Origin of the sequence: Desulfurococcus mucosus DSM 2162 (assembly GCF_000186365.1) — an archaeon.
GTDB classification, from domain to species: Archaea; Thermoproteota; Thermoprotei_A; order Sulfolobales; family Desulfurococcaceae; genus Desulfurococcus; species Desulfurococcus mucosus.
This window is the reverse complement of sequence record NC_014961.1, coordinates 921565-1036907: the sequence shown is the minus strand read 5'-3', so window position 1 is coordinate 1036907 and position 115343 is coordinate 921565. Positions and strand designations below refer to the sequence as shown.

At 51.5% G+C, this 115343-nt stretch carries 118 protein-coding genes, 7 tRNA genes and 3 CRISPR repeat arrays (2 of these 128 only partly in view); of the genes, 51 read left to right on the top strand and 74 right to left on the bottom strand.

Annotated elements, in window-relative coordinates; translation table 11 throughout:
* The 6 genes from sucC to DESMU_RS05335 form a co-directional block, all read left to right on the top strand.
* On the top strand, window positions 1–39 hold the final stretch of the coding sequence (sucC, locus tag DESMU_RS05360) for an ADP-forming succinate--CoA ligase subunit beta (protein ID WP_013562579.1). 1101 nt of this gene lie to the left of the window's left edge; the window shows 39 of its 1140 coding nt (coding positions 1102–1140); the start codon falls outside the window, past its left edge; the stop codon is at window positions 37–39.
* Window positions 40–918: a succinate--CoA ligase subunit alpha gene (gene sucD / locus DESMU_RS05355; RefSeq protein ID WP_013562578.1), complete on the top strand. Its 879-nt coding sequence runs from the start codon at window positions 40–42 to the stop codon at window positions 916–918. It begins immediately after the preceding gene.
* 73 nt (window positions 919–991) lie between these two features.
* Complete coding sequence (locus DESMU_RS05350; RefSeq protein ID WP_013562577.1) at window positions 992–1405, top strand: hypothetical protein; 414 nt, start codon at window positions 992–994, stop codon at window positions 1403–1405.
* A 128-nt stretch (window positions 1406–1533) separates the two neighbouring features.
* On the top strand, window positions 1534–2070 hold the full coding sequence (gene ppa, locus DESMU_RS05345; protein WP_013562576.1) for an inorganic diphosphatase: 537 nt from the start codon (window positions 1534–1536) through the stop codon (window positions 2068–2070).
* A 53-nt stretch (window positions 2071–2123) separates the two neighbouring features.
* Window positions 2124–2198 (top strand) — tRNA-Glu (locus tag DESMU_RS05340).
* A gap of 60 nt (window positions 2199–2258) precedes the next feature.
* A tRNA-Gly gene (locus tag DESMU_RS05335) sits at window positions 2259–2334 on the top strand.
* A 363-nt stretch (window positions 2335–2697) separates the two neighbouring features.
* On the opposite strand, the gene DESMU_RS05330 is transcribed toward DESMU_RS05335, so the two are convergent.
* The 3 genes from DESMU_RS05330 to DESMU_RS05320 form a co-directional block, all read right to left on the bottom strand.
* Window positions 2698–4269 carry a hypothetical protein gene (locus DESMU_RS05330; protein ID WP_245526420.1) on the bottom strand — a complete coding sequence of 524 codons (1572 nt, stop codon included), beginning with the start codon at window positions 4267–4269 and terminating at the stop codon, window positions 2698–2700.
* Between the two features lie 99 nt (window positions 4270–4368).
* Window positions 4369–8450: direct repeats of the CRISPR family, unit length 25 nt; unit sequence CTTTCAATCCTCTTTACATTGAGGC.
* 288 nt (window positions 8451–8738) lie between these two features.
* Window positions 8739–9464: an HAD family hydrolase gene (locus tag DESMU_RS05325; RefSeq protein ID WP_013562574.1), complete on the bottom strand. Its 726-nt coding sequence runs from the start codon at window positions 9462–9464 to the stop codon at window positions 8739–8741.
* A gap of 8 nt (window positions 9465–9472) precedes the next feature.
* Window positions 9473–9967 (bottom strand): MogA/MoaB family molybdenum cofactor biosynthesis protein, encoded by a 495-nt coding sequence (locus DESMU_RS05320; RefSeq protein ID WP_013562573.1) that lies wholly within the window; start codon window positions 9965–9967, stop codon window positions 9473–9475.
* Between the two features lie 85 nt (window positions 9968–10052).
* Here DESMU_RS05320 and DESMU_RS05315 point away from each other — a divergent pair, with 85 nt between their 5' ends.
* Complete coding sequence (locus DESMU_RS05315) at window positions 10053–10427, top strand: MGMT family protein (RefSeq protein WP_245526521.1); 375 nt, start codon at window positions 10053–10055, stop codon at window positions 10425–10427.
* Window positions 10428–10478: 51 nt separating this feature from the next.
* On the top strand, window positions 10479–10967 hold the full coding sequence (locus DESMU_RS05310) for an adenosine-specific kinase (protein ID WP_013562571.1): 489 nt from the start codon (window positions 10479–10481) through the stop codon (window positions 10965–10967).
* Window positions 10968–10973: 6 nt separating this feature from the next.
* Here DESMU_RS05310 and DESMU_RS05305 read toward each other — a convergent pair whose 3' ends face one another.
* Together DESMU_RS05305 and DESMU_RS05300 are read right to left on the bottom strand one after the other, a co-directional pair.
* Window positions 10974–11309: a hypothetical protein gene (locus DESMU_RS05305; protein ID WP_013562570.1), complete on the bottom strand. Its 336-nt coding sequence runs from the start codon at window positions 11307–11309 to the stop codon at window positions 10974–10976.
* Complete coding sequence (locus DESMU_RS05300; protein ID WP_245526419.1) at window positions 11293–11637, bottom strand: TRAM domain-containing protein; 345 nt, start codon at window positions 11635–11637, stop codon at window positions 11293–11295. Before DESMU_RS05300 ends, DESMU_RS05305 begins: the two co-directional genes overlap by 17 nt.
* Window positions 11638–11812: 175 nt before the next feature.
* On the opposite strand from DESMU_RS05300, the gene gapN reads away from it, so the two are divergent.
* A complete protein-coding gene (gapN, locus tag DESMU_RS05295) occupies window positions 11813–13330 on the top strand; it encodes an NADP-dependent glyceraldehyde-3-phosphate dehydrogenase (RefSeq protein ID WP_048078734.1) in 1518 nt (505 codons plus the stop codon).
* A gap of 12 nt (window positions 13331–13342) precedes the next feature.
* Here gapN and DESMU_RS05290 read toward each other — a convergent pair whose 3' ends face one another.
* A complete protein-coding gene (locus tag DESMU_RS05290; RefSeq protein WP_013562567.1) occupies window positions 13343–14707 on the bottom strand; it encodes a glycosyltransferase 87 family protein in 1365 nt (454 codons plus the stop codon).
* A 71-nt stretch (window positions 14708–14778) separates the two neighbouring features.
* Between DESMU_RS05290 and DESMU_RS05285 the strand changes: the two genes are divergently transcribed.
* Window positions 14779–15579, top strand: a complete 801-nt coding sequence (locus DESMU_RS05285; protein WP_013562566.1) for an isopentenyl phosphate kinase — start codon at window positions 14779–14781, stop codon at window positions 15577–15579.
* 135 nt (window positions 15580–15714) lie between these two features.
* Window positions 15715–15960, top strand: coding sequence for a hypothetical protein (locus DESMU_RS05280; protein ID WP_013562565.1), 246 nt, complete (start codon window positions 15715–15717; stop codon window positions 15958–15960).
* 9 nt (window positions 15961–15969) lie between these two features.
* On the opposite strand, the gene eno is transcribed toward DESMU_RS05280, so the two are convergent.
* Window positions 15970–17277, bottom strand: a complete 1308-nt coding sequence (gene eno, locus DESMU_RS05275) for a phosphopyruvate hydratase (RefSeq protein ID WP_013562564.1) — start codon at window positions 17275–17277, stop codon at window positions 15970–15972.
* Window positions 17278–17306: 29 nt separating this feature from the next.
* Here eno and DESMU_RS05270 point away from each other — a divergent pair, with 29 nt between their 5' ends.
* The 3 genes from DESMU_RS05270 to DESMU_RS05260 are packed head-to-tail and all read left to right on the top strand — an operon-like array spanning window position 17307 to window position 18391.
* Entirely contained in the window at window positions 17307–17621 is a 315-nt protein-coding gene (locus DESMU_RS05270) for a hypothetical protein (protein ID WP_013562563.1), read from the top strand.
* Window positions 17618–17920: a zinc ribbon domain-containing protein gene (locus DESMU_RS05265; protein ID WP_013562562.1), complete on the top strand. Its 303-nt coding sequence runs from the start codon at window positions 17618–17620 to the stop codon at window positions 17918–17920. The genes DESMU_RS05270 and DESMU_RS05265 overlap by 4 nt, the downstream gene beginning before the upstream one ends.
* A 3-nt stretch (window positions 17921–17923) precedes the next feature.
* Entirely contained in the window at window positions 17924–18391 is a 468-nt protein-coding gene (locus DESMU_RS05260) for a signal peptidase I (protein WP_013562561.1), read from the top strand.
* Here the strand turns inward: DESMU_RS05260 and DESMU_RS05255 are convergent.
* From DESMU_RS05255 to thsA, 4 genes are all read right to left on the bottom strand, one after another.
* Window positions 18378–20450 (bottom strand): DNA topoisomerase I, encoded by a 2073-nt coding sequence (locus tag DESMU_RS05255; protein ID WP_245526418.1) that lies wholly within the window; start codon window positions 20448–20450, stop codon window positions 18378–18380. The genes DESMU_RS05260 and DESMU_RS05255 overlap by 14 nt on opposite strands.
* 7 nt (window positions 20451–20457) lie before the next feature.
* Window positions 20458–21558 (bottom strand): site-2 protease family protein, encoded by a 1101-nt coding sequence (locus DESMU_RS05250; protein ID WP_013562559.1) that lies wholly within the window; start codon window positions 21556–21558, stop codon window positions 20458–20460.
* Window positions 21515–21835 carry a DNA-directed RNA polymerase subunit K gene (locus tag DESMU_RS05245; protein ID WP_013562558.1) on the bottom strand — a complete coding sequence of 107 codons (321 nt, stop codon included), beginning with the start codon at window positions 21833–21835 and terminating at the stop codon, window positions 21515–21517. The genes DESMU_RS05250 and DESMU_RS05245 overlap by 44 nt, the downstream gene beginning before the upstream one ends.
* A gap of 121 nt (window positions 21836–21956) precedes the next feature.
* Window positions 21957–23612, bottom strand: coding sequence for a thermosome subunit alpha (gene thsA / locus DESMU_RS05240; protein ID WP_013562557.1), 1656 nt, complete (start codon window positions 23610–23612; stop codon window positions 21957–21959).
* 175 nt (window positions 23613–23787) lie between these two features.
* Here thsA and DESMU_RS05235 point away from each other — a divergent pair, with 175 nt between their 5' ends.
* Window positions 23788–24453: a hypothetical protein gene (locus tag DESMU_RS05235; RefSeq protein ID WP_013562556.1), complete on the top strand. Its 666-nt coding sequence runs from the start codon at window positions 23788–23790 to the stop codon at window positions 24451–24453.
* Window positions 24454–24551: 98 nt separating this feature from the next.
* Window positions 24552–24917 (top strand): hypothetical protein, encoded by a 366-nt coding sequence (locus DESMU_RS05230; RefSeq protein WP_245526417.1) that lies wholly within the window; start codon window positions 24552–24554, stop codon window positions 24915–24917.
* Between the two features lie 11 nt (window positions 24918–24928).
* Here DESMU_RS05230 and DESMU_RS05225 read toward each other — a convergent pair whose 3' ends face one another.
* From DESMU_RS05225 to DESMU_RS05205, 5 genes are all read right to left on the bottom strand, one after another.
* Window positions 24929–25753, bottom strand: coding sequence for a hypothetical protein (locus DESMU_RS05225; RefSeq protein WP_013562554.1), 825 nt, complete (start codon window positions 25751–25753; stop codon window positions 24929–24931).
* A gap of 7 nt (window positions 25754–25760) precedes the next feature.
* The gene (locus DESMU_RS05220; protein ID WP_013562553.1) at window positions 25761–26087 is read right to left on the bottom strand and encodes a hypothetical protein; all 327 of its coding nucleotides are present in this window, start codon (window positions 26085–26087) and stop codon (window positions 25761–25763) included.
* A gap of 65 nt (window positions 26088–26152) precedes the next feature.
* Window positions 26153–27073 (bottom strand): metallophosphoesterase, encoded by a 921-nt coding sequence (locus tag DESMU_RS05215; RefSeq protein WP_013562552.1) that lies wholly within the window; start codon window positions 27071–27073, stop codon window positions 26153–26155.
* Between the two features lie 65 nt (window positions 27074–27138).
* On the bottom strand, window positions 27139–28275 hold the full coding sequence (locus tag DESMU_RS05210; RefSeq protein WP_013562551.1) for an ATP-NAD kinase family protein: 1137 nt from the start codon (window positions 28273–28275) through the stop codon (window positions 27139–27141).
* A 24-nt stretch (window positions 28276–28299) separates the two neighbouring features.
* Window positions 28300–29151, bottom strand: a complete 852-nt coding sequence (locus DESMU_RS05205) for a class II glutamine amidotransferase (RefSeq protein ID WP_245526416.1) — start codon at window positions 29149–29151, stop codon at window positions 28300–28302.
* Between the two features lie 86 nt (window positions 29152–29237).
* On the opposite strand from DESMU_RS05205, the gene DESMU_RS05200 reads away from it, so the two are divergent.
* Window positions 29238–29311, top strand: a tRNA-Val gene (locus tag DESMU_RS05200).
* Window positions 29312–29375: 64 nt separating this feature from the next.
* Here the strand turns inward: DESMU_RS05200 and DESMU_RS05195 are convergent.
* Window positions 29376–29633, bottom strand: coding sequence for a hypothetical protein (locus tag DESMU_RS05195; protein ID WP_013562549.1), 258 nt, complete (start codon window positions 29631–29633; stop codon window positions 29376–29378).
* Window positions 29634–29691: 58 nt separating this feature from the next.
* Complete coding sequence (gene prf1, locus DESMU_RS05190) at window positions 29692–30777, bottom strand: peptide chain release factor aRF-1 (protein ID WP_013562548.1); 1086 nt, start codon at window positions 30775–30777, stop codon at window positions 29692–29694.
* Between the two features lie 91 nt (window positions 30778–30868).
* On the opposite strand from prf1, the gene DESMU_RS05185 reads away from it, so the two are divergent.
* The gene (locus DESMU_RS05185; RefSeq protein ID WP_245526415.1) at window positions 30869–31939 is read left to right on the top strand and encodes a lysylphosphatidylglycerol synthase transmembrane domain-containing protein; all 1071 of its coding nucleotides are present in this window, start codon (window positions 30869–30871) and stop codon (window positions 31937–31939) included.
* Between the two features lie 7 nt (window positions 31940–31946).
* On the opposite strand, the gene DESMU_RS05180 is transcribed toward DESMU_RS05185, so the two are convergent.
* Window positions 31947–32123, bottom strand: coding sequence for a 50S ribosomal protein L40e (locus DESMU_RS05180; RefSeq protein ID WP_013562546.1), 177 nt, complete (start codon window positions 32121–32123; stop codon window positions 31947–31949).
* A gap of 67 nt (window positions 32124–32190) precedes the next feature.
* Entirely contained in the window at window positions 32191–32745 is a 555-nt protein-coding gene (locus DESMU_RS05175) for a nucleotidyltransferase (protein WP_013562545.1), read from the bottom strand.
* 75 nt (window positions 32746–32820) lie between these two features.
* Here DESMU_RS05175 and DESMU_RS05170 point away from each other — a divergent pair, with 75 nt between their 5' ends.
* The 4 genes from DESMU_RS05170 to DESMU_RS05155 all read left to right on the top strand — a co-directional run bounded on the left by DESMU_RS05170 (window position 32821) and on the right by DESMU_RS05155 (window position 39580).
* Entirely contained in the window at window positions 32821–33495 is a 675-nt protein-coding gene (locus tag DESMU_RS05170; RefSeq protein ID WP_013562544.1) for an endonuclease V, read from the top strand.
* 15 nt (window positions 33496–33510) lie between these two features.
* A tRNA-Arg gene (locus DESMU_RS05165) sits at window positions 33511–33585 on the top strand.
* Window positions 33586–33607: 22 nt separating this feature from the next.
* Window positions 33608–36584: a CRISPR direct-repeat array (repeat unit 25 nt; unit sequence CTTTCAATCCTCTTTACATTGAGGT).
* A gap of 230 nt (window positions 36585–36814) precedes the next feature.
* Window positions 36815–38248: a TldD/PmbA family protein gene (locus DESMU_RS05160; RefSeq protein WP_048078730.1), complete on the top strand. Its 1434-nt coding sequence runs from the start codon at window positions 36815–36817 to the stop codon at window positions 38246–38248.
* 12 nt (window positions 38249–38260) lie between these two features.
* Entirely contained in the window at window positions 38261–39580 is a 1320-nt protein-coding gene (locus DESMU_RS05155) for a TldD/PmbA family protein (RefSeq protein ID WP_245526520.1), read from the top strand.
* 30 nt (window positions 39581–39610) lie between these two features.
* Here DESMU_RS05155 and DESMU_RS05150 read toward each other — a convergent pair whose 3' ends face one another.
* Both DESMU_RS05150 and DESMU_RS05145 read right to left on the bottom strand, forming a co-directional pair.
* The gene (locus DESMU_RS05150; RefSeq protein ID WP_013562541.1) at window positions 39611–39835 is read right to left on the bottom strand and encodes a DUF3096 domain-containing protein; all 225 of its coding nucleotides are present in this window, start codon (window positions 39833–39835) and stop codon (window positions 39611–39613) included.
* A gap of 230 nt (window positions 39836–40065) precedes the next feature.
* Complete coding sequence (locus tag DESMU_RS05145) at window positions 40066–41100, bottom strand: phosphate uptake regulator PhoU (RefSeq protein WP_013562540.1); 1035 nt, start codon at window positions 41098–41100, stop codon at window positions 40066–40068.
* A gap of 245 nt (window positions 41101–41345) precedes the next feature.
* On the opposite strand from DESMU_RS05145, the gene DESMU_RS05140 reads away from it, so the two are divergent.
* Together DESMU_RS05140 and DESMU_RS05135 are read left to right on the top strand one after the other, a co-directional pair.
* Window positions 41346–42749, top strand: coding sequence for an SLC13 family permease (locus DESMU_RS05140; RefSeq protein WP_013562539.1), 1404 nt, complete (start codon window positions 41346–41348; stop codon window positions 42747–42749).
* 60 nt (window positions 42750–42809) lie between these two features.
* Window positions 42810–42914, top strand: a tRNA-Cys gene (locus DESMU_RS05135).
* A gap of 99 nt (window positions 42915–43013) precedes the next feature.
* Here DESMU_RS05135 and DESMU_RS05130 read toward each other — a convergent pair.
* A tRNA-Arg gene (locus DESMU_RS05130) sits at window positions 43014–43088 on the bottom strand.
* Between the two features lie 131 nt (window positions 43089–43219).
* Here DESMU_RS05130 and DESMU_RS05125 point away from each other — a divergent pair.
* Together DESMU_RS05125 and DESMU_RS05120 are read left to right on the top strand one after the other, a co-directional pair.
* Window positions 43220–43333: transfer RNA gene (locus DESMU_RS05125), tRNA-Met, on the top strand.
* A 68-nt stretch (window positions 43334–43401) separates the two neighbouring features.
* Window positions 43402–44436, top strand: coding sequence for a deoxyhypusine synthase (locus tag DESMU_RS05120; RefSeq protein WP_013562538.1), 1035 nt, complete (start codon window positions 43402–43404; stop codon window positions 44434–44436).
* A gap of 11 nt (window positions 44437–44447) precedes the next feature.
* Here DESMU_RS05120 and DESMU_RS05115 read toward each other — a convergent pair whose 3' ends face one another.
* From DESMU_RS05115 to cas1, 25 genes are all read right to left on the bottom strand, one after another.
* Complete coding sequence (locus tag DESMU_RS05115; protein ID WP_013562537.1) at window positions 44448–45425, bottom strand: complex I subunit 1/NuoH family protein; 978 nt, start codon at window positions 45423–45425, stop codon at window positions 44448–44450.
* A 2-nt stretch (window positions 45426–45427) separates the two neighbouring features.
* Window positions 45428–45766, bottom strand: a complete 339-nt coding sequence (locus DESMU_RS05110; RefSeq protein ID WP_013562536.1) for a hypothetical protein — start codon at window positions 45764–45766, stop codon at window positions 45428–45430.
* 12 nt (window positions 45767–45778) lie between these two features.
* Complete coding sequence (locus DESMU_RS05105; RefSeq protein WP_013562535.1) at window positions 45779–46279, bottom strand: Na+/H+ antiporter subunit E; 501 nt, start codon at window positions 46277–46279, stop codon at window positions 45779–45781.
* Window positions 46272–46685, bottom strand: coding sequence for a Na+/H+ antiporter subunit C (locus DESMU_RS05100; protein WP_013562534.1), 414 nt, complete (start codon window positions 46683–46685; stop codon window positions 46272–46274). Before DESMU_RS05100 ends, DESMU_RS05105 begins: the two co-directional genes overlap by 8 nt.
* Entirely contained in the window at window positions 46682–47494 is an 813-nt protein-coding gene (locus DESMU_RS05095; protein ID WP_013562533.1) for an MnhB domain-containing protein, read from the bottom strand. Before DESMU_RS05095 ends, DESMU_RS05100 begins: the two co-directional genes overlap by 4 nt.
* Complete coding sequence (locus tag DESMU_RS05090; protein ID WP_013562532.1) at window positions 47484–47723, bottom strand: Na(+)/H(+) antiporter subunit B; 240 nt, start codon at window positions 47721–47723, stop codon at window positions 47484–47486. The genes DESMU_RS05095 and DESMU_RS05090 overlap by 11 nt, the downstream gene beginning before the upstream one ends.
* Window positions 47720–48088, bottom strand: a complete 369-nt coding sequence (gene mnhG, locus DESMU_RS05085) for a monovalent cation/H(+) antiporter subunit G (RefSeq protein WP_013562531.1) — start codon at window positions 48086–48088, stop codon at window positions 47720–47722. The genes DESMU_RS05090 and mnhG overlap by 4 nt, the downstream gene beginning before the upstream one ends.
* Complete coding sequence (locus DESMU_RS05080) at window positions 48085–48378, bottom strand: monovalent cation/H+ antiporter complex subunit F (RefSeq protein ID WP_013562530.1); 294 nt, start codon at window positions 48376–48378, stop codon at window positions 48085–48087. Before DESMU_RS05080 ends, mnhG begins: the two co-directional genes overlap by 4 nt.
* Before the next feature lies 1 nt (window position 48379).
* Complete coding sequence (locus DESMU_RS05075; RefSeq protein ID WP_013562529.1) at window positions 48380–48850, bottom strand: NADH-quinone oxidoreductase subunit I; 471 nt, start codon at window positions 48848–48850, stop codon at window positions 48380–48382.
* Window positions 48851–48856: 6 nt separating this feature from the next.
* Window positions 48857–49963, bottom strand: coding sequence for an NADH-quinone oxidoreductase subunit D (locus DESMU_RS05070; RefSeq protein WP_013562528.1), 1107 nt, complete (start codon window positions 49961–49963; stop codon window positions 48857–48859).
* Window positions 49953–50969 (bottom strand): NADH-quinone oxidoreductase subunit NuoB, encoded by a 1017-nt coding sequence (gene nuoB, locus DESMU_RS05065; protein WP_013562527.1) that lies wholly within the window; start codon window positions 50967–50969, stop codon window positions 49953–49955. Before nuoB ends, DESMU_RS05070 begins: the two co-directional genes overlap by 11 nt.
* A 2-nt stretch (window positions 50970–50971) precedes the next feature.
* A complete protein-coding gene (locus DESMU_RS05060) occupies window positions 50972–52528 on the bottom strand; it encodes a proton-conducting transporter transmembrane domain-containing protein (RefSeq protein WP_013562526.1) in 1557 nt (518 codons plus the stop codon).
* A gap of 137 nt (window positions 52529–52665) precedes the next feature.
* Window positions 52666–53481, bottom strand: a complete 816-nt coding sequence (gene cas6 / locus DESMU_RS05055; protein WP_245526519.1) for a CRISPR system precrRNA processing endoribonuclease RAMP protein Cas6 — start codon at window positions 53479–53481, stop codon at window positions 52666–52668.
* A 142-nt stretch (window positions 53482–53623) separates the two neighbouring features.
* A complete protein-coding gene (gene cas6, locus DESMU_RS05050) occupies window positions 53624–54643 on the bottom strand; it encodes a CRISPR system precrRNA processing endoribonuclease RAMP protein Cas6 (RefSeq protein WP_083799346.1) in 1020 nt (339 codons plus the stop codon).
* Window positions 54624–55295, bottom strand: coding sequence for a CRISPR-associated CARF protein Csa3 (gene csa3, locus DESMU_RS05045; RefSeq protein ID WP_013562523.1), 672 nt, complete (start codon window positions 55293–55295; stop codon window positions 54624–54626). Before csa3 ends, cas6 (DESMU_RS05050) begins: the two co-directional genes overlap by 20 nt.
* Window positions 55296–55306: 11 nt before the next feature.
* Window positions 55307–56140 carry an HD domain-containing protein gene (locus DESMU_RS05040; RefSeq protein ID WP_013562522.1) on the bottom strand — a complete coding sequence of 278 codons (834 nt, stop codon included), beginning with the start codon at window positions 56138–56140 and terminating at the stop codon, window positions 55307–55309.
* A complete protein-coding gene (cas3, locus tag DESMU_RS05035) occupies window positions 56130–57902 on the bottom strand; it encodes a CRISPR-associated helicase Cas3' (protein ID WP_013562521.1) in 1773 nt (590 codons plus the stop codon). Before cas3 ends, DESMU_RS05040 begins: the two co-directional genes overlap by 11 nt.
* Window positions 57899–59149, bottom strand: a complete 1251-nt coding sequence (locus DESMU_RS05030; protein ID WP_013562520.1) for a hypothetical protein — start codon at window positions 59147–59149, stop codon at window positions 57899–57901. Before DESMU_RS05030 ends, cas3 begins: the two co-directional genes overlap by 4 nt.
* Window positions 59136–59948, bottom strand: a complete 813-nt coding sequence (locus DESMU_RS05025) for a CRISPR-associated protein Cas5 (protein WP_013562519.1) — start codon at window positions 59946–59948, stop codon at window positions 59136–59138. Before DESMU_RS05025 ends, DESMU_RS05030 begins: the two co-directional genes overlap by 14 nt.
* A 6-nt stretch (window positions 59949–59954) precedes the next feature.
* Window positions 59955–61043: a type I-A CRISPR-associated protein Cas7/Csa2 gene (gene cas7a / locus DESMU_RS05020; protein ID WP_013562518.1), complete on the bottom strand. Its 1089-nt coding sequence runs from the start codon at window positions 61041–61043 to the stop codon at window positions 59955–59957.
* Window positions 61044–61045: 2 nt separating this feature from the next.
* Complete coding sequence (locus DESMU_RS05015) at window positions 61046–61387, bottom strand: hypothetical protein (protein WP_222830656.1); 342 nt, start codon at window positions 61385–61387, stop codon at window positions 61046–61048.
* Between the two features lie 199 nt (window positions 61388–61586).
* Window positions 61587–62141, bottom strand: a complete 555-nt coding sequence (cas4, locus tag DESMU_RS05010) for a CRISPR-associated protein Cas4 (RefSeq protein WP_013562516.1) — start codon at window positions 62139–62141, stop codon at window positions 61587–61589.
* A complete protein-coding gene (gene cas2 / locus DESMU_RS05005) occupies window positions 62113–62385 on the bottom strand; it encodes a CRISPR-associated endonuclease Cas2 (RefSeq protein ID WP_013562515.1) in 273 nt (90 codons plus the stop codon). The genes cas4 and cas2 overlap by 29 nt, the downstream gene beginning before the upstream one ends.
* Window positions 62382–63329, bottom strand: a complete 948-nt coding sequence (cas4a, locus tag DESMU_RS05000; protein WP_013562514.1) for a type I-A CRISPR-associated protein Cas4/Csa1 — start codon at window positions 63327–63329, stop codon at window positions 62382–62384. The genes cas2 and cas4a overlap by 4 nt, the downstream gene beginning before the upstream one ends.
* Window positions 63330–63335: 6 nt before the next feature.
* A complete protein-coding gene (gene cas1, locus DESMU_RS04995) occupies window positions 63336–64370 on the bottom strand; it encodes a CRISPR-associated endonuclease Cas1 (RefSeq protein ID WP_245526414.1) in 1035 nt (344 codons plus the stop codon).
* 218 nt (window positions 64371–64588) lie between these two features.
* Window positions 64589–67441: direct repeats of the CRISPR family, unit length 25 nt; unit sequence GCCTCAATGTAAAGAGGATTGAAAG.
* A gap of 100 nt (window positions 67442–67541) precedes the next feature.
* Here cas1 and DESMU_RS04990 point away from each other — a divergent pair.
* The 5 genes from DESMU_RS04990 (at window position 67542) to DESMU_RS04970 (ending at window position 74019) form a co-directional block, all read left to right on the top strand.
* Window positions 67542–69107, top strand: a complete 1566-nt coding sequence (locus tag DESMU_RS04990; RefSeq protein ID WP_245526413.1) for a hypothetical protein — start codon at window positions 67542–67544, stop codon at window positions 69105–69107.
* A 678-nt stretch (window positions 69108–69785) separates the two neighbouring features.
* The gene (locus tag DESMU_RS04985) at window positions 69786–71252 is read left to right on the top strand and encodes an MATE family efflux transporter (protein ID WP_245526412.1); all 1467 of its coding nucleotides are present in this window, start codon (window positions 69786–69788) and stop codon (window positions 71250–71252) included.
* A 43-nt stretch (window positions 71253–71295) separates the two neighbouring features.
* Complete coding sequence (locus DESMU_RS04980) at window positions 71296–72498, top strand: DUF1464 family protein (RefSeq protein ID WP_013562510.1); 1203 nt, start codon at window positions 71296–71298, stop codon at window positions 72496–72498.
* Window positions 72485–73099 carry a DUF447 domain-containing protein gene (locus DESMU_RS04975; protein ID WP_013562509.1) on the top strand — a complete coding sequence of 205 codons (615 nt, stop codon included), beginning with the start codon at window positions 72485–72487 and terminating at the stop codon, window positions 73097–73099. Before DESMU_RS04980 ends, DESMU_RS04975 begins: the two co-directional genes overlap by 14 nt.
* Entirely contained in the window at window positions 73084–74019 is a 936-nt protein-coding gene (locus DESMU_RS04970) for a GHMP family kinase ATP-binding protein (RefSeq protein WP_013562508.1), read from the top strand. Before DESMU_RS04975 ends, DESMU_RS04970 begins: the two co-directional genes overlap by 16 nt.
* Here the strand turns inward: DESMU_RS04970 and DESMU_RS04965 are convergent, their stop codons facing one another.
* Window positions 74020–75534: a gamma-glutamyltransferase family protein gene (locus DESMU_RS04965; protein WP_245526411.1), complete on the bottom strand. Its 1515-nt coding sequence runs from the start codon at window positions 75532–75534 to the stop codon at window positions 74020–74022.
* Window positions 75531–76709, bottom strand: a complete 1179-nt coding sequence (locus DESMU_RS04960; RefSeq protein WP_048078679.1) for a CaiB/BaiF CoA transferase family protein — start codon at window positions 76707–76709, stop codon at window positions 75531–75533. The genes DESMU_RS04965 and DESMU_RS04960 overlap by 4 nt, the downstream gene beginning before the upstream one ends.
* Window positions 76710–76913: 204 nt before the next feature.
* Here DESMU_RS04960 and DESMU_RS04955 point away from each other — a divergent pair, with 204 nt between their 5' ends.
* On the top strand, window positions 76914–77684 hold the full coding sequence (locus DESMU_RS04955) for a hypothetical protein (protein ID WP_013562505.1): 771 nt from the start codon (window positions 76914–76916) through the stop codon (window positions 77682–77684).
* Between the two features lie 22 nt (window positions 77685–77706).
* Here DESMU_RS04955 and DESMU_RS04950 read toward each other — a convergent pair whose 3' ends face one another.
* Entirely contained in the window at window positions 77707–78471 is a 765-nt protein-coding gene (locus DESMU_RS04950) for an RAD55 family ATPase (protein WP_048078678.1), read from the bottom strand.
* A 116-nt stretch (window positions 78472–78587) separates the two neighbouring features.
* Here DESMU_RS04950 and DESMU_RS04945 point away from each other — a divergent pair, with 116 nt between their 5' ends.
* Genes DESMU_RS04945 through DESMU_RS04930 form a run of 4 tightly spaced genes read left to right on the top strand, consistent with a single transcriptional unit; the run spans window position 78588 to window position 81951 of the window.
* A complete protein-coding gene (locus DESMU_RS04945; protein WP_013562503.1) occupies window positions 78588–80057 on the top strand; it encodes an FAD-dependent oxidoreductase in 1470 nt (489 codons plus the stop codon).
* Window positions 80054–80536, top strand: coding sequence for a 4Fe-4S binding protein (locus tag DESMU_RS04940; protein ID WP_013562502.1), 483 nt, complete (start codon window positions 80054–80056; stop codon window positions 80534–80536). Before DESMU_RS04945 ends, DESMU_RS04940 begins: the two co-directional genes overlap by 4 nt.
* Before the next feature lie 12 nt (window positions 80537–80548).
* Window positions 80549–80824, top strand: a complete 276-nt coding sequence (locus tag DESMU_RS04935) for a (2Fe-2S)-binding protein (RefSeq protein WP_048078687.1) — start codon at window positions 80549–80551, stop codon at window positions 80822–80824.
* Entirely contained in the window at window positions 80821–81951 is a 1131-nt protein-coding gene (locus DESMU_RS04930) for an NAD(P)/FAD-dependent oxidoreductase (RefSeq protein ID WP_013562500.1), read from the top strand. Before DESMU_RS04935 ends, DESMU_RS04930 begins: the two co-directional genes overlap by 4 nt.
* On the opposite strand, the gene DESMU_RS04925 is transcribed toward DESMU_RS04930, so the two are convergent.
* The 8 genes from DESMU_RS04925 to DESMU_RS04890 are packed head-to-tail and all read right to left on the bottom strand — an operon-like array spanning window position 81948 to window position 87801.
* Window positions 81948–82418 (bottom strand): molybdenum cofactor biosynthesis protein MoaE, encoded by a 471-nt coding sequence (locus DESMU_RS04925; protein ID WP_013562499.1) that lies wholly within the window; start codon window positions 82416–82418, stop codon window positions 81948–81950. The two genes, DESMU_RS04930 and DESMU_RS04925, sit on opposite strands and share 4 nt — an antisense overlap.
* 2 nt (window positions 82419–82420) lie before the next feature.
* Entirely contained in the window at window positions 82421–82657 is a 237-nt protein-coding gene (locus DESMU_RS04920; protein WP_013562498.1) for a MoaD/ThiS family protein, read from the bottom strand.
* Window positions 82654–83088, bottom strand: coding sequence for a cyclic pyranopterin monophosphate synthase MoaC (moaC, locus tag DESMU_RS04915; protein WP_048078686.1), 435 nt, complete (start codon window positions 83086–83088; stop codon window positions 82654–82656). The genes DESMU_RS04920 and moaC overlap by 4 nt, the downstream gene beginning before the upstream one ends.
* Window position 83089: 1 nt before the next feature.
* Window positions 83090–84022: a GTP 3',8-cyclase MoaA gene (gene moaA, locus DESMU_RS04910; RefSeq protein ID WP_013562496.1), complete on the bottom strand. Its 933-nt coding sequence runs from the start codon at window positions 84020–84022 to the stop codon at window positions 83090–83092.
* A complete protein-coding gene (locus DESMU_RS04905; RefSeq protein WP_013562495.1) occupies window positions 84012–85142 on the bottom strand; it encodes an ATP-binding cassette domain-containing protein in 1131 nt (376 codons plus the stop codon). The genes moaA and DESMU_RS04905 overlap by 11 nt, the downstream gene beginning before the upstream one ends.
* A complete protein-coding gene (locus DESMU_RS04900; RefSeq protein WP_013562494.1) occupies window positions 85143–85910 on the bottom strand; it encodes a molybdate ABC transporter permease subunit in 768 nt (255 codons plus the stop codon).
* Window positions 85907–86788, bottom strand: coding sequence for a molybdate ABC transporter substrate-binding protein (gene modA, locus DESMU_RS04895; protein ID WP_013562493.1), 882 nt, complete (start codon window positions 86786–86788; stop codon window positions 85907–85909). The genes DESMU_RS04900 and modA overlap by 4 nt, the downstream gene beginning before the upstream one ends.
* Before the next feature lie 5 nt (window positions 86789–86793).
* Window positions 86794–87801, bottom strand: coding sequence for a molybdopterin-binding protein (locus tag DESMU_RS04890; RefSeq protein WP_013562492.1), 1008 nt, complete (start codon window positions 87799–87801; stop codon window positions 86794–86796).
* Window positions 87802–87939: 138 nt separating this feature from the next.
* On the opposite strand from DESMU_RS04890, the gene DESMU_RS04885 reads away from it, so the two are divergent.
* Window positions 87940–88839 carry a damage-control phosphatase ARMT1 family protein gene (locus DESMU_RS04885; protein WP_013562491.1) on the top strand — a complete coding sequence of 300 codons (900 nt, stop codon included), beginning with the start codon at window positions 87940–87942 and terminating at the stop codon, window positions 88837–88839.
* Between the two features lie 206 nt (window positions 88840–89045).
* On the opposite strand, the gene DESMU_RS04880 is transcribed toward DESMU_RS04885, so the two are convergent.
* From DESMU_RS04880 to DESMU_RS04850, 7 genes are all read right to left on the bottom strand, one after another.
* Window positions 89046–89987: a radical SAM protein gene (locus DESMU_RS04880; RefSeq protein WP_013562490.1), complete on the bottom strand. Its 942-nt coding sequence runs from the start codon at window positions 89985–89987 to the stop codon at window positions 89046–89048.
* 14 nt (window positions 89988–90001) lie between these two features.
* The gene (gene pheS / locus DESMU_RS04875) at window positions 90002–91546 is read right to left on the bottom strand and encodes a phenylalanine--tRNA ligase subunit alpha (protein ID WP_013562489.1); all 1545 of its coding nucleotides are present in this window, start codon (window positions 91544–91546) and stop codon (window positions 90002–90004) included.
* A gap of 61 nt (window positions 91547–91607) precedes the next feature.
* The gene (locus DESMU_RS04870) at window positions 91608–92405 is read right to left on the bottom strand and encodes an ABC transporter ATP-binding protein (RefSeq protein ID WP_245526410.1); all 798 of its coding nucleotides are present in this window, start codon (window positions 92403–92405) and stop codon (window positions 91608–91610) included.
* Window positions 92384–93337, bottom strand: a complete 954-nt coding sequence (locus DESMU_RS04865; protein WP_013562487.1) for an ABC transporter ATP-binding protein — start codon at window positions 93335–93337, stop codon at window positions 92384–92386. Before DESMU_RS04865 ends, DESMU_RS04870 begins: the two co-directional genes overlap by 22 nt.
* The gene (locus DESMU_RS04860; RefSeq protein ID WP_013562486.1) at window positions 93328–94224 is read right to left on the bottom strand and encodes an ABC transporter permease; all 897 of its coding nucleotides are present in this window, start codon (window positions 94222–94224) and stop codon (window positions 93328–93330) included. Before DESMU_RS04860 ends, DESMU_RS04865 begins: the two co-directional genes overlap by 10 nt.
* Entirely contained in the window at window positions 94221–95243 is a 1023-nt protein-coding gene (locus tag DESMU_RS04855; protein ID WP_245526518.1) for an ABC transporter permease, read from the bottom strand. Before DESMU_RS04855 ends, DESMU_RS04860 begins: the two co-directional genes overlap by 4 nt.
* A 6-nt stretch (window positions 95244–95249) precedes the next feature.
* Window positions 95250–96869, bottom strand: a complete 1620-nt coding sequence (locus DESMU_RS04850; protein ID WP_013562484.1) for an ABC transporter substrate-binding protein — start codon at window positions 96867–96869, stop codon at window positions 95250–95252.
* Window positions 96870–96999: 130 nt separating this feature from the next.
* Between DESMU_RS04850 and DESMU_RS04845 the strand changes: the two genes are divergently transcribed.
* Window positions 97000–98064: an ornithine carbamoyltransferase gene (locus tag DESMU_RS04845; protein WP_013562483.1), complete on the top strand. Its 1065-nt coding sequence runs from the start codon at window positions 97000–97002 to the stop codon at window positions 98062–98064.
* Between the two features lie 42 nt (window positions 98065–98106).
* Here DESMU_RS04845 and DESMU_RS04840 read toward each other — a convergent pair whose 3' ends face one another.
* On the bottom strand, window positions 98107–98475 hold the full coding sequence (locus DESMU_RS04840) for a hypothetical protein (RefSeq protein WP_013562482.1): 369 nt from the start codon (window positions 98473–98475) through the stop codon (window positions 98107–98109).
* Window positions 98476–98550: 75 nt separating this feature from the next.
* Between DESMU_RS04840 and DESMU_RS04835 the strand changes: the two genes are divergently transcribed.
* On the top strand, window positions 98551–99501 hold the full coding sequence (locus DESMU_RS04835) for a molybdopterin-dependent oxidoreductase (RefSeq protein WP_245526409.1): 951 nt from the start codon (window positions 98551–98553) through the stop codon (window positions 99499–99501).
* On the opposite strand, the gene DESMU_RS04830 is transcribed toward DESMU_RS04835, so the two are convergent.
* On the bottom strand, window positions 99498–100442 hold the full coding sequence (locus tag DESMU_RS04830; protein ID WP_013562480.1) for a triphosphoribosyl-dephospho-CoA synthase: 945 nt from the start codon (window positions 100440–100442) through the stop codon (window positions 99498–99500). The two genes, DESMU_RS04835 and DESMU_RS04830, sit on opposite strands and share 4 nt — an antisense overlap.
* A 27-nt stretch (window positions 100443–100469) precedes the next feature.
* Entirely contained in the window at window positions 100470–100955 is a 486-nt protein-coding gene (locus tag DESMU_RS04825; RefSeq protein ID WP_013562479.1) for a ferritin, read from the bottom strand.
* A 63-nt stretch (window positions 100956–101018) separates the two neighbouring features.
* Here DESMU_RS04825 and DESMU_RS04820 point away from each other — a divergent pair, with 63 nt between their 5' ends.
* Complete coding sequence (locus tag DESMU_RS04820) at window positions 101019–102128, top strand: aminopeptidase (RefSeq protein ID WP_013562478.1); 1110 nt, start codon at window positions 101019–101021, stop codon at window positions 102126–102128.
* Window positions 102129–102171: 43 nt separating this feature from the next.
* Here the strand turns inward: DESMU_RS04820 and DESMU_RS04815 are convergent, their stop codons facing one another.
* Both DESMU_RS04815 and DESMU_RS04810 read right to left on the bottom strand, forming a co-directional pair.
* The gene (locus tag DESMU_RS04815; RefSeq protein WP_013562477.1) at window positions 102172–102705 is read right to left on the bottom strand and encodes a ZPR1 zinc finger domain-containing protein; all 534 of its coding nucleotides are present in this window, start codon (window positions 102703–102705) and stop codon (window positions 102172–102174) included.
* On the bottom strand, window positions 102698–103612 hold the full coding sequence (locus DESMU_RS04810) for an SPL family radical SAM protein (protein WP_013562476.1): 915 nt from the start codon (window positions 103610–103612) through the stop codon (window positions 102698–102700). The genes DESMU_RS04815 and DESMU_RS04810 overlap by 8 nt, the downstream gene beginning before the upstream one ends.
* Before the next feature lie 228 nt (window positions 103613–103840).
* Here DESMU_RS04810 and hxlB point away from each other — a divergent pair, with 228 nt between their 5' ends.
* The 7 genes from hxlB to DESMU_RS04775 all read left to right on the top strand — a co-directional run bounded on the left by hxlB (window position 103841) and on the right by DESMU_RS04775 (window position 107970).
* Window positions 103841–104446, top strand: a complete 606-nt coding sequence (hxlB, locus tag DESMU_RS04805) for a 6-phospho-3-hexuloisomerase (RefSeq protein WP_013562475.1) — start codon at window positions 103841–103843, stop codon at window positions 104444–104446.
* Window positions 104447–104530: 84 nt separating this feature from the next.
* Window positions 104531–105016: a hypothetical protein gene (locus tag DESMU_RS04800; protein ID WP_013562474.1), complete on the top strand. Its 486-nt coding sequence runs from the start codon at window positions 104531–104533 to the stop codon at window positions 105014–105016.
* A gap of 187 nt (window positions 105017–105203) precedes the next feature.
* Window positions 105204–105776: a hypothetical protein gene (locus tag DESMU_RS04795; protein WP_013562473.1), complete on the top strand. Its 573-nt coding sequence runs from the start codon at window positions 105204–105206 to the stop codon at window positions 105774–105776.
* Window positions 105755–106060, top strand: coding sequence for a hypothetical protein (locus DESMU_RS04790; RefSeq protein WP_148222815.1), 306 nt, complete (start codon window positions 105755–105757; stop codon window positions 106058–106060). Before DESMU_RS04795 ends, DESMU_RS04790 begins: the two co-directional genes overlap by 22 nt.
* Before the next feature lie 146 nt (window positions 106061–106206).
* The gene (locus DESMU_RS04785; protein WP_013562471.1) at window positions 106207–106692 is read left to right on the top strand and encodes a QueT transporter family protein; all 486 of its coding nucleotides are present in this window, start codon (window positions 106207–106209) and stop codon (window positions 106690–106692) included.
* The gene (locus DESMU_RS04780) at window positions 106689–107411 is read left to right on the top strand and encodes an energy-coupling factor ABC transporter ATP-binding protein (RefSeq protein WP_013562470.1); all 723 of its coding nucleotides are present in this window, start codon (window positions 106689–106691) and stop codon (window positions 107409–107411) included. The genes DESMU_RS04785 and DESMU_RS04780 overlap by 4 nt, the downstream gene beginning before the upstream one ends.
* On the top strand, window positions 107395–107970 hold the full coding sequence (locus tag DESMU_RS04775) for an energy-coupling factor transporter transmembrane component T family protein (protein WP_013562469.1): 576 nt from the start codon (window positions 107395–107397) through the stop codon (window positions 107968–107970). The genes DESMU_RS04780 and DESMU_RS04775 overlap by 17 nt, the downstream gene beginning before the upstream one ends.
* Before the next feature lie 114 nt (window positions 107971–108084).
* Here DESMU_RS04775 and ade read toward each other — a convergent pair whose 3' ends face one another.
* On the bottom strand, window positions 108085–109845 hold the full coding sequence (ade, locus tag DESMU_RS04770; RefSeq protein WP_148222869.1) for an adenine deaminase: 1761 nt from the start codon (window positions 109843–109845) through the stop codon (window positions 108085–108087).
* A 149-nt stretch (window positions 109846–109994) separates the two neighbouring features.
* Here ade and DESMU_RS04765 point away from each other — a divergent pair, with 149 nt between their 5' ends.
* Window positions 109995–111395, top strand: a complete 1401-nt coding sequence (locus tag DESMU_RS04765) for an amidohydrolase family protein (protein WP_013562467.1) — start codon at window positions 109995–109997, stop codon at window positions 111393–111395.
* 295 nt (window positions 111396–111690) lie between these two features.
* Window positions 111691–111858, top strand: coding sequence for a hypothetical protein (locus DESMU_RS07195; protein ID WP_013562466.1), 168 nt, complete (start codon window positions 111691–111693; stop codon window positions 111856–111858).
* A gap of 224 nt (window positions 111859–112082) precedes the next feature.
* Here the strand turns inward: DESMU_RS07195 and DESMU_RS04755 are convergent, their stop codons facing one another.
* Window positions 112083–113348, bottom strand: coding sequence for an aminotransferase class V-fold PLP-dependent enzyme (locus DESMU_RS04755; RefSeq protein ID WP_013562465.1), 1266 nt, complete (start codon window positions 113346–113348; stop codon window positions 112083–112085).
* 128 nt (window positions 113349–113476) lie between these two features.
* Between DESMU_RS04755 and DESMU_RS04750 the strand changes: the two genes are divergently transcribed.
* Window positions 113477–114484: a dipeptidase gene (locus tag DESMU_RS04750; protein ID WP_245526406.1), complete on the top strand. Its 1008-nt coding sequence runs from the start codon at window positions 113477–113479 to the stop codon at window positions 114482–114484.
* A 135-nt stretch (window positions 114485–114619) separates the two neighbouring features.
* Here DESMU_RS04750 and DESMU_RS04745 read toward each other — a convergent pair whose 3' ends face one another.
* On the bottom strand, window positions 114620–115126 hold the full coding sequence (locus DESMU_RS04745) for a transcriptional regulator (RefSeq protein WP_013562463.1): 507 nt from the start codon (window positions 115124–115126) through the stop codon (window positions 114620–114622).
* 159 nt (window positions 115127–115285) lie between these two features.
* Between DESMU_RS04745 and DESMU_RS04740 the strand changes: the two genes are divergently transcribed.
* Window positions 115286–115343: the 5' end (the start) of an MTH1187 family thiamine-binding protein gene (locus DESMU_RS04740; protein WP_245526405.1), read on the top strand. It continues 263 nt past the right edge of the window; 58 of the gene's 321 nt are visible here — the first part of the coding sequence; its start codon is at window positions 115286–115288; its stop codon lies beyond the right edge, outside the window.

The window sequence follows — 115343 nt, the reverse complement described above, 5'->3', positions numbered from 1 at the left end:
GTTTTAAAAGTGGTTCAACTAGCGAGGGAGGTGGGTTAGATGGGCGTCCTCGTTGACTCAGCCACTAGAGTAGTGGTTCAAGGGGTTACCGGGAGGGAGGGGAGCTTCCACACGAAGCTCATGCTGGAGTACGGTACCAGGATCGTGGCGGGCACGTCGCCCGGTAAGGGAGGCAGCTATGTTCACGGTGTCCCAGTATACAACTCTATATGGGAAGCCGTGAGGGAGCAGGGAGCGGTTGACGCCAGCATCGTCTTCGTCCCGGCAAGATTCGCAGGTGACGCTGTCTACGAGGCCGTTGACAACGGTGTGAGAACAGTGGTCGTGATCACCGAGGGCATCCCCCTGCACGACGAGCTCAGATTCGTCAACTACGCAAGGAGCCGCGGCGTGGTCGTCGTGGGGCCTAATACACCCGGTGTAATGACGGTTGGCGAGGCGAAGCTCGGCATAATGCCGGCCCACGTGTTTAAACCCGGCAGGGTCGGGATAGTCTCGAGGAGTGGGACCCTCACGTATGAGATAGCTCGTGAGCTCTCGAAGCACGGCTACGGGGTTTCAACAGTGCTCGGCCTCGGCGGCGACCCTGTCACAGGCCTCGACTTCATAGACGCCGCCAAGCTCTTCTTCGCGGACAGCGGTACGGATGCACTCGTCGTCGTGGGTGAGATAGGCGGGGACGCGGAGGAGAGGTTCGCGGGATTCTACGCTGGGCTGGCTGAGAGGAAGCCTGTTGTAGCCTATGTGGCTGGGAGGACTGCGCCGCCCGGTAAGAGGATGGGGCATGCAGGGGCAATAATATCCATGGGGATGGGGGACTACGCGTCTAAGCGGAGGAGCCTTGAGGAAGCCGGGATACCTGTAGCCGAGACCCCTTCCCAGGTCCCAGTGCTCCTGGGGAGGCTGCTTAAGCGTTAGTCCTCCAAGGTACTTTTGAGGGAAAAATTTATTTATTCTCTCCTCTCTAAATAGTAAACCTAGGTGGAGCGATTTGAGCGTGATGATAAAGGAGGTTTCCTCATTCAGGGACGTAGTCAAGATGATAGATGACACTATAACATCCCTCAAGCAGCAGCTGGCCGAGAACCTTAAGAAGCTGGAGGATGCACGGGTGAGGGCCGAGCAGGTTAAGAAGCTGAGGGAGACGTTCAAGAACCTGCTGGGCGACGAGGTCCTGGTGTCCGGTAGAGAGATAGACTTGAAGGACGCTAAGATACTGATAAACCCGGATCCATTAACCGAGCTCAAGGTTATTGAGGAGGCTATTGAGAAGATAAACACGACGATACTGACGCTGCAGAACCTTAAGAAGTCGCTTGAGCCATGGACAACGGTCGAGGTCCCCAGCAGGATAACAGTGGTCGTCAGGGAGGGTATACCTGTAGCGATAATGCTGAAGCTCTAGGCCTGCGGCCCGCCCCCTATTAGCAGGGCGGCCGGGTTCCCGGCTGCGTGGAGGAGTCTAGGTAACGCTTTTTACCCCTGGCTGCACTCATAGAGTGTCGTGCGCCAATACTGGAGGTGTGTTAACCAATGGGTGTATACGATAAGCTGGGCCCCGGCTCCAAGGCTCCTGAAGAAGTATATGTTGTAATAGAGATCCCTGTTAACAGCGGTGTGAAATACGAGCTTGACAAGGAGACAGGCTTACTCTTCGTTGACAGGGTTCTCTACACATCCATGGTGTACCCCTTCAACTACGGCTTCATCCCCGGTACCCTTGAGGAGGATGGGGACCCCGTGGACGTCCTCGTGGTTTCATCCGAGCCCCTTGTCCCAGGCTCAGTGATAAAGGCTAGGCCGGTCGGCGTCCTGGAGACCGAGGATGAGAAGGGGAGGGACGCTAAGATAATAGCTGTACCAGCCGACAAAGTGGACCCAAGGTACAGTGGTGTAAGAGATATAGGCGACATACCTGAACCAGTGAAGCAGAGGATAAAGCACTTCTTCGAACACTACAAGGAGCTCGAGCCAGGTAAATGGGTTAAAACAATAGGGTGGAGGAACAGGGAGGAGGCATTGAAAAGGATAAGGGCAGCCATCGAGAGAGCGGGAACACAAGCCAAGTAGAAGCAGCCCGTAAAGAATTAAAAACCCAGCAGGAATAAAACCCATCGGGACACGCCGCCGTAGTATAGCCCGGTCAAGTATGCGGGCCTTTCGAGCCCGTGACCCGGGTTCAAATCCCGGCGGCGGCACTCACACAAACCCCAAACGAAAACACTTTAAAACCCACCCCCACCTAGAAAATACGTGATGCGGCGGTCGTCTAGCCTGGACTAGGACGCCGGCCTGCCACGCCGGAAATCCCGGGTTCAAATCCCGGCCGCCGCACTCCCCTCAACACAACTCACAGCCCCCAATCCTCTCTGCATTGAGGCGGGGAGACATCTAGGTATTGCTTATCCACGTGTGTAGGGCTCCTAATAGTTATCCTGCATAGAAAAACACTGCTTTCATATTGTTTTTAACAGGCTTCTTCACTTCAACTGATCGATGACTAAGTGTGATCCTACACTGCTATGGATTATGAGATGTATGTGTTGGGAAGCCGGGGTAGCGGTGGGTTGAGAGTTAAGGTATGGGTAGATGCTTGTATTGGAGAGTGGTTGGTGGAGATATGTGTAGATGCATCTTTTAGCTATAAGGGATCCGTTTGAAAGCGGATTGAAAGACAAAGCGGAAAAGGGATTGTTTCTACCAGGTTTCAACATATACTCCTCCAATCTTGTAACTACCATCCTGGTACTTGTAGAAGTATGGCGAATTAATGTATCTATATGCAACTAACTTACCACTATTAACAACGAATGATACACCTATAAACATGAATCGCTGATCCATCCTACTCGCAGTTATACCTATACTTACACATAGAAGTGCGGTAGCCCATGCCGGTATAGGTCCTCCTACTAGAGCGAACAATACAGCCCCAACGCTTATACTGCCTGAAAGCAGTGGAATAGTATTCAGTTCAGCGGAAATGATGGTACTGTTAATTCTTAAATCGACGGGTCCAGTGATGTACTTCCAGGATCCAAACCAATTGTTGTCCTTTAATATCTGATATGTTTTAACCAAGTAGTGTTCAGTATTAGGTAAAGGTGCTGCGCCGATCACACCTATACTATTATCTAAGTTGAGCTTGAAGGGCCTCGCTATAGTTGCATTAGCATCTACACCTAGATAACTACATGTAGGGGTGCCTAGATCCGGGTATACGCAGAGGTACTCCTTAAATAACCCGATTGTAGCATTACCTTTAAATCCAACATAAAGTATGCTTGGAGAATTATAATCAGCCCCGTATATAAATCTCTTTCCAAGATTGAGATTGGCACTTCGCTGACTATAAGCTGCCCATGATAAACCCGGCACCTCATATGATGCGCCACCATAATTACTCCCGATACCAAATGTTGGAGCTATACCAACTGATATAGCAAATTGTTCTGATGCCATTAGAACAACATTGAACTCGGGTTCTCTAACCCTATCTAGCCATCGAATAATACCCATGGCTAATGGTATGTCCACATTACTGAAGCTTCCATATGTTTTATCAAGTCTCCATTCATAACATATCACCCTACCATAATTAGGGCCTCCTGTATAGTAGCAGTACTCTTCAACTCTCCCAGTATTTAACAAATTAATGAACCGGGTGAAAGCGGTTTCACTTGCTAATTCAACTACTACCTTTTCAGGTTCAACTCCAAGACTACTTGCAACATCTTTCCTTACGTCTTCTATACCTCTTATCTTAATTGATTTCTGACTAGATGTTACTTCGATTGATACTTCTGGTTTCGAGGCTAACCCTATTCTCAGTGGTGGCATGATAATATTAGTGTATACTCCGTCTTCCATGTGTATAGAGTTCAGTATTACTAATCCTAATCCGACGCTATCAGGGTCTAACCCTTCTCTCTTCACGTATTCAGCTACTTCCCCATACACCTCGACAATCTTACCCTTGGGTATCTTTATGACGCCGCCTACACTTCTATACCTACCGAGATCTATCAGGCTACCGTTAAGAGCCCAGAAGTAAACCCTGGATATGGTGATAGCCCTTGACGACGTGCCCGGTACACGTATTCTTATAGCTGGCTCAAAATAATCCCTATAATACCTGGTAGTTAAACCCCTATGCTCATCCCTCTTAATATCCGCGGGTACAGTATAATCTAGGACCACCAGCCCCGATACCAGGATGGCTACTACTAATAGAGGAGCCACCAGCCTCATAATATTCACATGCCCCACCCATAAAAAGACAAACCAGGTATTTATGCCTTTACCACAGCGTATTCACGTATTTCCAACTCATCCAACATCTTGTTTAGAGGCAGCTGTTCCGAAACCCTTTCAATCCCCTTTACATTGAGGCGCATCCCGATAATCACTCAAGTTCTATTACCTATGACAATCTTTCAATCCTCTTTACATTGAGGCCACCACAGAGGGAGATCCCCGGGAGGTATTGGATTACTTTACTTTCAATCCTCTTTACATTGAGGCCCACGGGGAGACTGCAGCTTTTTCTACGGGAGGCTGCCGTCTTTCAATCCTCTTTACATTGAGGCTGCGTGAATTAATGAAACAAGTTGAACCCGGTAAAAGACTCTTTCAATCCTCTTTACATTGAGGCCTCTAAATGCATATTAGAGAATTGAGGGGAGACATATGAAACCTTTCAATCCTCTTTACATTGAGGCCTACCCTCCTTGCCGGTAATGTTTCAACCACGGTTACAGCTTTCAATCCTCTTTACATTGAGGCCGGGGTCCCTACTAGGTAGGATGCCGTGGATCCTACCTAATCTTTCAATCCTCTTTACATTGAGGCCCGAGCCCATATATAGTTGACCTCACCACCGGTGAAGCTTTCAATCCTCTTTACATTGAGGCATTTGGAGGGCACCATAGGGCTTGAAATCTGTCCCAATCTTTCAATCCTCTTTACATTGAGGCCTCCGCCCCCCGGCCAGCCCCCTAGCGCGCCTTATTTTATCTTTCAATCCTCTTTACATTGAGGCTTACCTTACAGTTGTTGTACTTAGCTTTTAGCACTTTTACACTTTCAATCCTCTTTACATTGAGGCCTGAGTGGATTAAGCTGGCGCCGCCAGGGGAGGAACCCGTCTTTCAATCCTCTTTACATTGAGGCAACCCTTACCCTAACCCATCCATCGCTTCCCGTGTTCTCTTTCAATCCTCTTTACATTGAGGCGGAGCCCTGAGCCCTTGGTGAAATCAGTGGAGTGGATATATCTTTCAATCCTCTTTACATTGAGGCTAGCCGAACGGGGCCACCAGGCCCCACTTTATAACTGTGGCTTTCAATCCTCTTTACATTGAGGCCCAGCACTGTGGCCGGGTTGAACCCGGTGGCATTCGTGAGCTTTCAATCCTCTTTACATTGAGGCAATATGGGAGGCCTGCAAAGCCGGGTGTAAGCAGGACGGCTTTCAATCCTCTTTACATTGAGGCATGAGCGTGAGAAGAAGCTTCTCTCACTAGGCTTATCTTTCAATCCTCTTTACATTGAGGCTCACACTGCAGTATGACGGCAAGAAGGTGGCGGCAGTAACTTTCAATCCTCTTTACATTGAGGCCTCGTAGTTGCGTAGTAGCTGCAGAAGCTCCTCGTTGCTGACCTTTCAATCCTCTTTACATTGAGGCTGGCGGGCGACGCGGTAGTGTTGGAGGCCTTTAAATTTAACTTTCAATCCTCTTTACATTGAGGCAAAGATATAAGGGAAAGGAATCCTGGAATACCTTCCTACGTCTTTCAATCCTCTTTACATTGAGGCTGCATGGTGGATCCCGTCCCGGTTGTGAGGGAGAGTATCTTTCAATCCTCTTTACATTGAGGCTATATATATCGCCTGCTGACTATATATGTATGTTTTCTTTCAATCCTCTTTACATTGAGGCGACGGATACCATTACCTTAAAATATATGTAAAAGCTGGCTTTCAATCCTCTTTACATTGAGGCGTACACTACACAGCTGTTTATAAGCTACCCCTATGGTAGCTTTCAATCCTCTTTACATTGAGGCACCGTGTACACGGCTGTGCCTGTTGCAAGGGTTGACTACACTTTCAATCCTCTTTACATTGAGGCTCCAGCAGTTTAATCCCATATAGCTTTTGTAACCCCATACTTTCAATCCTCTTTACATTGAGGCATGGTAGAATACCACTTCTGGAAAATGAAAATAAGTTACCTTTCAATCCTCTTTACATTGAGGCCTATCTCAGTTCTACTATTGATCTTGGTAACGGTCTCCACTTTCAATCCTCTTTACATTGAGGCTCACGGGAGCCTGGTATACCACGGTATACTTCCAGCTCGTCTTTCAATCCTCTTTACATTGAGGCTGTGGGCCCGTGAGCTAGCGTTGCTGATAAAGGGTAGCACTTTCAATCCTCTTTACATTGAGGCCGGGTACCTCATACTAGTAGAAAAGCAAGGTGATCGTAACTTTCAATCCTCTTTACATTGAGGCTACAAAACACAACGCTTAAATACCCCGCCCGACATTTTCTTTCAATCCTCTTTACATTGAGGCATAGGCTTAAGCAAGGCGGAGAAAGCCCTGCAAGACATAGCTACTTTCAATCCTCTTTACATTGAGGCCTTAACGAGTCTAGGATCCTATAAGGATCAGGGATCTAGCTTTCAATCCTCTTTACATTGAGGCTTAAAATATATACCCGAAACCACTCCCGATATAATTATACTTTCAATCCTCTTTACATTGAGGCCCTACTATAGTCGCCGTACTGCCAGTAGCAGTCATCCATCTTTCAATCCTCTTTACATTGAGGCAGCTACCGCAAGGCTATCAGCCGGCTCAACTTGTTAGAGCCTTTCAATCCTCTTTACATTGAGGCTTTAAACGAGGTTCAATATAATAAGTCTGGCGCCAATATCTTTCAATCCTCTTTACATTGAGGCCCAATATTGAAGTGGGCGGGCAGAATTGATCAGCAGCTGAACTTTCAATCCTCTTTACATTGAGGCATAAAAGCCCTTGACTCACGACTCTGCGGGGATCTCCTCAGCTTTCAATCCTCTTTACATTGAGGCTGGTTTAATGAGCCGGGCCAGCCTAGATAAGGCAGAAAATCTTTCAATCCTCTTTACATTGAGGCGCCATAACTAGAACAGCAGCAGGAAAACGCCTGTGCAACTTTCAATCCTCTTTACATTGAGGCATATACCTTACTAATGGTAGCACCATATACGTACCCACCTTTCAATCCTCTTTACATTGAGGCGTCCATGAGGTTGAGTGATAATCATTTTAAACAATTTACTTTCAATCCTCTTTACATTGAGGCCGTGGTTCACTAGCGGGGAGGCGTGTGGAGTAGCAATAGCTTTCAATCCTCTTTACATTGAGGCCCAGTCGTGTCAAATAGCTTCTGGAGTAATGCGATAGTATCTTTCAATCCTCTTTACATTGAGGCTATGTGCTAGACCACGATATAGGCTTTGAGCTGAAGAAACTTTCAATCCTCTTTACATTGAGGCCTAGGATTATCTTCTCGCCTTCAGGTAGCTCGGGATCCTCTCTTTCAATCCTCTTTACATTGAGGCCGCTGCAGCAGGTAACCAGCATCAATTACACTAACCCGAGCTTTCAATCCTCTTTACATTGAGGCTTCAGGGATATGTGAGCGGTGAAAACCTCAATTGGGTCTTTCAATCCTCTTTACATTGAGGCATCATAAAGACCACGCAGGCTTTAATGGTGCATTACACCTTTCAATCCTCTTTACATTGAGGCCCATGTATTGAGAGGGCTACCGAGGAGGTCATACTTAGAGCTTTCAATCCTCTTTACATTGAGGCTCTCCCTGTAATGGATGCCGTACCAGCCTAGCTCGTTGGCTTTCAATCCTCTTTACATTGAGGCCCTCAGGCTCTGGGGAGGGTTAGGCGTCTTAATTCGCTTTCAATCCTCTTTACATTGAGGCCTAGTGGAAGAAAGACGCGAGCGTATTGCGTTAGCTATAACTTTCAATCCTCTTTACATTGAGGCATGGTTAAACCGCATCTGGATGACTACTCCAGCTGGGACTTTCAATCCTCTTTACATTGAGGCCCGAGGGCTTCATATACCGTGGGGCGACCGCCGGGGATATCTTTCAATCCTCTTTACATTGAGGCTTGAACCATAGGAGTAAGCCCTCCTCGATAATCAGTGCGACTTTCAATCCTCTTTACATTGAGGCGAAACCGGCCCATTTATGAAAAGTGGATAAGGATAGAGGTCTTTCAATCCTCTTTACATTGAGGCACATTGTCTATGGGTATGAATAGTGTTCGCAAATGTGAACCTTTCAATCCTCTTTACATTGAGGCCCCATTTTACGGGCCAATATGTCGATTACTTCGGCCCGGATCTTTCAATCCTCTTTACATTGAGGCATTTGTCGAAGTTCTTCTACATGTTATGTTTCCTGGGTCGCAGCCTTAAATATCTTACGGTTTTAACTGGAAAGAGTATGCGGAGCAACTTCGACCAGTATCAACGGGAGGGATCCAGAATCGGGTGATCAACCTGTTTGTATAAAGCGATCACTTCGACCAAAAACAACGAGGGGTGTTCAGGGTTTCCCGCGACGGGGGTACGGGGTTTGCGTGTTGTACTGCTTTGGAGGCTTGAGGACTGGTTGATTTAGGGTGTGGTGTCGGGATTGGCTGTATCGTTGTGTTTCATGTGCATGTTGTGCGTGATATCTCGTGGTAGAGTTTTGGTAGTTCTCTCATGTCGTTGATTACTGCTGCCTTCAGTTCCTCGATATACATGTTTCTACGGGTTCTCCTGTTTATCAATACGCCGATGAACCCTGAGGAAAGGGCTCCTCCAACATCCTCTAGTGTGTTGTCCCCTACGTGTATTATTCTGCCTGGCTCGAATCCTGAGGCCTCCGCGAACTCTAGGAATATACCTCTGTCGGGCTTACTGTAGCCCACTGTATCCGAGAAAACCAGTGTCTTAAAATACCTGGAGAGGCCGATCCTCTCTAGTACTGTGACAGTGTAGCTGCTGGGCCAGAAGAGCACGTTCCCTATTACACCCATGTAGCAGCCGGCTTCCTCGAGCTCGCTTAGTGCGGGCTCCACGTCAGGGTATAGTATTGCCTCGGGTTTAACCGTTGTAAAGGCCTCGAACAGTATTGAGTCGACTACACGTGTCTCAGTTGATAAGCGTGCTGCAAGCATCTCCTTTGCACGTGAAATTAATTCGGCTGGATGCAGGTTTGGCGTGAGCCTCCTAAGCCTCCGTGCATCGTCATGAGACCCGTATACAGCTCTACGTGCCTCCTCCCCGGTGAGCCCAAGCCTCCTTGAAGCCACCTCTGAGAGGTGGTCAAGAGTCTTATCGAGATCTACGAGCGTGCCCCATACATCGAAGCTTACCGCCATGCACCCGGCCATACTGTGAGTCACCTGTGGGGGCCCTCGAACCTGTCTACTTCCTCAGCCAGGTGCCCCACTATGTCGACCAGTATACTTAAGCCTACTTCAAGGGCCTGAGTCGAACCCGGGAGCGCCACGGTTATCCTCCCATCAGGCAGGATGTAGAGTCCTGCACGTGAGAGAATTGCCCTATGACCTATGGTGCTGCTGGAGAGCCTTCTGAAGGCTTCCCCGAAGCCTGGGAGCTCTCTCCACGCGAGCGACTCGAGGACGTCTACTGTTATATCCCTGGGGCTGGGTCCCGTGCCACCGATGAAGAGAATGACCCTGCTCTTTGATTCACGTAGCACCCTGACTATGTCCCTGTAACTGTTGCCGACCACCGTTTTCCCTGAAACCTTGAATCCCCTGCTGGCAAGGTATTCCACGGCTTTCTCACCGCTTACATCAATGGATTCTCCACCCGCGATCCTATCGCTGACGACTACTATGTGGAAGTCCAACACTGTTGACCCCCTCATCAATGGATAGGTAGAGGCCTTGGACTTAATAACCTAAGGACCCGAGTGATCGATGTGTGAGTGCCGCCGGGTGTAAGCGTTGATAGTGGTTGAGAGCAGGGAAGGTAGGCTCCTTGCACATGGTGCTTTAATGACTGATATATGTGAAGCCGTGTACATGCTTACCATGATCATACCTGTAGGCTCAGCCACAACGTACTCCAGCATAGCCAGGGTTCTCGGCGTGCATCCAAGGATAGTTGCACGATGCCTCTCACTCAATAGGGATCCCATCCTGGTTCCATGCCACCGCGTCGTGTACAGTAATGGAGGGTTAGGCGGCTACACGCCCGGCGGGGTGGGGGTTAAAAGGCGGCTACTGGAGGTGGAGGGAGTGGTGTTTCAAGGCAACCGTGTTAAAAAGGAGTGCTTAATCGACATACACTCCCTCCTCCACGGCTTAGACCGGTTGAAGCATTGAAGCCAGGGATTTATCCCGGGGCCCCCATAGTCTTACACGGGGTGTCAGGGAATGAGCGTCTCGATACATGTGGTAGACGTAGAGATCCCTGAGGGCGCCAACATTATCATAGGGCGGAGCCACTTCATAAAGACCGTTGAGGACATATACGAGGTCCTCGTAACAAGCGTCCCCGGGGTAAGATTCGGGTTAGCGTTCAACGAGGCAAGCGGGAAAAGGCTTGTAAGGTATGAGGGAAACGATGAAGAGCTGGTTAACGCGGCGGTCAATGCGGCCTTAAAGATAGGGTCAGGCCATACTTTCATCCTCTACATAAGGAACGCCTATCCAATAAACATCTTGAACCAGTTGAAGAACGTGCAGGAAGTGGTTTCACTCTACGTTGCAACAGGGAACCCTGTACAGGTACTGGTCGCCGAGACAAACCAGGGGAGGACAATTATAGGCGTCGTCGACGGATATCCACCCCTGGGTGTTGAAGGCGCGGCGGACAGGGAGGAGAGGAAAGAGTTCCTTAGGAGGATAGGCTATAAAAAATAGAGGGTTCTACCCGGTGCACTCGTCTAGAAGGGCCTCCAGTCTCCTTATGTTTTTTGACACTTCACTCCCACTACTGCTCATCCAGCAGAGCGAGGAATCCCCTTTCTTAGCTAGGTAGAACACGTAGCCACCGTCGATCTCCATTGCGATCACGTAGCACTCCACGCCACCATCTACTTCTTCATCCTCATAAATCACCGTGTGCCTGTGTCTGCTTGCAAGTAGATCCATGACCCTCCAGGCGAGCGATCCCTCTAGGGGCTCACCTGACTCCAACTTGTCTGCTGCTTCAACCCCTATCTCCAATGCTATTTCAACGAATATGTTACTGGTATCTTTCATCAGCTTCACTCAGCGTCTCCAGGATCTCTCCGTAAGCGGTGTCACCGTTTACCCTTGTGATCCTGATCCTCACCTTCGACCCGAGGCTCGCATTGTACACTATTATCCTCGTCCCCTTGTAGTTGACCACGCCGTTTCCATGCTTGTCGACATCCCCTATCTCGACTGTTAGAATCCTGCCGGGTTTTAATGAGTCCTCCTGGGGTGCCTGTATCCTTGGATATATGCTGAACCTCTGCACGTCACTGGTGTATGGGTTCCAGCTGTGTTTCTTCTGCTGCCTGGACACGACTGTATCCCGCTCTACCATGTTGTCTGAGGCTTTCATTATTTTAAAGTTGATGGGGGTTATTAACCTTATCACCAGGCCTCCTCTACGGAGGCTAAGCATGTATTGAAAAATCAATGAAAAGATACTGGTCGAGCTGCACAGTGTATTATTATAAGGTTTCATCAAAATATTAAATAGCACTCTTCAACATTAGTGACCCCGGGTGCAACCCGTGTTGGAGCTCGAATCAAGGCTCTTCAAGGATATACTCAGAGTAGAGGACAACGTGCCCTTCTTCAAAGCCTACCTAGCCGGCAAGTGGATTGATACAGGCGAATACTTGGATGTCGCCACACCAATAGATGGATCCCTGGTAGCAAGGGTCTCTAAGACGCCGTGGGAGCTTGTTGACTCAGCACTTGAATCCATCTACGTAGAGGGCAGGTGGTCTGTGAGGAATACTCCCGGCTGGAGGAGGCTTGAAATACTTGGAAGACTAGCTGAGCTGTTGGAGGAGCATAGAAGGGATATGGTTAACGCGTTGATCCTTAACTCGGGTAAGACAAGGAAGCAGGCTGAGGGCGAGGTCAACGCGTCAATTGAGAGGGTGAAGGCATCAGTGTTCGATGCGAGAAAGATTTTCGGAGAGTACATGCCGGGCGACTGGGATTCAACAACCATTGAAACCGAGGCGGTTGTGCGACGGGAGCCGTATGGAGTTGTATTAGCGATAATACCCTTCAACTACCCGCTCTTCGACACTGTGTCTAAGATAGCCTATAGTTTCGTGAGCGGTAATGCTGTAGTCGTTAAGCCACCCTCAGCCGACCCACTGCCAGTTCTATTGCTGGCCAGGTTGCTGGAGGAGGCTGGGTTCCCGCGGGATGGACTCGCTGTCGCCATGGTGCCCGGTAGGGAGAGCGGGAGGCTGGTTGCTGATAGAAGGATCTCAGTTGTGAGTTTCACAGGGAGCAGTGAGACCGGCAGGAGGATACTTGGATCAGCAGGCATCAAGCAGTTCATCATGGAGCTGGGTGGAGGGGACCCAGCGATCGTGCTGCCCGACGCCGATTTGGAGGATGCAGCAGAGAAGATTTCAACGGGGATATATAGTTACGCTGGCCAGAGATGCGACGCGATAAGGCTGATTCTAGTCAGCGCAGACGCCTACCATGAGCTCGCCGGGAGAATCGTGGAGAGGCTCTCAAGGGTTCGCGTCGGTGATCCCCGGAGGGAGGATGTCGACATGGGGCCCCTGATAGATGAAGCAGCTGTTGACACTATGATGGAGGCTGTTGAAGACGCTGTGAAGAAGGGTGGAAGAATACTCTACGGTGGAAGAAGGCTAGGCGGGAACTATGTGGAGCCAACCCTCATAGGGTTCGAGGATAACAAGAGGATCAAGGATGTGAAGCTCTACCAGGAGGAGGTGTTCGCACCAGTCGCGTTGATAACCAGCTACAGGAGTCTCGATGAAGCAGTGGAGCTCGCAAACGGTAGGAGATACGGGTTGGATGCCGCTGTCTTCGGCCATGATATAGAGGATATCCGTAGGCTTGTTAGGCTACTCGAGTTCGGCGCCATCTACATAAATGACATGCCCCGCCACGGGATAGGGTACTATCCCTATGGAGGTAGAAAGGATTCAGGCATAGGCCGGGAGGGAATAGGGTACTCGGTTGAGTATGTCACGGCATATAAAACCATCATATATAACTACAGGGGTAAAGGAGTCTGGAGCTACATCTAGGCATCCATATCTTCACCGATTTTTATGCCGTGATATGTCCCTAGCTATTCTCACCGCCGTGTAGATTAGATACGAGTTGTAGAGTAGTGTTGCAACCGTTGCTGTGACTCCTCTTGCACTGTTGAGCACTGAGAAGAATGTGAAGAACGCTGGGGAGCTCCTGGCATAGATGATCAACTTATAGAGGATTGAGTCTATGCCGGTGCTCCATGCTATGAGTTGCTCCGCTGAAACCCAGTTGGAGTCCTCCACCATTAATATGTCGTCGCCCACTACCGCGGCAGTGAACTCTATGAGGAACCCTGCTATCAACCCTATTAGCAGGGGTATGAATATGTAGAGGGATATGAGTCTACGGGGTGTCCTATGAATGTTCCTGGCGATGTATATTGCGAGGAATACTGATGCCCAAAGGTAGTAGTTGGGGTTCCCAACCTTGTTTAACACTAGCATGAGGAGGGATGCCAAGGCGAAGTATCCCAGGAGCGAGTCGTGCCCTACCGGTGTATCACGGTAGAAGTATAAGTAGAGGATTAAGAGAGCGAGCGTGAAAGGCATGATCCATACCCATGTCAGCCAGGAGGGGAGTGACGCTATATTATACCAGCTGAGATGCACTGGGAGCGCCCATAGACTATAGTTCTGCGGGTAGCGTTCCCCATGGAATAAGAGCACCTTCCCTATGAAACCATACGGGTTGCGGAGCATGAAGGGAGCTATGAATACCGATGCAACACCAAGGGATACGAGTAGTACTCTAGCCATCCCCCTGTAATCCCTTGCCTTGAACAACTCTATGAGGGGGAAAACCATGAAGACTGCTAGCAACTGCTTTACCAGTGCTGAAAGCGTGATCATGACTGATGCCGCCGTGTATTTCCTCTCGGTTAAATAGATGAAGCCCATGAGCAGGAATACAACTGCCACTAGGTCGAACTGGTAGTCGGCGATCACCCCGTACACCATATAGTTTAGAAGCCACAGGTTGCCGGCTGTATGCCCATACCTTCTCCTAAGGATCAGGTACACCATGTTGAACGCCGCTATCAAGGGGGCTTTATCAATCAACCTGACCAGTGCGATACTGCTGTAAGGGAGGCTTGTGGCGATGAGGTGCGGTACTATGAATATGTAAACGGCGAGAGGCGGGTACGCGACCTTCGCCATGGGGGGCCCACTGTAAATATCCAGTGGCCTGCCCTCCTTGAAGTAGTCGAACCAGTAGTTTATAAAGTATCTTACATCGTAGTAGTTCCACCCTGAAACCGCTAGTAGGAGTGCCAGCGCGTTAGCCAGTATTATCCTCCACTCACGTCTCACGGTTGACGGTACCCGGTTAAGCAACCTGCGCATTGCCACCACTGAGCTGCGACACATCTGGTTCACCATTGATCCAGGGTTAAGCAATATAATGTTTTCCAGTGATCACTGGTTCACCGGTGGAGGCCGTGCCCGGCTTGAACCATGCTTTACGAGGCGTGGTCTACGTTAAACTCGGCGGGAGCTTTATAACAGTTAAGGAGAAGCCGGTCACGCTGAGGAAGGATGCTCTCGACGCTGTTGCAGCCGTGTTGAAGCAAGTGCATGGAGAGGTGGGGTTAATCCTGGGCAACGGCGGCGGGAGCTTCGCCCACTACGCTGTTAAAAAATACTGTGTTAACGACCCAGTGCAGTGCGTTGTGAAGTGTCATCAATCCACGAGGCTCCTCAACAGAATGGTGGTCGACCACCTGGTGGCTCTCGGAGTACCGGCGTCAAGCCTCCAGACAAGCGCAATAGTCTCAGCTAGCCCCGGCGGCGGATACCGGGTTTTCCCGGACCCCGTCTACAACTATCTTTCCCTTGGGTTGATACCGGTTGTCTATGGCGAGTGCATTCCCTCCGAGAGAGGCTACTCGGTGGTCTCAACCGAGAAAGTCTTCGAACTACTCGCCGAGAGCATTAAGCCGTTGCGGATAGTGCTCGTCACGGATGTGAAGGGAGTCTACACGTGTAACCCATATACCTGTGAAAACCCTGAGCTGATAAGGAGGATAAACAGTGGTAATATGGAGGAGGTCCTCGAGCTGCTCAGCAGGGAGGAGGGTCGTGATGCTACTGGAAGCATATATGGTAAAGTTAAATCGATGAGCGCGCTCTCGAGGAGGATCGGGGTGAAAGTAATCATAGTCTCCGGCTTCGATCAGAAGGGCTTAGCAGACGCCATCGTGAAGGGAGAGGTCGAGGAGGGGACAGTGATAGAGCCTTAGACGCGTGATCAGAAGCCTGGTGCATGTCATCGCCAAGCCGGCTACACGCTTTTAACCATCATCATCCATGCTTGAAACTATTAGTCCAAGGATTTAAATGCCTTCGATGAGGACATAGTCTCAGCGGGACCCAGCATGGTGGTTGAGAAGATTGGTGCAGCCGTGAATGCATTGGTAAGTGCACTGGGCAAGGTGAGTGGTGTGGGCACGTGGCTATTCCTCGCAGGCTTCGTGATCCTGCTTGTGATCGGGTTCTCAATGGCTCTGACACTATTGATCAGGGCTTTGAAGGAGCTACCTAATCTCACTGTAAGTCAGTTCCTGAAGCTAACGGTGATAACTGCTATAGCGTTGATGATTATAGGCCTAGTAATCCCATAAGTAGAAAAATCATGGTTTTCTCGGGAAGACCTTGAAGCCAGGGTACCTGGGCTTCTCCAGTTCCTCAGCTATTTCAAGCAACCTATTGTACTTCGCCGTCCTCTCACCTCTCGCAGGAGCACCCGTCTTTATGAGCCCCGTGGACAGCCCGACGACTATGTCAGCTATGCTGGTGTCCTCGGTTTCACCGCTCCTATGGCTGATTATCGCTCGATACCCGTTTTCATGCGCCATCTTGACGACGTCAATGGTCTCCGAGAGCGTGCCCACCTGGTTCACCTTCACCAGTACCGCGTTACCGGCACCGGTCTCAATCCCCTTGGATAACCTAGCCGGGTTGGTTGTGAATAAGTCGTCGCCGACTATGAGTATCCTGCCTCCAAGCCTCCTACGCATCTCCGCGAACCCCTCGAAGTCCTCCTCGTGCAACGGGTCCTCTATGCTCACCACCGGGTAGTCCTCCACGAGTTTCTCGTAGAGGAGCAGCATGTCATCCCTGGTCATCTCCCTGCCCTCAACAATGTATGCTCCCTTATCCTCCCTGTAGAACTGGGAGCTCGCCGCGTCAATGGCTATAGCTATCTGTCCACCGGGCTCGTAGCCGGCTCCCTTTATCGCCTCTACAAGCAAGTCTAATGCGTCGCGCACCTTCTCAAGGGGTGGAGCATAGCCGCCTTCATCGCCAACGTTCACCGCTGTAGGCCCATACTTGTTCTTTATAATGGTCTTCAACTCATGGTAGACCTCCACAGCTGCCTTCAAAGCATCGTGGAAGCTGCTGAACCCTGCTGGCACAATCATGAACTCCTGGAAGTCAAGCTTGTTCCCAGCGTGTACACCGCCGTTTATTATGTTGAGCAAGGGGACTGGGAGAGTGTCGGCTGCCCTACCACCCAGGTAGTAGTAGAAGGGGACACCCATGGTTGATGACGCGGCTTTCGCGACCGCCAGGCTCGTGGCTACAATAGCGTTGCCTCCGAGTCTAGCCTTGTTCGGGGTTCCATCTATCTCTATAAGCTTCGAGTCCACCTCGTATTGACGCCTGGAACTCAACCCTACTAGGGCCGGGGCTATCAGCTTGTTCACGTTTTCAACGGCTCTTGAAACCCCTTTACCCTTGAAGTCTCTTCCCCCATCCCTTAGCTCGACTGCCTCATGCCTGCCCGTGGAAGCCCCGCTAGGCGCGTTCGCCACGCCTACGCCAAGCCCCTCTGTCACAACCCTGACTTGAACTGTCGGGTTCCCCCTGCTGTCCAGCACTGTTCTTGCCTTGACATCTTTTATTATGTACGCGTCATCATATATGTCCAGGTACATTCGCCATGCACCCTGGGTGATATATTGCCATGGGGGAGTTATTATGGTTAATGCTCTCAGTAAGCCTCCTGGCATCGTATACAGCCTGGTCGCTTCTCACACTCAGGATCCTTGACAGAGTGAAGAACCCGTACCTCTACCTCCTCTTCCCCGTATCAGTGCTCTCCACGGCTACTGTTCTCGGGGCGCTCCACGCTAAGCAACCCCTGCTTGCATTCCCAGTTCCCCTAGCACTCGCCATCTGCACCCTAGCCCCTCGAATAGGGAGGAAAATTATTTTAGTACCTCTACCGCTAGTCATAGCATTGCTGCTAACACTGTGGCAACTGGGTGGCGGTCCATGAGTAGTCGCCAGGTGAAGTGCCCGAGGTGCGGTAGTAGCGAGGTGGATGTTGAGAAGACGTGGCAACTGGTCTCCCCCTTCCCCGACTCCCAGGGGAGGATCACTGTGACCGTGATGGGGGTTATGAGGTGTAGGAGCTGTGGCCACAGGTGGAGGGGGCCTGTCAGCAAGTTGAAGGTGGGTGGTAGGTCGCTGGAGGTTGAGGGCGAGGGCGGTAGGAAGGTTTTCGAGAGCGGTGAGGAGGCTAGGCCACCTAAGGAAATAGTGATAGATCTCGACGACGTCCTGGAAGAGGAGTAGGAGATGAGTAGTGGGCAGGCGGCGTATGGAGGAGTCAGGAGGTATCTGCCGAGCCTACTGGCAACCACCCTAGCCCTAGCGTTTATAGTGCTACTAGTGCTCCCAATGCTCCTCAACGGGGGTTCTCTCCTAGCCGTCGTGAAGGGCTACAGCATGCTGCCCACTCTAAGGGAGGGCGATGTAGTATTATTGGAGAAGACGCCGCCCGACTCCATTAAACCGGGCGATATAGTGATATATAGTGCCGGGGACAGGCTCATAATACATAGAGTTATAGATGTTGAGGTCAGGGACGGCAGGTATTACTATGTTACAAAGGGCGACAATAATAGTGTACCCGACTTAATATATTTCGAGGATGGTTTAGGCGTACCATATGAAAGGGTTCTCGGCAGGGTCGTAGGCTTCAACGGCTACGTATTCAAGATCCCTTACCTAGGCTACATATCACTCTTCTTCAGGGGAACCTAGGAGCCTTGACCACGCCTGCCTCTATGACCTCCTTGATCCACTTACCCGTGTTCCTAGACTTCCTCAGTTTCTCAACGTATTCATCGAACCCTATCTCCTTTCTCCTAGACCATTCAACATAGTACTCGTGGATGAGGCGGGCTGCACTCGCATGATGCCTGCAGAGCCCCTCCTCAACGGCTTCACGCTTACACGAGCTGATGCGACACTTGCCTCGGCTAGGCTCGGCGACACCCAGTCTCACAGCGAGCTGCCTCCCGGCTTCAACCCTGTTCTCATCGAACTCGCCGAGCATAGCTGTGAGGATGCGCTTGGCTTCCTCCAGCACCTGCCCCCTGCTCCTCAACCCCCGTCTTATAGCATCCATTTCTTTCTCGAACCTCCTGGTTAACTCTATGCTGAGGAGGTCTGGGAAAAACCTCTCTACAACCTCCACGACGCCGAAGCCGAGGTCTGAGACACCTATGCCTTTCGATTCAAGGAACAGGTACTTCCTCTCGAAGAGCTTCTCTATTATCTGGGCTCTAGTAGCCTCGGTACCTATCTCAACGCTCTCCATCCACCTTAACACATCTATCTTTGACAGCCTCTTAGGCGGCTTCGTATATGACTCCCTCATTGATACCTTCACGACTCCCAGCTTATCCCCTTTCACAAGCCCCGGTGCCCTGCTCGACTTATAGGTGTGGAAGCCATAGTACTTCATCCACCCCTGCTCCTCAACCCTCTGCCAGCTCGCCTTGAATACTGCGTCACGGCTCGGCGTCACGGCTTTAACAGTATAATGTGTCAGCCTAGCCGGCTGCGCGAAGACTGCTAGGAACCTCCTCACTATTAAATCGTAGACAGCCCACTGCTCATCTGTGAGCCCGCCTGGTTTCATACCAGTGGGATATATTGCTGGGTGAGCCGGGTCCTCCTTCTCCCCTTCAACAGGCTTCAAGACGCCGCGGGTCTCGGAGAGCAGGCTGGCCACTAATCCACTGTACTTCCCTATTGAGGCGAGATTATCAAGGATCCCCCTGTAGTTCAGGGTTGGAGGGAGCTTCTGACTATTGGTTCTCGGGTAGCTTATCAATGCGTCGAGGTATAGTTGCTCAGCTATAGCCTGAGTCTTGGCTGGACTGAACCCGTATATCCTGGCCGCCTCCTCCTGGAGGTCGCCGAGGTTGAATGGGGGCGGCGGCTTCAACACGTAGGTTTTCCCTTCAACCTCCTCCACGATGAGGTAGCCCTGCCTCCTAACTCTTTCAACAATGCTCCTGGCTTCTCCATGTTTCTCAACCGGGTTTCCAGCGTACTCGAGAACCACTTCCTCGCCGTTCCTCTCCGCTGTAACCGTCACCCTGTACTGGGGTAGAGGTATGAAGAGGTTTCTCTCCACGGTTTTCTCAACCACGTATTTCAACGTGGGTGTTTGAACTCTTCCAGCGCTGAGGACGATCCTCCTGCCGGTTGCATCCTCAACCGCCTTCATGAGGGCCCTGCTAACGTTTATCCCCCATAGCCAGTCGAGCTCGTGCCTGCAGAGGCCTGCCTCTATCATCTCGTAGTCTAGTTTCGCCAGGTTGTTGAATGCCTGCCTCAGCTCCTCGCGTGTCAGGCTGGAGAACTTGGCTCTGAGCGCCTTCTCCTCGTCGCCGTTGAACTTTATTATCAGGTATCCTATGACGCTGCCCTCTATATCGTAGTCGCATGCGTTAACATAGTAGTCTACGCCGCGGCAAAGCTTCTTCAACACCTCGAGGTATTCTCTCGCATGCCTCTTACCCGGGTTCACCAGGTGTGAGGGAACCCACTCATAGCTGTAAACCGGGTATCCTTTCACACCGGTGTTCAACTCGTAGAGGTGTCCAACAGAGCTCGCCACAAGTATCATGGAGCCATAGGCGTTGATCTCGTAGACCGGTATTGAGCCAATCCTCCTCGTAACGTATCCAGGCGATAACGCTTCAGCTATCTTCCTAGCCGCCTTAGGTTTCTCAGCTATAACGAGGACCCTGCCCTTGAGATCCCATATCCTTACACCACGGCTCATCCACGGCTCTACCCCGCTCACCAAGCCACTACCATAGTGGAATGGGGGTTGTCAACACCACTAGTAGCAGGTATAGTGCGAGGCACAGCCTGCAATCCGATTCATCATACTGGTTAGCGTACCCGGGATGCCGCCCCCTGGCAACCACGAGGTAGAGTAGGGCTGCAACGGCTCCTAGACTCAGGTAGAACGAGTAAGCACTGCTGCCGAGGAGGAAGAGTAGCGTGCCGACCGCTAGCAGCATCATTACGGTGAGGGATCCAAGCCTCCTATGGGTCTCACTGTTCGTGAAGGATCTCACAACATGCCCCCCGTCGAGCTGCCCTATTGGAAGCAGATTCAGGAATGTGATCAGGTACATTATGTACGCTATGAAGAGGAGGGGGTGCATGACTATCACGCCGCCGTTGCCAGGCCTCAGCAACGTGATCACCTGTAACATGAGGCTGGAGACCGGTGTAGGCGTCAACTCTCCTTTACCCATCATCTCAGCTGCCTGCTCAACAGGTATAACCGGGGACATGTATAGGCCTACAACACCAACTATTGTCGCCGCGATGAAGCCTGTCAGGGGTCCCGAAACACCCAGCTTAGCCAGCTCTCTTCGCGAGGGCGGCAGGGTCCTCATGTATATTACTGCGCCGAATGTCCCAAGGAACCCGAGCTGTATCGGGGGAGCTGGGAGCAGTATGGGCCCATCTATCCTGACCCCCGACCTCCTGCTGATGTAAATGTGGCCGAATTCATGGGTTAGGAGGACCAGTGCGAATATCAACGTGTATGCAAGCGTGTTGACGGCCAAAGCCACTGTATCTGCTACACGACCCCCTAGGCTAAGGAATGACTCCGAGAGCCCGTACCCGGTTAACCCTATCGTGATAAGGGACGCCATGGTTAAAGCCAGCTTGAACCTGCTGCGCCCTGCATCGGCCTCGATTAACCTGACGACGGGTTTCTCAGTCTTCAACTGTATTAGCTGTATACCTCTCCCTGAGAGATAAGTGTAGAGCTCGTTAAACAACTCTTCGTCAACAGGGTTTACGAGTACGAGGTCTACTACCCGTTTACCCTGTACCGTGAACTCCCTAGACTCTACGACTGATATCCCAGCTCTCGAGAACCACTTCAAGACTTCTCCTAACGCTTGGTGTAAGTAGTCTCCCGATTGGGACGAGTTCTCCTCTCCCATCACGCACCCTCCTTATAGACATTGGTAGTAAGCCGGTTAACACCTCCTTTATGGCGATGTAAACCGGGTCTTTAACCGGTAGCGATGATACATCTATCACGGGGGGCGCCCCCATGGAGAGCTGAAGCGCCCTTGCACCGACTACTCTAGCCACCTCGAACCTCGTCATCCTCTTAGAGAAAACCTCCTCGTAAATCCTCGTTATCTCTGAAGCCATGTAACCACCTCTGGGGCTTAGACACTATAGGTTAAGGGTTCACTGGATTAATAAATGATAACCGGTGGGGGAGAATAGGCCGGCGGCCTCCAGCATAGTGTTTTAAAAAACGCATCGACTCCTAGTCGAAGCTCGGCGGCTTGGATTCCTCGCCTTCCTTCTTGCCTTCCTTCTCCTTCTCCTTTTTGACCGGGCTGGCGGCTATGACGTCATCTATCTTCAGTATTGTAACGGCTGCCTCACCAGCCGTCTTTATCATTGACTCCTTCACTAGTAGCGGCTCAATCACATTGCTCGCCGCCATGTCCTCTATGATCTCGCCTGTCACAGCGTTAACGCCAGCATACTTCTTGCCCTCACTGTGGAGCTGCCTCAGCTTCATGAGTGTGTCAAGGGGCTCCCTGCCGCTTGTCTCGGCGAGTATGAGGGGTATCTCCTCTAATGCGGATGCAAATGCCTCTATCGCTAGCTGTTCTTTCCCACCTATCTTCTTAGCGTATTCCCTCAGCCTCATTGCGAGCTCTATTTCCACTGCACCGCCGCCTGGGACTATCTTAGGCGACCTCATCACGTTCCTGAGCACGTTTAAGGCGTCCTTTATGCTCCTCTCTATTTCATCCATGACCATGTCGCTTGCTCCGCGGACCAGTATTGTCACAGCCTTGGGGTTCTTGCATCCCTCTATGAACACCATCTTGTCGTTGCCGACTCTTCTCTCCTCTACTAGTGCAGCGTAGCCGAGGTCCTCGGGCTTCAGGTCTCTCACACTGCTGACTATTCTCCCGCCTGTCGCCCTCTCAAGCTTCTCTAGGTCGCTTCTCTTAGCTCTCCTCACTGCGAGTATGCCTTTCTTCGCGAGGAAGTGCTGTGCAACCTCATCGATACCCTTCTGGCAGACCACCACGTTTGCCCCAACGCTCGCTATCTTGTCAACCATTTCCTTCAGCATCTCGGCCTCCTTGTCGAGGAACGCCTTTATGAGCTCGGGGCTCGTGATATTTATCTTGGCCGTTATCTCCGGCTTCTCGATTTCAAGGGCTGCGTCGAGCAACGCTATCTTAGCGTTCTCAACCCTTCTCGGCATGCCTGGGTGCACTACCTCCTTGTCGAGGACTATGCCGTAGACCAGCTGCGTGTCTAGGACGTTGCCTCCCTTCTTCTTCTCTATCTTGACGTCGTCGACCCTGAAGTCGTATGTTCCATCAGGCTTTGGCTCAGCCACGGCTAGGGCTGCATCGATGGCTATCTCAGTGATCTTCTTGGATATCACGTCTCCCCCAATGTACTTGCTTGAAATCGTTGTGTTAACTATCCTTCTGAGCACATCCTTATCCTTCGGGTTGACTTTGACCGCTATCTCGTCGAGTGCTTTCAACGCCTCCTTCATGGCCTTGGTGTATCCCTCGATTATGATGCTTGGGTGAATGTTTTGATCCAGGAGCTCCTCGGCCTTAGCCAGGAGTGTGCCGGCTAGTACCACGGCGCTGGTTGTGCCGTCGCCTACCTCAGCGTCCTGGGCTTTAGCCACCTCGACGAGCAGCTTTGCAGCCGGGTGCTGGACCTCCATCTCCTTAACTATTGTGGCACCATCATTGGTTACTGTGACATCCCCGAAGCTGTCGACAAGCATCTTGTCTAGTCCCCTGGGCCCTAGGCTTGTCCTCAACACCTCTGCAAGCGCTCTCGCTGCAGCTATGTTTGCTCTTAAAGCATCTCTACCGACTGTTCTACGGGTGCCCTCCTTCATCACCAATACAGGTATACCATACAGCGCCATAATTCTTCACCCGCAGTACAATAGAACCAATCGTATCTCATGAGAGGGCTTCTATATAAATCTTTCTATCATAACCGATTAAATGATCATCATTGAAGCAGTCTCTCCGCAAACACCCTGCTGCACACGGCACGTTTTTAAACAATTATAGTGATACTCATACCCGTGGTGCGTTATGCAACCATTCAACGCTGTCGCACTAATAATCCTTATAGCGGTAACACTATCCCCTATAGGGGTGATGCAGCAACTACCCTATAAAGCCGGCGACTGGATCCGTTACAGCTTCCAGTTTAAAACACCAAGTGGTGAGTGCGGGTTCACAATATATGTTGAAGTCAAGAACGCCGACTACCCGTATGTCAAGTACACGGCTGGTATTGAAAAGACTGAGGGCGATGAGAAGGTATGCGGCTCCGTCTACGGGTGGCTGATCCTCGGGCTCTCGTTTTCATCTGCGACGCCTGTGAATGTGGAGGAAAACCCGCCTGGGAGAGGAGGTTTCTTCACAAACCCCTCCTTCACCGGTGATGTAGACCTTACAGGTGTTGAGGGGAGGGCGACATACGTTAACGGCGTGTTAAAGTCGGCTGAGATAAAGTTGGAGACCCCCATAGTTGCATCTGTAAGCATCTCCGTGGTGGATTCAAGCATCCAATTTGTTAAACCATCGCCTCTCAACGCGTTGACCAGCTTCCTCACCCAGCACTCTGTGCCGGCTGCTATCGCTGTAGCAGTAGTGGTGGTTGCCGTCGTGATAGCAGTGTTAACCTGGAGGAGGCAGCGTCACACTGTGGCGGCGCAGCCGGCTCCCGTTGCGTCCTCAGCCAGCAGTGGGTGACTGGGGTCCCGGCCATGTTCCCCCAGCCCGCTGGAAGCATTCCTCCTTGAACACATATAAGGCTCTTCAATCCTTAACCTGCATTAGTAGTGAGCCCGATGGTTGTGGACGGGATGTACGAGCTGCGTTCAAGGGAGGAGTTCATTAGGGCTGTGAAGGGGAACGAGGTGGTCTTCATAGAATACTATGTGCCCGGGGACAGGGACTCAGAGAATCTCTCAGCAGCCTTGAAGAACCTGGAGGAGGGCGCTGACCCCCGTATACTGTTCTGCAGGGTCAACGTGGCTGAGCACTCCTGGCTCCCGGAGTCCTGGAGGAGGGCGCCGTGCGTCGAAGTCTACTATATGGGTGAAAGGGTCTTCGAGCACTATGGGAGCCTGAGCACCGTCGACTTGAACCTGCAGGCTTTAAGGAGGGGTGTGAGAAGCGTCTTCAGGGGGCTCAATGTGAATCTACGTGTGTAGCCCCGTGGATCCTACACCCTGATATCCCTGCTGTTGATCTCCTCGATTATGAAGCCTACCTCGCTGCGCTTCAAGTATATGGGGTAGAGAGGGGTTTTCCTGCCACGTATACTCATGCTCCTAGGATTGTAGACGCCGTAGGCGTCGGCTAGGAGGAAGCCTGCATCAAGCACCTCTCTCAGCTCAGCTATGCTGGCTGCCTTAACATACTGCTTGAATTTCTCCGCGAACCCTAACTCCTCCCTCACATGCTTCTCGGGAACAGGGCTCCCGCACACGATGCATGTGTAGTCCGGGGAAACGCTGTTGAAGCCGCACTTAGGGCACCTCACCATGCCTTTACCCCCATACTTGTTCCAGAGGTTTTGAAGCGCGTCTACGAGGTCCAGCCTATTATACTCTGAGAGAAGCTTGTAAATCCTCCCTACTTCCCTTAGGATTGCCCGGCCCCCGTTTGACACGAGGAACTCCAGGGTTAATGGCCCCGGTTTCTCAATCATTTCAAGGATCCTTCCAGCTATATACTCGTTCACCTGCTCCCTGCTACGCTGTATCTTCCTTAGAATGGAGTCGGGTGAAGGCTTACTAGCGTAACTCGACACCACCATTTCAGCGATCTCCCTGGCTATGGTTCTAGCGGTCTCCTCGCCGAGATCCAGTTCCCCGAGCCCGAGCTGCATGTAAACCTGGTCTAGGACTTCCTCGACGACTCGTTCAACATCGAAGCCCGACCTGGTTTTCTTGGGCTTCACCCCTGTGCCCGTGGCCTGCTTACCGGTGGACTCTTCCTTCTCCTGTGCACGCGTCCTCCGCTTGCCACGGGGTATGGTTGACACCTCTAGTCTAGGTTCTCGTGTTGTCTGAGACAGGCATGTAGCCTTCTACCTCTTCCCTGAGCTCGAGGGCCCTGCCTATCAGGTAGCTGAGGATGAGTTTCGCGTAGCCTTTCTTCTCGCGCAGCCTGTAGAGGTATGCTTCGATATCGTCCACGGTGGCCTTCCCCTTGAAGACCACCCTGGTGATTTCATCCGCTATCTTGGCGAGTAGCTCCTCGTATTCAACGTATTCGTCCACCTTGTCACTATAGTATTTCTCCACGAGTTCATCTATTATGTCGCCGACAACCTCTTCAACTATCTTGGCTGCCTCCGTACTGCTTCTCCTCGGCACTCCTCCCACGCTCTCCGGCTCAATGCCTAGTTATGGTGTTAAACACGTATTAAATATTTCAGCGACTACCCTGGACGCTTAGGCTCCACCAGTACTTTCTCAACGCTGCGCTCCCCGCCTCTCTCACTGTAAACCACTATACCAGCATACCTGAGCTCGTAGACTAAGGGGGCTGAGAACACTGTGATCACGCGGCCGCCGTGCATCTCCTTGTAGCCGTCGACATACTCATGCCCCCTCACTATGAAGCCGCCGTCCACGAGGCTCAACGCCTTAGCCGTGAAGCCGGGTCCATACAGGTAGCCTGCTCCCCGGGGCGATGGAACTGCTTCAACCCCCAGCTCCGTTGGATCACTCCAGAGCACTGACTCCAGGGTTTCAGCTGAGAACTCAGGGGACCCTATCTCGAAGGCTTCTTCAAGCCTACTGCTCCTAATAGACTTTAAGGGTGGGCCGCCGTGAACCGCTATGAAGCCTCCCCTCCTAAACCCTATCAACGGGAGGTGGTTGAAGAACCTTGTGAGCAACCCATATAATCGGGCTGCGTCCCCGCTGAACCTTTCAGCCAGCACGCTTGGCAGGTCGTGGGGGTATGGTTTAAGCCATTCAGGGGGTTCATGGTTCCCTCTGAGCAAGACGACTCTCTCCGGGTAATACTTCTTCAACAATAGGACGAGTGCGAGTGACTCGAGTTGAGCATACCCTCTGTCAGCGTAGTCGCCGAGGAATACTACTGTGCCGCCGCCTGCTATCCTTGGGAGAGTGTTTTCGAGCACCGCGATCAACGAGTAGAAGTCGCCGTGGATGTCGCCTATGAACGTGATGCCCGAGGCATCCGTGAACTCAACTACGCCTGGCCTGTGAACCTTGAAGGAGGCGCCGTCTGAACCCAGAAGGCTTATGGATCCAGCTATGAGGTCGGCGAACCTCCCAGGGTCCCTCGCCGTCTCCACAGCCTCCCTTGCAAGGTTCTCGAGCACACTCATTTAGACCACTGTGTTATCATGTGTACCCGGGGCTTAATTACTGTTTCAACGCTTAAGGGGTGGTGTTACACGTAGGAGACTGCTTTCACAACCCGGTATCTCCCGTAGCCAACCACGACCTTGTAGTAGCCTTCAAGCATCTTATCCACGGCTGGGTCGCCTGTGTCTATGAGGAGCTCCTTGAGCTGCCTTATCTTGGACTCCGTGGCCACGACGATCACGTTGCTACGCCCGATCAGTGAGAGAACCCTTGGGGAGAGCTGCTGGTTTCCCCTCCCGAAGAGGAAGCCTTGACCCCCTATGGGTGTGACAACTAGTTTAGCTGTGCCATATGTGTCAAGGATCTCTAGGAGGTGCTTCTCCCATGCATCCTTGACGACTACTCCACCGTTGAGCACGACGTCTACGCCGAGGAGGGTGCAGGAGACCCCTAGCTTCGAGCACACTGCTTTAACCGTTGAGCCCGGTCCAAGGATGTAGGGTGTTCCATGCTCCATGGTTTCAACTATGTACTCTGCTATGGCCTCCTTGTTGAGCTCCTCATCCATCCCTGCGTACACGCTTTTACTCGACTGCAGTAGCCCATGGTATACAGGGGTCTTCACGTACCCGTAGATCCTCAGGGAAACCCTGTCCAGCCTGAAGGCATGCTCGTCGACGTCCACTACCTCCCGCTCCTCGATCACTGTTTCACCGTTTATGAACCTCACCAGTAGCTCGGCCGCTGCACGGGGGTTGACCGCGAACACGCTACTATACATTTTAACCCCGCTTGGCACCCCGAGCACTGGTAGTTCACCATCAACGGCTTCATGGATGTCGCGTGCAGTGCCGTCGCCGCCCACGAATACCAGGATGTCTACCAGCCTCTTCATCTCGCCGGCGATCCTAACCGTGTCCTCCCTCGTGGTGGAGGCTCCTTTACGCGTGGAGCCCACTATCATTGCAAGCCTATCCCTGTGAACGCTCTCCGAGACCTCGTCAGCCCCCATGATGCCTGGTGCCGAGTATATTTCAAAGCACTTTGATGACACGTGGTTGAGGAACTCTACTGCCCTCCGCGGGGAAACAGGTTCAGCCCCTCTCTCCAGTGCAGTCTTATATGCTTCTCCATCAGTCCCCTTCAAGCCCACCCTGCCGCCCATGCCGGCGATAGGGTTGACTATGAAGCCTACTTTTACCACTCTACTGCACTGTACCACCGGGTTCACCGCCTCAACGGGATCCTATAGGCTGGCTACTCGTGTAAGCCCTCCCGCCCCGATCCTGTAGACGCCTGGCTCCAGTAATCCCTCGTTGAGGCTCTTCCTCAGGGACCCCGGCATGTACTCCCTTATAGTTATTGACCCAGCTAACACGGCTTCCCTCGACGCATACGATATGATCCTATAGTACTCTGCCAGCTCGGGGGACGGGTTCCCTAGAACCTTATGTGACACGTAGAGTGAGGCGGTCTTCGAGACCAATGCCAGTAACCCCGTGTTATAGCCTGATGCACCCGGTATGAACCTTAACCCCTCGGCGTAGGCTTTCCCGACGCATTCATCGAGGCCTCCGCCCCCGCTGACGCATTCATCTATAAGCCCCATGATGAAGTAGCCCAGGAGCTCTGAGTCAACCCTGACCCACGGGTAGACGCCGAGTACTCTTGCCAATGCCTCCTTGTCGGCTCCCCCGTTGTGGGCGAACCATAGTGCACCATTATCCATGAGCCTCATGAAGGGGTGTGTGTAGTCTTGCCCGTAGGGCTCGTTCCTAGAGGATTTACGGGCGTGGATGAGCACGTAGACCTCGCTATACCTCCTGAGTCTCCTTGCAACGAGGTCGAGGATTCTGAGACTGTTCTCCGAGTATATGGGTTCAAGCATCCTCTGGTAGACCACGCTGGGGTTACCGCCGTAGCCGACTGCCGCTACACCCCATCCATCATCATGCTCCCTGCTCTTCCCGGAGCTGACTTTCTCAAGGTAGGGGTCGAACCTGCTGCTCTCCGCGAAAGCGTGGAGTACGTCGTTCAAGGAGTCAATCATCCCGTCTCTCAGCCAAGCCGCTAGGAGCCTGCACATGTCGAGCACCATGCTCACTGAAAGAGTGTGCCGGGTAATAAGCCTAATACTGCAGCGGCTAAGGCTTTTAAAGCCCTAGGCTTTAATCAGTGTTCATGGGGCCCGTCGTCTAGCCTGGTAGGACGCCGCCCTCACACGGCGGAGGCCCGGGGTTCAAGTCCCCGCGGGCCCATCCAGCCGTCCTCGGCGAGGAGGCCTATGCCTTGAAACAAGTGGGTCCAGCTGTGTGTCCACGGTTACCTCCGCTTACTCCTCACGTAGACTCCTCCATCCGGTTCCTCAGGTGCCTCGGGGCTCGATGCCTCAATGTCTTCGCCTGCATCCTCGAGCTTCTTCTCCCTGATGTATGCGAGTAATAGTTCCTCCGGTATATTGTCGAGCTGCCCGTAGAGGTGTTTAACCCCCTGGGTTCTCAGCCACTCTATGAAGTCTTCTTCGAGCCCGGCGTTCACTATTAGGGAGAGGAGTTCCCTCCTGTAGGATGGATCCATCATGCAGGGGCACCTATGTAATATATTGTGCCCCGGAGACTTATATCTGTTTCAGAGGCTGCTACCACGTTATCCGTGTCCTGAGTATCCCGGCTAAGCCGTTGAAGGTCTTAGTGAACCACTCCCCCTCAGGTATGTCGTCGCTGAGGACGAGTGGTTTAGCACCGCGTTTCCTAGCTAGGTCAAGCCACTCCTCTACATCCTCTCTGGATTCCCCTATGAGCAGTGTTTCCACCAGCCCCATTTCAAGCGCGTTGCGGACCTCTTCATCCCCGTAGACTATCATGCCGTCATCCTTGGCTAGGTGGTACTTGAACTCCTCGAGTGCTTTAAGTGTTTCAGCGTACTCCTGCTCCTTCAACGCGTCGCCAGCCTTCAATATCATTTCACGGAGGCCGGGCTCCCCCTGGTAGGCTACATCAATGAACTCTGGGAGCACTATCTTCTTCAACCTGTAATCCATGTAGTCCTTCTCCATGAAATCATACTTAGCGTACGCTGGCCCCCCGACGAGTATGGCCTTCAACTTGCCTTGCTCGAGGAGGGGTAGGAAAGCCTTGTTCACGTGTTCTCCAACCCTCTTGTAGAAGTCCTCCACCATCTGCTCTATGATCCTGTCGTATCTCCTCTGGCTCTGCCCTCCCTTCTGGTGTTTACCGGGTATGTAGTCTTCGAGCTCCTCAACTACTTGGAGCCTGTTCCCCTTCAACAAGCCTATGGTGGCTGCATCCCGTTCCACTATGAGGAGGCCGACCATGTTGGACTCGCTCACCATGTCCTCCAGGAACTCCGTGTGGAATACTTTATCAGTCCTGTAGAAGAAGACTGGGACGTCCTCCGGCGGGATCAGCATCACCGTTATGGATTCACCTGTGTCAGGGTTTTCACCCGTGAACAGGACTAGGCCCTTGTCCGGTACCTTCGGGATCTTGCTGACCCTCTCAATGGCTACTGAGAGCGCTCTCTCCACAGCGTTCCTCGTCTTCTTGAGCTTTATGTTGTCTGCTACTGAGAGCTCCTGCCGCAGCAGGTTGAGGACGTCGCTGATCGGCCTCCCCGGAGGTATGTAGAGGCTGAGCAGTATTGTTGCATGCGCCTTCCACTTCTTCAACTCCTTCAGTATCTCCCTGAGTCTCTGCTTATCCACCCTAAGGGATTCGAGTTGATCCTCACTATAGCTAAAGACTCATCCCTCACACCGGGTTAACGCATATATACTTGGGGGTTTAAATATATACGTGGCAGCGGTTAAGCCGCCTCCCCCATTATATACCCTTTGCGGGGAGATATTCTTCAAGGGAGCCCGGTGCCTCAGCCTAGGAGCCGTGTGCGGGGTGCACTCGGTGAGATCCATTAGTCTCAGCGCCGGCATGGTTGCCGCAGTAGCCTTGGCCACAGTCGTCATCCTGGTTTACAGTGTAGTTACATCATCCCTTGGAGCACTACCCGGCCTCCTTTCAGCCGACACCGCTTTCTCAGCCGCCCTTATAACCCTCGGCTGGGTTGTCTCAGCAGTCAGGTTGAAGCTCCTCCTGGAGTCCTATGGGGGGAGGGTTCGCCTACCCTTACTCGATGCGGTGGCGATCAGGCTTATAGGCGGCCTAGTCGCGAATATCACTCCCTCATCGATCGGTGGTGAACCGGCTAGGGCGTACTATGTGTCCAGGAGGACTGGGTTAGGCATGGCTGAATCATACGCGCTCGTCATATATGAGGTCTACTACGATGTCATAGCTGTGAACCTTGCGGGAGTATTCCTCAGCATCCAGGCCCTCCCGTTGAGCACCCCGGTTCTACTCGTAGCCGTGTTCATGTCTACGTCATGGCTCTACGCGTCCTTCAAGGTGTCTAAGACCGGGAGGAGCGTGGGGGATGGTTCAAGCCTGCCTCGATGGGTGCCGGGGTTCTTGAGGAGCCGGTTTAACGCTTTATACGCCAGGTACTTGGAGTTCGCGAGGAGCTATAGCTCCGTCTCCTCCAGTATCCCTTTAAGGGTGAAGGCTGCTGCATGGGCTTTAACCCTTGTATACCACACTATATGGGGTCTCGCAGTAGTCCCCTTCACGGGTTCAGCCGCCCTGCCCCTGGCTGCCAGGGCTGTTGAAGCATACTTCCTGATGCAGTCTTTCAGCTCGCTTCCAACACCGGGTGGGAGCGGTGCAGCCGAGTATGGTTTATCACTGCTCCTGGATCCATCGACCGTGGTTAAGTACAGGGTCCTCTACTACTACTATGGTGTCGTAGTCGGGTTAGCTGTACTGGCAGCCTACGACAGCCTGCTCAGGAGGATGGGTAAAACAAGTGGTTGAAGCGGCTTTAAGCCGCCTTCGTAGCCGTCCTCACGGCTTTCTTAGGGCGCAGGGTCCCCTTCGCCTTACATCTCCTGCACTTGGTTGCACCCGGCGGGTTGAGTGCACCGCACCTTCTACACACTGTTTTGTTGAGCACCCTGTTGAAGACTATTTTCTGGAGCTCAGGGTTGTTCACGGGCACTCTCTAAGCACCTCTCCACGCCTACCTCCCATCTACATTGCTTGAGTGATTTAAAAATATTCCCCTGCTAGATGTCGAGCCCTATGCTCCTCAACCTGCTCACTATGGTTTCATACTCGTCCTCAGGGTATTGTGCGGCGAGCTCGTCTACGAGCCTTACATCGATTGTTTTCCTCAACTGTTTAACGTACTCGGCCAGCTTGTCTAAGCCGACTCCCTGCCTGGCTTTGAGGACAAGGTATGCTTCCACGGGTATCATTGGGGCTTCAACACTGTTGACTCTCACGGGCTCCGCTTTTCCAAGTATCTCCTCGGGGATCTCTATGTCCATGTAGTTCTCGTAGAGCTCCACGTTGAGGTAGTCCTCGCTTAAGGGCACTATTAGTTTAACCGTGCCGAGCTCCGTTGTGGATGCCTCCCATCCATGTCTAGCAGCTAGCTCGCGGTAGAAGCCTGCTTCGAGGAGGGGGCTTGGCTCGTATGTGAATAAGTCTAGGTCGCCCTCCAGTGTCTCCCTGCCAAGGGCTAACTGCACCACTGTGTCCCCTATAACTGTGAACTTGACGCCCTCGTCTAGCAGTGTTTCGAGGACTCTGGCTAGTTCCCCCTGCTTGAAAGCCATGTGAACCACCATGCTTATTACGGTGTTGGCGGCTAGGTATATTATTGCGTGGACAGCTAATTAAGGCGTGTATTAATGAGCCTCTTCGACTACAGGCGGGCTGTAAGGCTTCAGGAAGCATTATCCAGGAGGGTGCTCGAGGAGGCTGCATCCTTCCCAGGGCTCGATCCATCCAGGGTTAGGCTGGTCGCAGGGGTTGACGCGGCATACGGGGGCGGGGTTCAAGCAGGGTGCGCCGTCCTCGTGGACTACGCCTCCAGCACGCAGTTAGCGTACACGTGCCATGTACGTGAGCCGCCGATCCCCTACGTACCCGGGCTCCTCGCGTTCAGGGAGGCACCAGTATATATTAAAGCCCTGAGGAAGCTGCCGGAAAACCCCGACATAATACTCGTCGACGGACACGGGTTAACCCACCCCAGGGCACTCGGCATAGCAACCCACATAGGGCTAGTCCTCGGGAAACCCACCATAGGCGTCGCCAAGAACCCCCTCTACGGCGAGGAGAAAACCGTGAACGGCAGGAGACTCATCACAGCACACGGAGTAACAGCCGGCGAAATACTGGAACCAGTGAAAGGAGTCAAGCTATACGTCAGCATAGGCTACCTAATCAGGCTCGAAGACGCCGTCACAGTAGTCAAACACCTCATGAAACCAGGGCTCAAACTACCACTACCACTACACCTAGCAGACAAATACTCAAAGAACACAGCTAGACAAGGATATATAGCATCCAAGAAGAAATAACAAGACCATGAAACAGGGCCCGTCGCCCAGCCAGGAAAGGGCGCCGGCCTTCGGAGCCGGATGCCCCGGGTTCAAATCCCGGCGGGCCCGCATCAAGCAACATTCCTACAAGCTTTCAATCCTCTTTACATTGAGGTTACAAGCACGGCTACCTAATACTAGTGGAGAAGAAGGGCTTTCAATCCTCTTTACATTGAGGTCAAGTGTATCGGACTTGGGCTTCTTCTCTGAGATATATGCCTTTCAATCCTCTTTACATTGAGGTTCTCGACTTTTTGACTAATTGAGACCATAAACCTCTCTACTTTCAATCCTCTTTACATTGAGGTCAATCCTCGCCGAGGCACGGGAAACCCTACAGAGGTGCAACTTTCAATCCTCTTTACATTGAGGTTTAGCCGTGGTTATAAGCCTCGTCCCGTTAACATCTCAGGTCTTTCAATCCTCTTTACATTGAGGTTGTATCTGGAGCCCGTTCCATATCGGTTGGCGGATTATACTTTCAATCCTCTTTACATTGAGGTGCAATCCCCGGTGCTGACCTCATGGGCAACTACACTAATCCTTTCAATCCTCTTTACATTGAGGTGGAATAGACCTAGACCTATGCCTCCAGCCATAGCGAATACTTTCAATCCTCTTTACATTGAGGTTTAATGTAACCTTCAGGGATAGCATTGTAAGCGTAAATGCTTTCAATCCTCTTTACATTGAGGTGTGCCGTTCTTCAGCAGATCCAGGAAAGTGGTGTTTACCTTTCAATCCTCTTTACATTGAGGTTGAAAATGACGATAATTATGTATATGCACTTGACGTTAACTTTCAATCCTCTTTACATTGAGGTGGAGTACGCTGTGAAGTACTCGCTCCGCACGGAGCTCCCCTTTCAATCCTCTTTACATTGAGGTCTATGCCGCGGGACGTGGAGTACATTATACTGGCCGACCCCTTTCAATCCTCTTTACATTGAGGTGTTGGCATTGGTTATCACCGCAGCGTCGTTATTTACTTGCTCTTTCAATCCTCTTTACATTGAGGTCCGGGCCCTTGAGGATGACTACATTAACGGCATGCGCTTTCAATCCTCTTTACATTGAGGTCCTATGGCATTAGGGGCTCGCCTCCCACGGAAGATGAGTCTTTCAATCCTCTTTACATTGAGGTCTAGCGTATCTCGCGCTGGGAGGTGAAGGGGAGTGAGGCTTTCAATCCTCTTTACATTGAGGTACATCGGGGATGTTACTCAGATTACTCACCAAGGTGATGACTTTCAATCCTCTTTACATTGAGGTTTAAAACGCTAGGTTTACCTAATATTATATGATCTAATCTTTCAATCCTCTTTACATTGAGGTCTATGATGACATCGAGTGGGAGTGTATAAGGGAATGGAGCTTTCAATCCTCTTTACATTGAGGTAGGTCGAGCCCCCGAGGGCTTTGCCCCCGAGGGCTCTGACTTTCAATCCTCTTTACATTGAGGTCCAGCCTCCTCGCAAGCCTCAACTTCAACATCAATCCCAGCTTTCAATCCTCTTTACATTGAGGTCCATACTTCAACCATGTAGCTCATACCCAACCACCTCTACTTTCAATCCTCTTTACATTGAGGTTGCAAGCATGTTCGCCGGCGTGATCACCGGGTATTCGCTCTTTCAATCCTCTTTACATTGAGGTTGAAACCCCGGGGATAAACTGGGACTCCCTCAGGGAGTCTTTCAATCCTCTTTACATTGAGGTAAAATGGGAAGCACAACATACCCCACTAGTGGTGATGTCTTTCAATCCTCTTTACATTGAGGTGGATTTATCATGGACTGAGTATCAGAACCGCCAGCCAAACTTTCAATCCTCTTTACATTGAGGTGGCGTTGAAATAGTGTATAGGTGGCTGAAGGACAATAAGCTTTCAATCCTCTTTACATTGAGGTAGGAGCACAAGAAATACGAGAAGGAGCACGAGGAGTATCTTTCAATCCTCTTTACATTGAGGTAGGAAGAGTGCCTCAATGATGTTGAGTGTGATTGGGTCATCTTTCAATCCTCTTTACATTGAGGTGTGTTACTAGACGGCAAAGTGTATATGACCCATTCAACAATCTTTCAATCCTCTTTACATTGAGGTTTATGAGGAAGTGGTATTGACAGCAGTAGAGGTTAATGGCCTTTCAATCCTCTTTACATTGAGGTTACACATATCCCTGTATTCCCTTGCCTCCTCGGGTATTACTTTCAATCCTCTTTACATTGAGGTCGAGATTACAACTGCTGATTTAACTAACTTGGCGTCATCTTTCAATCCTCTTTACATTGAGGTCTTGTAGCCTTTGACGGTGCTTTCAGCGCGGTGGCGGAGACTTTCAATCCTCTTTACATTGAGGTATGAGTGGAAAGGAGTTTACCCTTGACCTGTCGAGAATAGTCTTTCAATCCTCTTTACATTGAGGTCTCCCCTACGCATCATGAAGGAGCCTCAGGAGGAGCCTATCTTTCAATCCTCTTTACATTGAGGTTTAAGCAGATGACGTTGCCCGGCGGCTTCTTCTTCACCGTGCTTTCAATCCTCTTTACATTGAGGTGAATGGTAGCGTTATAGTCTTAGTCTCGCCAGGTGCTAGCTTTCAATCCTCTTTACATTGAGGTGTAGAAGGGTAGAAGCCTAGGGGGTTTCTTTTGCATAATCTTTCAATCCTCTTTACATTGAGGTTTCCCATTATAGTAGAAGCCACCGAGCAACACTGAGTCTTTCAATCCTCTTTACATTGAGGTCGACCTCAGTGCACTAGACTATAAAACCGTGTACACCATCTTTCAATCCTCTTTACATTGAGGTACTTTAATTCGCTGGTTAGCAATACACCCGGTGGTTACTACTTTCAATCCTCTTTACATTGAGGTTAATACATCTAGCCGTGTTCATATCGCTAATAGCCTTCCTTTCAATCCTCTTTACATTGAGGTTACTCGTATGCCCGACGGGACACGTAGTAGTTATTCTTACTTTCAATCCTCTTTACATTGAGGTTTAATGCGATAAACCGTGTCATATTGTTCCTCGGTAGACTCTTTCAATCCTCTTTACATTGAGGTTATTTGTCGAAGTTCTTCTACATGTTATGTTTCCTGGGTCGCAGCCTTAAATATCTTACGGTTTTAACTGGAAAGAGTATGCGGAGCAACTTCGACCAGTATCAACGAGGGGGATCTAGAGTCGGGTGATCAACCTGTTTGTATAAAGCGATCACTTCGACCAGAAACCAGCGAGGGGCATTGGGTTTTTATTGCTTCGGGTGTTTTAATCTATGTGTGGGTGGTTGGTGGTGCTGGATCTGGTTGAGTATGCTGTGAGGTTGGCGGGCGAGCTCGGTGCGTCTTATGGTGAGGCCAGGTTCCACGGTGTCAGCGGGCTGAATATCTATACGAGGAATGGCGGTGTGGTTGGTTCAGGCGTTGTCAGCCGTAGCGGTATAGGTGTGAGGGTCTTGGTGAATGGTGCGCTTGGCTTTGCTGCGACGCCTGAGTTGAGTAGGGATGGTGTGAGGAGGGCTGTTGAGAGGGCTGTGGGGCTTGCCCGGGCTGCGTCGAGGCTTATGAGGAGGCCTCTGAGGCTTGATGACTCGAGGCTTGGGAGGGCGAGGTACTCTGTGGAGCCTGCGAAGCCGTTTGACTCGCTCCCGGTTGACGAGAAGGTTGAGTACTTGACCGGGTTGTGGAGGAGTGTTCAGGGCTCGACGAGGGAGGCCCGTGTCCCCGTGTTGACTGTGACGTATAATGAGTGGGTTGAGGAGAAAATAATAGTAAACAGTGATGGAGGATACGTCGAGTCAAGGATACCGAGGATAACCATGTACTATAATGTCGTCGTCTCCTCACCGGTGAAGGGGAGCCTGCAGAGATGGGAGCAACTGGGGGGCAGCGGCGGGGTGGAGTTGTTAGATAAGTGGCGGCTCCACGAGAAGCTACCGGTGGAGCTTGCAAGGTACGAGGAGATATTGTTCAAGGCGGTTCCACCCCCAACCGACCCCGTTGACGTCATCGTGGGGAGCGAGATAGTCGGGTTAATAGTGCACGAGTCATGTGGACACCCAAGCGAAGCAGACAGGATCCTTGGGCGTGAAGCAGCCCAGGCCGGTAAAAGCTTCATAAAGCCAGGGATGACTGGTGTGAGGATAGGGAGCGAGCACGCCACAGTGATAGACGACCCCACTATACCCGGGAGCTACGGGTTCTACCTCTACGATGACGAAGCCGTCCCCGCGGGACCAAGATACCTCTACAAGGAGGGCTTGATACACGAGCACCTCCAGAACAGGTTCACGGCACCCTTCTACGGTGTGCGGAGTAATGGAGCGGCGAGAGCCATGGACTATGCGAGCGAGCCCATAGTTAGAATGGCTAACACCTACCTGAAGCCCGGTGACATGAGGTTCGAGGAACTGCTTGAATCAGTGAGGAGAGGCGTGTACATTAAATCCTACATGGAGTGGAATATTGATGATGAACGATGGAGTCAGAGATACGTTGGGCTGGAGGCATACATTGTTGAGAACGGGGAGCTCAAGGAGTATGTGAGGAACCCTGTGCTCGAGGTGACCACGAGATCCTTCTACAGTAGTATAGACGCAGTCGACAGGAACCTGGAGTTCTATGCCGGTACATGCGGTAAAGGTGAGCCCGCGCAGGGTGTACCCGTATGGTTCGGGGGACCCAACGTCAAGCTCAAAGGAATAAGGCTTAGGAGCACAGCGGGGTGAGCTGGAGTGGACATGCATCTAAGAATACTCAGGGAGGCCCTGGACAAGGGTTTCCAGGAGGCGGTGGTCAGAGTAGTTGAGTCGACTAGAACAATGGCTAAGATAGCTAACAGCGAGCCAAGCGTGGTGCAGCACTGGCGGAGCCTGGATGTAGGCCTATACCTTGTGAAAGATAGAAGGATAATGGTTGCAGAAGTCAAGGGGCTTGACCCGGCGAGGACGAGCTACACGCTGAGCCAGCTGCTCTCCCTGGCAGGCAAGCTCAGGGAGTCCGAGCTCTACGCTCCCCTCCCAGAGCCCGGTGAACCCGTAGGGGTCGGCAACCTGGTGGACAGCGAGGTAATCAGGTACATTGAGGATCCATCAAGCCTAGCCGAGGAGGTTATCACGGCTGCACACGAGGAGAAAGTAGACTACGTGGCCGGCATGATCGACCTTAAACATGAGAAGGAGTACCTAGCGTCCTCCAAGGGGTTTGAAGGAACCCACGAGTACACCTCCATGGAGTCCTATCTGAGGGCCTTCGCAGGAGAAGAGGGGAGCGGTCAGTGGAGCACGTGCTCCACAAGGCTTAGAAGAGACAAGCTCGTCGAGATGGCTAGGATAGCCGCTAGATACGCTGTTGACTCCAGGAGTAGGCAGGACATAGAGCCCGGTGTCTACGACCTAGTGCTCTCCCCCATGGTCTTCGGAAACCTGCTCGACTACATATCATACATGGCTTCAGGCTTCAGCATAATGACAGGGATGTCGATGTTCATGGGGAACAAGCCTGGCGACAAGGTGGCCTCCGAGAAGCTGACACTGATAGATAATCCACATGAACCAGAGCTACCGGGTAGCAGGGGATTCGACATGGAGGGAGCCAGGACATCGGTTAAGCCAATAATAGAGAGGGGAGTGTTAGCCAACATACTGCACAACTCTAAGACAGCGGCCAAGTTCAACACTGTGACCACGGGGAATGCGGGATGGATATCGCCTGAGCCATGGAACCTGATCGTTGAACCCGGTGACTACGGGATGGATGAGCTCATCGGTGAAGTGAGGAGAGGTATACTTGTAAACAACAACTGGTATACCAGGTTCCAGAACTACGTGGAGGGAGAGTTCTCCACTATAACGAGGGATGCATTATTCCTCATCGAGAACGGTGGGATTAAGGCAGCGGTCAGGAAGATAAGGATAGCGGATAGGCTTGGAAAAGTGTTGAGGAACATAGACGGGTTGACAAGGGAGAGGTATGATGTCAAGTGGTGGGAGGTAAGCTACCCGACGAGGGCGCCCTACATACTTGTGAGAGGAGTGAACACGTCTAAGCACACGGCTTAGAGGAAGCCGGCTCAAAAAATTTTTCACGGATTAAGGCTTCTGCGCGACTGTTGATGTAATCCTACTTTTAACGTACTCGTCGATTATGACTAGTAGCCCCTCGATTATAAGGTAGGCTGCGATTAAGAGATTCAATAACTCTGGTAGCACCAGTATTAGGAGCCCGAAGACCAGCATTAACACGCCTGCGAAGAGCCTTGGCACGCTGACGCCCAGATACTTCTTCATCAACTCCTGGAGCTTCTCCTCAGCCATACCTATTCATCTCCACGTAGCCCCGGTGTTTTGATCACTTAGTTGAGTAAAGGTGCTAATAAACCTGTGTCATGGGGGATCCCGGTGGAGGATTAGAGTGCGGCCGGGAGTGACCCGACCCATGTTCATTCCGCCCCGTTACGCGGGGGTGTTGCATGGGCACCGGGGTCACATCACTTGAGCTCTAGGAGTATAGGGGTTTAAAACCGTTAACACGGTGTTCAGTGCTACTATTTTACTTCGACCGATGGATTCTTAGCCGCCTTTATGTTGAGCACGGATTCCGCTATGCCGTTCGAGTACCTGGCTATCCTCCTTATGCTGTCACATATAAGGGTGAGCCCCGCCTTCTCGTTGTCGGGTAGTGTTGAGTTTATTATCTCCTCGTATATGGTTTTCTCTATTTCATCTACGAGTGCACGGGAGCTCTGTATCACCTCCTCGGCGTCCCTCCTGCTGAGGCTGTAGAGAGCGCCCATAGCCTTGTTGAAGAGGTCTGATGCCTTCACCACGAGCTTGTAGACTATGTCGGAGCCGCTTGTCTTCTTCATGGCGAGCACTCTTCTAGCTATGTTGACGTTGTGGTCGGCTATCCTCTCAAGGTTCCTCGCTATGATCCTGTAGCTTAATGCTTCAACAACGTTCGTTATCCCTAGCTCGTGCTGCACTCTTACATCGAGGAGGGCCATGCTGAGCTCCCTTACGATCATGTGGTGGAATCTATCCGCCTCGTCATCCCTCTGTATTATCGCGTATGCGACGTTCTCATCCATGGTTCTCAGCAGTGTCTTCACGTCTTCCATCATGTTGTTGACTATTAAGTGGAGTCTCCTCATGGCGCTTATCAAGGGGAGCTCCTTTATGTTTAATAGTATCTTGAATGTAACGCTGTTGAAGGACTCCTCGACGACCTCGACGCCTGCGAGCTTTATCCTCGCCGTGTTCTTGACGTCGCTGATGAACTTCGCTAGATCCGGGGTCCCCGGGTCGAATGTTATTGTTATAGTGTTGTAGCCTGAGAGATACATGGCGAGGAGCATCCTGAATACCTGGTCAACCGAGATCTCGGGGCTCACCTTTATGGAGGCCTTCATCTGCGTCATCTCCGTCGACGGGGGTATTATCACTAGTTTGTCACCGTACTTCTCGACGTTCACGTAGTCGCCGCTCTTCAACCCGACTGAGTCCACCCACTCCTTTGGAAGAGTTATGATAAATGACGACGACCCGGTTTTCTGAACCCTTCTCCTCTCAGTACCAGCCATGTAACCCATCACCACTTTAGTTAAACCACTCATACTTATTGGTCAAATATAGATCGGCTGTTACAGGCTTATATATATTTCACCGCTTAAACCATGGGGAAACATACTGGTAGGTAGAGCAGTCAACCGGTACGGACTCCTAGGTAGTAGGCCTCCTTGAAGCATCCGGATAACTGTTTTTAAGGATTAACTCACTACAGCATAATGGATTCAATACTACTTGACTCAGGGAGGTGTATCCGGTTTTGAATAACAGGGTTAAAGCCGCTGTAGCCTTCGCGACACTGCTGGTAATGCACGCTGTAGCCATGCTGCCTCCTCCAGAGGGTCTCACATCGAAATCCATGGCGATGATAGGGATCACGATAATGGCCGTCGTGTACTGGGCAACGGAGTGTGTTCCCATGCCGTTGACAGGGGTGATGATAATGCTTGCACAGGCACTCTACGGGGTCTTCCCATTGGCGAAGGCGGTGTCATATATTGCTTCAGATGTGAATATCCTTGTATTAGCTGGGCTAGTGATATCGCTGGCTCTAGGAGTACACGGCATCGACAAGTACATAGGTATCAAGGTGCTGTCCATCATGGGTGAGAAGTCGAGTAGACTGGTATTAGGGTTAATGCTGTCGACAGCCATTCTCTCCATGTGGATACCCAACACGGCTGCAGCAGCCTTGATGGCGCCGATAGCCTTCGGAGTGTTGAAGCTGGTGAACGCGGAGAGAACGGGGGGTAACCTCGGGAAGGCGATGATGATCGGGGTCGCCTACGCTGCAACCATAGGTGGCATAGGGACACCTGTTGGGACACCGCCGGTTCCAATCACGATAAGGAATATTAGGGAGGCAACCGGCGTGGACATAGGTTTCGCAACATGGATGTCCTGGGGTGTCCCGGTTTCGCTTCTACTAGTGGTTGTAGCATGGTGGCTGCTCATGCTCTTCTATAGGCCTGAGCACGAGGTGATTGCCGGCAGCAGGGAGGTGGTTGAAAGAGAGTTGAGGAGCATGGGGGGTTTAAACAGGGTGCAGAGGAAGACCCTCATCCTCTTCAGTCTAGTCGCCTTGCTCTGGCTGCTTGACCCAGTGTTCTCCAGGTGGGTCTCAGGCTGGACCTACATAGTGTCGCTGCTCGCCATAGCATTGTTCTCCTTCCCGGTGATAGGCGTGCTGTCCTGGAGCGATATCTCCGAGAAGGCTGACTGGGGAGTACTCTTCCTGATAGCCGGTGGCCTAGCACTAGGTGCTGGTTTAAGGGATACAGGGGTTGTAGACGTCATCGCGAGAGCTGTGGCAGCCCATACCTCGGGGCTCCCAGAGTACGGTGTGCTACTAGTAATCTCCGTGGTATCGGGGCTCAGCATAACGGTGTTCAGCAGTATCACCGCTACGTCTTCGACCATGGTGCCCGTGGCCATAGGTGTCGCTAAGGCAACGGGCGTTGACCCCGTTATCGCCGGCGTGGTCGCCGGAATCGCCTCCTGCTACGCGTTCCTGCTGCCAGCTAACACGCCGCCTAACGCGATAGCGTACTCATACGGCTACTTCAAGAACTATGAGATGGCTAGGATCGGTATAGTACTCATCCTGGCTTCATCACTGCTACTCTTACCGTTCACAGTGCTTATAAGGCTGGTAGCGGGCTAGCGCCAGTTACCCCAACTATTTTTCAATTTATAAGGAGTAAAGCACTATCTAATTAGTGAAGCCGGGGTGGCCGAGCGGTCTAAGGCGGCGGGCTGCAGGGCACACCCACTGCAAAGGGGTTCACGGAGACCCGTTTATCCGCGGGTTCGAATCCCGCCCCCGGCTCTCCACCATGCAGTTGCATCGAACACGTTGACCACGCATTTCATCCTCCTGGAGCCCTGGGTGGGCATCGGCGTGGAGGACTGGGATTATGGAGGGCTACGGGCCCGCGGGGATTCGAACCCCGGGCCTCCGGCTTAGGAGGCCGGCGCCCTATCCTGGCTAGGCGACGGGCCCTTGCGACCGTTATCTCTTAAGTGGTTGGAGAGGATTATAAGTGTTTCCACGTCTAGGTTGATGCACGTGGAGCTGGGGGCGCTGTGTCTACAAGCTTATAAGCCTCCCAGTAATGAATAATATGGATTGGTGCCGCCGTAGCTCAGCCTGGTCAGAGCGCCGGACTCATACGGGGTCCACGGGTCCGTACCGAGGTCTGCCCAGGGGAGATCCGGTTGCCCCGGGTTCAAGTCCCGGCGGCGGCACTCCCCTGCGTGCTCCTAGCTAAGTGTTTTTATTTCATGGCGGAGTTGTATTATCTCGGGGTTGAAGCATGGGTGAACCCGGCTTCATAATGGGTGAAGTCAGGAGCATGGATGTTAAGCGCAGAGGGCTGCACGAGCTCCTCCTCGAGATGGGGGATACAGCGTTCCAGGGGAGGAGTCTAGGGGAGGCTTACCGGGTTCTCATAGATATGTTCAGCGATGAGGATAACCTCGTGTTCCTCGGGTTGGCTGGCTCAATGAGTACTGCAGGCATGTGGAGGATAATCAAGTGGCTTATTGAGGAGAGGTATGTGGACGTCGTGGTTTCAACGGGTGCGATAATAAGTGAGGACATATATGAGGCCATGGGCTTCAAGTACTATAAGACTCATCCATGCGTCAATGATGAGGAGCTCCTCAAGTACAAGTATGACAGGTTCTACGACACCGTGGCCAGTGAAGAGGACTATAGGAAGATGGAGAGGCTTATACAGGAGTTCATTGAGTCGCTGCCTGCTGGGAGACCATATAGTACGGCTGAGTTCCTCCACGAGTTCGGCAGGTATCTGAATGAGAGGGGTGTCGACAGCATTGTTGCAGCAGCATATAGGGCAGGGGTCCCGGTCTTCTCCCCGGCTCTCGTTGACAGCGGGTACGGTATGGCAGCTGTTTTAGCGTATAGGAGGGGGCACAGAGTGGTACTTGACATGGTGAGGGATTTCCACCAGCTTGTCGAGATAGGTAGGAGGGCTGGGAAGCTCTCTGCGATATATATCGGTGGAGGCGTCCCCAAGGACTACGTGAACCTGGTGACCGTTGCTCAGACACTGATAGGGGAGTATGAGGAGGGGAGGCACGACTACTATAAGAGCCTCGAGTACGTGGTCCAGTTCACCACGGATGCACCCCAGTGGGGAGGGTTGAGCGGGGCTACACTGGAGGAAGCTGTGAGCTGGGGTAAGGTGTCGCCGAGAGCCAAGAAGAAAGTGGTCTATGTCGATGCAACCATAGCGTTACCCCTGATAGCTCATGGATTGATTGATGGAGGAGTTAGGAGGAGGCGGCCGGCGGATCTCTCATGGTTTTTCAGGAACCCGCCTTAGGCGCCGTGGCGTCATATAAGGGCTAGTGTAAGCGAAATTATGGATGCAGGGTAGAGGTACTTCCACAGGAATCTGACGGCTTGCTCAGGCTTATACCTCGGCAGCGCTGCATCTATCACTGTGAGCACCGTGAACACGGCGATTGTTTTAGCCAGTATGATTATGGATGCTGGCAGCCAGTCTCCAACGGTGAAGGGCCATGCTCCCCCGAGGAATAGCAGTGTGTATATTAAGGGGTAAACTATTCTCTCAGCGAACTTCGCGAAGAAGCCTAGTGCCAGCCTAGGCCCCCCGAGCTCCGTGAACATGCCCCAGTACAGCTCTGACTCGGCCTCAGGCGTGTCAAACGGCTTAACCATCAGCATGCTCATCAAGCCGAGGAAGCCTGCCGCCGTGGCCAGTGCCATGGAGACTGTTTTCAACGGGCTAATCGCCCAGAGCATGTGTGAGACCAGTGAAGTATAGTAGAGCGAGTAGCCTGCACCATAGTGCCTGGATGCCAGTATAACGGGGACCAGTATTGTCAACGCGTACGCTGGCTCACTGGATAAGAGTAGTGCTATGTAGCGTCCAACACCTATAGCCGTATACGGGTTTGGATGCGCTGCAGCCAGGTATGCTAGCCCGAAGGGTATTAGTAGGAGTAGGTAGAGGACTACGATCGCATCGTATTCGGCGTGAAGCGGTTGAATGGCTAGGGGTGTGGCTGAGGGTATCACTACTAGTGCACCTATTGCAAGGGATATCACTATCAGGGGGCTTGCCTTGAGACTATACTTGTTGACGAGATCCTTCTTCACCACTAGTTTCAGGAGATCGGCCAGCGGCTGGAGGACCCCGGCCACGCCAGCGTACACCGGCCCCCTCCTGAACTGTATCCTCGCAGTCACCTTTCTGGCGAGCCACTGTGTCAGAATGATTAATACTATCATGAAGAAGAGGCCAGGATATATGAGTGACTGGAATACCAGTGTAAGTGGGTTCACCACTGCTACCACCCCGCTGCAAGCAGTATTAGGATTAACGCTATCAGGAAGACTACACTTATGAAGTACCAGTCGCTGAGGTATGATGCAACGCCTCTTTCAAGGACCACGCTGCTCCTCCAAGCCCTCCTCAATATGTCGACTGCAACCCTTGTAATGGACGGTGATTCAGGCTTCTCAACGATGAATCCACCCATGACCGGGAGCTCTGAGACCTCGTCGCGTTGAGCAGGTATCTTATCTGCCACTAGTCTCTGGAACAGTACGTAGAATACGAGGTAGACTGTGAGCCCGGCTAAAACAGTCTGGGAGAGTAGTAGTATTGTGAACACGTATGCATCCATTTAACCCACCTCTTACCCGAAGACCTCCTTCAAGTATTTCTCGAACTCAGCTGAGACTTCACGGTAAGCGCCTTCATCGCTTACATCCGTAGGGGTCAGCCAGTGCACATAGTATACTTTTCTCTCCTGATCCAGGTCGACCACTATTGTTCCAGGCGTGTTGGTTATACTGTTGGCTACGAATGTGACACCGTAGTCGCTTGAAACCCTGAATGGGACCCTGACTATGGCTGGCGTTGGAAGGGGGCTTGGGGAAAGTATCACCTTCACCACGCCCCAATGCGCCTTAGCCTCTATGACTGTGAAGTACTTGAACAAGTAGTAGAGGCCTAGCAGCATTCTTCTCGGTGTAAGCTTGCCTGCATCGCTGACTAGCTCCAGCTTGAAGACGTATGCCACCAGGGTGCCTGCCGTAACAGCTATCATGGCTTCAAGGATGTCGAATACCCCTGTGTACACGAGGTATGTGACCGCGGAGAGAAGTATGGCCACTGCGAGTGAAGCCTTATTCATCCTCAGCCACCTCCAGGCGGTTTACGTTGAATGTCCCGGTTGCCTTAACTATCCTCAACGCTATCGCGGAGAGGAATATCAACTGGGCTAGGCCTATCACTATGGCTGTCACTATGAGTACCTGTGGCACTGGGTCAACGCTCCTCGCTATGAAGGATACTACCTCACTAGGGTTCCACGGTAGCTGCGGGTTTAGCAGTGTTCCACCGGGGTAGACCGGGGGTGTTGAAGCCGTGAGCCTGTACCCCATGAAGACTAGGAGCACGTAGACGGCGTCTGACAGTATGGTTATGAACACTAGCTTCTTGACTATATGGGGCCTGGTTGCAACACCGTAGAGCGAGTATGCTATGGTGAACACTACTGTCACCATTATGTAGTACCAGATGTATGCGTCGAGGCTCACTCGGCGTCACCTCCCTCGAACTCCCTTGTCAAGTAGATTAATGCGAGAGTGAACCCTGAGGAGACGGCGAGGAACTCGAAGAAGTTGAGCCAGAAAAGCGTGCCCGATAACAGCAGGGGTCCCATGGGTGTCTCCACGAGGGCTGGGAACGAGAACTGCGAGTACGGCTTAGCGAGGTTCTGGAAGAGGTATGCCTTTCCACCGCTTACAATACTGTAGGCTAGTGGGATTACTCCGAGCACGAATATCAGGGTGACTGCCAGGGCTCTCACCCCTAGGAGTTTCCGCGGTGTGAACCCTGCTTTATACAGTGGGCTGATGCCTAGGGCTAGGAGGACTAGTAGGGGTGCGATGACGAATATGCTTCCACCCTGGAATCCGCCTCCAGGCGTGAGGTGCCCGTGGAGTGCGACCGACACGCTGACCACGGCCACTATCAATACTACTGGTTTAACCACTGTTCTAACTATCACTGTGACCTCGCCGCCGGCGTCGCTGAGCCTTGTGGCTGAGCCGGTTTTCTCCAGTACGAGTAGTGAGGCCGCTATGGCTAGGAAAAGCACGCTTGTCTCGAAGTATGTGTCGAAGCCTCTTTGATCCCATATGACGCTGGTTACCACCTCAGTGCTCATCGATGTCCACGGGGAGCCAGGGTAGGCTACGTGCGCCAGGTATATCTGTGCGAGCCCGGTGAGCTCCTGTGCTTTGAAGCTGGCTAGCCCCGTGTACTCTAGTAGTAGTGCTATTAATACTGCTAGGGTGAGTGAGACCAGTATTGAGAGATAGAGGTGCATGCTCCTACTCCTCATATCTATCACCCTTGCTCAACACGTATATGAGTAGGAGGCTGTTCACGCCGAGCCCTATGGCTATGTACGCTATGAGTAGGTCTGGAGCCAGGAGGTATGAGAGGAGTATCGCGTAGAAAGCCGACTCTATTCCCGAGTACACTATTGCCTTGGCGACATCCCTCTCCCTGAAAACAGCTATTGTTGCAAGCAGTGCTAGTGTTGCACTTATGGCTGCGATCAGTATCATCTCCCATCACCCTTATCCTCCCTGAGCTTGTCTACCCCGGTGATGGGCTCCGGCTCCCCGCTGTGATAGGCTGCCCTGGCAAGGATATGGGAGCCGGCCGGGGTTCCAAGGGCTATGAGTGCAGCAGCTATTAGGCAGACTCCTGAGAAATATGCTTTAAAATATATGTCGACGTCGAGGGAGAGCACTATCAACGCCAGCCCTATCAAGGGGTAGAAGCCTCCACCAATGCTGCCTATTGTAGCTGCATGGAGCCTCATGTAGAAGTCTTTCAGCCTGAAGAAGCCTATTGAAGCTATGATATCGAGTACGCCGCCGGTGATCGTTAACGTGAGGCCGAGGTAGAATATTATTGTATCCATCATCTCCCACCACCCCTCTCCCTATGCTTATACATGTATCTCGCAATGATCACGTCGAGCAGGAGGATCCATGCTGCCAAGGGTACTACACCTATGAGGAGCATTGGGGATTTATAGTAGAGGGCTATGAGGACTAAAAGCACGACTAGGTCTACGCTTAAAGCATCCACCGCCAGCACCGCGTCCGGCAGGGTCTTCGAGGATAGTACTCTCAGCGAGTACAGTATCATGGCGGCTGTGAAGAGGCCCGTGATAAACGGTATCGCTGACTCGAGGAGCCCGTAGTCAACCACCCTAGGCCACCTCCCCGCCTCCACTCCTAGGCAGATATGGCTTCACGTATGGGGCTGCGAAATGACTTCTTGTAATAGTCACCTTGGCAAGCGGCTTCAGATCCATGGGCTGCTTCAGCAGCGTCGACTTATCCGTTGTGAAGAGCTCGTAGCCTGTTGCAGTGGTCATGGAGAGCGCGTTGAACGGGCAGTACTCCACGCATAGGCCGCAGAAGGTGCACTTGTTCAAGTCTATCCTGGGGAATCTTTTACGCGGGTTCTGCGGGTATTCGCCTTCAACAACCACCATGTCTATGGAGTTCGCTGGGCACACCTGCTGGCACATCGAGCACCCAGTGCACTTAGCCATGTCGAGCACGTGTCCACCCCTTGTAACAGGGGTCTTGAACGGGGTGTCCACCCTTGGAACCTGCCTAGTGTAGGGTCTCTTTAAGAGGTACCTTAGGGATTTATAGATTGATGCCGCGACCACTCCTCATCACCTGTCTAGATCCGGGGTGCAGGGGTCCATGGAGGCGAGGAGCACTGGGAAATCCGCTATTGTGACCTCTTCACGGCTCACAATGTACTCTATGACCGTGGTTAGCAGCGGCATCGACATGCTTCTCAACCTAACCCTATAGGGCTTCCTGCCACCGGTGCTCACAATGTGAATCATGTATTCGCCCCTAGCTGTTTCAACCCTGGCAACCCCTTCACCGGGTGGTGCTGTGAGGGGGAGCTTCACTCTCAGAGGGGCTTCGGGATCGATCCTTTTAACGCTCTCACGTATTATCCTGAGGCTCTCGTAGATCTCGCGGAACCTCACCATGCTTCTATCATATGAGTCGCCGGCGGAGCCCGTCGGTATGTCGAAGCCCACCTTCCCGTAGTTCAGGTACGGGTTAGCCCTCCGGAGGTCGTAGGGGAGCCCTGTGGCTCTTAGAACCGGGCCTGTTGCACCTAGTTCAAGGGCCTCCCTCGCCGTCAGTTTTCCAAGCCCCTTCGTCCTGTCCTTGAACACCTTGTTCCCCAGGAGGGCGGCCTCGACGTCTCTCACCCGCTCCTCGACGAAGTCGGCTACTCTAAGCGTGTCCTCGACGAAGGAGTCGGGTAACGGGTATCTGACGCCGCCTGGCACACTTATGTTGTGGTATACTCTGTGACCTGAGAGCCTGGCGAACCACTTGAGGATCTCCTCACGGGCTGCAACAGCCCAGTATGCTGGTGTCCTTAGTCCAACGCTTCCACCAATGAAGTGGCTCCAGAACAGGTGGGAGGCTATCCTTGAGAACTCTGCCTGTATCATTCTAAGGTACTTGGCGTTCTCAGGTATGTCGACCCTGTGGATTTTCTCAAGGGCCATGGAGTACGCTATTTCAAGGGGGTCTGGGTCCTCGACGCAGAACCTGTAGCTGAGTACTACGTTCATCTCCCATGTCCTGTTCTCCATCATCTTCTCGAAGCCACGGTGGAGGAAGCCTGGGATGGCTTCAGCCTTCACTACTCTTTCTCCATCTAGGAGTAGCTTGAACCCTATGTTGCCAGGTGCACCCGGGTGCTGTGGGCCGAAATATATCTCTGTGAGCCTTCCTCTACCTGCCATACCTGTACCCTCCATACATGGTTTTCACGACGAAGCCAGCTGTATCCACGTCTTTACGGAGCGGAGGCGGGCCCTCCCAGTTGCCCTCGAGGATCCATTTCTTCAGCTCCGGGTGGTTCCTGAAGACTATGCCCATGAACTCGTAGACCTCTCTCTCAATGTACTTGGCGATCGGGTAGATGTCGCTCACTGAGTCTATTTCAGGCGCGGCTCTCCCCACGTATGTTTTAACCCATGTCTGTGAGGCGTCTGAGGGGTTTTCAACTATGTAGTATACTTCTATGACTCCTTTCTCAGGGTAGTCAACGGTGTCTATGTTTACGAGGAGTATGTAGCCCTTGTTCTTCAACTCCACTAGAACCTCTCTGAGCCTCGCGGGTGACACCGTGGTTCTACATATCTTGAGCTCCCTGTCCTCCTCGTAGCACGCTGGATAAGTCTCCTTGAAGTCGTAGTTAAGCGGCTTAGATGCCTCTGCCCGCATCTTCTCCTCGTATTGGAGCCTCCACTGCTTCTCGAGTTCTTCTAGCTCAGCTATCTTCTTGAATGCATCGGGCTTTATCCTTGAAACATATTTCTCGAAGCCGCGGCCCGCTATATCCCTCCTCACATGCTCTATCATCGCAGTGTAGTCGTCGGGCATGGGCATGCATCCAGGGACCCAGCCCTCTACTTCAACGAAGTCGTCGAGCCTCTTGTACGTGGCGTAGCTATCCCAGTAGAGGCCGCCTGTCGACGTGCAGTTGCATCCAGCTAGCACTAGCCTGGGCTCCGGCATCTGCCTGTACATGTTGAGGAAGAGTTTAACAGTCTTCTTCGTCAGGTAACCCATCCCTATGTAGAGGTCGCTCTGCCTCGGTGACGGCGTGGGCATGTAGCCGTATCTCTCCCAGTCCAGCGGGGACATTACGAGTGGAGGGAACTCTACTGCACCGCATGCTGAGCAGTAGTGTATCATCCAGAGGCTCCTGGAGAAACTCCACTTAGCCGCCTTCTCCAACACCATCTCTAACCACCTTTAAGGATCGAGTAGAGCGCGTTCAATGCGTAGTTGAATCTACCGTATAGGAGCGTGGATGAAGCCGGCTCTATGAAGCTGTTCACCAGGGGGCCGTACGCTACCCCTAAGCCTAGGACTAGTAGTGTGAAGAGGAGTGTGTAGCCTTTAATAATCGTGCCCGGTGAGCCCGCCTCACCGTCATGTGAGAGCACCGTTATCGACACTGCTTTTATGAAGCCCGCTAACGCGAGCCCGCTGCCCAACAGGGCTGCTGCCAGGGATAGTATTAGTGTTGGATCCGATGTAATACCGTTGAGTAGACCCGTGTAGAGGCTCAGCTTGGCTGCGAAGAGTACTGTGGGGGGCACCCCTATGACGGCGAGTGCACCCGTGGTGAAGCCCAGCTGCATGATAGTGCTTCCCCTGAAAACCCCTTTCAAGTCTTCAAGCGAGTCACTCCCCCTTGCATGCGCCGCCCACCCGCTCACCGTGAAGAGCAATGGCTTCACCACTGCGTGGGCCACTATGTATGATAAGACTGCTGGAACCCCTGCTGGGCCGAGGGAGGCCGCTATAGCTATGTAACCCGTGTCGAGGATGACGCTGTAGGAGACTGTTTTAAGCAGCCTCTTTGAGTAAACCATGCCGAGGCCGCCCACGATGATCGTTGCTGCACCTACAACCCTGAGCATTAGTGCAACGGGCCAGGGTATCGTGGAGTAAACCGTGTAGTAGAGTCTTAACAACAGGTAGTAGCCGACTGCCTCTCCGACGCCGGCGAGCAGCCCGGCGACCGCTGGTGGTGCAGCACTATAGGCGTCGGGGAGCCAGAAGTGGAGGGGTGCCAGGGCCTCTTCGGCTATGAGGCTCCACGTCATTAAGAGGAGTATGAAGAGCAGGGTCTCGCTGAGTGGTATGGAGGCGTAGAGGGCTTTACCCGTGACGACGCCTGGGAAAATATTCCAGGCGGCTATATACCCCATGTTTAATGCGCCGACAGCGAAGTAGAGGAGGGCTGCGGCGAAGAAGTATACGAGTCCTGTTACAAATGCTAGGAGCCCGTATCTAAGCGTCGCCCTGTAGGCGTCTATGCTGCCGGGTGATGCGAGTAGGCCGAGCATCGATATTGTGAGTACTTCAAGCATCACGAACGAGTTGAAGACGTCGCCCGTGTAGACTACGCCGAGGAGCCCTGCGACCAGGCCGAGGTATAGTGCAACCGTGTACTCCCCTATACTGTTAGAGGATGCGTGGAGCAGGGGGTACATGAGGAGCCCGAGGACTGCTACGAGGAGCCCTAGGGAGGCTGAGAATAAGTCGACCTCGTAGGCTATCCCGACGAGGGGTGTGAACCCGCCGAGAGTGTAGAGGAGTATCCTCCCCTGGGCCTCCATGTAGACTACTATGGATGAGGCTGCTGTGAAAGCAAGGATTAAACCACCGTAGAGGGCTGTGGCAGAGGGCCTGACGCCGAGGGCTTTGAGGAGGATTGAGGTGAAAGCCCCTCCTATCAACACGTAAACCGTTAAAGCAGGTAACGCGTCTACCGGGATTCCCCCGAGCATTAGATTCACCTAACCTAATGTCAGCGATACCTAACTGAGGAGACCCCGGGTATATAAATATTCATGTGCCCGCCGTACAGTATAGAGCCGTAACCACTGTATATACCGTATATGCATGCATCAACCGTGATGCACGGCTACCCGGGGAGGAAGACCGGCCAGCCGTGCCCGTAGCTCGCCCTCTTACCTATGTGGAATAGCTCTGAGAACGCTAGGAGTAATGCTACATCCATCCCGATCTCGCCTTTGAACTCGTAGGTGCCGACGTAGTAGTCTTCTCTCTTACCCCTGTACACTATTGGCACCCTGTGTAAGTCGGCTCCCGCAAGCCCCACCTTCCTAGCCTCCTCGAGCAGCTTCCCCACGTCTCGCACAGGGTTGACGTACATGTATTGCGGCATGATGACTGAGAACCTCCTTAACGCTGACTTAACCAGAGATTCAAAACTGGTTAAGGGGCCTGCAACACCTCCCTCGACAACCCTGTACGGGGTGAGGAAGGAGGCTTGGAGGCTTTTGCCCGAGGATATCTCTGAAGCCCTCTTCACAAGGTCTCCCACCGTCACCACTGCCCTGGAGTCGAAGAAACTGCCGCCCCTGTACACTATGGATTCAAAGCCCGTAACAGGGTTCCTGGCAGCCACCTCAACCACCTCAAACCTCCCTCTGGCAGACTTTACTCCAAGCCCCCTCCCACCCAGCTCCAGCACTGAGACCAGTAAATCCTTCTCAAACCTCACCGCGTCGCCGGCGAGCACAGCCGAGAACTCCAACATGTCGCCGGGTGAAAAAGAGCGTGCATCAGTCAACGGTGGCTTAAGGACGAATGGTTTAGACACACCCCTCAGCTTCCTAAGCACAATCCCCTTCGACCTAGCCCTATACAGGTAGCCGAAGGGACACATATACCATATAAGGCATTTACCACAGTTAAGCCTCTTGAAGCCGCACACCTTCGGCAACACACTGCCAATCGCCCCCCTTATAATATTACCCTTCCACACAGGCAGCTCAGCCTGCTCCAAAAACCTCACACGGAAAACCAGAACCCTAGCAACATTAACAGAGGGATCAACATCCTTCAACCAGCACACCTCAACACGCTTGTCGTTCAGACTTCTCTGCGCTGAGACCCGCATTCCTGGTTTCCAACGGGCTTGACCCTGCCTTTTCCGTGTCCTCTACTGTGAGGCTTATCTCGCCGAAACCCACCTCCCTTCCATCACCTACGCCTATAAGTGTAGCGAGCCAGAGAAGCTTCACGAATGCTTCGCCACATGTTTCCTTTACTGGCTTGTAAGCTAGTTGACCCTTAACACCTCTGGCAACCTTGTAGTCGCCTGCACTGTTCTTCTCAATAGTGACTGTCTCCGCCATGAGCTTCAAATACACCTCTTCTATTAAGGCATCAAAGTACCTTGATGTAAGGTATTGAATCCTCCATGTTTCCTCGCCAGTAACCCCAACGTATTCGGCTATCTCCCCTAATATGGAGGCTGCGAGAAGACCGGGAGATACGCTGAGCCTAAAATGACGAAGAGTGCCATGTAGTACTCTGCGTATCCTGAGTGGCATCGTTAACTCGGAAGATAGGAGTAAAGGTGTTTGAACATCCACCCTGAGCACTTTTCCACTATCTACATTGGAAGTGTATGTGGGTGGCTGAGCATGTATATGCATACCGAGTAATTCGAATTCCACCTCGCCGTGAGGCGTCTTGAAGCTGGTATATGGATTCGCAACTATTTCATCCATGAAACCTAGGTTCTCGGAGATAACGATTATCTCTGTGCTGTAGGATTTATTGGGCTTAATGTAGGGTGTGCACCCCTCGTTTCTACTGTGCACAGGGTAGAGCGGGGTTCCTTTACTGGTTTTAATAGCTCTGAAGATAACCCTGCCTTGCATGTGCGAGTCCTGTGCCTCAATTAGTGGTCTGTATACATCCATGGTTTCGATAAGGTTTTTCACTAGGTATGAGCTGAAGTATGGGAGCTGCAGTGTTTCCTTTGTCTTCAGAGAGTACGTTAACCTCACGACGGAATACTTGTTGAAGAATCTGATGATGAGGTCTTCGATAATTCTTCTCATTCCACTAGTCTCCCTCTGAGTCATCCATATACGCCATAACACTCCCTTTAGGGGTAAGCCTGTAGACGCTAGCCCTTCCCCTCTTGTATTCGTTGATTAAGCCAAGCTTCAAGAGTTCTCTTACAGCCCTGTAGACGGAGGGCTTCGGCTTATCCATGCTTTGGGAAAGCTCAGTTAGGCTTATTTCTCCTCTATCCGCGATAACCCTCAGTGCTTTCCTGGATAACTCGGAGAGAGCGGGTCTCAACGGTATATAACTGACGAATGATATGTCTGCCCTGGTTTTTCCATCCTCTGTCCATAGGTAGATCCTAATGTCCTTGGGCTCTAGGGTTACTATTGCAGCAAAGAGGGTGAGGATACCCATTATCCTCATACCCCCACTTACATCTATAATCACTTCCCCGTTCCTCAGGCTTGAAAACCTCTTGCATAGCTCTAGGAAGGCTTTGTCAACGTTTGAGAAGTCTATCTCCCATGTTTCAACTTCGGCCTCTAAATAGTCTCTCACGAACTTGTCTATCTCTTCAAGTGCCTTCAACACTTTTTCACTCTTATCACTGTTGACTATCGAGATGAATCTGTTTATGTTTCTCCCTAGTTCAATAATTGTCTTAACCTGGTACTTGATGTCGAATCCAAGAGTGAAAACCAAGGTCCTGTTCTCGACATCCATTTTCCTCGTCCCTACGTGTGTACCTTGACATCCCTGCCCATGGTACAGGTACTATCGAAATCCAGGAACATCTTCTTATTTTTTACACTCCCCTTAGCTGCAGAAAAGTTATCGGCCATCATCAGTACTGCTGATACTCTTGTTGCAATTGCAGAGGCATACAGGTACTCCTTGGACTCGTTGTGCAGGTTGTACACGCTGTCTACATGACTTACGAATCTCTCAAGATACCGCCTTACCAAGTCTTCATCGTCTAGGGCATCATATCTTAGAGTCCCTAGATTTATTGGAGTACCTGATAAAACATTGCTTAGGAAACCCTCGACGGCTTCGCCGGCACTAATGCCTGTTCTCTTCTTGAACCACAGGAACTTCTCGTAAACTTCTCTTGATGACGCATGCGATCTGCGTTGATAACCCATGGCTTCATGGTGACCTATTATGCTTAAGTGGACGGAGTATTTTAATGCTCTTTGAATAATGCATTCTGGTTCAGTGCCCTCTCTGGCTCTAGGTGTATCATACTCAAAAACCCTATACTGGTCGGAAATGGTGTTGAGAATAAAGCTGGATAGCACCTCGTGTCCACGATATGAGTTTGGTGCGTTATCGCACTTTTCATCAACATTGAGATTGCTGTGAAAGAATATCTTCCCTATATCGTGAAAAACTTCGGCCACGATAATGGCTTCCCTAAGCTCGGATGCATCGATGCCGAGCCTCCTTGCCGTTAGTTCGAATTCGTTCTTGTTGAAGTAGCATTTCTCCGTGAAATCCAGCATGAGTTTTACGTGTTCCAATAATTGCTGTCCTTTTCTGGCACAGAGTACTATTTTACTCTCCATAATCCACACCCTCACGGGCTATTTTATTATACAAAGACCTCGGAACCAGAACTCCCTTGATGTTTTCGTTTATCAGGGAATAGTTCAGCTTGAAGACATCATAGTGTTTATGCGTCCCAGCACCGCCCTTCTTGCTCCTCCTGATTATATCCCTCAACTTATCTAGGCCTTTCTCACGAATCACTATTGATCCCTTCTCCTCAACTATTACCGTTATACTCTTCCCATCGTCACTGTCAAGTAGCCTCTCAAGTAGCCAGACAGGCAACATCAATTTATCCATGCTTTCGAGTTGCCCCGGCTCCACATTTTTGTTTTCAACCACCTTACTGCCGTCTGCGTCAAGGATAAACCCTTGAATTGTGACCGCATTCCTCCCAATTCTACCACTAAGGAAGTCGAACACTATCTGCTCCTGTGGCTCGGAGGAGAGAGACAGCAGTTTTCCCAGTGAAAGTGCTGGCTCCTCATATCTGGGGGCTAGGATGCTCTCAGCGTAGTCTACTAGATCCATGTACCCTTTGAAGCCTTCCATTGACGCAGGAATCTTTGGCTTTAGGGATCCCTTGATCTCTGAGAGAGCTTTTAAGGCGGAATCAACGAGGTCTTTTCCATATGGGCCGTAGTCCTCGCTGTTGTTCATTTTATGCTCGTCAACTACGATCTCGATCCTGCCTGACTCATCTTGATCCCATCTGCTCACCCTCCCCATTCTCTGTACGAGACTCTGTATTGGTGCAAGATCCGTTATCAATAGATCCGCACTGACATCGAGCCCGGCTTCAACAACCTGTGTTGCTACTAGTGTGAATGGCTTATTCTTGTTTTCGAGGAGTTTTCTTGTTGTTTCCTCCCTGTCATTTCTCGATAGAAGCCCATGCAACATAAATACTTCACCGGTTCCCTCAATGTTTTGCTCCTGGATCTTTCTGTATACCTTGATGGCCTCCCTCGGTGAGTTTAACACTATCAACTTCCTAGTTGCGTCCCGGCTGGCAATCAGTTCAAGAACTTTGTCGATCAGCTGCTTCGAGGTGTGAATCTCCATTTCCACATTCTTCTTTGCCTGCACCTGGTCGAACTCCTCATCGCGTGTGTTGCTACTGAAGCTGCACTCCTTCGCATATATGCATTTCTCGTACTGTAGTTTGACACCTATTTTATCTTCGACGCGTCTCTTAATGTAATCTATCTTCCTGAGCATGAGGTCTGTGAGCGTTGCTGAAGCTAGTATAACGGTTGCCTTGCTTGCAAGCAAGTATTGGAGTATCCCGAGTAGAAGTCTTTCCAACCCGCTCTCAGTGAATGCCAGGTGGGGCTCATCTATCAGTACAACTGAATCGCTGATGTTAGCCCTAGGGATGGAGAAATGCCCCCTTGTCCTCTCATCCTTCATCACATAGCCTTCTACAATATCACTCATCTCTGCAGTAGGCACCTTGTAGACGCTGAAGCCAAGTGTATCTATCGTTGTCACCACAACCTTTCTATGGAAGAATGGGGACTCGCTTCTCTCCATGTACTGTCTCGCCCTTTGGTGAACTACGCAGTAGCCTCTCTCCTCAAGCTTATAGTAGAGATCCTCGTTCAACGCTCTCAACGGCGATGCATAAATAGCCCTAGCTATCTTCCCCATACAGGTTCTTTTTGCTAGTTCCATGAAGAGCTCAGTCTTACCGTAGCCTGTGGGTAGCTTTAGTACAGCAAGCCCGGGAGCGTTGAAGTCGAATGCGTATAAAAAATCTGATATTAATTTTCTCACTCCAACACAACACCTTGCCTCATTATGTCGTCCACCCACTTGAGGAGTTTCCGCGCTATGTATGGATCCCTGAAATTACGTTTACCGGGCGGGGATGCGCGAATCAGCCGGTAGGCATTAGTATATGGATCCATCTTCGACATTATGTTCCACAAATACCTTACCATCGCCGAGAGATCACTTGTATCGCCCCATACATCTCTACAGTATTTTGAAGGCCTCCTAGCATAATCTAGGAGCACGCATCTCAACATCTCCTTTATTCTTTCCCTCAGCTCGGCATACTCCTCTTTTCCAATTAATAGCTCTACGCCATCGTATACTGGTGAAATATCGAAACCTATGTCTTCTACAACCACATATGTGTTAGCGAATACTATCTTGGAGTATTTGGCTGGTATGTTTCTCAAGCGGTCCACCTTACCCGGGTCAATGCTGAGGTAGAGTAGCAATGTGTAGGCTTCAGTGTGGCTTGGCTGGTATCCTTCTTTCAATGGTAGAACAGTGTACTCTTTTAGCGCCCCAAGCAGTTCCCCTGGATCCCCGCCCGGCAGCATTAACCTGGATAGAATGGCATCCTCATCTATGTGGGCTAGGAGAAGAGAGCCTAGGTAACCTGAGAAAGATAAGAGCCAGCCAGCCCCTAGTATACTGTACCATATTGACGAAATCTTCATCTGGCCTTTGAACTCTGTGAAGCTCAAGTATTTCTTCCCATACTTGTATTTCTCTAGTTTGAAAACCTGTAGCTGAGGATACTGTGCACTCTCATCCCTCCCGAGGTAAATATCCCCTTCATCCATCCTAATGCTTTTCAACTCCTCTGCCACTACCCCGGGCTCTCTCGATACAATTTCTGCAGAGGCTTTGATGAGTTTAACGAAGAAGTCGCATATCGTGATATCCTTTTCAATCTGGAAGCCCATTTCGTTAGCTATTCTATTACCAACCCAGTCGAAATCATTTCTATTGCTTGAGAGCTTGGGGCAATACCCGCCTCTTTCATCTATGTTCTTTCTGGACTCGAAGACGTCGATAACGTCCAGCAATGCTTCGCGTAAAGTAGCACAGGCATCGCCGCGTAGCACGAAGGTGTCTCCGGTGAAACTGTAGTTTCCACCCGATTTCGATGTCAGCTCAATGAGGAAGTTTAGCACGAGACTCCTGATTGTCGGGTACTGGATGGGTGGAACCTTTATCTCGATCTCGGAGACTTTACAGTGCTGGCCTTCCTCACCAGGCGACAACATGCTCCACCTCTTCTCCCACTTTTAGTTTGTAAGCCTTAAGTTTCCCTGCGTTCCGATTCCTCACCTTCAACCCGCCTGCGAGGAAGTTTCTCCTATCGTACGCGAAGACCACCTTAGTGGTGGGGAGCTCAGTGATATCCGGTCCCTTTAGTTTTCTCCAATCGTAGAACTCATACACTTTTAATTCCTGCCACCGCTCAACCGGCTCGATCAGGAGGGCGTCATTTAATGGAACCGTGTAACGTGTTACAACCTCGTCCAAGTAGAGTATTTCAGCTTCACCGTAACTCACCTGGTCAACGCTGACAAGGGACTCCTTATCTCCTAGCCTCACCATCGTAGTAGCACTGGCAACCAGCTTCTCCCTCCACCTGTCTCCAAGCTCTTTTCTAGCCTTGACTCCGTCGAAAATGTAGACAGCCTTTATGGTTGGGCCTCCTCTCCACTTGGGTTTAACATATAGCCTTTGATATCCATAAGCGTCGCTTTTCACCAGCTTGTCATCGGGATCGTAGAACCACATCTTAGTGATGGTTGCATAGGGAATGGCGGGGCCGTCAAGGCGCATATATACCCCCATGAGAATTCCCGCTAGAACCGCCGGCATATACCTCCTACCTGATTCAGGCGATCCCTCGATCCTAGCTAGAGGGTATGAAAGAGCACCTATTAGTGTCGTAGGTGGTGGTATGGTGAACACCGGCCTACTCTTATTTCCAGTCAAAGTACCAAAGTTCAATGCTGAGTGAGGCGACAATGCGACGTGGATAAAAAACGGCTTATTTACCTCAGCCATGGAATGCTACCCCACTCTCTTCAAGACTTCATCGAATAACTTGTCGAACAATGCTTCAGGCGTCTTGAATACTGCTGCATCCTTGACATCCTTTCCATACACTAGTACTATCGCATCCTCTGTTACTCCAAGCTTCTTGAGCATTGCTACAGTGCTCTGCACCCTGGAAACAGTCTCCTCAATGTATGTCGATACCTGTGGTGGGGAAGCCGCTATCGGCAGGGGTTTCGAGATAACTGCCACCATGTTTTCTATGCTGAGTACCGGGCTGAACCTGCTTCTCTTCGCACCATATAGCTGTAATCCAAAGGTCATGGCTAGTGCGAGCAGAGCTGACTTTACCCTCCTCAGCTTTTCGTCTTTGGCAACGGCCTCCTCCCTTTTAACCATTGAGGTAACGCCGATGGAGCCCAAGTCTATGCACATGGACATTCCATATACTGTTGACGCTACTTCCACGTAATACAGCATCTGTTGTTTAGCCTCCTTCCCCTCCCCGGCCTCTTCCCCGGCTTTCTTTCCGCTGGTCTTCTCCTCCACCTCAAGCCCTACGACTGCCTGTCTAGCATGCATCTGCGCCTCGATGATGGATTCCGATACTGCTTCCTCAACGGGGACTGCATAGCCTACTTCAAACAAGCTGGTTCTCCTTACCGGCATCTTCTCGGCAAGCATGAATCCACCTATGTCGGCAACTATGCTCTCCTGTATGGCTGTTTTCTCGAATAAGTGCTGTAGTTCCTCTATTCCCTCTTTCTTTTTCTTTCCGCTTTCCTCCAATATCTTCTTGAGGCTTTCGGGCAAGTGCTTGCTGTCGCTGAACTTAACGAACTCGTATCTCGCGGAGTACGGGTCTAGGGGCACGGGCTTCTTCTCAACCCCATATATGTATTGGGCTGCATCTACGAGGTTTGCCTGGAACGCGTGCCCAAGGCTTTCTCCACTAATCGCTGGAACATAGACCAGCTTGTATCCTTCGCGAGTGCTTATTATGTAGGGGGCTCTCCTATGCTTACTCACATTGCCGATTGTCTCAGTCATGTTTAATGCTTCAACATTAGCTCTTACCCTGGCTGCTAGACATAGGTTCACCATGTTCACGCACCCCCGGTTTTAGGAGGCTCCTCTAACAGTTTCTCCGATGCCTGACTCGCCAATGCTAGCGAGGCTAGTATGCTTCCAACTAGTTTCCCCCTCTTCTCATCCAGCAATAACATTATGGTTCTCTCCAGATCCTCCTTGCTCGGCAGTATCTCGGGCTTCTCGCTAGCTATCATCCTGATGGCCCTTCTCAACGCCTCGACCCTCAGTGCGGGAGAGAGGGAGTCTCCTATCACATCTATTGGGCTGTACACCTTCTCCTTTGCCAGCCAGGATAGTGCTTTAGCCACATTCTGAATTGCCTTTCTCTCATCTCTCTCCAACATGTATCTCACCACATGTCTGTATTGGGATTAAGTAATATTTAAGCTTTACGTTTCTTAGATAAGTATATTTACATTATTATTGTTTCTAGAAAATGAAACATACGTGTAATCCAATGAGCCAGGACAAAACACTGTTTCGGGAAGAAGTGTTTCACGAACATGTAACAACAAAACTCCAGGAATAGGGAAACACTTAACAAAGGAAGCTGGCTCAGGAGCGTAGGAGGCGGCAGGCCGCGGAGTAGTCGCAGTTAATGCAACTCCGGGATTCGTAGGGTCTCGGCGTGAGCCTCCCTTCGAGTATTGCTGTAGCCGCTGTCAACGCCTCTTCAACCCTCCTCCTGTCTTCAGAGGCTACTTCGAGCCTTATCTCCCTGGGGCCCGGTAGGATGAGGAGTGCTTGCTTAACGGGTTTACTGTATTTCTCCTCGGCGAGCATCGCGTAGGCTACCAGCGTGTACTTCCACCATGGCCTCAGCCTCCTACTGTGCTTTACTTCCAGAGGGGCTGGCAGCCCATGCAACTCCACTACGTAGTCCACCCTACCCCTTAAACGTAGCCTCACGCTCTCCAAGAACACTTCTCTCCCGATAACCTTGTACCTGGATTCAACATGGCTGGATAGCTCTGCCTGCACATCCTTCCCTACCTCGCTCCAGAGCCCGGGTGCCCTGGCTTCTCCAGCCACCCTGGATAGGTAGAAGGCGAAGGGACAGAAGAAGTACTCTTCGAGGTCTCTAACGAGTAGCCAGCTTCCTCTCAACAAGCCCCCTCCTCACCAATATATGCATCTTCAAATCTCTCTCGCAGATCGGGAATATGTCTATTCTATCGGTCTCATCCAGCTGTAGCCTAGACAGCTTTTCAGCCAGTGTCTCCCTCTCCTGAGGCGTTAAGTCCCCTATGAAAGCACTCTTCTGGATCCTGGTAAGGCCGTGGTCCTTTAAGACCTCGGCTATCCTGGTCCTCAACCCGTTGTCAGCTATGTCGTATACTACGAGCACCATCATTCGCCGACACCGAGGCAGTGCTCTCTGAAGAGGCACCACCTGGGGCATGCTTCCGCTACAGGTGGCTCCTTGTTGCCTGCCAGCATCATCTGGAGTTCATCCCTGTACTCCAGGAACCTTGACCTCAGGTCATCCGACACTATGAAGAAGTCTTTCTCAATCCTCAGCCCCCCGGTTCTACTAGAGTAATTGACATATATGACAGCTCCTATATCTACCGGCCTCTCATAGAAGCTCTCGATTGCCAGTGCATAGCCAGCTATTTGAAGCCTATGCCACCATTGTCTTTCACCGGTCTTTATATCGTAGACTAGTCCACCGAAGATCCATGACGCATCCGCTCTTAAATTGGGACTTAGACCAAGCAGAGAGCCATCTATGGGTAGCTCTATTGCGAATGGGAAAACCAGACTCGCCAAGGAGTCTTCATCTATGTAAGGATACTTGGATCTCGCCTCCAGCAGGTGGCTCTCTATCACGGTTGCAATATACTTCGAAACCTCGCTGCTCAAAGCACGCAACTCATCAGCTAGTTGCCCCGTGTCCACCTGCCTGGAGAAAGAGCCGAGCTCATCCTCGGTTACAGCCCTGCCTTTCTCGACTAGTCTTTCACGGAGGTCGCTGAGCTGCCCGAGATAAATACTCCTCCTAGCCTCCTTGAAGAGGGCTTGTACTACTCTGTGTATTACAACTCCTTTAACCATCACGAGGCTGGAGGGCATGTTCTTCCTCAACAGCTTCCTCCTAAGCCACACATCCCTGTTCGTTGGACATGTCCTAGCTGCAACCTCCCACACGCTTAAAGGTATATCCCTGGTGTAGGGTTTAACAGGGCTCTGACTCCAGTTCCAGCCCCGGAGCCTCTCGTCAGGTGGGTTAAGCCTGACACGCGGCAACAAGTCCTGTGAGAGAAGCCTTACCTCGGCGTGATCCAGGTAGTACAAGCGGGCTCACCAGAGGAGGAATGGTGTTGACACACTGCTCCTCCTCCCCGTGAGCATTGAGACCACTTCCTCTGCGAGCAGGAACATTGAGGCCTCCAGCTTAACCTTTCTCCCCTTGTACTTCATCTCCTGTTCCGTTAGCTCGGAGTACGCTGCACTCCTGAGTGCTATCGCAACCTCCTTACCCTGCATCCCGGGCCTCAATACTCCTCTCCGCAGTAGTGAAGCAATCAACCTGTCCCCGAGGGGTCTGAAAGGCTCTATGAGGTCGTATACTAGGGATAGTCTGCCAGGTCTCTCAGCGTGGAGGAAGCCTGCGTAGGGGTCTAGGCCGAATCTCAACACGTACTTCCACATGTTTCCAGCCAGGATATTGTACACTATGTTGAGGGCTGTGTTCACCGTGTCCAGCTGCTTGTCCTCTGCTTCAGGTATTTTAACTCTACGCTCGAAGCCGTAGTCCCCGAGGACTACCCGCATTCCATCCCAGTATATCTCTGCTGCCTGCGCCTCCACAGATAACACTTTCTCCCTGCACTCCTCCAGTCTCCCTGTCCCAGGGGTGTACGTGGATAACTGCTTGATGAGGCCGTCGAGCAATAGGGCCTTCTCATACAGGGCCTTCTTCTCGGATTCCTGTGCCCTGGCCTTTGAGTAATACTTGATGTTTGAAGACTGATTCTTCACTTTACCCGTGATCAGATCCCTAGCAATGATGCATGCACGCCCATCCTCCAGGGCCTTATACTGCTCCACCCTATTCCTAAATGTGCCGCCCGCCCTGGCTGGAATAAGCCTAGCTAACGGAGTACCTGTGTAACTAGTTACCAGTAAGCCGACACCGCTATAAGCCATAGCCTTAAGAAGCTCCGAGGATATGGATGCCCTCCCAGCCACGACAACATCCCTAATCAGCTTCAACGCATACTCCTCCCTAGAACCTCCCACCCTAACAACCACCCTGCCATGCTTCTTCCCGAGAAAAGCACCATACTCGTCAACGAGCAGGTAACCGTTGACCAGGCGGGGCAATCCAACCACTCCTAGGATCTACTTAGAGCACACCGCAATAAAAACCCAATGCCCCCCGCTGGTTTTTGGTCGAAGTGATCGCTTTATACAAACAGGTTGATCACCCGGTTCTAGATCCCTCCCGTTGATACTGGTCGAAGCCGCTCTGCACACTCTTTCCAGTTAAAACCGTAAGATATTTAAGCTGCGACCCGGAAAGCATAATATGTAGAAGAGCTTCGACAAGTGCCTCAATGTAAAGAGGATTGAAAGAGACCCAAAATCCCACCACCGTCAATGGTCCTTCCCTTCCTGCCTCAATGTAAAGAGGATTGAAAGATGCCTAAACCGGTAAACCTGTGTCAAGCCCGCTAAGTCTTGCCTCAATGTAAAGAGGATTGAAAGATTCAATTATGGGCTTGGTTTTGGGTTTGGGCTGGTTCAGCCTCAATGTAAAGAGGATTGAAAGTATCATATACGGTATAGGTATTAGTCACAGTTAGATAAGGCCTCAATGTAAAGAGGATTGAAAGTCGTCAAGTTTCTCCTTAATGAGACGCAGCAGCTTCTTCGCCTCAATGTAAAGAGGATTGAAAGATACGGCTTCAACGTCATATTTAACGGGGGTAGGGCTGCTGCCTCAATGTAAAGAGGATTGAAAGAGCCTAGTTCTACGACAAATTTGACGGCATTGAAGTAGAAGCCTCAATGTAAAGAGGATTGAAAGAAAGCTCCTCCTCGTTGAGCCATTCCTGCTCGATTAATTCTTGCCTCAATGTAAAGAGGATTGAAAGAGGTAGCCAGTGCTGTAGGGCTGCAGCTTAACGCCTTGCCTCAATGTAAAGAGGATTGAAAGCTGGCCCCTTCGGCAGGCTACTCATGGGCATTATCAAGCTGCCTCAATGTAAAGAGGATTGAAAGCTGGAGGAAATTCATTAATGTTTTGAAGGCCTCGTAGCTCGGCCTCAATGTAAAGAGGATTGAAAGCCTAATTATCCCTTCCTTTTTCAACTGTGAAAGGTACAGCCTCAATGTAAAGAGGATTGAAAGGCCCGGTTCGAGCTGACTAATGTAACCATCGCTCCTAGGCCTCAATGTAAAGAGGATTGAAAGATCTAGCGGTGCTGGCGGGCAGATCCCGCGGGGCCGGCGGCCTCAATGTAAAGAGGATTGAAAGGGCGGAACACATAGTTAGGTATAACGGGCGTATCGCTTAAGCCTCAATGTAAAGAGGATTGAAAGATTGTGGTAGTAGTCGTATCAGTGGCTGTTTGAGCTAGGCCTCAATGTAAAGAGGATTGAAAGATAGCCTGCCGAAGGGCCCAGAGAATATATCACCCCACGCCTCAATGTAAAGAGGATTGAAAGCTCGTCCGTGCTACCACCATATAGGGTTTTACGGCTTCAGCCTCAATGTAAAGAGGATTGAAAGTCGGCCAAGGATTAAATCATCGGTGAGATACCTCTTCAGCCTCAATGTAAAGAGGATTGAAAGTAGCCTGTAGAATATGTAGCTTAGGGCCGTGCCTAACAGCCTCAATGTAAAGAGGATTGAAAGTGTAGGCTTCAACCGAGACAGCCGGCTCACCATCCTCCGCCTCAATGTAAAGAGGATTGAAAGTTATACTGATGATATACCGGGCGTTCCTAGCACTGGTCGGCCTCAATGTAAAGAGGATTGAAAGTGCAGGTGTGTCGATACTGGCACCGCTTTTATCATAGGGCCTCAATGTAAAGAGGATTGAAAGTTAACTCGATCTCCAGCTCCGAGAACTGCAGCTCGCGCAAGCCTCAATGTAAAGAGGATTGAAAGCCGAACCTGAACGAGACCGCGGCTACATACCACTTCCCCGGCCTCAATGTAAAGAGGATTGAAAGTCCTTCTTTATCCCCAGCTTCCGCTCCGCCTCCTCTAGTGCCTCAATGTAAAGAGGATTGAAAGTGAAGCTGATAATAAAGGCTGCGAAGGGCGATAAGGAGGCGCCTCAATGTAAAGAGGATTGAAAGGCGTGAAGGAGGGAGGCAAAGATGCTTGACATGGCCTACGGCCTCAATGTAAAGAGGATTGAAAGTTAACTCGATCTCGAGGTCGGTGAACTGGAGCTCGCGCAAGCCTCAATGTAAAGAGGATTGAAAGATTAGCCCTTGTCTTAATTGCTCCTTCAGGTCATCCAGCGCCTCAATGTAAAGAGGATTGAAAGACTGCCTCCGTCGCCAGTGTAGTCACTGCGGCCGATAGCCTCAATGTAAAGAGGATTGAAAGCACGCTGCTTGACGCTTACGTAGCGTTGAAGGCCTTCGGCGCCTCAATGTAAAGAGGATTGAAAGCTGGTTACGGGTAGTGCGTTGGCGCTGAACACCATTTTAGGCCTCAATGTAAAGAGGATTGAAAGAGCGAATACCTTTTCACGGTTTCATCGCTATGGGATTACGCCTCAATGTAAAGAGGATTGAAAGTTGTAATACGCTTGGAGATGAATGCTCTGGAATCCGTAGGCCTCAATGTAAAGAGGATTGAAAGCAAACACCTTGCGGTCAACCATTATTACACCTATGCCGAAGCCTCAATGTAAAGAGGATTGAAAGAGCATTGACGCTACTACTAGTAGAAAGGGGCTATACATTGAGCCTCAATGTAAAGAGGATTGAAAGGCGTAATGAATTACCCTGACCATTTACTACACTCCGCTGGCCTCAATGTAAAGAGGATTGAAAGATATAACGGGGGAATTCGAGTATCTCATCGATGTCCTAAAGCCTCAATGTAAAGAGGATTGAAAGAGTATCTCATCGATGTCCTAAATGTGAATGGGAGAACCAGCCTCAATGTAAAGAGGATTGAAAGACCATTGTTACACCGATGCCAAAGGCGTCCACTGGAGCCTCAATGTAAAGAGGATTGAAAGTATTCGACCACGAGGTCAATGGGGCCCGCGTTGAGCACCTGCCTCAATGTAAAGAGGATTGAAAGATGTTCACGATAATATGAATAGGCGTTTATCAACTCGTTCAGCCTCAATATAAAGAGGATTGAAGGTAGTTAAATACGCTCTAGCCTAGTTTTTTAAATAGTTTTGCCTCAATGTAAAGGGGATTGAAAGGGTTTCGGAACAGCTGCCTCTAAACAAGATGTTGGATGAGTTGGAAATACGTGAATACGCTGTGGTAAAGGCATAAATACCTGGTTTGTCTTTTTTATGGGTGGGGCATGTGAATATTATGAGGCTGGTGGCTCCTCTATTAGTAGTAGCCATCCTGGTATCGGGGCTGGTGGTCCTAGATTATACTGTACCCGCGGATATTAAGAGGGATGAGCATAGGGGTTTAACTACCAGGTATTATAGGGATTATTTTGAGCCAGCTATAAGAATACGTGTACCGGGCACGTCGTCAAGGGCTATCACCATATCCAGGGTTTACTTCTGGGCTCTTAACGGTAGCCTGATAGATCTCGGTAGGTATAGAAGTGTAGGCGGCGTCATAAAGATACCCAAGGGTAAGATTGTCGAGGTGTATGGGGAAGTAGCTGAATACGTGAAGAGAGAAGGGTTAGACCCTGATAGCGTCGGATTAGGATTAGTAATACTGAACTCTATACACATGGAAGACGGAGTATACACTAATATTATCATGCCACCACTGAGAATAGGGTTAGCCTCGAAACCAGAAGTATCAATCGAAGTAACATCTAGTCAGAAATCAATTAAGATAAGAGGTATAGAAGACGTAAGGAAAGATGTTGCAAGTAGTCTTGGAGTTGAACCTGAAAAGGTAGTAGTTGAATTAGCAAGTGAAACCGCTTTCACCCGGTTCATTAATTTGTTAAATACTGGGAGAGTTGAAGAGTACTGCTACTATACAGGAGGCCCTAATTATGGTAGGGTGATATGTTATGAATGGAGACTTGATAAAACATATGGAAGCTTCAGTAATGTGGACATACCATTAGCTATGGCTATTGCCCAGTGGCCAGATAAATTCGGATACTTTGATCTTAGTGCTGTCCTAATAGCATCTGAGCAAGCCGGCATATCAATTGGTATAGCCCCAACATTTGCTATTGGATCGTATGGAAGCGTATCCTATGAGATACCAGGTTTATCGTGGACGGCTTATAGTCAACAAAGTGCCAATTTCAACCTTGGAGCGGGATTTAGACCATATAGGGACTTTAATTCTCCAAGCATACTTTATGTTGGATTTAAAGGTAATGCTACAATCGGGTTATTTAAGGAGTACCTCTGCGTATACCCGGATCTAGGCACCCCTACATGTAGTTATCTAGGTGTAGATGCTAATGCAACTATAGCGAGGCCCTTCAAGCTCAACTTAGATAATAGTATAGGTGTGATCGGCGCAGCACCTTTACCTAATACTGAACACTACTTGGTTAAAACATATCAGATATTAAAGGACAACAATTGGTTTGGATCCTGGAAATATGTTGGACCTGGTAATGTAAGAATTAATAGTACCATCATTTCCGCTGAACTGAATACTATTCCGTTACTTTCAGGCAGCATAGCTATTGGAGCTATAATATTTGCTTTATTAAAAGCAACTCCGCCAGCATGGGCTATAGCACTTCTATGTATAAGCATTGGTGCAACAGTTCAGAGAGTAAGTCAGCAATTCATGTTTATACAAGTAGTATTTGATGTTAATGATGGTAAGTTAGTTGCATATAGATACATCAATTCGCCATACTTCTACAAGTACCAGGATGGTAGTTACAAGATTGGAGGAGTATATGTTGAAACCTGGTAGAAACAATCCCTTTTCCGCTTTGTCTTTCAATCCGCTTTCAAACGGATCCCTTATAGCTAAAAGATGCATCTACACATATCTCCACCAACCACTCTCCAATACAAGCATCTACCCATACCTTAACTCTCAACCCACCGCTACCCCGGCTTCCCAACACATACATCTCATAATCCATAGCAGTGTAGGATCACACTTAGTCATCGATCAGTTGAAGTGAAGAAGCCTGTTAAAAACAATATAAAAGCAGTGTTTTTCTATGCAGGATAACTATTAGGAGCTCTACACATGTGGATAAGCGATACCTAGATGTTTCCCCGCCTCAATGTAAAGAGGATTGGAAGACATGGAGATCGAGGTAGAGTAGTGTGGTAGTGGTTAATGGTTTATATGCGGAGGGCTGTTACTATTTAGATGGATTGGTGAAAACATTTTATAGGCCTTTGTATCGCTTGTTTCCCTGGGTTGATGATTATGGGTTTTGGGAGGCTGGTGGAGTCTAACCGGGGTGCCCCGGCTGTGAGGGGTGAGCCGTGGCGGGCCCTGAGGGGTGATGGGAGCACTGCTCCAAGCCCAGCGGGGTTACCTGTAGATGGGGGCCCCACACTGTTGGGCTCGACTGCCACCCATGATCCCAGGGTGACAGCCCGTGAGGTATGGGCGAGGCGGAGGCCCCTAGATATGAATGAAGATGAAAGGATGAGAATGAATATCCAGGGGCAAACGGAGATTGATGAGAAGAGGGATAGGGTTCTGAGGGGCTCTATTGGTGGGACTCTTCTATGGCTTGGTTTGCCTTTGATGGCTGTGCAGCTTGTGAATGTTTCGTATAATATTGCTGATGCTTACTGGTTGAGCCGTTATAGTGAGATAGCGTATGCTGCTCCGAGGCAGGTTATGCCGACGTTCATGTTGTGGAATGCTGTGGCTCAGGGGTTGATTGCGGCTAATCTAGCGTTGTTGACGCAGCTGGTGGGTGCTCGTAACTACGGGGAGGCTAGGAGGTATATCTCCTACTTTGTCTCAGCGGCCCTTATGGTGAACAGTGTTATAGCTGTCGTGTACTTCTTTCTAAGACCCTTCATATTCAGGTATATAGTGGGTACGCCTCCCCAACTCTACGGGGACACCATGACTTACTCCAGGATAATAACGCTCGACATAGTTTTCTCCGCTTTCACGTTGACATACTCGACTATCCTGCAATCAATAGGCGACACACGTACGCCTGCAACCATAAACGCCCTGGCAGCCCTGGCCAATGTTATCCTAGACCCATTATTCATCCTCGGCGTCAACGCAGGCGGTGTTCAACTACTGCCTGCAATGGGTGTTGCAGGGGCAGCGTACGCTACAGTACTCTCAAGGCTCGCCGGGCTACTCCTATTGCTCAGGAGGCTGAGCACCAAGTACCCGTACATGGTTCCAAAGCTAACGCTACACATAGAGAGGGAATGGATACTTAGAAGCATAAGGATCGGTGCACCAGTATCACTCATGATGGCGTCAAACAGCCTGGCATTCATGCTTCAAAACAACCTAATAAACCAGTTCGGCGAGTACACGGCTGCAGCAGCCGCAATAGGACTCATACTCATGGATCTAGCTGATGCAACACTATGGGGTTTCACGGGCAGCGTGTCAATCATGGTTGGACAGGCACTCGGCGCAGGCCTCACTGAGAGGGCTAGGAGGGTTGCCTCGAAGGCAATGCTTTACATAGGGCTCTCGACACTGGTAGGTTCACTCATAGCTTTCACCGTGAGGGACGCATTCATCAACGCGTTCACAGGCAACCCTGTAATAGTGAGGGAGGCCCGGGTCTTCGTTGCAACCTTCATACCTTCACTACCCTTCTTCGCATTATTCTTCATAGGCGTCAGCATTGGCAGGGGCTCAGGGCACACGGTGTTTCCAACGATACTGGGGGTGGTGCGCCTCTGGGCTGTGAGAATACTTCTAGGATACATCCTCTCATTCAACCTAGGGCTTGGAAGCCTAGGTGTATGGATAGCGATGAGCCTGAGCAACATTGTCTCAGGGGCCGTAATGGTGCCCTGGGTGCTTAAGGGGAGCTGGGCTGTCCCCATTGTGAAAGCCGGCGAGATACAGGTGCCCTCAGCCAGGGGAACCGGGTTCAAACACTAGGTTTATCCTCCCGGGACACGATAGATGAGGCAGGTGGATCCCGTTGCCCAGGGTACTAGGCATGGATCCCGGTTCAAAAAGCATTGACTTATGCGGCCTCTGCGACGGGGAGGTGTGCTTCGAGAAATCCATAGATACCTTGGAGGCGAGCAGGGACCCGGCGAGAGTAGTGGAGGCTGTTGAGGAGTTCGGTGAGGCTGATCTAGTTGCACTCCCCTCAGGCTACGGTGTCGAGGTGACACGTTTAAGCGACGTGGACACAGCTATCCTGGAGGACTGGTACTACACGTTCATACTTGCCACTACAAGGGAGGAGGTGGAGGTCGGGTTAAGGAAGGGTAGTGTGGGCGCATTCATATATGACGCCATGGGTAAGATAACGCGGGAGTTAAAGCGGAGAGGGGTTAAGGGAGTATTCATCCCCTCGGTAATAAACCTGGAGAGCATCCCCGTCCACAGGAAGCTCAACAGGGTTGACATGGGTACAGCCGACAAGCTGGCAGTTGCAGTCCTAGGGATACACGAGGTATCCAGTGAGCATGGACTACCATATGGGAAAGTAAACTACATACATGTCGAGATGGGCTTCGGATACAACGCGGTGATAGCGGTTAGAAACGGGTTGATCGTGGACGGCGTAGGCGGCACACTGATGCCCGGCCCAGCTTTCCTCACCGCGGGAGCCATGGATCTCGAGGTGGCCCAAGCAATTGGATCACTCGACAAGAACGATGTGTTCTCAACGGGCTGCGGCCCGTTAACGGGTTCACCCACACCGGAGGACTGGATTAGCAAGGTCAGCGAAGACCCCTTGGCGGGCGTATGCTTCGACGCGATGATGGAGTCACTGGTGAAAACAGTTTACTCAATGATACCGGTTGTAGGTGGAGCAGTAGAGATCCTCCTCTCAGGCAGGGTGTCAAGGAACCCTGTCGTCGTAGACTACCTGGAGGAGAAGCTAGGGGACCTCGCACCGGTTAGACGCATGAAGGGGTTACCAGGCGCCTCCACTGTGAAGGAAACAGCACAGGGATACGCTGTGATAGCCGACGGGCTTGCCGGCGGAGTCTTCCACACGCTGGTCGAGCACGTAGGCGTGGTGAACGCGCGTGGCTCCTCACTAGACTACATAGTGCACCCCAGGTTCAAGTACTCGAAGCTAGGGGTCAACTATGTGAGATTAAGGGGGTTTATGCGTAGCAGGGCATTCAACATTGAGTGGTGGAGTAAGCTTGGCGTTGATTAAGGAGGGAGTGGTATACGAGGCCATAGTCACCCTGCTCGCCGGCTCAGAGCCGTATGCTACACCGGTGGGGTTCTGGAGGCTGGGTGATGAGGTGTTAATCAAGCTCTACAAGGGGTCGAGGACGCACAGCCTACTTAAAACCGTTGAAAACCCTGTTTTAAACGTGACAAGGGACCCATTCCTTTTCTACAGGACGGCATTTAAATCCGAGTCGAACGGGTTAACCAGGGAGGACTTCATTATCGACGAGGAGAAGGGGGTAGCCTACCTGAGGAATGCGGAGGCCTACATCCTGCTTAAACTGATAGGCGTGGTAGAGTATGAACACTACGGTTTATTCAAATACGGGATCCTCGAGGCAAGGGAGGGGGCTGTACGCTGCGTGGAGCCCTATACAAGGTGCTACAGCTCCCTGATAGAAATGATAGTGTATGCAACCAAGGTGAAGGCGTGGCGGGATCTCGCAGGCGAGGAGCTTGAGGCAGCTTTAAGAAGCATTGAGGATTCATTTAGAGTGGTGTCAAAGACGTGTAGAAGCCGTGATTACCTGGTGCTCGCCGAGAACATTAGGAGGCTGGTGGAGAATTGGCTGAGAAGGTAACCATAGTAACACCGTCCAGGCTACACTTCGGTATGGTTAACCCCTTCGTGAAAGAGTTGAGAAGATACGTGTCAGCCGGTGTAGCGGTTTCAAACCCGGTTAACACGGTGGTGGTTGAGGAGGGCGAGGGTTTAAGGATTGATGGATGCCGCTCCAGCGAGCTGTTCTCAAGGATAGCCGGCTTCGCGGAGAAGCACCGTTTAAGCGGCCATGTGAATGTAATGGAGTGTGTCCCGAGGCACGTGGGGCTTGGCTCGACAACCCAGCTGGTGCTTGCAGCAGCATACGGGCTCGCAGTGTTGAACGGCTCCCCCATGGATCCAGTTGAAATAGCCAGGGAGACAGGGTTAGGCAGATACTCCGGGGTCGGCACATACGTGTTCAAGCATGGTGGATTCATCCTCGACGCCGGTAAGTCGGCTTCCTCAGAGTTCCCAGCCCTCCTCACCAGGCTGGAGTTCCCAGAGGACTGGGTCTTCATAGTCATCGTTCCACCCGGTCAAGGACTGGGCGAGGCACAGGAAGACATGGTCTTCAGGGAGCAGCCAGGGATACCGTTAGAACTCGTCTGGAAGGCGTCGCACCACATGCTTGAACTCTCATCATCGGTGGCCGACCGAGACTACAGCTCTTTCACCAGGGCGCTCACAATGTTGCAGGAGACCGTTGGATCAATGTTCTCCAGGTATCAGGGCGGCGTGTTCTCAACGGGCTCGAGTGAAGCAGTTAGAGCCCTCAGGAAAGCCGGTGTCGAGGGCGTTGGGCAGAGCTCATGGGGACCCACGGTCTACGGGGTTGTGGAGGGATTAGAGGAGGCTGAAAAAATACTTGGTAGGATAGAGAGGAAACCTGACTGGAGGATCTTCGTGGCCAAGCCATGTAACAGGGGTGCCCTGGTCAACCATGGTGTTGAAGCCTAGCTAGTTGCTGAGGGCTAGGGCTATCCCCTCGCTACGTGGGTCATTCACTAACAATGTTTTAACACCATCGTAGACGGCTACATGTACGTGTCCATGGCTCCCGAAGTATTCAACTAGTTTAACGGTGATGCCGGCCGGGGTAGTGGGCTTCAACGGCTCTTCAACGACTACTTCCTGCCTGCCACGCGGCTCAGTGTATATGAATCGCGGCGCGTTCACGGCTTCAACGGGATCCATACCGTACACGAAGAGATTCTCATACACCCTTAGATGTAGCTGCGGCCTGTAGTCTCCTCCAACGCACCCTATAATATACTTCTCCCTGCCACCCGATACCCCTAGGATCGACAATGTGTGAAGCGGGAGCTTCCTGGGCGCCGGGCTATTAGGTAACCCAGTGGTTCTCGCGAAGCCTATGCCCCTGTTCTGCACCGGGAAGCCTCCAGCCATCAAACCGGAGCCAAAGGGGTGGAAGAGGCTCTGGATAAACCCTACTAGGGAGTCCCCGTCCGACACGATGAAGAAGGTTGTGTCACCGCCCCCGCTAGGCCGGCCAACACCCCGGTAAACCATTTCCTTAACCCTAGTGTACGTTAAGTACTCGCCGACATCTATAGCCATGTGATCCGGGTCACCTAAGTATTCATCTCTGAACGCGTACACGGCTTCAACAGGCCTGCTCCACGCCTCAACGCGTCGTGGATCCCTGAACTCGAGCTTGTCAAGCCCCTCCTCATACAGCGCACTGATCAACTGGAGGGTTGAAGCACCCTGAGTGTTCGGCGGCAACTCGTAGAGGACTAGGTCTTCCACCTCGAGCTTCAGGGGCTCCACCCTGTAGCCCTCGTGATCCATCATGTCGTCGAGCCCTATTCCAACCCCCTGATCCTGTAGCTCGTCAACTATCTCCTCGGCTAGTTTTCCATGGTAGAACTCCTCCCAGCCCCTTGACGCTATCAGTCTAAGGGTTCTAGCCATCTCTTTGTTGACTACTCTACTGCCGAGGCCTATGCCCTTATAGTACTTCGCCCATTTGAATCCAGCGAGATCCTTCTCCACGGACTTCACCGCCTTGGCAAGGGTGTAGCCGGCGTGGAAGCCGTTGTAGGCCAGGGATATAGCTGGCTTAAGCAGTGTAGCTAGATCCAGTGTCCCGTATTCTTCGTTCACGACGCCCCATAAGTACACTAAGCCTGGCACGGTCACCGTGAGAGGCCCTTTCAAAGGCTTCTCAGTGATGAACCTCTCGGGGTCGAAGCCGCTTGGGGAGCGGCCTGACGAGGCGTAGGCAACGATGTCGTCTCCTATGAACCCGAGGAGGAAGCCGTCGCCCCCGGGTCCACCCATCTGTGGCTGTACAACGGAGAGAACAGCGCTTACCGCTATCGCCGCGTCGAACGCATTACCCCCCTTCTCGAGGACTTCGAGGCCTGCTTTGACTGCGAGAGGATGGTCTGCTGTAACGCCTTTAACACCCACGCCGAGCTTAGCGATAGTCAACACTGCACACCTCACGGATAGTAGACTACACCCTCCTCTTTAAGCCTAGCTATCTCGTTCTCACTATAGCCTATTTCACGCAGCACTTCCACGGTATGCTCCCCGAGCCTTGGTGGATGCATACGGGAGCTGTATCTCTCCCCGTTGAAGTAGCCTGGCTCACTTAACTGCGGTATCTCACCGAGCACCGGGTGGTGGATCCTGTAAACTATTTCCTGCTCGACCACATAGGGGTCCTTGAATACCTCGTCCAGCTCGTAGACTGGCGCCGCCGGCACCCCTGCCTCCTCGAGCTTCTTCAACCATTCATCCCTGCTCCCGGTTTCAAAGATCTCTTGGAGCATACTAACCAGTAAATCCCTGTTGGCAACCCTGTCAGCATTGGTTCTGAAACGTGGATCACCAGCTAGATCCTCCCTGCCCAGGGCACGGCACATCGAGGCCCAAAGCCTGTCGTTTGCTGCGGCAACAATGAACCATTTACCGTCTTTATCCCTGAAAGCCTGGTAGGGCACCATTGAGGGATGAGCATTACCCATTCTCTTAGGCTTCCTCCCGGTTGTAAGATACATCATGGGGAGGTAGCACATCGAGAACACTGCTGCGTCATACATGGGTACCTCTATTTTAACCGGTCTTCTCCCAGCGTAGAGGGTGCTCACAACATACACTGAGAGCAGTAGCCCCGTGATCACGTCGAAGAGAGCGAAGCTGACCCTTACAGGTGGACGCCCCTCCTCACCGGTCGACGTCATGAGGCCCGTCATGCCCTGTATTATTAGGTCGTAGGCCGGCTTATACTGGTACCTGCTCCCCTGCTTAAAGCCCTTTATACTAGCGTAGATTATCCTAGGGTTTATTTTCAACAAGCTCTCATAGTCTACGCCCAGCTTCTCAGGCACCCCTGGCCTGAAGTTCTCGATCACGATATCGCTTCTCTCAGCCAACCTATAGATTATCTCCCTGCCCTCCGGATTCTTCAAGTCAACCACAATGCTCTTCTTCCCCCTGTTTATTGAAAGATAGTAGGAGCTCTCGCCGTCTACGAAGGGAGCCCAGCTCCTCGTCTCATCGCCATGTGGTGCTTCAACCTTGATAACCTCTGCTCCGAGATCAGCGAGCACCATGGATGCGAATGGTCCTGCAAGCGTGTGGCTTAAATCAAGCACCCTAACACCCTTCAACAACACGTCAATCACGCTCCATGCAACACGATTAAACATTAACCAGATTAATCCTATAAATGAACCAGCAGGCTGCACCCCTCTAGTCGAATCATATAGCTGAAACACAGTTCCTTAAGGCGGGGAGGGGTGGGATGGCGCCCGGCTGCAAGCCGTGAACGCTTTTTATACCATAGTTTATTAAATACTGAGACACAAGGGTGCAGACACGTGTTCAAGGAGACTCTACCACTAGTACTCCTACTCGTCTTAACGATGCTACCCGTCATGGAGGGGCAGACCACGCCGGTGCCCGCAGGACTCTACGCATCCCTAGTATACGATCCAATCGAGGACTCCGGGGTGTTCACCCTGAACATCACCCTTGCCAGCAGGCCTGAATCAATCGTGGAGTTAACACTAGACAACCCCTTCGACCAGTCGGTGGGGCTCTCCCTTGTGTCAACGAGCAGTGAGCCCGGGGGTAGTGTTGTCGTTGATTACAGTGCTGACGCCATCACCCTGCTATTGAACAACACTAGCTGGGTTGCACTATACTTCACGGTGGAGAACTTCACAGAGCCAATTGGAGTAGGCTCCTACGCTGCCTACATTGACCTAACCGGTTACACGGTTTTCCAAAATGTGGAATTCACACTGCAACTACCATACGGGTACACGGTTAACGTGACGCCGTCAACAGGCGTCAGTGTAGCCGTTGTCAACGGAAACGAGTCGATCATGGTGCGCTTAACTGCCCCCTACCTCTACGCCATAGTAGCCGGATTCACTGTTTCCGGGGCAGAGACGCCTACTGCAACCCTGACCACAGGGGCACCTGGCACAACGACACAGGGCACTGTGCAGTCTCCTACAACAACCCCGCGGCCCGTTGAAGCCGTGAATGCTTCGGGAACGCTCTTGATCACTGTTGCAGCAGTAGGCCTCTTCGTGGTGGTAGCCCTGCTAGCGGTGATCCTCCGCAGTAGGCGTACGCGTTAAACACCTTTTTCACCAGCCCTCATTATTTTTCAACCTTTAAGATCACTGGTTTAACACCGGTCTTATCGATAGTGTATAGAACCCAGCCATGCCTGTGTGAGACCCCTTTTATCTTCCTGATTATCACCTGGCGAACCTGCATGGGTAGCTGTGAGGAGAGTCCTTCCTCCAGGTTCTGTGTCTCAATCAAGCCGTCAACCAAGTGCTCTATAGTGTAGAGGTACTCCTCGAAGCCCTCTGTGGACGTGTGCAATGTGGCTATTACGGGTACTCTGAGTGCTTTTGAGACATTGGCCCTCAGGAATTTCACGAACTCTATGAAGCGTGTGGGGTCGAGTGAGATCATGGCTTCGTTAAGGGAATCTATGATCACCAGGCCCCTGCCCTTCAAGCCAGTTGACTCGAGAACCCTTAGCACCGCACTAGCCACGTTATCCGGGTTCCTGGGATCCACCTCTTCAACAACCGCCGGGTGAGCCCTCTCCCTTCTACCTTTAATAAGGTAGCTGAAGCCATCCACCAGCATGAGGAGCCTTGACGAAGCAGCCTCCTCAACCTTCAAGCCGAAGGAGTCCAGTTGCTCAACTATTGTCACCGGGTCATCGTCGAGGCCGACATATACGACTGGCTCCCCGTTCTCCACAATGTTTTTAGCTATGTTGGCCACGATTGCGCTCTTCCCGGAGCCCCCTTTACCGGCTAGTATTACAAGGGAGTTCCTTGGAATACCCTCTGGCAGAATGTAAAGGAAGAGGTCGAGTGAGATTACCAATCTATGCTCACTCATAAAGCCTCCCTTGATCGCTATCTCTCAACACACTAATATTTATTTATCTGACGGCTCCAATGAATACATCCCAGTATATACTTAAGGGTCATCCCTGAGACACACGGTGAAACATGATGCCAGATTACAGGATCTACGAGCACCCAGTAATAGATTTCAAACGGGGACGCAGAGTAAGCTTCACCTATAATGGCAGCATAGTGGAGGCCTATGAAGGAGAGAGCATACTTGCATCCCTCTACGCCGTGGGCTACAGGGTTTTCTCGAGGAGTCCCGATGGGAGCAGGCCGCGTGGAGCCTTCTGCATGATTGGGAGGTGTTCAAGCTGCTTATCAAAGGTGAATGGCGTACCTAACACGAGGATATGTATAGAGCCGGTGAGAGACGGGGTTTCAGTGGTCAGCGGTGAAGGGCTCCCGGAGCCACCGGTCAACACTGTTTCCTCACATGTGAAGAAGGAGGTATTAGAGACGGATGTCCTAGTGGTTGGCGCGGGGCCAGCCGGGCTCCAGGCAGCACTCAAACTAGGGGAGAAGGGAGTAGACGTGGTTCTCGTAACCGATCACTTCAGGCTGGGCGGGCAGCTAGTTAAGCAAACACACAAGTTCTTCGGTGACACAAGGTACTATGGAGGTATGCGCGGCTTCAAGATAGCTGGGAAACTGGTTGAAGCCTTATCCAAGCTTCCAACAGTCAAAACCTATACTCGTGCATACGCATATGGATTCTTCAGCGAGGGCTACATGGGTGTAGCGGTTCAAGGAGAAAACCCCGTTAACCTCCTCGTGAAGCCTAGATACATGGTCATAGCCACGGGTGCAACGGAGAAAACCATCCTCTTCGAGAACAATGACCTCCCAGGGGTGATGGGGGCCGGGGGCGCTCAAACGCTGATGAACGAATACGGGGTTAAACCAGGTGACGACGCACTAGTCGTGGGAAGCGGGAACGTTGGGCTGATAATAGCGTACCAGCTGCTCCAAGCAGGTGTAAGGGTTCACAGCGTCGTAGAGTTGATGAAGGAGATAGGGGGCTGGGTGGTGCATGCATCGAAACTGAGGAGGCATGGTGTACCAATACTCACCGGGCACACCATTGTAAGGGCTGAGGGACGTGAAAGAGTTGAGAAGGCTGTTGTAGCAGCAGTGGATGAGAAGCTAAACCCTGTGCAGGGCTCTGAGAGAGAGTACAGCGTCGACCTAGTGCTCCTAGCAGTAGGCTTACAGCCGAACTACGCTCTCCTAAGTCAAATGGGTGCTGTAATGAAGTACATACCTGAAGCAGGCGGCCTCGTACCCGTGAGAACGGTAGACATGGAGACCAGTATCCCGGGGGTCTTCGTGGCCGGCGACCTCACCGGCATAGAGGAAGCTACAACAGCGTTCATCGAGGGCGAGATAGCTGCGTACGCCATACTGGAGAAAATGGGGCACGGGGACGTCGTGGAGGAGAAGAACAGGCTAATAGACTTCCTGTGGAACGAGTACAGGATGAGCCCGGCTGTCTCCAGGGCGAGGCAAGGCAAGCTCAAGGCAACCATAGGTGAGGAAGAAATGAATGCTTTAAGGAGGGGATCACGGAGATGAGCTCGAGGAAAACAGGTGTTATCACACCCGAGGAGCTCGAGGAAAAAGGACTCCTCCCACCAAGGGAGAGGCTCGCCAAGGGCCCTGTAGCCGTGTTAGAGTGCCCTGAGGAGATCCCCTGCAACATATGTGTCTCCGCCTGCCCATTCAACGCCGTGTCCAAGAGCAAGATATACGAGATACCCAAGCTGGATCCAGAAAAATGTATTGGTTGCGGCGTCTGCGTTGCGAAATGCCCGGGGCTAGCCATATTCGTGGTCGACATCAGTAAACCGGGGAAAGCATACGTGACGCTGCCATACGAGATGCTGCCGGCGCCCTTCAAGGGAGCCCGGGTGGAGCTCCTTGACAGGGAGGGCAGGTCTCTCGGAGAGGGAACAGTTGTCAAAGCATGGAGCTATGAGAGAACATGGGCTGTAACAGTGGAGGTCCCGCCGGATAAGTGGTTGAGTGTCAGAGCCATCAGGGTGAAGAGGTGAAGCACGGTGAGCATGGATCCAAGGAAGGTAATAGTTTGCCGGTGTGAAAACGTGACGCTGGCCGACGTGTTAAACGCCATAGAGAGCGGTATCGACAACCTGGAGTTGTTGAAGAGGAAGCTCAGGATAGGGATGGGCCAGTGCCAGGGGCAGACATGCCTCCTCATCGTAGCCGGCATCCTCATGAAGAAAACCGGCAAGAGCTTTGAGGAAATCTTCATGCCGCGCAACAGGCCACCCATATCTCCCGTTAAAATCAAGTACTTCCTCAGCGGTGATAAGGCATGAAAACAGGGCTACTCATAGTGGGGGGAGGAGTAACCGGTCTCTTCACAGCTGTATCCCTCCTAGACCACGGCTACAGGGATATCACAATAGTTGAAAAATCATACATAGGCTCGGGAGGCACCTTTAGATGTGCAACCGGGATCCGGGCCAGCTTCACTAGCAGGGAACACGTAAACATCATGAAGAGGGCGATAGACCTATGGCCCATACTAGCGGAGAAACTAGGGTTCAAGTACAGGAGGGACGGCTACCTATGGGTCTTAACAAGGGAGAAGGATGTCGAGTTCTTCAAGCGGGTAGTGGAGTTCCATCACTCCCTGAACGTGCCGACCAGGATGATGGGTCCCGAGGAAGTCAAGGAGCTCATCCCCTCAATGAACACCGAGGGAGTTCTCTCAGCCGTTCACGACCCCCTGGCCGGGAAGGCAAGCGTGTTCAACGCCACCGTTAATGCCGCAGCGCTCCTGAAGCGTAGCGGTGTTAAAATCTACGAGGGGACACAGGCCACCCGGATCACTAGTGAGGGAGGCCGGTTAATCGTTGAGACCAACCGGGGAAGGATTGAGGCCGACAAAGTACTGGTTGCGGCTGCAAGAGACACCGTTGACCTAGTGAAAGACATGGGTGCAGAGCTCCCGATAAGGAACCTTGCGAAGCACGTGTTGATCACGGAGGCCTTTAAACCCGTTATAAAACCATTGATAATAGACTGGTCTACTTCATCCTACATACTCCAGGTGCTACACGGCAACATATATATCGGGGCGGACATACCCGAGGAATACGATGCACCAGCCGTGAACAAGTATGCTTTCCTCGAGAAAGCAGCAGGGATATGGGTGAGGTATTTCCCCTGGCTAAGCGAGGTATACGTATTGAGGTACTGGGTAGGATACTATGATATGACGCCGGATCACCACCCCATAGTGGGACCCCTGGAGGAAAACGAGAATGTGATCGTGGCGGCAGGCTTCAGCGGCCATGGATTCATGATGGCTCCGGCAGTTGCAGAAGCACTGGCATCATACATACTTGGAGACAAGCCGGCACTACCCGAGTTCGAGAACCTGAAGCCGGAGAGGTTCAGGAAGGGCAGGCTCATAAAGGAGATAGCTGTTTTCGGCTAGCTGCCGCGGCTCGCCCTCCTATATCTCACGCCGTCGCCGACAACCCAGTATTCTCCATCACTCCTTTTCTCCAGCTTGAATATAGGCGTCTCCTTCTTCACTCTCTCAAGGGCCTCGGATACAGCTGGATTAGTGTTCCTCCTGCTAACCCCTAATGCAACAATATATATCGTGGTGTCACCGGGTTTAAGGGCGCCGAGCCTATGATATATAGCTATAGCGTCCAGCGAGTACTTCACACATATATCCCTAGCTATCTCCTCAAGCTTCCTGAGGGCTACGTCATTTATCGCTGTGTACACTAGTTCATCGACGACCACGCCGTTAACACTTCCTTTAACAAGGCCGATGAACGCTGAGAAGGCACCCGCCCCCTTCCCCTTAGCCAGGCTCCGCAGCTTCTCCAGAATCCCGTCTAATGAAACATTCTCACCACTATCTAGGAGCCTGACATCCACGAGGCACATTATCACCCACCAGAGAAGGGAGGCGCTATATAGACGATGTCACCGTTTCTCAGAACCCTGTCGAGCCCCGTTATCTCCCCGTTTACCAGTACCACTGGCTTGGGTTCCTGTGGCATACCGTAGGAGCCCCTGAGATACTCGAGGAGTTCACCAACCGTGATATCCCTGTCGAGGGATATCTCGACTTCGCCACCTATGAAGTCGGAGAATATAGAGTAGGCCTTAACAATGATCCTCATTGATAATCCCCCTTCCTCTTCTCCACAACCCTTACATCCGTTATCAATGTATCCGGGTACTGACCCTTCTCATCTTTCTCATACTTTTTAACCATATCCCATATGTTGAGCAATGCTGCGGCAACACCCATTAACGCCTCCATCTCAACCCCTGTTTTAGCAGTGGTTTTAACGGTCACGTGGACCCTGATGCCTTCATCGAGCACAGTGAAGTCCACTTTTACATGAGTTATGGGAATATTATGGGTTAACGGCAGGACCCTCGGCGTCTCCTTGACTCCAAGTATTGCTGCTATCGTTGAAGCCGCTAGCACGTCGCCCTTCTCGACAAGCCCCTTCCTGACGGCCTCAATAGTCGACGGCTTGAGCCTTATGAAGCCTGTTGCAGTGGCCTCCCTGTAGACCTCATCCTTCCCTGTTACATCAACCATTCTAACGTCCACGGATATCCACCCCGGGCTTGAAGAATGGCTCCCTCAGGTACACGGCTCTCCGTATCCCCTCTACAACTCCATCTTCATCCCTGTTCTTAAGCTTACTGGAAATATCGACGAAGGGCTCCTCTACGAATAGGCATGTCTTGATCCAGCCCTCAGGGGTCAGCCTGAGCCGCGTGCACCTAGCGCACAGGGCTGGGTTACCGTACCCTCTGACTACTTCAACCACTATGCCGCTGGGCATAATATACCTGGGCCGGTTCTGGAAATCCCTCACGGTTTTGCCAACAGAGGCTTCCTCAAGGTACTCGACAACGGGGTCCACGGGCGTGTACTGCTCCCTGTAGGCCTCCGGCGGGGTGTTCAACGGTATCAACTCTATGATGTTTACATCCAGCCCCTTCCCCGATGCATACTCTATGATGCTCTTTAACTCACCCAGGTTAGCCCTCATCACGACGAAGTCTAATTTAACCTTCACCCCGTGATCCAGTGCTTCATCAACGCCTTTGAGAACCCTTTCAAGCATCGTTGAACCACCCGTGATAAACCTGTAGACCGAGTGGTTCAATGAGTGCAGGCTGACGTTGAGCCTGCTGAGCCCGGCTTCTGCGAGCCGTCCCGCTCTACCGGGTAAGAGGCTTCCATTAGTGGTCATAGATACATCCCTTGTATGAGACGCGATCTCCCTCACTACATCCACTATGTCGTCGCGCACCAGGGGTTCTCCCCCGGTCAGCTTGAAAGACGTGATACCAAGCTTCACTGAGACCTCGGCGAGGAAACCATAGTCGCCGGCGCTCAATGCTTCACTGCGTAGGCCACCGGTCATCCCCTCCCTGTGGCAGAATATGCATTGATAATTACACCTAGAGGTCACAGCTATCCTGAAGCTGTCAACCCTCCTACCGAATCTGTCAACCAGCACCGTGCTCGCCCTCCCGGCTAACCAGATACACGTGCTCGCTGCTCACGTAGAGAGGGATCTTCCCGTCCTTCACCACACCCTGTATCCTCATCCACTCAGACTCATTGATGGGGAGCCGGGTTGCCTTCCCCTCTATCTCCACGTCGAGCTTCAAGCCCGTTAACTCGTCTACTACACTGTTGAGGACTGCTTCGAGAAGCACTGGTGCATCTCCGTTGACAGGTGGCTCAATGCCCAGGAAGCCTGGGTTTACAACGAGGAGGGCTTTCCCGCCGTCACTACAGATGCTTCCCCGCGGGTTGAATCTCACCTTTATCTCTCCGCTACCGGCTGCCACCACGGCCTCATCGACTCCAATACATTTCTTCACGGTGACCGGTATGGATATGAAGCCCATCATCTCCAACATGTAGGGGCTTGACACGATCCTCTCTTCAACCAGCTCCCCGTTGTAGACTACTCTGCCGTTGACCAATGCGAGAACATGGTCCCTGAAAAACACGATGTCCTCCAGTAGGTGTGTAGTCATAACCACGGTTACACCTAGTTTACGGAAGAGGCCTAGGAACTCCTCTCTCAGCTTCTCTCTTGTCACCGGGTCTATAGCTGAGAAAGGCTCGTCAAGCAAGAGTAGTGGTGGATTATATGAGAGCGCCCGCGCTATAGAGGCCTTCTGCTTCAACCCGTTGCTTAACTGGCCTGGATACATGTCCCCGTATTCTTCTAAACCCATTACTTCAAGTAGCTCCCTAATCCTCCTATCTATATCGCCCCTGCTCCATCCCCGCTTCCTCAAGGGTAGCTCGAGGTTTCCCCTTAATGTTAGATGCGGGTAGAGGGAGTGCTCAGTGGGCACGAACCCTATGTTTCTCTCGTAGGGTGGCTTGTTAACCCTAGCCTTCCTCATGCCGGGCTTCTTCTCATACACCAGATCGCCGTTGACCAATATTACACCATGATCGGGCTCCACGAGGCCTGCTATGGACTTCAGGAGTGTTGTTTTACCGGACGCATTGGGGCCCACTACAACCACTATTTCCCCTTTTTCAGCCCTGAACGATACATCCCTGTTAACTGCTCTCCCATCGAAGCTCTTGCTTAACCCGTGGACCTCCAGCATTCACACCTTCCTCCCCACGTTCTCGGCCTGATGCACAAGTGTGATCAACGCTAACACTGAGAGCATGTATATTGAGAGCACTACCACAAGTATACTTATTTCTCCGAACTGGCTGACCAGGAAGAGGAATATTGGGAGCGTAACTGTCTTGCCCAGTATACCTCCCCCTATCACATAGGATGCTCCAAAATCCCCTAGGACACGTGTGAAGACAAGTATGAAACCTATGAGGATCTCCCTGTAATTCATCGGAAGCAGGATGCTGTAGAGATACTCGGTGTGAGTGAACCCCATGGTTAAAGCAGCATCCTCGTAGCTTCTTGGAATGCTTGAGAAGAGTGCTGTGAAGTAGCTTACACCTATGGGTACCCCTATGAAGAACTGTGCGACAACTATCCCCTTTGGATCATTAACTATGTTGAACATACTGTTGACCACTGACCCCAAGGGGTTTTTAACGAAGAACACTAGGAGTGCTAGCCCTATCGCCGCCGGTGAAACCGATGAGGGAAGCATCACGATGGGGAGTAGCAGGCCTCTCCTGGTAACCCTCCTAGATACATAGTAGCCGACGGGTATGGATATGGAGAGCGCTAGAAGGGATGAGACAAGGGAGGATGTAAGCGAGAGGATCAGGGATGAGTAGAAGGCGTTCACCAGGTGTCCGGGCAGGCTTAACCCGACTGTTAACGATAAGTATATCGGGGTTGCTAAAACAATCACATCTAGTGCGACGAGGAACCCTAGTAGTATGGCTAGTAGCCTCATCTGCCGGCCTCCATGCAGATGTCTTCGAATGATAGTTCTCCAACACTGTACGGGGTGTAAACCGGTATTTTATCAATGCTTCCCACATAACCATTCTCGGATGCATAGCTACTGGTCCTCGCGTATTCCACGAGGAACTCCTCGAACCTCACTGCTTCAGCGTAGTTCTTAGTGGTGTTCAACACTGCTACCATTTGACAGCTCACCTTCGGCAGCTGGGATGAATTCAGCCAGATAATACTGGTATCATTCCTATACCAGTAATAAACAATATGGGGGAGTACTGCGACGTCAACCGAGCCGAGTGCAACCTGCATAGCCGTCTGCCCTACATCCCCGTAGACCACTAGTTTATCCTTCACCTTCTCATAGATGCCGTTCTTCTGGAGTAGTGCTACAGCCATCCTGCCGAATGGTGCGACCTGTGGATTAGCTATACCTATCCCTTTCTTAATGTTCTTGGAGACCAAGTCCTGTAGCCCGGTGATGTTCGCCGGGTTCCCTTTAGGGGTTATCAACGCTATCACTAGGAAAGATACGACTCTAATCGTCTCGTTGCGGACTAACCCCTTCCTCGACGCGTTAACCATGTACTCGTGGTCAGCCGTTATGAAGATGTCTCCCTCACCGGTTAGGGAGATCTTGTTGAGTAGGGTTCCAGTGGCGCCGCCCACTATGTTGATCTTTACACGTGGATTAGCCTGCATGTAGCTTCTCGCGGCCTCCTCGAGCAAGGGTTGTATTGATGGAGGCGTGTAAACCAGCAGGGTCACGCTCTCAGTTTCACTTCCAACATAGTGCTGGTAGAGTATCCATGAAGCTGTAGCGGAGACGAGTATAAGGGTTAAGATTAATACGGTCTTGTAGACGGGCTTCATCAATATCACCTCCTCTTCAGAAAATACTCGGTTAAACCCCCCTCGCCAAGGGAGACTATGTAGTCACGCGGGATCTTAACGCCTGCCGACACCCATGGAAGCACTATATCCAGTACGTTGTAGTCGGGGAAGTATATTACCCCGCTTGACACCCCTACTATGGGCTTCCCCTCCCTGTAGGCAATCATACTCATAGTGGTAGGCTTCACCGGTACCCCGTAGGCTACAACCTCGTCGGCCACAGCTGCTATTGCTATCGGTGTTCTATCCGTTGGATCAATGCTCATTCCCCCCGCTACCACCACTGCATCGTGATCCATGAGTAGCGTCTTAATGGCCTCCGAGATCTCTTTTTCATCATCCCTAGCATACACTAGCGTCCCCTGTTGCAGCTCATAGAGCCTCAGCTTCTCAACGATAACGGGTGTAGCGAGATCCCTCTTCCTCCCATCCACTATCTCAGTGCCCGTGATCACCAAGCCAACCCTGGGGTGCTTGCTTTCATAGACATGGATTATCTTCCGGGAACCAAGTAGGTCGTTGAACACGTGTAACGGGTAATCCACAGGGACACTGAGGGGTATTAAGTCGACCATCGCTACTAGTTCACCCTGCCTGACATAGGTGCCGCCCCGTCTAGTTATCACTGCGTAAACCCCGGTTGAGTTAATCTTTTTCAATCCGGCTGAATCCACGATTAGCAACCCGTTTACAGTTGACTTGAGTAATGCTTTACCTTCAGGTGCCTTCTCCACTCTGATGTTGCCTCCTGAAATCAGCTCGGCCAGCTTGACTACTGCTTCCTCCTCGTGTAGACCGTATCCTACTCCTTCATCATCCTCTATGTATACATAGTAGTGACCATGGTTCTTCAACAGCTCGACATCTCCGGGTGTAACGGTCTCCCCCCGTTTCTTCACGGCAGACTTGAAGTCGAGTGTCACGGCTGAGTAATCGTATGCGAGTTTTTTCCCAACGGCGTCTTCCACCCTTACGAGCTTCACGGGCGTCATTCCCCGCTCGCCATGCTTATTGGTTATTGGACTACTATGTCGAGGATAATATATTTTCGTCCATAAATTAATGGACAAAAACATTAACAGCCAGATAAGCCTTAAACCATAGAGCAAAGAACAGACTAGTGATGCGGGTTGAAGCCCCAGCCAGAATGCCTTAGATGTATACTCACAACGAGGCTTAGGGAGATAGAGTACTCGACGCTCAGTCCCACTGCAAAGGTTGCCCTAGCCAAGAAACTCCTCGTAAAACTCGTAGACGAGTTCACGTTGGAGTCAACGGAGCTCTCAATGCTTGCATCACGAGTCTTCGAGGATCTCGTCGCCGAGGCCCCGGATATAGTTGACTACTACAGGTTGATAAAGGCGAGGAGCATGAGGATAGCCTTGTCAAATGTGGAGGTGCACAGGAAGCACGCTGAGAGACTCGGGGACTACGAGAGACTCCACTACTTGCTAAAACTCTCCGCATTAGGCAACCTGATAGATTACGGTGTTGCAGAACACGTGTTCGAGGAACACATAGAGCCAAGCATGGTTGAGAAGGCTGAGCCAGCCATAGACGACAGCCACAGGCTCTACGAGCTGGTGGAGAGGAGAGGTCTCAGAGTGCTCTTCCTCCTAGATAATGCAGGTGAAGCAGTCTACGACTCACTGCTAGCCGAATACATGCGTGGGAAGGGGAGCATGGTTATAGGGGTTGCAAAGGACGAGCCCGGCTTCCAGAACGATGTGACACTCAGCGACCTGCTTGCATCAGGCTTAGACAAGGCGTTCGACATGGTTATAACACCGGGTTGCAGGGGCGTCTGCTCCTCCATACACTTAGAGAAGACGAGTGAAGACTTCCGGAGGCTGCTGGGCTCCGTTGATTTAATCATTGCTAAGGGGATGGCGCACTTCGAGTACCTTTATGAAGCAGGGATCGGTAAACCAGTGTTATTCATTCTGACGCCTAAATGCAACCCGGTTGCAGCAGCACTCGGCTCCCGCCTCTACCGGGGTAAACCAGTAATATATCTATGGAGTGGATGAGGCAGCATCAGTGCTTGCAACTGAAAAGCCCAGTCTCTTAAGGCGGGGTCTCCCAATCCCGAGTGCCACGTTCAGGATTAGCCCCGTTCCTCGTAGAAATGGAGGATTTCCGGCCACCACGACTATCCCATGGATGATGGATGTGAACCCGAATAGATGCGGGGGAACAGTGAACCCCCACCCTTTAGGGCGGGGAGGAGGTCAGCCTAGTAAAGGATCCTGCCCCTGTAGTAAACAGTGTTCTCCCATACTACTTTAACAGCCCACTGCTTCTCAACTATATTATCCACAGCTATCAACCCGTTGTCCCCGTAAGCCGTGAGAACCTCGCTTGTTGAGAGAGGCTCCCTCAGCACATGGTTGTATATCACGCCTTGTAGACCACGTAGTCTAATTCCTTTAACGGGTTGAGGCTGCTGGGTGCATGTCACGACTTGGAAGCCCTCCTCTATCAAGTGCCTTGTAATAGTGTTCAGGATGGATGAGGGTACAGGCTTGTATTCCTCGTTGAAGGGAGGCCGTGTGAGGGTTTTAACACGTATCCTCTCGACACCCGTCTTAGATAAGCAGGAGGATAACTCATGTAGCAGCATGGGGTCCGGGTACACTATGGAACCCCTTCTCGCAGCCACTATCTCCAGGATTAACTTATCTCTTTCCGGGAAGAGGCGTAGCAGGTTGATTAATCCATTCAAGGAGAACGTGCTCGACGCTTCCAAGGCTTTTCCCCCACTACACCATGGGAAAGGCACTGAGATCTCGTCAACCATCTCGACTAGATGAGTTTTCATGGCTCTTGAAAGCGTTACGCCACTTGAGTGCACGATCAACGCTCCGTCAGTCATGAAGCCTTTGATCACCTTGGCGACATCGGGGAGGTTCTCGATCAGTAAGGGGTCCCCGAAACCCCATAGCCTCACCTTTTTAATTCTCTCGAAGACCTCAGAATACTCCTCCAGGGCAGCCTTAAGGTGGTTGACATCTATTTTGGTCACATATGTCCGGGGTACATTGCCGTCTCCAGGCAGTGGACAGTGGAAGCAGTTTAAGGGGCATTTCCTAGGCGGCAGGAGGACATCTATGTTTACAACAGGGCCGTGGCATCTACTAGGGTGCACCCCGTAGAAAAACGATATAAAGGGCCTCATAAGGAGTGATGCCCTCAGTACGGGTATTCGACAACCCTTATATTTCTCCCGGAGGTTTTCTCCTTGAAGAACGGGATCCCGCCATACCTTATGTTTTCAAGCCTGTCGAGGTCACGGGTGAATAGTAGACGTATATCGTCGAGGCCTAGCACGGTCATAGCGAGTCTATCAACGCCTATGCCCCATGCTATAGCCCTCACGCCTGGAGCACCCAGTATCTCCATGACCTCGGGTCTGAAGACGCCGCCGGGGAAAACCTCGATCCAACCGAGCTGAGGGTGCTTTATATATCCCTCCACGCTTGGCTCGGTGAAGGGGAAGTACCCTGGCTTAAACCACACCTCCTTCACGCCGAGTGCTGCGGACAGCTCCTTGAAGAAGTAGAGGAGGTGTTTAAAGTTCACTTCTTTTCCAACGATGACGCCGTCAAGTTGATGGAACTCCATACTGTGCTTGGCGTCAAGGTTCTCCGGGCGGAAATTCCTGTCTATGGTGAACACCCTGTATTCTCCCTCCCCTCTCTCATATATTGTTCGAGCAGATACTGCAGTAGTCTGACTCCTTAAAACCAGTCTGAGAGCTCGTTCAGGACTCCACTTATACCTCCATCCAGCCTCATGTATTCTCCCCGCTCTCTCAAGGAGCACTGGGTCAACCCTGGCTTTCATTGACGTCTTCAAGAAGAATGTATCATGTATCTCCCTTGCTGGGTGATCCTGTGCCTGGAACAACGCGTCGAAGTTCCAGAACTCGGCTTCTACATGCGGCCCCTTAACCTCCTCAAACCCCATTGCAACCAGGACATCCCTTAAATCATCTATGAACTCCATGAACGGGTGCTTCCTCGCCCGCCCCGGTGTCGGTGGCTCAATCGATAGGTCGAACTCTTTAACCACGTACCTATCAAGCATCGGGGCTAGAGAAGGCTTCACAACGGTTAACACTTCCTTCTCCAGAATTAACCCGTTTTCATAGAGTTCCCGGAGCTGGGGCTCGGGCTCCAAGACTATGACGGCTTTGTCCCTGACTTCAACGAGGCGGCGTCTCCTCAACGTGTCAAGGCTCTCGGGGGCTGCGGCTTTATCCCTGAGTGCTGCGAGATCCCTCCTGATCCTGGAGGCTTCTTCAAGTAGCCGGGCGCAGTTTTCCCTGTTTCCCTTGGAGATAAACCCGTTAACCACCTCCACGCATTTAGCCCTTAAATGGTGTTGTAGCCCTATCCTAGCTGTCTCCTCAGGTATCCCGGTGTCCTCCACCACGCATCTAATGAACTCGTCGACCGGCTTCCCCGCGCACTTCTCTATTGCTGGATACACTTGTTCCTCCGGCATCCCTAGTTCAAGATACTTCTGTGCCTCACTAGTCATCACGGGTATCTTTACGACTCGTTTAATCACCTTGATAAGCTTTCTCCCCTCTAACTCAGCTATATCCCTCATGATATCCTCGGGCCTGCTTCCCACAAGTGGTGCCAGTACATCGAGCTCCAGTGGCCCCTTCTCGACGAGTGCTTTAACAATCCTGTACTGTCGCGGCGGTAGAAGCACCGGGCTACTCAACCAGCTTCACCACGCCCCTACAGGACTTTGGATAGCAGGATCCAACTATAAAAACAATAGCCTAATGGCTTGACACCAGTATCCTCGTGTAATCGCTCCTCGGGTGCTTGATCAACGAGTCCATGTCGCCTTCCTCGACTATCTCTCCTCTGTAGAGTACTACCGCCCTGTCAGCAAGATATTGTGCGACGCCGAGATCGTGTGTAACGGTGAGGACGGCCAGACCTAGTTTCCTGTGAATATCGTTGATCAGGTTTACCACTTGGGCCTGTATGGAGACATCGAGTGCAGAGGTCGGTTCATCGAGGATCAGTATTTCAGGGTCATGTATTATTGCCCTAGCTATAAGCACCCTTTGCCTCATGCCACCGCTTAACTCAGAGGGATACATTTGGAGGACTTCCGAGGATAGTTGAACAAGCCTTAGGGCCTCCCTTACCCTTGCATCCCGGTCGCCAATGCCAAGTGCTTCGAGAGGCTCCTCTAGTATAGACTTGACCCTTATACTTGGATTCAGAGCCCTATAGGGGTCTTGAGGCACGTATCCTACCTGCCTGAGAACCAGGATCCTCTGACCCCATTTCAAAGCATATATGTCCTTGCCTGCCACGAACACCTTGCCCTCGAAGGGCTTGAGCAACCCTAGGATCACCTTGAGAAGCGTTGTCTTACCGGAGCCGCTCTCCCCTATTATTGCGAGTCTCTCCCCATCCCTCACGGCTAGACTTATGTTCTTCAACACTATCCTTCTCTCCTTGAGCAATCCCTTCAATCCCCGTTTCACAACAAGGTAGCCTGCTGTAATGTTTTCCAGCCTAATGATATCTCCTTGCGTCGTCATCCAGTATACCTCCAGCAAGATATCTTCCTCTCCATGACGTATGATTCGGGTGGGTGTGTGACACACTTATCGAATGCCTGCGGGCATCTATCCCTGAAGACGCATTCACGGATCTCGCCGCCTGCCCTAGGCGGCTCCCCCGGTATAGATTTCAAAGGCTTCTTCAACCCTAGGATGGGTACAGCATCCACGAGCATTTGGGTATATGGGTGCAGGGGCTCGGTTAAAAGGAGACTCCCTTTTCCCTCTTCGATTATTTTACCAGCATACATTACCCCGACGACGTCGCAGATCCTTCCAGCGGATACAAGGTCATGCGTTATCAATATGACGGAGAGCCCCTGCTCATCCCTCAGCCTCCTTATCAGCTTGATCAATTGAAGCCTGAGGTGGGCGTCTAGGGATGAGGTCGGCTCATCGGCTACCACTACACGGGCACCGGTGGCCAACGCTATCCCTATAGCTACCCTCTGTTGCATTCCCCCACTCAACTCGTGTGGATAGTGGTCTAGGACTCTCTCAGGATCCAGTTCAACCATCGAGAGGTATCTCCTGGCAGTCTCCAACGCCTTCTCTCTGCTGTAACCATAGATGCTGTTCAGTACGTAGTAGAACTGGTTCTCCACGGTTTCATACGGGTTTAGACTGGTTCCCGGGTTCTGCGGGATATATGAGACAAGCCTGCCCCGTACACCTCTGTAGTCTACTCTGTCATCGTCGATAACCTTCCTACCATATATGTATAGCTCTCCCCTTGTCACAGCGTGCGAGGGCAGTATTCCAGCTATAGCATTGCCTGTCGTCGACTTTCCGCAACCGCTCTCTCCGACCAGGCAGTATATTTCCCCTTCGTCAACCTGGAAGCTGATTCCTCTGACAGCCCAGTGAACGATTTCACCCTCATCCATGTACCCTATCCACAGGTTCATTGCCTTAACCGCTAGAACCACAGCCTCCACCTCCTCCTCATCCTCGGATCCAGCTCCTCCCTGAGGCTGTCACCCACTAGGCTGAAGCCGAGTGCTGTGGCAAGTAGAAGTATTCCAGGGAACATTGTTATCCATGGAGCTATCGTGATCACTGGGAGACCCTCGAGCATTATAACACCCCACTCGGGTGAGTTGAGGGGCACTCCGAGCCCCATGAAGTTTATCGATGTGGCTTCGAGGAGGACGCTTCCCATATCGGTAACAGCTTGCACTAGGACGGGGGGAGTGGCATTCCTCAATACATGCCTGTAGATTATCTTTAGGTTGCTTAACCCGCTTAGCTTTGCGAGGACTACGTAATCCATCTCTACGATGCTTCTAGCGTAAACATAGGTTACCCTGGCATACCATGACCACCATGTTGCCACAAGGCTGACTGCAACTACATGGAACCCGGGGCCTGTGGCTAACCTCACGGCGAGAGCTATCACTATTGCAGGTATACTCATGAATAATTCTACAAGGTAGTTTAACACGTGTTCCAGCGGCCCCCTATAGTATGCAGCGGAAACCCCTACTAGGACACCTATGGCTAGGCTTGAGAGAACCACCGTCAGGATTTCCACCACAGCTGAGCCAGCACCGAAGACAACCCTGGAGAAGAGGTCTCTTCCCCTGGTGTCGGTTCCGAATACATGTGGGAAGCCCGGTGGAAGCATGGCTTTCGACACGGCATCAGGCGGCACGTACCCGAGCCCGTCCTCCGGGTATGGCGCGATCACCGGTGAAAGAATCGCGATGACTGTAACGGTCAATACCAGTGCGAGGCCTACTCTGAAACGGGTTTTCCCGAGATGCTTTCTGAGAGCATTGAGGGAGCTCCCTGGGTCTAGTCTGGTACCACTCATAGCTTCACCCTTGGATCCACCAGTGCCTGCACAATGTCCGTCAGCGTGTTAACGACTAGGTAGAAGACTGTGACAACGATTATGAGCCCTGTTGCCAGCCTGAAATCCGTGTAGTTTAATGCATCGTAGAGTAGGCTGCCGAGCCCCTCCCTCCCGAACACAGTGTACTCAACCACCATGGCGTCTATGAGGCTGTATGCGAAGGAGAGGCCTGCCACCTGGAGCACACCGGGTATCGATGCTTTCAGCGCATATCTCCATATTATAGTGCTCCTCTTAACACCCCATGCAACAGCCGTCCTTATGAAGTCCTCTAGTAGTGCTTCAGCCATGAGCGTCCTTGTCAACCTTATCAATACCCCGAGAGGATACACTGAGATCGCGAGGGCAGGGGGTATGATCCTCAGCAACACGTCCACGAAGACCGCTGTATTCCCCTGTATCAAGCTGTCTATTAGGTAGAACCCGGTCACAGGGTGGAACCCCGTTGAGATAGCTAGCCGCGTGTTAACCCTGCCGTAGAGTGAGACACCGAAGATTGAGAACGCAAGGAAGAACCCGGTTGCAAGCCAGAAGGTCGGGGTATTGGCCAGGATGGTTCCAGCAGCCTGGATTATGGAGTCCCTTCTACTACCCCTCCTCAACGCTGAATAAATACCGAGGAAGACCCCTAGGGGTACTGCCATCAGGTATGCCACTATGAGTAGCTCCAGGGTCGACTGGAGCCTTGAGTAGATTAGCTGGAACACAGGTTGCTTGTATGCAATGCTGACACCTATATCACCCTTGAACACGTTGAGTACGAATCTTGCAACCTGCAGGTACAAGGGGTCATCTAACCCGAGCTCCTCCCTGGCCTTCTCAATCGCCAAAGGAGCATTGGGTCCCCTCGGGTTCCCAGCCCATTTTACCGCTGGATCCCCCGGTGAGAGGATTATCACGAGATACGAGAGTACTATGGCACCAATAATTATCAGGATTCCCCCAAAAACCCTTTTAACCAGGTAGTTCATGCTCACAGGCAACTATGTTTTCACCTTAACATACTGGAATGATATGACATACATGTAGAGTGGGTTCATGGCTTCCTCAGGGATTTCGATTCTCCCACTGTAAATAAAGGGCTTGATCTCATCCCACAGGTTTACTGCAATAGCTTCGTTGAAGAGCTTCTCCTGTGCATCCTTGTAGAGGAGGAGGGCATGCGTGTAGTTGCTTCCCTCCACTTCGAACGCGCTATCTATTAACTCGTCGAACTCGGGATCCTCGAAACCAGCGAAATTCCACTCCTTCGAGTCGCTGTGGAACATCGAGTAGAGGTAGTCGTATGGAGACGGAATGGTTGGCCACCAGTCAGCTATGATTATGTGTGGCGTTGACTCAGGGTTCTCCCACACTCCTTTAGCCGTATCCTTCAACTGGGACCAGGGCTGCGGCTTCAGGATAAGGTTTACACCTATCTCCCTGAGCCTTGACTGCAGGTACTCCGCGAATATCTTCAGCTCCTCATAGTCAACTTGGTAGAGTATCTCGATGGACACTGGGGTTCTAACCCCGGATTCATTGAGGTATTTCAAAGCCTCCTCCTTATCATACCGGTAGGAGAGGCCATCCACGTGACCGGGGAACCCGTGGGGCACTACTCCGCTTCCTTTGACGGCGTAACCCTTCATGGCTAGTGCAACGGCTTCATCCAGGTTGATCATGTGGAGTATTGCTTTCCTAAACTCAGTTATGTTGGTTGGGTATCTTTTCACATTGAAGAACATTATGTAGTTGTGGAAAGTCGTCAGGTTGAACACCTTGAATCCCTTCTTAACGAGGTCAGCTATGTTGTCTCTTGGAACGCTTGATGCTACATCTATTTCACCAGCTATCAATCCATTGTACTGTGACTGCGGCTCAGTCACTATCCGTATAACCACCTCATCTGGTGCGTCTGGATTATTTACTATGCTCCACCCCCACCACTCATTAAACTTTCTCAACCTGATCTCTGAATCGGGGCGGTAATAGGTGATCATGTATGGCCCAGTTCCAGCTTCGTTACCCGTGTTAAACCATTCCTCCAGTGCCCTATCCATCGGGGAGGATGCCCCACTCTTAACCAGTGCACTAGGGGAGAAAATGTATGCTGCATAGCTTGCCGCCGCAATGATGTCGAGTCTCTGAGGATAACTGAGCTTGAATCTCACAGTGTACTCGTCTACCACCTGAACCTCCTCCACGGCATCCCATATGTAGCCGAGGCCCCTGCCGGTCTCCCTATAGATGTCCCTAGCCCTCTCGACACTAATCTTCACGGCAGTCGCGTTGAATGGCGTCCCATCATGGAATTTAACGCCCCGCCTTAGATGGAACACCCATTCAGTCCCATCCTCATTACTACTCCAGTTCACAGCTAACGCTGGCTTGAATTCATTCTTCACCGGGTTGTAGTAGAGTAGGGGCTCATACACTAGGCCTAAGACCACGAGCCCCGTGTCATCCTCAATGCTTGGATCTATGCCCGTCACCCGGTCATTGTACGCGTAAACCACGACCCTGGCCGCTTGTGTTTGACGCGGCATTAGAGTAATGTAGAGTGAGATACTTATGATTGCAGCGACGATGAGGATTAGGGCTGAGACAAGCCTCCTATCCATATCCCACACCGTTTCAAAACCCTATTTATGTCCCTGGGCATTTTAAACAGGATTCCGTGGAACCCCTGGGGAATATTTATTATCCCGGGCATATTAGGGTAGATCGATATATATATGGGGGGTACACTACATGCCCGCCCTAAGACACCTAGTGAGAGAGCTCAGTGGGAGGGACTTGATATCAACCCTGGACTGGAGCGATGAGGAATTAGAGGTTGCTCTAAGACTGGCCAAGGAGTTCAAGGAGATAGCGCACTACTATGGCGTGGAAGCCATACCGAAGATCCTTGAGAGAAAAGTATTCTACATGCTGTTCTTCGCCACCTCGACTAGGACGCGTGCAGCATTCGAGTCTGCAATGGTGTATCTAGGGGGACATGCAGCATTCATCGACGCGACTACCACGCGCATGGCCTTCGGTAAACAGGAGAAGGCAGGCGAAGCAGTGAAGGATGTTGCAGCAATGTACGATGTATACGGTCATGGACTAGGCATACGCATCCTGGATAAAGCCATAGACTACCTCTATGGTGTTGGCAACGCCTACATAAGGGAGATGGCTGAAACCGCCAATATACCGGTGATAAACATGGCTGACGACAAGTTCCACCCGACCCAGGGGCTTGCAGACATCTTCACCTTCAGGGAGAGGTTCGGTAACACCCAGGGCAAGAAGTACGTTATAATGTGGGCGTACAGCCCTGAGATAAGAGGTTGGTGCAGCGTCCAGGAGGACATGATACTGTTCCCCAGGTTCGGCGTCGACGTCGTGGTGGCTAGGCCACCGGGCTTCGACCTGGATCCAGAGTTAGTTGAGAAGGCTAAGCAGCTGGCGAAGGATCACGGTGCAACACTAGAGTTCACCGATAACCTGGAGGAAGCCGTTAGAGGTGCTCACGCGGTGTTCCCGAGGAACTGGGCGACGCCGCAGCTAGTTAAACTCGGCTACAGTAAGTTCAAGGATGAGGAGCTGAAGATCTACGAGAAGTACAAGCACTGGAAGGTCACGAGAAGCCTCATGGATCTAATGGACAAGCATGGCGTACTAATGCATGTCCTACCGATATTCAGGGGCTACGAGGCCGACGACGACGTGATAGATGACGCCAAGAAATCCATTATATATGAACAGGCTGAGAACGGCTTGTGGACAAAGATGGCTGTGCTAGCGTTAACGATGTATGGTGTCAAGTAGGAAGCCGGGTTTTTAAATTAAAGTGAAACCAGACTCTTTTCCCTACTCCAAATACTCATCTATATCTACTTCCTTACCATCCTTCACGAACTTTATCCGGAGCTCGGGCCTGATGTTCAAGCCGAGAGCCCTTATGATTCTGAGAACCGTTAAGCCGTCGAGTTCCTTGAGCACTCCATCCTTCAATAACCTGTAGAGCTCCTGGACCACGGGCCGGTAGACATCAGGGTAGAGCGCCTTAAGCTTACTCATCAGCTCCCTAGCCTTGTCATCTGAGAGCTTACCCCATACGAAGCCCTCTGGATCCTCGTTCTTTTTCTCGGCGGCGTCATCGCCTCTCTTGCCCGCTATTGCCGAGACATACTTCCTGTAGAGCTTTAACCTCAGGGATTCGGGTAGCTCATCGCTCACACGCCTCACCTCCCGGTGGAAGCAGGTGTTGCATCATGATATTAATATAAGTGACTAGGCGTCTTAAAACCACGGGTGAAGGGGTTGAAGTGCTATGCAACAGCCAGCGAGGGGTTAAGGGTTAAGGGTGTTGAAATAGTTGTCGACTGCGCCATAGATCCCATTGCGATCAACGGCGTAGACGATGTAAGGAGACTCGCATCAGAGTACTCGGGGAGGGTTCTCGGAGGCGTCGTGTGCCGGGAGCTGGTGTTCGACTCGAATGAGGCAATAGGCTCTACGCACATGCTATATAGGTTTAGGTGCATCGTGGACAAGGAGAGCGGGGAATACATAGGTGTGAGGGTGGTTGCAAGAGGCAGGTTGGCTTCACGCGTATTATTCACGGTGCCCCGAAAACTCACGGATGTTGTTAACGCGTCACACATATACAATCCTTTCAATGAACTGGGACGGGAAAACATCGAGGGAGGCGACGCCCCTGGGCAGACATACATACCCAGCATGGTGGTCTACAACATACTCGGCGTCCCCTCCATAGATGTCGCAAAGTGGAGCCTCGAGGTAGCAGGCCTCGTAGATAATCCGTTAAAGCTGACCCTCAGCAGCCTCTATGAACTCGGAGTGAAGACGGTTAGGAGAGACTTCCACTGTGTAACAGGATGGAGTGTTAGGAACGTGGAGTTCACGGGTGTCCCGTTATCAAGGATCATTGAGCTGGTTAAACCTGGTGAAACCGTGAAATGGGTGTTCGTGGAAAGCGTTGACGGATATTCCACCATAATACCCTTCGAGGAATTAACGGGGGGAGATGCATTAGTGGCCTTAGAGATGGATGGAAGACCACTGGATTTACTGCATGGATACCCTGCTAGGCTAGTCGTCCCCCATCTCTACGGGTGGAAGAGTGCTAAGTGGCTTTCAAGAATAGTATTTATGAATGAATACAGGGACGGGTACTGGGAGGCCCTTGGGTATCATCCACGTGGAAGGGTCGGCCTCGAGGAGAGGTTCAAGACGCACTAGGGTTCAAGGAGCCTCTTTCCATCAATGGTGTTCCTCAACAGGAATAGAGCTATGCCGGCTGCTGTCACATCGGCTATGGCACCCGGGTTTATCCCGTGCTCATAGAACTCGTCGTCGAGCCTCATAACAGGTTTAACCCAGTCCCCGCTGCCTGCTGCAAGGACCTCTGGGAGGATCTCAGTAGCCCTCCTTCTAACGTACTCGGCTACTTCTACGCCATGCTTCAACACTACCACGGTATCCATGGCCTCTGCCAGGAGATGCAGGTAGGCCTCTACAACACCCCTATTCCACTCACCGTGGCTGCTAACCCGCTTCCTGAGGAACCCCTCTAATGCGAGGGAACGCTTGTACCCGTTCACTACTTCATCGGCTACGATATCTATTCTAGAGCTGTACTCTAAGACATCTATCAGCCTGATGCCTCTGGCCGCGAGCTTCTCAGCGTAATCCGGATCCCATATGTTTACATGGCTCCCGGTGTTGTCGCTGGGCTTCAGGTAGCTTGGCGAAGCCTTCCTGACGGCTCTATAGTAGTATACTGCATCCTCAACGCTGGTCTCCCTCAGCAGCCTCGAAGCCTCTCCAGTTATACAGTTTAGTCCGAGGTCTTCTTTCGCAATGCATCTCCCTGTTCCAACACTGAGGGGCATCAGCAACGTGCTTGAACCCAGGCACGTGTTGGTTGAAGGGATGTCATCAATGGCCTTGGAGACAGTCATGTAGATTAAATCCCCTATTATTATTCTACGCCATCCTCTGACCCCTCTCAGGACGCCTTTCTTGAAGTACCTGTAGGCTAATACGCCTGTTGCGAGGAATGCCTCATACCTTAGATCCCGGCGCTCCCTTAGCCTGTGTACATTGCCGGGCTTAGGCCACGCGGATGCTTCCAGTATGAGTGAGAGGGAGAAAACACTTGGAAAAACATCTATGTTCAAGTGGAATCCCTTCCGGGTCTATTTATCTCATTTTCTCTCAGCGAGAACCCTGTCAAGCATTAGGAGGGCGGCTGGGTTTCCTCCAGCCATTTCAACCCTGCTCAAGAGCTCCATGGCGTTTTTCTCCTCCTCCACCTGCTCGTTAATGAACCATTGGAGGAAGACCTCGCATGCCTTGTCACCCACCCTCCTGGCTAGATCCATGAGGCTCCATATTCTCTCAGTGTTCTCCTTCTCCGCACCATAGAAGTCCTTCACTAGCTCCAGTATGCTTTCCCAGTCTGCTTTAGGTGATGGAATATCGCTGAGAACTACTCTCCAGCCCCGGTCATTTATGAATCTATATATCCTTAACGCGTGTTCTACTTCCTCCCTCGCCTGAACCCTGAAGAAGTTTGCGAAGCCTGCTAAGCCCTTGTGATCCAGGTATGCCGCCATAGAGAGGTAGAGATACGCGTTCCTGAGCTCCTGGTTCAACTGCTTGTTTAATGCTTCGAGTAATTCATGCCCCATCCGAATCCCCATGTATACAGTTATATTGTCAGCACTATATAGTTATCAATGGTGGAGTCCACCATGGTTGACCCAAGGATTTCAAACCTAGCCCGCCTCATAGTAAACTACTGCGTCCACCTCGGTAAAGGCGAGGAGGTAGTGATTAATGCCACCACGGAATCCATACCGTTGGTCAGGGAGATAGTGAGACATGTTGTGGAGGCCGGTGCTTACCCGGTCTTCGTAAACATAGGTGATGAATCAATCACAGAGGCGTTCTACAAGTATGCCTCCCCCGATGTCCTCAGCCATGTAAGCATCCTAGAGAAGGAGGTTGTTTCAAGGATACACGCCCAGATAAGCATACTGGCACCCTCGCACACTAAGCCACTGGTAGGCGTGGATCCAGAGAAGCTCAAGATACGGAGCCAGGCTAGGAGGGAGCTCAGCAAGATATTCCTAGAGAGGAGTGCTAGAGGAGAGCTTAAATGGGTGATAGCACCCTACCCTACCAGAGCGCTCGCACAGGAGGCCGGTATGAGTATAAGTGAATACGAGGACTTCGTCTACCATGCAACCTACGCTGACACACCGGATCCCGTTTCAGAGTGGAGTAGGATAGGTGAGAGGCAAAGCAAGATAGTAGGCTTCCTCAACAAGGCTAAGGAAATAAAGTACACGGGACCCGGGATAGACCTCTATCTACGTGTGGATGGGAGGACATGGGTGAACGATGACGGACACTACAATATGCCGGGAGGCGAGGTCTTCTCGGCACCACTTGAAGACAGCGTGGAAGGCTACGTGGAGTTCGATTACCCAGCTGTATGGCGTGGTGTAGAGGTTGAAGGAGTTAGATTGGTCTTCAGGAGAGGCGAGGTCGTTGAGGCTAGTGCTAGAAGAGGAGAGCAGTTCCTGAGGAAGATGCTTGAAACAGATGAGGGTGCGAGGAGGGTTGGGGAAATAGCGTTCGGGTTGAACTACAACATAACGAGGTTTACGAAGGAGATACTCTTCGACGAGAAAATAGGGGGTACAATACACCTGGCCCTTGGCTCAGCCTACCCTGAGACGGGTGGGAGAAATGTATCAGCCATACACTGGGACATGATCAAGGATATGCGGGGCTCAAAGATATATGTTGACGGCGACCTCGTGTATGAGAACGGGCGCTTCGTGATAGAGCTCTAGTCCTACTCAACCCTGAAAGGCAGGGATCTGGTTGCAATGCGTGTTAAAGTCTCTCATATATTGTTTTCTCACTGATCACGTCGCTGAGCCCGGTTTCATCCTCTATAATGACCGTATAGCTTATCAACCCCTTCATAGCCCTCTCTAGTTTCCCAAGGATTAAACTGCATTCAGATTCCTTTGCCTCACCCTCCTCGCAGAGGAACCTGGTTTTCTCGGCGAAGTCTTCGATAACTCCTTCCACAGTGGTTATGAAGCCCTGGGAGAAGGGTCCTGGCTCAATGGAGAGCCCTAGCTCGGGTATCAGTAGGCGGCTGCCCGCCGATCTCACTAGTAGTGCTCTTTCATCCCCTGGTTTCTCAACCCTATATATTATCCTCCTCGGCTCCCTACGCTCTAGAAGCCCTACATCCCTGTGCTTGTAGCCGCAGGATCTGCATTCACCCACAGTCATGAGTATTACACCGTAGTAGGGTATCCTGTAAACGTACTCGGCATACAGCATCTCGCCGCCGCAGACAGGGCATTTCCCCGTGTACTCGTTGAATTTCACAGGCTCCCTGAGGGCTTCACCCACTGGTTTCACCTCTCCTCTCCACGTCGACTATGGAGGGATGCATTCTTATAAGCCCGGAGCCGTCGCATGAGGGTGCCTTCATGAAGTCAGCGGATAAGCCTTCCCTGCATGTGGCTACATACAGGTTGCTTCTTAAAGCCTCCTCAACAGCGGGCTTCAAGAGAGCCTCCCTATAGCTTCGTGGGAGATACATGTATCCATGGATGAACTCTCCTTTCCCAACGTATAGCTCCCGTAGTTTCACCGATATCTCTGGGAAAGCACTCATAAGCCTCCTTAGACTATCCCATTTAGCCTTATACGTGGAGACCGTTACCTGGAGGGCACCGGCCTCCTTGATCTCCCTTATGAGAGCCCGTATCCCGGCTGGATCATCGTTTAGGAAGGGTATTATAGGGTCTAATCTGACGCCCACAGGGATGCCTTTATCGCTGAGCCTCCTAACAGCGTCGAGCCTCTTATCGGGTGGTGGAGCCCCCGGCTCCAGCTTCCTTGAGAGCTCTTGGTCGAGTGTCGTGATAGTGATCATTACTGAGGAAGGATACCTTGCCAGTAAATCTACATCTCTCTCAACAATATTGGATTTAGTGGTTACGAGAATCTTGAAGCCGTGTTTACCGAGGATCTCCAGGCTCCTACGGGTGAGACCCATCCATGACTCGAGGGGTGGATATGGATCACTACTGCTGCTTAACTCGACCACGCTTCCCCTCCTAGCCTTATCCAGGTCTCTTTCAAGCCTCCGCGTGAAGTCTGGTTTCGGGGTGCTCGGCCTTCTCCCAATATATGAGGTAGCATAGCAGTAGAGGCAGAAATGACTACACCCCGTGTAAGGGTGCAGGCTATACTTGAACGGGCAGGTACACAGAGGGGAACGCCAGGGGTCGAAAACTCTTAGAACATGCATTCCTCCCCTACTCATCTAGGGCTCCTCGAGGCTCCATGCGTGTACCCCGCCCGACCGTCCTCCATCATCTTCACTCCCCTTCGGGGGTCTCATGGAGGTGTGAGGGGGCGGGGCAGGCTTCATATATCAGTACACAGGTTAATATCCATGATGCCTCCTGGAGCACGCAGCCTACTGCATGGTTCTCTTTTAAATACCTGAATGCTGATAGTAGGATGAGGGAACCCTATGGTTTCAGGGACGACGAGGGACGCTGTACTCAGCATAGTGGACTTCGTGTTGAAGGCAGTGGATCTAATAAGTGACGAAGAAAAGGAAAAGATGATCTCCACCCTCATAGATGCGTTGAAGAACGGGAGGAAGGTTTTCATTATAGGTGCTGGCAGGAGCGGGCTCGTTGGGAAAGCCTTCGCTATGAGACTACTGCACCTAGGGTTCAACGTGTATGTTGTAGGAGAAACAATTCTTCCACGGGCATCGCAGGGAGACGTGCTTGTATCGATATCTGGTTCAGGTAGGACTAGGCTCGTTGTGGCGGCTGCGGAAGCAGCTAGGAGTGTGGGCGTCAAGGTGATAGCCATAACAACCTATCCCGACAGCCCCCTTGGCAGGATTGCAGACATAGTTGTCAAGATACCGGGTAGGACGAAGATGTCGAGTGAAGAGGACTATATAAGCAGGCAGATACTGGGGCTCCATGAACCCCTCGCCCCTCTCGGTACATTATTCGAGGATACATTACTCCTCTTCCTAGATGGCGTTGTCGTCGAGCTCATGGAGAGGCTCGGGGTCTCCGAAGAAGACCTCAGGAATAGGCATGCGAACATCGAGTGACCGGGTGAGCAATACACTGGTCACAAAATGATAACCTGAGATAATAGGGTGAGCAGTCAGTATAGTGTACTCGAGGTGATGGAGATGAATAGGGGAGATCAGGGAGACGAGTGGATTGATGAAGTAGTGGAGGAGCTTGGGTTACGGGACGAGGAATTGAAGAAGAGAATAAAGGATAAGATACGTGAGAAGCTTGCAGAAGCACGGGAGGAAGGAGATGCTGCAGAAGTCCGCGAGATACTCGCCGCTGTAACACCGTTCATAGACGACATCTTCAACGCACTTAGAACAGGACTCAAAGACGTACTCGACTTCATCCAGCACTCATACGATGGGAAGAAAATCGGCGAAGACGTTGCACAGCTCTACCAGGCCCTTAAATCACAGGGTCTTCCCGACGAGATGATCAGGGAGATGGTGAAGCAGTACTACGACAAGAGGCTTGCAGCCCTGCCAGCATGGGGAGACATACTCGGACGCCTCATGCAGCTGGTGACGCAGTCTACTGCTGAGTGGACGCAGACAAGGGAAACCAGCGGAGAACAGGATAAGCAGGAGAATACTCAATGACACTTGAAGAAAGGGTTTAAGACTGTTCACTAAGTGAAGGTTTTTTTAAGCTGGTTTAGCCGCTGGAAGCACTGGAGGCGTGGCGGTGAATGGGGGGCTCTGCCGGATACGTGTTCCCTTGCCTCGATGACGGCGGAGTGGCCACCAGGGGCGGGGGATATACCTGGTTCCCTGTGGGGCGGGCCCCGTGGTGCCCGTCGACGCAGCCCCCGGTGAAGTACTGAGAATAGATGAGGTATCGGAGGGGAGGCCAACGCCCAAGACAACTACAAGTAGCCGAAGTATTCAGGGCAGCCAGAGCAATGGCGCGGACAACCACGGCTTATCCAACCTGGATGAGAAGCTAGACCTGCTAATAGCGTTGATAAGGGAGCTATCCGAGAGAATAAGGAGGCTTGAGGAAACACTGGAGAAGCGTGGTGTAGACCACCCCGAGGTCAAGATGGCGCTGGAGATAGCGTCAGCGTTCTCGCTGCCATTGCTTAGATCCCTGGAGATAGCTAGGAACGCGTATGAGGTAATAGTAAGGCTGGGTGAACCGGACCCAATCACTAGGGCCATTATAGAAGCTCTCTCAGACTGTAGCGAGGCAAGCATCTCGGAGATACATAGGAGGGTTAGAGGCCTAAGGGGTAGATCCTCTAGGCGTATCGTTGGGGAGAGGGTTAGAAGACTTATTGATAGAGGCGTTTTAATGAATATGGGGAGCGATGAGAGGCCGAGGATAGTGTTGAGGAGGTGTGTGGAGGGAGAGCATTGAAGACGCTGATAATCCGCTACATCGCAATAATCATTGAGGCACTGGCTTTAACAGTTAGAGCCGGGTTCTGGTGCATGTTGATCATTACGCATTTCTTCGCACTATACATGACCATGTTCATCTATAACTACACGCGATTAGTGATAGCCCTTGCAAGGGGTCGCATCCCCTTGAGGTTGGCGGCCTACATAGCTGGCTCCTACGGTAAACGCTACCTGGAGTCATTGGGCTTCACGTTAAGGCTTACTCGGGTTGAAGCCCTGTCACGTCGCAGCGTGGTCTGAGATAGGGGTCGGCGTGAATGGTTCACCGGTGCAGGGCTCGATAGGGGTCCGGCCTCCTTCCCGCTCTAAAGGGCGGGGCTTTCGGTTGTAAGTTAAAAAGCCGACTCTTCTAATAGACTATGAGGCATGGAACTCGGTGAAGCCCCGTGAGGTTGAGCCCACTGTTCACTATAAGGTCGATTATAATAGCAGCGGTTTACACAGCTGTAACCGTGATGCTGGGATACCTATCCTACGGCGAGCTACAGTTTAGGGTTAGTGATGCAATGATGATACTGCCACTGGTACGCGGCATAGGCTTAGAGGCAGTGGTAGGTTTAACGATAGGCGGCTTCCTCGGCAACCTAACCAGCCCATTCATTCCATGGGACTGGCTCTTTGGACCCCTGGCAAACCTGGCGGCGTCACTACTAGTCTACCTGGTGGGGAGAACCGGCCTCAACACTTACATCAAGGTAGCGGCCTCCACGCTCCTAGCAGCCCTCGCCATATCGGTGATAGTGGGGTACGAGTTGACAGCGATATACGGGCTCCCCTGGCTTACAACAGTCTACATATTCGTGAGCGAGGTAGTAGTCATAGGCGTCATAGGTGGGCTAGTCTATAGATCCCTCAAGGTGTTTTTTAAGTGAACACCATTAAGGTGGTTGACCTTTCAATAGGTTACCCCGGTGGTAAACCACTAGTAGAGAACATAGGGTTCACGCTCGAGCCAGGGTTACATGTATTAGTGGGAGCAAACGGAAGCGGTAAGTCTACCCTGCTTAAAACAATGGCAGGCATATTGAAGCCGTTGAAGGGGAAGGTTGAAATCAACGGGGTGAACATACACAGGGTGCCCAGGAGGGATGCAGCAAGGCTCGTGGGCTATGTCTGGCAGAACCCGTTTCACGGCTTTATCGAGGCATCCGTGGAACGCGAGATAGCATTCATATCCAAGACGACGGGGGCCAGGCAACACGGGGAGATAGTGTACAGGCTAGTGGATCCAGAGCTCATGGATCGAAGCCCCTTCAGTCTCAGCGGTGGCGAAGCCAGGAGGGTTGCCATTGCCAGTGTTCTCTCAATAGATCAACCGGTATGGTTTCTGGACGAGCCATTCTCGGATCTCGACTATAAAGGATACCGCGTCCTAGCGGATCTAGTGGAGTACGGGGTTAAGAAGGGGAAGATTATAGTTGTAACCACGCACATAGTGTCCCTGCTCGACTCATTGAAGCCCAAGGGCTTCCTGCTGATAGACAGGGGTAGGAGACGCCTGCTTATGGGTGAATGGAGCGAGCTCACCGACGAGGTTCTACTGGAGGCAGGCGTAATACCCAGGGGTGTTTCGTGTGGCTCTACACTTTGAGGCCTTGCTTGCTCAGGAAAGAGACACGTGGCTGAGTAGGAAAGCCATGGTTCCTGTGAAGATAACGATGCTAGTGGTCAATCTCTCAGTGATACTGTTCGACAACGTGTATGCGACACTATTCTTCATTCTAGTGTACACGGCTCTCTTCACCAGTGTGAAGGCAGGTAGGCTCTTGTTCTCAACCATCCTGCTGTATGCCCCACCGATATTCATCGTGGCTGCACTAGCGTATCTGACCGGTGGTTTAACGATGCATAGCGTAAACCTCTACTTATACGGGTACTCTCTAATACTCTCAGTACTACTATTGTTCTCTACAACGAGGCGCGGCGACATGTTGAGGTTGTTGTCAAGGGTTAAACTGGATCTAGCCTACTCGCTCACATACAACGTGTTCGAGGAGTTGAAGACCATGGTGGACTCCAAAATCGCCAGGGGATGGGACCCCGGCTTAAACCCCTTCAAATACTATGTTGTAATAGTTGATGCAATAAAGCTCACCATAGTGAGGCTTAGTGAAGTAGAGGACGCGCTAAGAGCCCGTGGTGTTGAATAATCTGCATGGATCAACAGGCTTCAGTAACCCATGTATGCAGGCCGAGCTAGTACACGGCGTCAACTAGCAAATGCAGGATAGGAGAGAAGGATAAGAAGGATAAAAACGTCTAGGCTACCTCTTGGATTCCTCGGTAATAAGCGGGACTAGCTTAGCCTTTGCAACATCGACAAGGCCCCTATCGGTTATACGTAGCTCTGGGATCACTGGGAGAGACACCAATGCTAGAGTCATGAAGAAGGACTCGAAGTCTAGGTGGAATCGTTTCTTCAATGCGTCAACCATGTTTAAGTACTCCCTGAATACTTCTTCAGGCTCTTTAACACTCATCAGCCCTGCCAGCCTCAGCTCAACCTCTGAGACTACTTCACCATCATTGACAACCACTATCCCGCCCTGGAGTTCCACAACCCTCTTCACAGCTGTAACCATATCCCTCCTATTCCATCCAGCCACAATCAAGTTATGCGTGTCGTGTGCTATAGTCTGTGCCACTGCACCCGCCTTGAAGTTCAACCCCTTGATCAATCCAGCACTATGTGAGCCTGAGCCCCTGTGCCTATCGATCACCGAGATAAACATTATATCCCTGCCTGGATCCGGCTTCACCTCACCGTCGGAGACCTGCATTTCAAGGATCCTCCACTTGGTTAAGGCTGAGCCCGGGGATACTTCTATCACGTTGACCAGGGCGCTTCCATCGGGTATCCCTGCCCTGGGTGTAAGCTGGAGGGCCTCTGGGTCGACGCCGATGTTAACGGTTTTCAGTGCTTTATCCGGGTACCGGGTTGGCTTGAACTGCCTGCTTGCCTCACCCTCGTAATAAACTATGTCGCCGTTGGCGATCACTGTAATGGGCTCCACGTGCTCTATTCTCCTCGTAATAACTATGTCGCCCAACCTCCCCGGCGTTATAGAGCCGATTTGATCCTCTAGGTGGAGCCTTATCGCGGGGTTTATTGTGGCATACTGTAGTGCTTTAACGGGGTCTACACCGTATTCCACGGCGAGGTTAATTATCCTATCCATGTGCCCCTTCGTGAACAAGTCGTATACGTTTACATCGTCGCTGACGAAGGCGCAGAGCTTGCAGTCACCGCTCCTCACAACAGGCAGTAGTGCTTTAAGGTCTCTCCAGGCACTTCCCTCCCTCACGAAGAGGAACATTCCACGCCTAAGCTTCTCCAGGGCCTCACCAGCACTGGTGGACTCATGGTCGCTCAGTATGCCTGCTGCAACATACGCGTCTAGTTCCTCCCCGCTTAGAAGGGGGGCATGGCCGTCGACCACCATGCGTCTATCCCAGGCTGCTTTCACCTTAAAGAGTACCTCTCTATCAGCCCTTATCACGCTCACGAAGTCCATTACCTCCCCTAGGCCGGCCACGCCCTCCAAGTGCATTGCCTCCTCAACACTCCTCGAGTCCAGGAGGCTTCCAAAGGTCTCCAGCATGTAGGATGGATCCGTTGCAGGGACGCAACTAGGCACCTCGTAGAGTATCTTCAGAGGCAGCTCCCTCGACGCCTCGATGAACATCTTTAATCCATGTATCCCTAGGACGTTGACGACCTCGTGTGGGTCGGCGACCACTGTGGTTGTTCCATGCTTCAACGCTATCTTGGAGAAGCCAACTGGATCCAGGAGCGTTGACTCTATGTGTATATGTAGGTCTATGAAGCCTGGTACAGCGTACCTGTCCTTGCCATCGATAACTATGGTCTTACTGGATATGTGTCTCGATAAATCACTTATCCTGCCAGCCCTCGCTATCCTCTTCCCCTTGAGCACTATGCTTGACTTTTCAATTATCTCGCCCGTGGTTGTGGAGACCAGGTTGACGTTCGCTATCACGATATCGGCTGGTACACGGCCCATCGCGGTGTCTATTAGTTCAGCTCTCTCGACAGGGTCGTACCCGATGAGGGAGGATGGCAAGCGATCACCGTCCACGCCTTTTAGGTCTTTTTCACTTGGTCAGGATTATTAAACTTTACGTGATAACATCTAACATGTAGGTGGGTTACTTGGCCGACATCTATGTGAGAGGCGGCTGGATAATAACAATGGACTCCTCCAGGAGGATAATACGTGATGGCGCGGTAGCCGTGGAGGACGGCGTGATAAGGGCTGTTGGGAAAAGGGATGTACTCGACAAGGACTACCTCCACTACTCGGACATCGTCATCAACGCTGAGAGAGACATAGTTATGCCGGGGTTAATCAACACACACGTGCACCTAGCCCAAGGCCTTCTGAGGGCGTGTGCGGACTACCTTCCATTGATCCCCTGGCTGAAGGAGAGGGTATGGCCACTCCAGGGAAACTATAAGCCTGAGGAGGCACTTGCATCAGCTAAACTAGTAGTGTTAGAGATGATTAAGACTGGAACCACGGGCTTCCTTGAGACAGGGCTTGTTGGGCGATACGGTATAGACAACATAGTGGAGTTCATTCATGGCTCAGGGATCAGGGCGGCAATAGCGAGACACGTTATGGATTTAAAAGGGTATGCGTTAGAAGACAACATACTGCACGAGGGCCTGGTTGAGCCAGGGGACACGAGCTTCAAGGATACCCTGAGACTCCACAGTAAGTATCATGGATGGGATGGCAGGATATGGATCTGGTTCGGGCCGAGAACCCCTGGAGCAGTGAGCGTGGAACTGTATAGGAGGATCTCGGAGAAAGCACGGGAGCTTAAGACTGGTGTAACAATGCATCTCGCCGAGGTGCGTGAAGACGTAGAGTACACGAGCAAGGTGTTCGGGAAGAAACCAGTCGAGTTCGCCCACTGGGTTGGATTAACGGGTCCCAACACCGTGCTAGTCCATGTTGTATGGGTCAGCGACGAGGAAATAAGGATCCTCGGGGAGACCGGTACAACTGTTAGTCACAACCCGTCAAGCAACATGAAGCTCGCCAGTGGAGCCGCAAGAATAGCGGAAATGCTCTCACACAGGGTTAACGTAGCACTTGGTACGGATGGAGGCCCAAGCAACAATACATACGACCTGGTAAGAGAGATGAAGCATGCGGCCCTCCTCCAGCCGTTGAGAACCCTTAGGGCCGACGCTATAAGAGCAGAGCAAGTCCTAGAAATGGCTACATTGAATGGTGCACGCGCACTGATGATAGATAACATGGTTGGAAGCATAGAGGTAGGCAAGAGAGCGGACATTATAGTGGTCGACTACTGGAGCCCTCATCTACATCCATTGAATAATCCAGTATCACACCTGGTCTACGCTGCCTCAGGTAGCGATGTGAAGCACAGTATCATAGATGGTAGACTAGTAATGTTTGAGAGAAGGATACTAACATTCAAAGAGGAAGACGTCATTGAGGAAGCCGAGAAAGCGGCTTGGAACCTGTATACTCGGGCCGGCATATGCAGGGAGCCGGATGTCTCATGGCCCTTGGTGTGAGTTCAATGTTATACAAACAACTCTCCACTGTACACGCGATCCGCGGTGTCTCCCCAGATCGTGAACTGTAACTATAACAATGTATTTTATAATGTAACAGTAGTCCAAAGCCGATGAATTTTTTATCATATCCCCTTATATATTTCTCATGTCTTAGAAACAAGATAGTGTAATAGTTCTTAATCACATTTTATGTCAAACATAAATGTGTTTAGCGGGAACTGTTTCTACAAAACATAAAGTTTAAATATAGCAATGTACTAGATAAAGTACACGTAGAAGGAGGGATTGGGGAATGCCGGAGAAACTAAAGTTCTTCGACCTAAAGGCTAAGAAGTACTTCGAGACAGACCAGTACGAGGTAGTAGTGAAGGAGACTAAGAGGGGCAAGATAAAGATAGCGTTCGCTACCAGCCCCTATTCCGGTAAGAAGTTCGCCAGGATCCTTGGTCCTGCGAAGTAAATCACTGCTACTCGTCTAGACCTATATCCACTTGTTTTTTCCCGTATCACGCTTTTCTCTCATTTGCTTCCACTAGATACGTGGAAACCCCAGTCTTCCGCCGTCCCCGGGACATGGTTTATAATTGGAGGCCTCGCTCTTCATGGCGGGTCATCATCAAAGAGTATGTGGCTTTACGGCCTCTGAACCGTTGGAATGAAAAGCAACCCTATGCTAGATTAGTGTTATGTACCCGTGCAGACTTCTTTTGCGGGCTTGGATCTAAGTGAGTCCTTTAATGAGATTATTTTCTCTAGTGATTCTATGAAGTAGTCGATTTCTTCGAGTGTATTGTATATGTAGTAGCTTGCCCTGACAGTACCCTTCAACCCGAGCCTGTAGTGTAATGGGTGGGCGCAGTGCATACCGGTTCTCACAGCTATTCCGAACAAGTCGAGCGCTGATCCCACGGTGTGGTGGTTTAAGCCCTTGATGTTAAATGCTATGACACCGGTCTTATCCGCGGGGTTCCGCGGCCCATAGTACTCTACATCCTCGAGCTCCCTCATCCTCTTCAACGTGTATTCGACAAGGGTCTTCTCATGCTCCCTTACATTACTCATACCGATCCTAGTTAAGTATTCCACTGCCACACCGAGCCCGATGCCCTCGGCAATGTTTGGTGTTCCAGCTTCGAATCTCCAGGGGAGGTCATGCCACACTATGTCGTCGAGTGTTACATCCTTGATGGTGTCGCCCCCGACCTTGAATGGGTGCATGGACTCCAAGAGGTCCTGTCTACCCCACAGTACACCTATCCCTGTGGGGCCGAGCATTTTATGCCCGCTGAAAGCCAGGAAGTCTACTTCGAGTTCTCTTACATCGGTTGGTATGTGTGGGACGCTCTGGGCGCCGTCCGCGACAACTATTGCTCCAACCCTATGTGCTAGCCGGGCTATTCTCCGCGCATCATTTATAGTGCCCAGCACGTTGCTGGCTATCGGGAATGCGACCACGCGGGTCTTCTCACTTATGAGTTCCTCGAACTGCTCATACCTTAGGTATCCGTCGTCAGTGATGTCAACGTACTTGACTCTTGCACCCTTGAGCTTGGCTATTATTCTCCATGGAAGCATGGAGCTATGGTGGTCCATTACCGTTAAAACTATTTCATCTCCCTCCCTAAGGTTCCATAGGCCCCAGCCGTATGCAACTATGTTTAGTGCTTCAGTCGTGTTACTACAGAAGACCACTTCTCTCCACGAGTAGGCATTTATGAATTTCGCCACCTTCTCATGCGCCTCCTCATACATTTGACTGGCTTCCTGGCTGAGAGTGTGGAAGCCCCGGTGAACATTGGCGTTGTGATACATGTAGTAGTTGCTGATAGCGTTGATCACTTGAAGAGGCTTCTGCGTTGTTGCCGCGTTGTCGAAGTATACTAGTCTCCTACCATTCACCTCCCTGGTCAGGATGGGGAAGTCCTTGCGAACCTCCTCGGGGTCCAGCAACCTTGACACCCATCCATAACTCAATGTCTTGTGCCTAATATAGATGCCGTCCCCTGTTCATGCTATGTGAACACGTTGAAACACGGCACATTATTGTTTTTAACCATGGTTGCCATCAGTGATCCAGGGTGCATGCCTTGAACCCGCCTCTCGTGGATCTCCACGAGGACTTAGCAGCCTATATACTGTCAGGCAGCCTGCTCAACCCCTTCCCATTGAAGCCCCTCGACGTTGACGAGCCCTACAGGCATGCAGACATACCGAAGTACATCGCCAGCAACACGCGGCTCATAGTGGGGGCGGTTTTCCCCATGATACCCTGGTACACGGGGCATGGAAGGATAACTTACAGGCACTACCCAAGCCTCGAGTTAGTTTTCGAAGGGATCAGCTTGTACAGGAATCTTGTCACAGCACACAGGGAGTTGAAGCTTGTTGAAGCAAAGGACGGTCTCACAGGCCTCTTCGAGGGCGACTGGAATCGAATGGGGCTGATAATCGGGCTCGAAGGAGCAGACCCGTTGAGGAACCCGGAGGAACTCGACCTACTGCACAGTGCAGGCCTCAGAGTACTTGGCTTGACCTGGAACTACAGTAACAAGTATGCGTCTTCATGCAGGGCACAGGTGGACAACGGTTTAACGAGGGAGGGAGTGGAACTGGTTGGTAGAGCCGTCGAGCTAGGGGTAGTTGTAGACCTAGCCCACGCCAGCGCCAAGACCATCAGGGATGTCTACGAGGTAACCGGGAAACCCGTGCTCGTCAGCCACGCTAACGTGAAAACCGTGCACGACGCACCCAGGAACCTGGATGATAAGTCACTGGAGACCATAGCTGAGAGCAAGGGAGTCGTAGGATTAGTCTTCATATCCCCGTTTGTCTCAAGCGGGAGGCCAGGGGTGGCAGAACTCGTCAGGCATGCAGTCTACATAAGGGATAACTACGGCGTGGACGTAATTGCAATTGGCTCAGACTACTTCGGCTCACTCGACACCCCACTGGTCGCCGGGCTCGAGTCCATTGACAAGATAGGAAACCTCTGGAGCTCACTAGTAGCCGAGGGCTTCACCCCCGAGGACATCGAGAAGATAGCATGGAGAAACGCTGTGAGAGTGCTCTCAGCATGGCTTAAGTGAAGAGGCGTTAACCACACCGTTTACAATTGGAAGCCTCACCCTTCAGGGCAGGAGCCCTCCGAGGGTAGTGAATTGTTCCCGGCGGGCTCCTCGACAGGTATGCGTGGTCAGCTAGTTTCCTCAGCTCCGTGAGGGCTAGTGGAGTGTTTCCTGTAGCTCCTTGAGCCGGGCCTTAACGAGCTCCACGGTGTTCCTTAACTGGGATACCTGGGCTTCTAGCTCCTGGATGCGTTTCCTCAACTCCTTGTTCTCCTCCTCTAACCCGTTGATCTTTGCCTTTAAGGATTCAACACTGGGTATCTCTACCTCAATGTACCCTCCCCTAGACTCGAGCTCGCTGAGGACTGATGACACGAGTTTGCTAATGGTGTCCCCGCCCCTAGTGTACCTCCTCACGGTTTTCTCAGGTATCCCGAGCTCCTGGCTTATTAAACCGTAGGAGTAGTTAGCTCTAAACATGGATAAGGCTGATGCCGCAGCGTAAAGCTCCTTGATGAACCCTGCCTTATCCTCCACGCTGCTCAATAACTGTAATGTCTCCGGTCTAAGTAGTGTGGCAGTATAGAGGACTATTCCCAGGAGCCTGGCATCCCCCCTGCTCCCTGGATGTACGGGTGCCTGTAGCCTGATCAAGAGGCTCATATCCACCACATGCTCATATCTATATTGCCATGCTTAAAAATGTTTCCCACAATATTCCCCGGGATTCAGGAAGCATGGATCCAAGAGATAAATACTCCTAATCATCTACTAGAGGACTAGTAACGGTGGCCCGGGTTGAAGCTGATACTAACTTTGCGCGTGACCCCAATTGGAACATGCACCACCAGCCTCAGTGACTACGTAGCCGAGGTGGAGA

Excerpts from the sequence above, each read along its gene's own strand:
- DESMU_RS05280 (WP_013562565.1), top strand. The coding sequence starts at position 15,715 with ATGGTGGTTGAGAAGATTGGTGCAGCCGTGAATGCATTGGTAAGTGCA.
- DESMU_RS05150 (WP_013562541.1), bottom strand. The coding sequence starts at position 39,835 with ATGGCTGAGGAGAAGCTCCAGGAGTTGATGAAGAAGTATCTGGGCGTC.
- DESMU_RS05290 (WP_013562567.1), bottom strand. The coding sequence starts at position 14,707 with ATGTGTCGCAGCTCAGTGGTGGCAATGCGCAGGTTGCTTAACCGGGTA.
- DESMU_RS05195 (WP_013562549.1), bottom strand. The coding sequence starts at position 29,633 with ATGATGGATCCATCCTACAGGAGGGAACTCCTCTCCCTAATAGTGAAC.
- moaC (WP_048078686.1), bottom strand. The coding sequence starts at position 83,088 with ATGGTTGATGTAACAGGGAAGGATGAGGTCTACAGGGAGGCCACTGCA.
- DESMU_RS04905 (WP_013562495.1), bottom strand. The coding sequence starts at position 85,142 with ATGCTGGAGGTCCACGGGTTAAGCAAGAGCTTCGATGGGAGAGCAGTT.
- sucD (WP_013562578.1), top strand. The coding sequence starts at position 40 with ATGGGCGTCCTCGTTGACTCAGCCACTAGAGTAGTGGTTCAAGGGGTT.
- DESMU_RS04745 (WP_013562463.1), bottom strand. The coding sequence starts at position 115,126 with ATGAGCCTCTTGATCAGGCTACAGGCACCCGTACATCCAGGGAGCAGG.
- DESMU_RS04810 (WP_013562476.1), bottom strand. The coding sequence starts at position 103,612 with ATGCATGTTCTAAGAGTTTTCGACCCCTGGCGTTCCCCTCTGTGTACC.
- DESMU_RS05105 (WP_013562535.1), bottom strand. The coding sequence starts at position 46,279 with ATGAATAAGGCTTCACTCGCAGTGGCCATACTTCTCTCCGCGGTCACA.
- nuoB (WP_013562527.1), bottom strand. The coding sequence starts at position 50,969 with ATGGTGTTGGAGAAGGCGGCTAAGTGGAGTTTCTCCAGGAGCCTCTGG.
- mnhG (WP_013562531.1), bottom strand. The coding sequence starts at position 48,088 with ATGATGGATACAATAATATTCTACCTCGGCCTCACGTTAACGATCACC.
- DESMU_RS05230 (WP_245526417.1), top strand. The coding sequence starts at position 24,552 with ATGGTTGTGGACGGGATGTACGAGCTGCGTTCAAGGGAGGAGTTCATT.
- DESMU_RS05305 (WP_013562570.1), bottom strand. The coding sequence starts at position 11,309 with ATGAAAGATACCAGTAACATATTCGTTGAAATAGCATTGGAGATAGGG.
- DESMU_RS05170 (WP_013562544.1), top strand. The coding sequence starts at position 32,821 with ATGAGCCTCTTCGACTACAGGCGGGCTGTAAGGCTTCAGGAAGCATTA.
- DESMU_RS05155 (WP_245526520.1), top strand. The coding sequence starts at position 38,261 with ATGCATCTAAGAATACTCAGGGAGGCCCTGGACAAGGGTTTCCAGGAG.
- DESMU_RS05040 (WP_013562522.1), bottom strand. The coding sequence starts at position 56,140 with ATGGAGAGTAAAATAGTACTCTGTGCCAGAAAAGGACAGCAATTATTG.
- csa3 (WP_013562523.1), bottom strand. The coding sequence starts at position 55,295 with ATGGATGTCGAGAACAGGACCTTGGTTTTCACTCTTGGATTCGACATC.
- ade (WP_148222869.1), bottom strand. The coding sequence starts at position 109,845 with ATGGGCCGTGTACCAGCCGATATCGTGATAGCGAACGTCAACCTGGTC.
- DESMU_RS04930 (WP_013562500.1), top strand. The coding sequence starts at position 80,821 with ATGAAAACAGGGCTACTCATAGTGGGGGGAGGAGTAACCGGTCTCTTC.
- DESMU_RS05270 (WP_013562563.1), top strand. The coding sequence starts at position 17,307 with ATGGGGGAGTTATTATGGTTAATGCTCTCAGTAAGCCTCCTGGCATCG.
- DESMU_RS04925 (WP_013562499.1), bottom strand. The coding sequence starts at position 82,418 with ATGTGCCTCGTGGATGTCAGGCTCCTAGATAGTGGTGAGAATGTTTCA.
- DESMU_RS04860 (WP_013562486.1), bottom strand. The coding sequence starts at position 94,224 with ATGAGTGGTACCAGACTAGACCCAGGGAGCTCCCTCAATGCTCTCAGA.
- DESMU_RS04820 (WP_013562478.1), top strand. The coding sequence starts at position 101,019 with ATGGTTGACCCAAGGATTTCAAACCTAGCCCGCCTCATAGTAAACTAC.
- DESMU_RS05260 (WP_013562561.1), top strand. The coding sequence starts at position 17,924 with ATGAGTAGTGGGCAGGCGGCGTATGGAGGAGTCAGGAGGTATCTGCCG.
- DESMU_RS04945 (WP_013562503.1), top strand. The coding sequence starts at position 78,588 with ATGCCAGATTACAGGATCTACGAGCACCCAGTAATAGATTTCAAACGG.
- DESMU_RS04880 (WP_013562490.1), bottom strand. The coding sequence starts at position 89,987 with ATGAGGCCCTTTATATCGTTTTTCTACGGGGTGCACCCTAGTAGATGC.
- ppa (WP_013562576.1), top strand. The coding sequence starts at position 1,534 with ATGGGTGTATACGATAAGCTGGGCCCCGGCTCCAAGGCTCCTGAAGAA.
- DESMU_RS05235 (WP_013562556.1), top strand. The coding sequence starts at position 23,788 with ATGCAACCATTCAACGCTGTCGCACTAATAATCCTTATAGCGGTAACA.
- hxlB (WP_013562475.1), top strand. The coding sequence starts at position 103,841 with ATGGTTTCAGGGACGACGAGGGACGCTGTACTCAGCATAGTGGACTTC.
- DESMU_RS04845 (WP_013562483.1), top strand. The coding sequence starts at position 97,000 with ATGCCCGCCCTAAGACACCTAGTGAGAGAGCTCAGTGGGAGGGACTTG.
- DESMU_RS05090 (WP_013562532.1), bottom strand. The coding sequence starts at position 47,723 with ATGATACTGATCGCAGCCATAAGTGCAACACTAGCACTGCTTGCAACA.
- DESMU_RS04940 (WP_013562502.1), top strand. The coding sequence starts at position 80,054 with ATGAGCTCGAGGAAAACAGGTGTTATCACACCCGAGGAGCTCGAGGAA.
- DESMU_RS05025 (WP_013562519.1), bottom strand. The coding sequence starts at position 59,948 with ATGGCTGAGGTAAATAAGCCGTTTTTTATCCACGTCGCATTGTCGCCT.
- DESMU_RS05245 (WP_013562558.1), bottom strand. The coding sequence starts at position 21,835 with ATGGCTTCAGAGATAACGAGGATTTACGAGGAGGTTTTCTCTAAGAGG.
- cas6 (WP_083799346.1), bottom strand. The coding sequence starts at position 54,643 with ATGACTCAGAGGGAGACTAGTGGAATGAGAAGAATTATCGAAGACCTC.
- DESMU_RS05205 (WP_245526416.1), bottom strand. The coding sequence starts at position 29,151 with ATGGTGCTCGACATGTGCAGGCTCCTAGCGGCTTGGCTGAGAGACGGG.
- DESMU_RS04950 (WP_048078678.1), bottom strand. The coding sequence starts at position 78,471 with ATGAGTGAGCATAGATTGGTAATCTCACTCGACCTCTTCCTTTACATT.
- DESMU_RS04850 (WP_013562484.1), bottom strand. The coding sequence starts at position 96,869 with ATGGATAGGAGGCTTGTCTCAGCCCTAATCCTCATCGTCGCTGCAATC.
- DESMU_RS05095 (WP_013562533.1), bottom strand. The coding sequence starts at position 47,494 with ATGAGGAGTAGGAGCATGCACCTCTATCTCTCAATACTGGTCTCACTC.
- DESMU_RS05070 (WP_013562528.1), bottom strand. The coding sequence starts at position 49,963 with ATGGCAGGTAGAGGAAGGCTCACAGAGATATATTTCGGCCCACAGCAC.
- DESMU_RS05265 (WP_013562562.1), top strand. The coding sequence starts at position 17,618 with ATGAGTAGTCGCCAGGTGAAGTGCCCGAGGTGCGGTAGTAGCGAGGTG.
- cas2 (WP_013562515.1), bottom strand. The coding sequence starts at position 62,385 with ATGATGGTGCTCGTAGTATACGACATAGCTGACAACGGGTTGAGGACC.
- DESMU_RS05300 (WP_245526419.1), bottom strand. The coding sequence starts at position 11,637 with ATGAAAGCCTCAGACAACATGGTAGAGCGGGATACAGTCGTGTCCAGG.
- modA (WP_013562493.1), bottom strand. The coding sequence starts at position 86,788 with ATGAAGCCCGTCTACAAGACCGTATTAATCTTAACCCTTATACTCGTC.
- DESMU_RS05325 (WP_013562574.1), bottom strand. The coding sequence starts at position 9,464 with ATGGCCGGGTGCATGGCGGTAAGCTTCGATGTATGGGGCACGCTCGTA.
- DESMU_RS05060 (WP_013562526.1), bottom strand. The coding sequence starts at position 52,528 with ATGCTCGGGGGAATCCCGGTAGACGCGTTACCTGCTTTAACGGTTTAC.
- DESMU_RS05215 (WP_013562552.1), bottom strand. The coding sequence starts at position 27,073 with ATGAGTGTGCTCGAGAACCTTGCAAGGGAGGCTGTGGAGACGGCGAGG.
- DESMU_RS05310 (WP_013562571.1), top strand. The coding sequence starts at position 10,479 with ATGAGCGTCTCGATACATGTGGTAGACGTAGAGATCCCTGAGGGCGCC.
- DESMU_RS04800 (WP_013562474.1), top strand. The coding sequence starts at position 104,531 with ATGAATAGGGGAGATCAGGGAGACGAGTGGATTGATGAAGTAGTGGAG.
- DESMU_RS05145 (WP_013562540.1), bottom strand. The coding sequence starts at position 41,100 with ATGGCTGGTACTGAGAGGAGAAGGGTTCAGAAAACCGGGTCGTCGTCA.
- DESMU_RS04825 (WP_013562479.1), bottom strand. The coding sequence starts at position 100,955 with ATGGGGCATGAATTACTCGAAGCATTAAACAAGCAGTTGAACCAGGAG.
- cas7a (WP_013562518.1), bottom strand. The coding sequence starts at position 61,043 with ATGGTGAACCTATGTCTAGCAGCCAGGGTAAGAGCTAATGTTGAAGCA.
- DESMU_RS05320 (WP_013562573.1), bottom strand. The coding sequence starts at position 9,967 with ATGAGGGGGTCAACAGTGTTGGACTTCCACATAGTAGTCGTCAGCGAT.
- eno (WP_013562564.1), bottom strand. The coding sequence starts at position 17,277 with ATGTACCTGGACATATATGATGACGCGTACATAATAAAAGATGTCAAG.
- DESMU_RS05175 (WP_013562545.1), bottom strand. The coding sequence starts at position 32,745 with ATGGCTTTCAAGCAGGGGGAACTAGCCAGAGTCCTCGAAACACTGCTA.
- DESMU_RS04900 (WP_013562494.1), bottom strand. The coding sequence starts at position 85,910 with ATGAGGCTACTAGCCATACTACTAGGGTTCCTCGTCGCACTAGATGTG.
- DESMU_RS04935 (WP_048078687.1), top strand. The coding sequence starts at position 80,549 with ATGGATCCAAGGAAGGTAATAGTTTGCCGGTGTGAAAACGTGACGCTG.
- DESMU_RS05120 (WP_013562538.1), top strand. The coding sequence starts at position 43,402 with ATGGGTGAACCCGGCTTCATAATGGGTGAAGTCAGGAGCATGGATGTT.
- DESMU_RS04985 (WP_245526412.1), top strand. The coding sequence starts at position 69,786 with ATGAATGAAGATGAAAGGATGAGAATGAATATCCAGGGGCAAACGGAG.
- DESMU_RS04920 (WP_013562498.1), bottom strand. The coding sequence starts at position 82,657 with ATGAGGATCATTGTTAAGGCCTACTCTATATTCTCCGACTTCATAGGT.
- DESMU_RS04890 (WP_013562492.1), bottom strand. The coding sequence starts at position 87,801 with ATGACGCCCGTGAAGCTCGTAAGGGTGGAAGACGCCGTTGGGAAAAAA.
- DESMU_RS05110 (WP_013562536.1), bottom strand. The coding sequence starts at position 45,766 with ATGGATGCATACGTGTTCACAATACTACTACTCTCCCAGACTGTTTTA.
- thsA (WP_013562557.1), bottom strand. The coding sequence starts at position 23,612 with ATGGCGCTGTATGGTATACCTGTATTGGTGATGAAGGAGGGCACCCGT.
- DESMU_RS07195 (WP_013562466.1), top strand. The coding sequence starts at position 111,691 with ATGCCGGAGAAACTAAAGTTCTTCGACCTAAAGGCTAAGAAGTACTTC.